Raw genomic sequence first — 115343 nt, forward strand, 5'->3', positions numbered from 1 at the left:
TTGGCTATCTCGCTCCCTATGGGTCGCTCGATAGGAGATTGTATGAAAAACAAATGGGTTGTGGTCGCAAATCGATCCGAAGCGAAAATCTATGAATACAAAGGTTCACGCAACGGTCTTGAGCTTTTGGAAAGCATCGAAAATCCAAAAGGAAGAATGAAAAATAGCGAGCTGATTCTCCAGGCTTCCGGTCCCGGTAAAAGCGCGAAAGCACAGAGGGTTGCCTTTGATACCGAATCCGTCCAAGAGCCAAAGCGGCGAGTCGCTGAAACCTTCGCGAGTCAGATTTCCGATAGAATTTCTCAAGGAAGAAAGTCCAATCGTTTCCTCAGTCTTGTCCTTGTTTCCGAACCTCGTTTTCTTGGGATGCTCATGGATAAATTGGATCGCCAATCTCAATCCATGATCTTTCACAAGATGGCGAAGGACCTCGCGACTTCTGATAATCGGAGAATTCTTTCGCATCTGAGAGGAATCTTAGTTTAGGATTTTTTTTTATCCTTGGAATCTGATTTCGATCTTAAGAATGGAAGATTCGATTCTTAAGATCGATCGAATTTGAGTCTCCGCGATTTATAAGTTTCCGATTCGTTTTTTGAAGCTTCTTCCTCTTATTTGTCTGCGAATTCTTTTTTTTGAGTTCGAAATCCTTGTTCTTTGTTCTCCTATTTTCGCAAAAAACATAGACAGAATCTTCTCCTTTCGATTATCTATTTTTTTGATTTCGTTTTATCTTCTCGAATTCTTCTTTTGCGAGAAAGATACGGATTCTTCTTTTTTATCCAGCAAGAATATTTCGGAGAATTGAATGACCAATCCAAAGGGAAAATACGTCCTTTCCATCGACAGCGGAGGAAGCGGGATTCGAGCGTTTTTACTCGATCGCAAAGGAAAAATTGTCGAAAGACAATATGAAAAGACTCCTCCGAATATTCCGGCCCCGGGCGCTCTCGAACACGATCCGGAAGTTCTCTGGAAGGCGCTTCTTTCGCTTCTGAAGAAAATTCAAAAGAAAAAAGAACTCGCAAAGGAAATCGCAGTATTAGGAATTTGTAATCAACGAGGTTCTTTTCTTCTCTGGGAAAAATCTTCCGGAAAACCTCTCACACCTCTGATCAGTTGGGCCGATGTCCGTTCTTATAAAACCGCCGATACGATGAATCAGAATTTTGTCTGGCGTTTGATTCGAATCGTATCGACCGTGATTGGAAATCTTACCAATCATCCGATGATGATCGCGACTTCCATGCTCAAGTTCACCACCGATCACGCAACCTGCAGATTAAAATGGGTTTTAGACGAGAATCCGGAACTCAAGAAAAGGTGTAAAAAAGGGGAGGTCCTTTTCGGAACCCTGGACACTTGGTTTATCTATAAACTCACCGGCGGCAAGAATCACCTAACGGATTCGTCTAACGCGGTTGCTACGGGAATGTTCAATCCATTTCAGTTGATTTGGAACAAGCCGATCTTTTCTATTTTTGGAATTCCCGCGAATCTCTTTCCGGAAGTGAAAGACAGCAACGGAGATTTTGGTCACAGTCTTCCCGAGTTTCTCGGCGGAAACTCCGTTCCGATCCGCGCTTCGATCGGAGATCAGATGGCTGCGCTTTTCGGTCAGTGTTGTTTTGAACCGGGAGAAGTAAAAATTTCTCAAGGTTCGGGAGCCTTTGTGGATATCAACATCGGACCCAAGGCTAAACTTTCCAAAAGAGGACTCTTTCCTATGATCGCTTGGAGGCTCAACGGACAAACAACTTATATGCTCGAAGGTTTTGTTGCAACCGCCGGAACTCTCATCGATTGGCTTGGAAAGGGAATCGGACTTTCCGATACGCCCAAGGTTTTGAACGAACTCGCGGCGCAAGCCGAAGACACGGAAGGTGTTGTTTTTATTCCTTATCCTACGGGCGCTCGTTTTCCTTATTTTAATCCGAGAGCAAAGGCCTCGATCAGCGGACTTTCACTTGCGACTCATAGACGTCATATCGCAAGAGCCGTCTTGGAAGGAATCGCTTTGAGTCTCTTTGAAGTTTTAGAAGGAATTCAAAAAGATACAAAGGTAAAGATCAAGGAAATCAAAGTCGACGGTGGAGTTTCTCAATCCGATATTCTTCTTCAATGTCTTGCAGACTTTTCTAATATGAGAGTCAACCGCGCTCCGGAACCGGATATGACCGCGACGGGCGCCGCGTATCTCGCGGGTCTTTCGATCGGATTTTGGAAAGATACGGAAGAACTCAAGTCCTTACAAAAAGGATATAAGACCTTTGAACCAAAAATGGATCCGGAAAAACGAACTCAAAAGTTAAAACGTTGGAAGAAGGCGGTCGCGGCTACGCTTGCGATCGAGTAGCTCTTCGATTCGATTGCTTTGAGTAAGATGCATCGTTTATCACGACTTCATCTACGAAGTTTCTTCCCAGGAGAATGAAGAAAAAAGCTTCGCTCTTTGCGAGACAATAACCTTACCGGCGAATTGTGAGGAACTGCGACGAGAATCATACTACAAGAAAGGATTTTGTAGGAGTTCCTACATCGGAATTTTTTCTTGCAAAATTAGAATTCTGTGATAGAGGAAAAGTCACCCGATTTTTTCCACCACCCGCCCCACCACCCGAAATTTGGGCGGGGCGCGCGACTTTTACGGAAGGGAGTCGGAGTTCCGACAGATTTTCGTCCCATTCGGACAACTTGTGAGTAAGGTTATGCTCTTGCGAGGACTTGGATACAAATCTATTCTTAGATGCGGACTTATCGATTCTTGGAGAAGAATGGGATTTGTATTCCGGCTATTGTAAGAATATTAGAAAAGAATATTCCATTTACTCCGATTCCGATTACAGAGTCGGTCGTGGTAAAGTTTTGAAATACTTTATAGACATGGATCGAATTTACAAAACGGATTATTTTTTCGAAAGATATGAAAAGCGGGCAAAGGAGAATCTGAGAACGGAACTAAAGAATCTCTGAAATGGGCATTTTCGATTTTATATTCAAAAAATTGAATCTGTTAAAATATCCGGAAGAGGAATTTACAGTTATCATTACCGACGAATTGGTAAGAGTGGAACATCCGAAAAGAAAAACGGAACAGATTTTATGGAAGGAAATCGACGAGATTCGGTTGATCAACACGGACGCCGGGCCGGTCGAACCGGATATTTGGCTGGCTTTGATCGGTAAGGATAGTGGGTGTTTGATTCCGAGCGGTTGCGAAGGTTATGACCGAGTCTATGATATCGTTTCCACGTATAAAAACTTCGACTTTGCAAACGTCATTCAATCGATGATTACAACCGAGAATGCGGAATTTCTTCTCTGGAAAAAGTGATTTCTATTGAGCGAAACGAATCGAACTGATGACGGTTGTGAGTTCGCTCACTAAATATTCTGCGGGCACCTCATCGCTGTTATACGTAAGGAGAATCATTCTCTTTTTATTGGCGATCATATAGACCATCCAAAATCTATCCTCTTTGACGAACTCGCAAGCCATGATCTTGCTTCCTTCTTCGTTTTCAAAGTCCGCGACCTTGTCGTCTTCGAAGTCGATTTCGTGGGTTTTCAGATATCTTTCTAATTCTTCTTTGAGAATATAACTTCCCACTTTGTTTTCAAACGCGTAGACTTGAAGGGCGCCGCTTCCGTTTTCTTCAAAAAACGCGGGAATTCCTTCGATGACCATTTGCACCCAGTGTGCGGGGACCACCATAGAATACCAGCCGTTCGGCGATTTGTAGAGTTTATATTCGGGACCTTGAGACATGAAGAACTCGGATGGATTCTACCAGGATCTTTTCTTGGAATTTTCGGGCAAGCAGCTTCTAATCCTTGACATTTCGGAATTTCGATTATTTTTAACCTGTGCTCGCGATCTTAAAGAATCGTAGAAGTCCTTTCTACTTAGCCACCACTTTTCTCATCTTGTTATTATTCGCACTTCTTGCTTCCACGCTCGCTTTTATCTTTACCGGAATTTTGATCTTAATTCTTCTCATCCATCCTTTGCTTTTGAATTGGATCGGTAAGTTGTATGGACAAGAAGATATCGCCGACGAAGTCCATTTTGCAAAAACGAAAGACGGATGGAACTTGGCGCTTCACAGACATATCCCTCCGCAACCAAACCCTCAACTCGCGCCCGTTCTTGTGGTGCATGGAATCGCGACGAATAAGTATGTAGTCGATCTCGACAGAAGACATTCTCTTCCTTATTATCTAAAACTCAGAGGTTACGAAGTTTTTGCGGTTTCTCTCCGAGGTTGTGGAAGATCGTATCACGAAAGTCCGACTCGTTACGAAGACTTTACGTTTGACGATATCGTAAAATACGACGTTCCCGCGATGATCGATAAAGTGAAAAAGATCACGGGAGCCGATCGTATCTCCTACGTGGGTCATTCGATGGGAGCGATGATTCTTTATTCTCATTTTTGTATCTCCGAACCTAAGGATACAAAAGATATCGGAGCCTTTGTTTCTTTGGGAGGACCGGGAAACTTAAATCATATCGGAATTACTTTGCTTGGTCTTCTTTCTCGATTTCCTCGCGCGAGGAAAATGTTGGATCTTAAATTCGGAGCTTCGATCCTCGCGCCCATCGCGGGAGAAGTTTATACTCCGATCGATGAAATTCTTTATAACCCGAAGGTGACTTCTTCCAAAACCGTAAAGAAGATCATGAAGAATGCGATCGAAAACATAAGCGACGGTGTGACCGAACAATTTATGCGTTGGATCGAGACTAAGGAAATGCATTCTCTCAACGGTTTTTACGATTACGTTCATCTTCAGAAAAAGATCAACGTGCCTTCTTTATTTATCGCGGGAGAGAAGGACGTGATCGCGACTCCGGACTCGGTTCGTTCCGTCTTTGAAAACGCAGGTTCCAAAAAGAAAGAATTTAGAGTGATCTCCAAGGCGAACGGATCTTCGGACGATTACGGGCACGCTTGTCTCGTAATGGGAGATCGGGCAGACGACGACGTCTTTCAATACGTAGAATCTTTTCTTCATAAATACGGAACCCGCGCCCGGCCGGGTTTTGCAAATAAGATCAAGGAAGGCTTTCTTTCCGTCTTTTCTAAAATCCGCAAACCTTTCGTTTCCTAATTCTGCTGTACTTTTAGATAAAGTGAATTATGTCATGCTCATTTAGTAAGCATATTTCCGTCGTAGGTCTTTTTAATATTCTTTATTTATAAAAAGAAGGCAGATTTTCCCCACTTTTAGCCTGGTACGTTTCTTGCAGAAGAAATGCAAAGAGAAGCGAATTCAAGGAGTGAATCCTTTCCTTGGAGTGCGGGATATGATAGAACTAAAATTTGGTCAACGTAAGGTAGTCAGTTTTCGGGGGAACCACAAGGTAGTCGGTGGTTTGACCGAAAAAAATAAAATCGATATTCTCCTTTATATCAGCAAGGAGTTTGCATCGGTTGATAAGCACGACGAACTCTACAATTCGGTAACAAACATTTGTAAGGACATCTTTGAATGTGATAACACTACTTTAAGAATCTGGAAGGACGGACTTTTAGTGCCCGTACGTTATCTTCGGGAAACCACACCTCCTCGGAGAAGCGTTACCGAGAAGGAAGGTTATTCCGGTCATACGTTCAAAACGAAAACGTCTCTTCTCGTTCAGAATCTCGAGTATCATCCCGAATATATCGACGAAGGAGAATCTACTCTCTCCGTTATGTGCGTTCCTATTCTTTATAAGGACGAGGTTTTAGGAACGATCGCCGTCGAATCGGAACACAGCTTTTTTTACATCGAAGACGATATCGAAATCTTGGAAGCTTTGGCTTCTCAGTTGGCGCTCGCTCTTACGTCCGTTCGTTTGATCGAAGGTCTTATCGAGGCCAATCAGAGAGAAGCGGGAATTCTCAAACAACTCGAGTTTGATATGAGGATGGGCCGAAACGTCCAGAGTCAGATCATCAACACGAACATCGCACCTTGGAACGGAATTCATTTCGGAACGTATTACGAACCGATGACCGAAGTTTCGGGGGACTATTTCGACGTTGTGCGACACGGCAATGCGGTTACGGTGATCATCGCGGACGTTTCCGGTCACGGGATTCCCGCGGCGCTCGTAACGATGTCGATTCATTATCAATTTAGAAGATGTACTTCTCTCGGTCTCGGACTTACAGAAATTCTTACGGAGCTTGGAGAATCGATTCGTCCTCAACTTCCGGAGGGAACTTACTTCACCGCGTTTATCCTAAGAATCTACGGAGACTATTCATATTCTTATGTGAATGGGGCCCATCAAAAGTTGATTCATTTTAGAAACGATACGGGCGTGATCGACGAGCTCGATTCGAACGGAGTTCCTATGGGAATTTTCGAAGTCAGCCGTAGTAACTTCGAAGAAAAACACGGACGTATCAACCCGGGAGACATTCTCATTCTTACTTCCGACGGGATCGTGGAACAAAAAAATCCGGAACGCCAAGAACTCGGTAACGCTCGATTTTTGGATTGGGTGAGACAGGAAAAACAAACCCTCGAAGAACAAAGGGATCGTATCTACGTGGGCGATCTCGTGGATTCTCTCATTTCAAGATTTAAGAGATACAAGGGAGAAGCGAGAAACGGAGACGATATCTCGATCATGGCTCTTCAGTGTAATCCGCTTCTCAACAAAGCAAAATCGATGATGAACGTCGCAAAGACCGCGGCCCGCGAGAAAAACGATTCTCTGGCTTACGATAAGGCTCTGGACGTTTATTCTTTGGATGACTCGATCAAGGACAGTCTTCTTCTTCTCGGAAGAATGTATTACAGAGATCGTAATTTTCCAAAGGCGATTCAGTTCTTGGATAAGTTTGTTAAAACTTCCGGTGAGGATTCGGCTTATATTCACTATTTAATCGGAAGAGCTTATTACGAAACGGAGAATATTCAAGAATCGAAACGTTCTCTCAAACGTTCTCTCGCGATCGATCACACGTATTCAAAAGCGAGTCTTCGTTTGGCGAGATGTTATCTGAAAGATAATCAAAGTCCGAAAGCGATCAAGGTTCTTCAACAAGGAATCAAGAGCGCGCCGACTAACGAGTATCTTAAGATTTCTCTCAAGAAGTTGGAAGACCTTATGCGGAAAAAAGAAGATCCTTCTCTTTCCGGAGAGGATGACGATACAAAGCTGGCTGTTTGACTGGAATGATTTGAATAAAAAAAGGAGATAAGTTATACTATGCGTTGGTATTTTGTTTTAATCCTCGCTCTGTTGTCTACAGGAGTTTTTGCCCAAGACGCTCCCGTAGCGGAAGCCGCGGCCGCCGTTCCCGATCCTGCTATCAAAGCAGTAAGCGACGAGTTGGCCACTCTGAGGTCCGAGACCAATTGGCTCTGGACTTGTATCGCCGCGTTTTTGGTTTTTTTCATGCAAGCAGGTTTTGCTTACGTGGAAGCGGGTTTTACTCGCGCTAAGAACGTCGTGAACATCTTGATGAAGAACTTCATCGATTTCTGTTTTGGTTCTATCTTTTTCTGGCTGATCGGATTCTCCATCATGTTCGGACCTCAGATTTTTCCGGGTTTTGGAATCGGAATTCCGGGTCTTGCGGATTCTCTGATCGTGAAGGACGGAACTCCGGACAAGTGGGGATTTGCATTCTTAATCTTCCAGATGGTTTTTGCCGCGACGGCCGCGACGATCGTTTCGGGAGCGATGGCGGAAAGAACGAAATTCGTTTCGTATATTATATTTTCTGCATTGATCACAGCGTTTATCTATCCGATTTTCGGAAGCCTTGCTTGGGCTGGACTTTGGGGACTCGGTAAGGGATTTTTAGAACAACAGGGCTTTATCGATTTTGCAGGATCCACCGTGGTTCACTCGGTCGGCGGTTGGGCGGGTCTTGCAGGGGCTTTGATTCTCGGGCCTCGGATCGGTAAATACCAAGACGGAAAACTTTTCCCGATTCTTGGACACAATATGTCCATGGCGGCATTGGGTGTTTTTATTCTTTGGTTTGGTTGGTTCGGATTTAACCCGGGTTCAACAACTTCCGTAAGCGGAGGAAACTTTGCGGTGATCGCAGTGACTACGAATATGTCCGCTGCGGCCGGGGCCTTGTCCGCGATGATCTTGACTTGGATTATGTTTAAGAAACCCGATATCGGTCTTTCTTTGAACGGCGCCCTTGCGGGTCTTGTGGCGATCACTTCTCCTTGTGCGAACGTTAGTATTTCTTCCGCAGTGATCATCGGTCTCATTGCGGGAATTCTCGTGGTTTTGAGCGTTCTTTTCTTTGATAGAATCCATATCGACGATCCTGTGGGAGCCGTTTCGGTTCACGGTGTTTGTGGTGCTTGGGGAACCTTTGCTGCGGGACTTTTTGCTCAAGAATCCTACGGAGGAGTCAACGGTCTTTTCTTCGGAGGTGAATTGTCGGTAGTTTTAGTTCAGCTCACCGGGATTGGAATCGCGTTTGTTTGGTCTTTTGGGGCGAGTTCCATCATCTTTCTCGCACTCAAATACACCATTGGACTTCGTGTTTCCGAGGACGAGGAAATTACCGGTTTGGACATTTTGGAACACGGAAACGAGGCGTATCCGATTTCCAAGTAAGAAAGCGTTTCGCTTTTGCAAAAGAACGTCGGAAAGAATCTTTCTTTTCGGCGTTTTTTTGTGAAGAATTGTGAGAGTTCCCACAATTCTCGTTTGATGCCATTTGATAAAATGAAGTCGGAGAACCCGTTTTCTCCAAACCTTCTTTTCCGTTGACGGAATCCTTTTCCGTCTCAAATTTGATGCATGAGCCTTTTTTACGGCCGATTATCCAAGTTTTTATTCTTCCCTTTTATCCTTTTATTTTTCGCAAATTGTTTTGATTACGAGGAAACGATCACGATCAATCACGATTTTTCGGGGACATTAGAAGTTTCTTATGTAGTTCCGACCCGCAGGAACTCCGACGAATCTCTGATTAAGTTTCTTCCGACCCAGAAAGACGAGATTTCAAATCGGCTCAACAAAGGTTTTTTTTCCAAGAATATCGTTCTCAAAGATTATACCTTTCAAAAGATCGTAACTCCGGAAACGGATCCGAGTTTGTTCCGAGAAAAAGCCAAGGTTTATTTTAAAGTAGAATTTCAGGATCTTTCTCAGATCGAAGACGCTTTGCTCGGAAAGGTTCAGGTTCGAAAAAAAGGAAACACGATCTATGTGAAGAGAGAAATTCCGTCCATCAGCAGAGGGCCCGAAACCCTCAAAAAGGACGGAGAGAAGAAAATTTACTCTGAAACCCTGCGACTTCTCCGAACGAGTTCCATTCTTTTTAAGGTGAATTTTCCGATCGCTTCCGTTTGTCGTTCCAATCGGGGAGACGTGAATCTTGGAAAACTGAGTTATCGTCTTCCGTTAGCTGAAACCATTGAGAAAACCGGAAACAATTCCTGGGATTACCGAATAACCGTGATCTACTGATTTTTCCGTGGCGCTTCTGAAAAGTATGTGTTCCTACTTTTTCAAAAAAAACTCTTCGAACTTCTCGAAAAGAAGATATTTCCTCTTCTTTCTCCTGAGTCTTACTTTCCTTTTTTCTAATATAGAGGCAGGACTTCAAAAAAGACCCGAGCATTGTTTGGCTCGGGTGAGCGGATATTTTGCATCTCTTCAGAATTGGTATGACGACTCTTATCCTGATTTTTTTGAACTCTTTCGCGCCGATCTTCGCGAGTATTTAAGGGTTTCGAATGTTCCCGCATTGAAACGTTGTATTCTTCAATCCATTGGAAAGATGGAAAGGAGAGATTATTTTATCAGCTCCTATATGCTTGCGGATCCGGATTTAAAGGAAATCGAACCGGATCCTTCTTTGGCGGTGGAGACCGGAAAAATTCTTCTCAGACATTGTAAGATAAGAATGTCGGAAGAATGCAATCGTTTTCTGCACAATCTTCTGGCCGGCCTTGCAATCAATTCGTATCGAATTGGAAATCATTCGGAAGCGAAGAAATACAAATCGGAAGCTTACGAATGGAGTCGCAAAAATGGAGAAGACTTAGGAGCGCGTTCGGAAGAGGAATGGAATATCTTGGACGGGATCTAATCGATAGAATCAATAATATTATGAAAATAGAATGTGTTTTCTTAAAAATTCCTATGACCTGGAAAGGAACGATCGATTTCTCGGAAGTCAGTTCCAAAAAATCCTGTCCACAAAAATTATACTTCAAAGCGGACTTGAAGTCCGTTGCAATCTTTTTTTGGAAAATCAGCCCGTCGGAATTCCTACAATATCGAAGACGACGACAAAAAAAATAGAGATTCAAGTTTGTTGAGAAGGTGTCTGAGCGGGCATCCACTTTAAAAACATTGCAAGTTCTAAATCGATTTTTTTCAGACTTCCCGATTGTGAGTCGACACACGCATAGACGAGTTGACCCGAACAGAGGAGTTCCTCATCTCGAAAAATCGCAAGATCCCAAAAAATTTTCACGCCGGAAAAACTTCCCTTCGCGTAAATATGGATTTCCTGGTCAAAACGGGCGGGAGCCTTGTAGTCGATCTCGCAGTGAACGACGTGAAAATCCGTTTTGTATTTAGAACCGAGTTCTCCGTAAGGCAACCCGCACCAACGAAAGTATTCAGTGATCGAAACGTCGAAATACGTAAGATAATTTGCGTTGAAGACGATCCCTTGCGGGTCCGATTCCGCATAACGCACCCTCAAGGGATGAAAGAATTCAAATTCTTCTTTTCTAATTTTCTTTCCCACGTCGCGAGCCTCCGTAATTCGATCTCATTCTTTCGGAATCTCTTTTCGAATTTATAAAAGATCCAGATTTTTACACTTTTCTCCAAAGAGAAAAAGACCTTTCTGATCGGCTTCCGCAACCTTATAGTGGAGTTCTTTTGTAAGATATTCTCTCACGACCGTTTCCGGAAGACGAGATTCTTGCGAAATGATTTCTTCAATATGAGAAATTCCATATTCTAAAGATTGAATGAACAAAGACTCATCTACTAAGAGCGGCTTTTTGCTCGCCCAGAGCGCAAAAATAAAACCGAGGCCGGTAAGTTCGTTCCACCACTGGGCGAGGTCCCTTACTTCGTAAAAAGCAGGATTCCATTTTGCTAATAGAGCATTGTCTCCGAAAAGCATGTGGGAACCGATCCCGTTTTCAATCTGTTCTTGTATAATTTTAGAATCGGTCGGCTTTACGTCCGGAATCATTCCGGTTTCCTCATGAATCAACACTCTTACGAGAGCCATGCTCGTTTTCGAGCCGTTGTCGGTAAGAATCGTTTTAGGAGGATATTCTTCCTTTAAATTTTTAAAGAAAAGAATGGATCGAACCTTTTCTTTCGCACAAACTCCCGTTGTCTGGTATGTGTTGAGAATTTCTCGATTTCGAATACATTCTATCGAAGAGATGAGTCCTAAATCGATTTCTCCATTCAGTAGATAGTCTTTGAGTAGTGCCGGGTTATCGGGAACGATTTGATTTTTTATATCTTTTTCGAATCCCCAAGTCAGGGGTCTTGCGTTTAAATGTTTAACGATTCCTATTTTCAATGATTCTCTCTTTCTAAAAACTCTTTCAAGATCGGATAGTCTTGATCCATCATATAAACGATTGCGAAATGACTTGCAGCCGGAACTGCGGCCCCTTCCAGAAAAAACAATTCTTCACCGGTAACAAAATAATGGATCTCATTTGCGTCTAGAAACGATTTCACAATAGAAAGTAAAATCGGATCCGAAGTCTCAAATCGGGCTGAAAATCCTTCCGAGCCGTCCTGTTCTTTTTCAATGGGTTCCATAATTCTCGCAAAAAATATTAGGGTTGAATTCTATTTTTTATATCGTCTAATTTGATCAATGGTTTTCAATGAGAAAGTTTACATATCTTTAAAATTGAACGACCTTACCTTGGAGCACGAGGAATTTAGAATTTTTCTGAATTCCTTTTTAGAAAAAAATCCAACTTGCATCGTTCTCGACTTTTCCGATATCGAGGTCATTTCTTCGGTATCGCTCGGGGTGTTGGTGAGCTTTGCAAATCGCGTTCGAAGTTTGGGAATCAACGTGGAAACCGTGAACGTTTCGAATCGTCTGAAACAAATCCTTAAACTTGTATCTCTTGACAGAGTATTCGGTACTTTATAAAACATCTTTACCATGACAGATATTCAGTCCGGTCTGAGCTCCATTTCCGATGAAGAATTTCAATTCGTAAAATCTCTTATGTACAAAGAGACCGGAATCTTCTTAGCCGATCATAAAAAAATTATGGTTCAGTCCCGCCTCAACGGACGCGCCCGCCACTTCGGATTAAAGTCGGTTTCAGAATACATCGGTAAACTCCGCGCGGACCACTCGTTTTTTAACAGCGAACTCACCGAACTCATCAACAGAATTACCACGAACAAAACCGATTTTTATCGGGAGAATCATCACTTCGAATTTTTAAAATCCACCTTCTTTCCTTCCATAGAAGAGAAGGCTGCCAAGAACGGGAAAAAAATTCTAAGAATATGGTCTAGCGCGTGTTCGACGGGAGAAGAGCCTTATACGATCGCGATGACCTGTCTTGATTACTTCGCGTTCAAACCCGGCTGGGACATCAAGATCTACGCGTCCGATATCGACACGAATGTGATCAACACCGCAAAAGAAGGAATCTATAAAGAAGACCGTCTTCTTCCCGTGGATGAAAAATTAAAGACTAAATATTTTATCAAGATCAAAGATCCGGAACGAGGAGAAATTTCCTATCAAGCAAAGCCGGAATTAAAGGCTCTGATCGATTTTAGAAAGGTGAATCTTTTGGAAACGCCGTATCCGATTCCGGATAAGATGGACTGCGTCTTTTGCAGAAACGTAATCATATATTTTGATAAACAGACCCAGAAGAAAATTTTCGAAAACTTTGAAAAGGTTCTGAAAGACAGAGGACTTTTAGTGATCGGGCATTCGGAAACGTTATTCGGCATTTCCGAGAGTTATAAATTCTTAGGTCATACGATTTATCAGAAAAAACCGGTAGTTTGACAAAAGAATTCGGATTAAGAAAATTCTTTCCAAATGCGAATCCATTCTTTTTGCATTTCGTAAGGTTCGTAAATTACAATTCTTGAATTTGCTAATACGTCTAAGAAGCCGGCTTCGTTCGGAAATCTTGGAACGATGTGCTGATGGATATGTGGAATAGATCCGCCCGCGTTCTTCCCGATATTATAACCCAGGTTGAAACCCTGCACGTTCCAAAGTTTTTTAAGAATGGTAATCGCCTTCGACGCGGCCTCGTGGATCTCCAGAGCTTCTTCTTTGGTCATCTCTTCGTAAGAAAGAATGTGTCTTTTGGGAAAGACCATCAAATGTCCCGGATTATAAGGATACAAATTTACGGAAACGACGGTGAGATCGGTTTCGGAGATCATGAGATTGGGAACGTCGGGATCCTTTCTGCAAATTCCGCAAAGAATACAATCCACCTCAGGTCTTTTTCCTCGGGCGTAATCCAGTTTATGAATTGAAAAAAGATTTTTCCTGGGCTCATCCCACTGAGTAGAATTTGATTCTTCCATGGACCCTAAATTATTCGGGTCTCTCGCCTTGTCAAAAAATTAGCGTGTTCGATCGAAAGGAAAAGTGACTTCCTCTTCGTTTCCATTGGGAGAAGGAAAAAAATCGGATTCCCTGAGAGATAAAATTCTCCAAAAAAGAATCCAAGCGATCGGAAACCGATCCTTTCTTCGATTTTTCGAGGGACATTTTGTGTGAGAGATGAAAACTAGATTCTAAAAAATCAAAAGAATCGATTCGGCAAAAAGCCGAACACGGATGGAAGGAAAATGGTGAAGAATCAGAATCAAGATAGGAATGATCTTTTGGGAAAACGGAAATTGCTTCTCTGGATTCTAACCTTAGGATTTTTCCTTTTGACCTTTTGTGGAAAAACTCCGGAACAAGCCGACAAAAGCCAAGTCGGCGAATGGATTTCTCAGAATGCCCTCGTCGTAGACGTAAGAACTCCACAGGAATTTGAAACCGGTCATTATAAAAACGCGGTCAACATTCCTTTGGATCAGATTCCCTCTCGGTTGGAAGAATTCGGATCGACCGATCGAAAAATCGTTTTGTATTGTCGTTCGGGGCGACGCAGCCTGGAGGCCTTCAAGACGCTTCAATCGAAAGGATATACAAATACGATCAACGCGGGCGGCTTGACGGACTTACCTTAGAATCTCCTTGCAGGACCGGATCTTAGAAAAAGGATGGAAAGACATTGGAACCGGTTCACTATTCAGTTCAAGGAAAAGATATTCTCCGAATCTTTCAGGAGAATTTTTCAAAAGAAGAATCCATTCTTTTCTTAGATGGAACCGCTGGAGAAGGCGGACATAGCCTTCTCTTCTTACAAGAATTTCCCAATTCTAAAGTCATTCTCTGCGATCGGGATCCGGTCATGTTATCTCGTGCGAATGCTCGACTTTCCGAATTCAAAGAAAGGGTCATCCCGATTGAAACCAATTTTTCGGATATCAACTCCGAACTTTTAAAAGCTCACGGTGTGGAAGAGGGCCCTCAGGGAATTCTTCTCGATCTTGGAATTTCCACGTTCCATCTTTTTCATTCCGGAAGAGGTTTTAGTTTTAGAGAATCCGAACCCCTCGACATGAGACTTTCTCCGGATAGGGGCTTAAGCGCAGAAGACGTCCTCAACACGTATCCAAAAGACAAACTCTTAAACATTTTTTATACATACGGCGAAGAACGTTGGTCCAAAAAAATCGCCGAAGTGATCATCGATCGAAGAAAGCAGAATCCGATCACGACTTCCGGAGAATTGGCGGAACTCATTTCCAAAATCATTCCTAGAAAGTTTTGGCCTCCGGGAAGACATCCCGCGACTCGGATCTTTCAAGCCCTTCGCATCGAAGTCAATCAAGAACTCTCTCATATCGAAACCGGTTTGAAATCTCTTCTCGATCTTTTACGAGAAGACGGACTGATCCAAGTGATCTCCTTTCATTCTCTCGAAGATCGAATCGTGAAAAACGCGCTCCGAGATTACGCGAAAGAAAACGGTTTTATGCTCCTCACAAAAAAACCGATTCTTCCTTCCGAAGACGAGACGAGGGAGAATCCGGCTTCCCGTTCCGCAAAATTGAGAGTGCTCAAAAAAACGAAATCGGTCGATAAGAAATATAGAAAGGAAGATTTCGAGGAAGAGGAAGAATCGGATGTCTAAGATCGGAGCCTTGTTGGAAAGCCCAGTTTGGAAGGATCTCGGAATTCTATTTTTCAATCTGGGAAAGGTGATCCTTTTCTTAAGTCTTTTTTTTCTCTACGTCTGGCAGAATGTTCAGGTTGCGAGACTCAATCGAGAGATCAGCATCGCAACCGGTGAAAAGATCAAACAGATCAAAAAGAACGACGACTTAAAAATCGGAGTCGCCACTTATACTTCCGCAAGAAGAATCGAAACTCTTTATAGAAAAACATACAACTATCTTCCCATCACGGTGGGAGATAGAATCATAACTCTAAACCTACCTCCTGAAAAAAATGAAGACGAGAATGAAGTTAACCCAGCTTCTCCCTGAATTTCCAGAACTCAAACTCAGATCCGTTCCAAACGGCAAGTCGTCCGATGGAATCGAACTCGGTTATATCCAATCCGATTCTCGAAAGACAAACTTAGAAGATATCTTCTGCGTCTCCGATTCCCTCGGTTCTAAAAAAGAAGAATATATTTCCAATACAAAGGCTTCCTTGATTTTGATTCGGAGCGGTTCTTCGATCGTTCTTCCGGATTCTAAGATTATTTTAGAAACCGAAATCGATCCCGAACAACTCCAAGGAAGAATCGCTTCCTTTCTTCTCGGTCACCCTTCGAAAGAGTTGGAGATCGTCGCGGTGACGGGAACCAACGGAAAAACTTCTCTTACGAATATTCTCTTCGCATTAGCAAAAGAGCAAGGACGCAACTGCGGTTTGATCGGAACGATCGGAGTGAAATTCGGAGATCAACTGATTGATACGGGTTATACTACGCCGGACGCTTCCTCTCTCAATCTCATTCTCAAGGAGATGAAGGATCGGGGAGTGGACACCGTTTTTATGGAAGCGAGTTCTCACGGTCTCAAACTCGGAAGGATGAACGGAATTTCTCTGAAGGCGGGCGTCTTTACCAATCTCACTCAGGACCATCTCGACTTTCATCCGAACATGGAAGACTATTTTGAAAGTAAGTTCCGCCTTTTTGAAATCTTGGATTCTTCTCGTTCTCCGTTTGCAGTAGTTGATTTTGTTTCTCCGGGAGGAAAAGAACTCTTGGAAAGAATTCAATCTCGTCTTCCAAGTCTCAAGGTCCGCGCGCTCGACGGTCCGCGGGGAGAATGGAAGATCGGAGATCCTTCCCTCAATCTCCAGGGCACTTCGTATTCTCTTTTATCGGATGGGATTTCTCATTTGATTCATACCAATCTTTTGGGTTCGTTTAACGTTCGTAATACGGCCCTCGCTTGGATCACCGGAATCGGGCTCGGCTTGGATCCGCAAAAGATGTCTTCTTCTTTGGAAAGAATTCCGCAGATCCCGGGACGTTTCCAAATCGTCTACAGCAAGGACCGTTCGAGAATGGCGGTTGTCGATTACGCTCATACCCCGGACGCTCTGGAAAATATTATCCGAAGTGTCCGAGATTCTAAACCGAAACAACTGATCACTCTTTTCGGTTGCGGAGGAGATCGGGACCGTACCAAACGTCCGAAGATGGCGCGGATCGCGGAAGAACTTTCGGATCAGGTCATTCTTACCTCCGATAATCCGAGGACGGAAGAACCGGAATCCATCTTGGACGAGATCCAGACCGGCTTTTCCAAAGGTTTTGTTCCGCTCCTCAGGGAAGTGGACCGGGCCAAGGCGATCGCAGAAGGTGTGGCGGTTTTACCGGAAGGGGGTTGTCTTCTCGTCGCCGGAAAGGGTCACGAAGAATATCAAATCATTGGAAAAGAAAAACGTCACTTCAGCGACGTGGAGCAGGTTCAAAAAGCCTTCGGTCTTTTTTAAAATTCTCCGATACAAATAAAGAACACTCCTTTTTTTTGAAACTAGGACGGGTACATGTTTTACTATCTCTACGATCTTTACTTCAACCATCTGGACTCCCTTCGCATTTTTAGCTACGTTACGTTTCGCGCCTTGATGGCGGGATTGACTTCGATGTTGGTCACGTTCTGGCTCGGTCATCGTGTGATCGACTTTTTATACGGACTCAAGTTTAGAGAATCCGTTCGGGACGACGGCCCAAAATCCCACGAGGCAAAAAAGGGAACTCCTACGATGGGGGGTCTTTTGATCATCGGTTCTCTACTTCTTTCGGTTCTTCTCTGGGGGAATCTTAAAAATCCGAACATCGTGATGCTCGCCGTTTTTTCTCTCTTTTTCTCCGCTCTCGGTTTTGCGGACGATTATATGAAATCGGTAAAAAAGATCAAAGGTGGGATGCGCGCGAGGACGAAGTTTCTTCTTTCGATTCTGATTTCTCTCGGGTTTTGTATATTATTCTTTTATTATACGGGTCATACTCCTCCGGGACATTCCGGTAAAATTCCGTTTCAATTGACGGATTTGTTTTTTCCTTTTGTAAAGGGGCCTGTTCTTGCGCTCGGACTTCTTGCGATTCCGTTTTCGATCATCGTGATCATCGGTTCTTCTCACGCCGTGAATTTGACTGACGGACTCGACGGACTCGCGACCGGAACCGTTGCGATCGCCGTTGTTACGTTAGGAATCATCGCTTACTTTTCGGGAACCCCGATCGTCGCAAATTATCTCAACATTCCTTATCTTCCGGGCGCTCACGAATATTCGGTATTCTTATCCGCGCTCGCGGGAGCTCTTCTCGGATTTCTCTGGTTCAACGCTCATCCGGCTCAGATTTTTATGGGGGACACGGGTTCTCTCTTTTTAGGCGCGACCCTGGGAATGGTCGTGATTCTTCTGAAGAAGGAAATTCTTCTTTTGATCTTGGGTGCGATTTTTGTTTGTGAAGCTCTTTCGGTAATTCTTCAAGTGGGATCCTTTAAGTTGACTGGAAAAAGAATCTTTAAGATGGCTCCTCTGCATCATCACTTTGAATTGGGAGGATTGAAAGAAACCAAGATCGTAATTCGATTTTGGATCATCGCGGTCATCCTCGCGATCATCTCCTTATCGACTCTCAAAATTCAATGATCGATTTTATCGGAAGGAAGTGGAGAGAAATCTGGGGAACGGGAAAAACGTCCTTGGATGTTCTTCTTATCGTAACGATCTTTATTCTTCTTTTTTTGGGACTCTGCGTTATGTATTCTTCTTCGAGCATCACCGCTTGGAGAGAGTTTAAGGATTCGGAATACTTTCTCAAAAAACAGGCGATCTGGACCTGCGTGAGTCTTGTGTTTTTCTTTTTTTTCTCGGTCTTTCCGTATCAGAAACTCGAAAAACTCGCCGCCTTAGGAATGTTAGTCGCGATCGGACTTTTGATTCTTGTATTCATTCCCGGGGTGGGAAAATCGGTTTCCACGTATTACGGAAGAAACTTTCACAGATGGATCGCCCTCGGCCCGTATCAACTCCAACCCTCGGAAGTCGCCAAGGTCGCTGTTTTGATCTATTTGGCTTCGCTTTTTAAAAAATTAAAATTAGAATCCGCTCCCGATTACAAAAAACTTTTGCTCCCTTCGGTTTTACTTCTCACTGTGATCGTTTTGATTCTTGTGGAACCAGCGTTCGGAACCACATTAGAAATTCTTTTTGTAATTTTGGGTTTTATTTTCTTATTTGGATTTCCTTTTCGAAATTTGCTCGTCGTAGGTATTGTATCCCTTCCTCTGATTTACATTCTGATCGATCGGGTCGGTTATCGAAAGAAGAGGGTGGAAGTTTGGTTGGATCCTTATCGATATCGATTCGACGAAGGTCATCAGCTCGTCACTTCGTTTCGTGCGTTTTTGGACGGAGGTTGGTTTGGAAACAAACTCGCCTCGGGTTACGCCCATCGTTATCTCACCTACAGCCATACTGACTTCGTATTAGCAACGTTCGTCGAAGATTTCGGTTTTGTGGGTTTTATGATTTTTATCTTTCTAATCCTAATGCTTCTGTTCCGTTCTTTTTATTTGGTTCAGAAGATTAAGGATCCGTTTGGCTTTTATTTGGGAGCGGGAATACTGATTATCTTGGGAACACAATTTATCATCAATATGTTCGTTGTCACAGGAATCTTTCCGATCACCGGGATCAGCTTACCGTTTGTAAGTTATGGGGGATCGTCGATTCTCATCGTATTGATTTCTCTTGGAATTCTTGTCAATATAACGAGAAAGGAAAACCTAGGTCTATGAGATCGATTGTAATCGCAGCCGGCGGGACCGGAGGACATATATCACCGGGAGTGGCTCTTGCGGAAGTTCTCACGGACTTAAAAGAGCAGATCGGATATGAGAATTTATATCTTTTTTCTTTAGAGAGGAATCGAAACAATCCGGACTTGGAACAAGCTCCGTGTAACGTTCTCTGGCACAATCTTCCTCCTCTTTCCAGTAATATTCTTCTTTTTCCCTTTCGTTATACGTATCAGATTCTAAAAACATTTTTGCTCTTCCGTAAACTCAACGTGGACGTCGTCATCGGGATGGGCGGTTACTCGACCGTCGCTTCGATTTTATACGGAGTTCTTTTTAGAAAAAAAGTCTATCTCTGCGAACAGAATTGTATTCCCGGAAACGTGAACCGATTGTTTTTTCGATTCGCCAATAAGGCCGCGTTTAGTTTTCCTCCGGTCAATCATTCCGTTCCTTGCGATTGGTTGATTATCGGAAATCCTTTGAGAAAGAAGACACTTCCAAAGATGTCTTTGAAGTTTTCAGAAAAATACGACACCAAAAAGAAGAAGCAGTTTAACGTGCTCGTGATGGGCGGAAGCCAGGGCGCGAGACAGATCAACAATATCGTAGTTCGTCTGATGGACCACGACGAAATCAACACTCAATTTCGATTTCGCTTATTAACGGGCTCGGCTTTATACGAAGAAGTTTCGCAAAAGACGAAGAAAGACGCGGAACTCATCTCCTATACTGACAATATGAAAGAACAATACGAATGGGCGAACTTTGTGATCGCTCGTTCCGGTTCGGGTGTTTTGTCCGAATGCGCGGCCTTTGCTCTTCCTATGATTCTCATCCCTTATCCTTATGCAAAGGATGATCATCAGATGGCGAACGCGAAGTATTTCGAACTCAACGGTGCGGCCGTCGTATTGGATCAGAAAGACGAAGACGAATCCCATCTTTTTAGAATTTTGGACAAATTGGCAAACGACGTATCTTTGTTAAACGACATGTCTATCAGATCTCTTCAGTGCTCTCACGTCGACGCTGCGAGAGACACCGCGAAATACTTTTTCTCTCTGGACTAAGATGCTAGCTGACTGGAAATCTTTTCAAAGACCGTTCTTTCTTGGAATCGGAGGATCGGGAATGTCCTCTCTTGCCTTTCTTCTTTTGGAAAAGGGAATGAAAGTCGGCGGTTACGACGGCAAACATTCGGCTGTTGTTGAAAAATTGATTCAGAACGGAGCGACCGTCCTCAACAAGTCGGACACGCTCGAAGTGGAGAATTACGATCTTGCCATCTATTCATCCGCGATCCGATTGGACTCTCATCCGTTAGTCAAAAAATTTCGGGAGAAGGGAATCTCGATCGTACATCGTTCGGAACTTCTTCACCAAGTGATGTCCGAAAAAAAACAGATCTCGGTCGCGGGCTCCCACGGAAAAACCACAACCACTGCGATGACCGCGTTCTTATTGGATCGATGCGGATTCTCTCCTTCGGTGATGGTCGGCGGAGAAGTCGCGTTTTTAAACGGAAGAGGCGGTTCTTGGGGAAAGGGAGAATGGGCGGTTTTCGAATCCGACGAATCCGACGGAACATTCAATAATCATAATGCTGAAATCCGGATTCTTACAAACGTAGACGAGGATCATCTTGACTACTATCAAACGAGGGAGAATCTTCTCAAGGCCTTTGCTCGTTATATGGAACGTGCATCGCAAAGATTGATCCTAAACTTGGACGATATCGGGATCAAGGACGCGCTTCCGCTCTTTGGAGATCATTCTAAAATTTTGGGTTTTGCAAGGATACAATCCGCCGATACAAAAGAGATTTTTCAAGACGAAAGAATCAAGGATTCTAAAGTCGCTCTCTATAAGATAGAAAGGGAGACTCTCACATTCTATTTTCAAAAAAAAGAATATTCTTTTTCTCTAAAATATCCTGGAGAACACTATCTTAAAAATGCTCTCGCGGCGATTCTTGCGTGTTTCGAGGCGGGAGCGGACTTGGATAAGCTCGTCAAAGAAATTCCGGAATACTCGGGAGTCAGCCGAAGACTGGAATACCTCGGCGGCAAAAACGGAATCGATGTCTACGACGACTACGGACACCACCCGACGGAGATCAAAGCGGTGATTCAATCCATGGAAGGTCTGAAGAACGGCGGAAGGGCGGTGATCTTGTTTCAACCGCATCGATATACGAGAACTCAGAATTTATATAAGGAATTTGCGGAAAGCCTGGACACGGGAGAAACGGTTTATCTTTTACCGATCTATTCTGCGGGAGAGGATCCGATCGAAGGGGTCGAAACAAAACTCATCGCAGATGCGATGACAAAACCTGTAAAAATCCTTTCCAAAGATATCGAAGAAGGAGTGAAAGAACTCTCTCGTTTTTTAAAACCCGGCGACAAATTCGTGACCCTCGGCGCCGGAAACGTTCGAGACTGGGGAATCTCTTTTTTAAAAAATTAGAATATTCTAATTTAGAGAATCGATTCTAATCTGTAAGTCTTTTTTCTCTTCCGCGTCGCTCGTGAGTTCCAAAGCTTTTTTGTAATCCGATTTTGCCTCTTCTTTTCGATTCAATTCTTCGTATGCGTTGGCTCTAAAAAAGAAAGCGGACGCGGCGTCGCCATTCGGATATTTTGCGAGATATGCGCTGAAGGTTTCGACGGAAGACTTAAAATTGCCGACTTCAAGATAGGAAATTCCAAGGTTGTAGAGGGCGTCGTGTTTTTTATCCGTGCTTTTGGAATCTCCGGATTCGATCGCTTTTTTAAAATACTGAATCGCCTTTGCGTATTCTCTTGCCTCAAAGTAATAGACTCCCGCTTGAAAATTCGTTTTGGTTCCTTCGGGGTCTTTTGCGAGTTTGTCTAAATATTCTTTTTCAAGATTTCTTCTCGCGTAAGCATTCTTTAAATATTTAAGAATCATCTTTGAGTCCGGCATTCCGGTGATCTTATCGATTAAACTTCCGTTCTGATCTAAGAAGAGCATGGAAGGATATCCTTCGATTCCGTATTTTCTTTTTAGATTCGGGAAGGTGTCTCCGTCGAGAGAAAGTGTCACAAACTTGGAGAGTTCATTTTGAACTTCTTTTTTGGGATAGATTTCTTTCTTGAGAGTTTTGCAGTACGCGCACCAGTCGGCGTAGACGTCGATAAAGATCGGTTTGCCGTTTGCCTTCGCTTTTTCGAAAGCGGTCTTCACCGATTTTTCCCATTGGATCTCGGCTCCAAGAGAAGAATGGAAGAGGACGGTAAGAGCGATGCAGATTGGGAAAAATAAATTCTTCATTCTCTATCATCGGACTGTTTTACGAATGCTTTAGCCAGCGTTTTCTTTCCGGAAGAAACTAAAAATACGGTTGTCGGAGAATCGGAGCCTGGGAAAACTAGGGGCAGATTTCGCAAAGGAAGCCTTGGATTCATGGAATTTTTATTACAGTTGGAAAATATTCTTAAAAAAAGAAAACAGGAACTTCCTGATAAATCTTATACGGCCGATCTGTTTCGCGGCGGAGTGGATCGTATTCTAAAAAAAGTCGGAGAAGAAGCCGGTGAGGTGATCATCGCGGCTAAGAATGCGGACAAAAAAGAACTCACCCACGAAGCGGCGGATTTACTTTTTCACCTGCAGGTTTTATTAGTCGAGCAAGGTCTTTCTCTGCAAGACGTCGTGGAAGAACTTCGCAAACGCCATTCGTAAAAAATGAATTTCCCCGGAATTGCTTTTGTAAAAAGAATTTCCGGGAAGTCCGTTCTTCTTTTATTTTTTATCCCTTTCTATACAATCGTATTCTATCATAGCGCCTGGCTCTCGGATGATTCGTTCATTACGTTTCGAGTCGTAGACAATTTTTTAAACGGACTTGGGCTTCGATGGAATCCTCTCGAAAGAGTTCAGGTTTACACACATCCTCTCTGGTTGTTTTTGTTAATACCGACGCAGGCCTTAGTCCGCGAAATTTCTATTTCCGCGTATTTACTTTCCTATCTTTGCGGAATTCTTTTTCTTTCCTCTTTTGTTTTTGCCTTTTCTAAGTTTAGAATTTTTGTCGGGATCGTATCCGTTTCTTTTCTCGTTCTCTTTTCTTCTAAAATATTCGTAGATTATAATACATCGGGATTGGAGAATCCCCTTTCCTTTCTTTTGCTTCTTTTATTCTTAATTCAATTTTATTCTTTGTATTCAAATTCGGAAGAAGGTATTTCGGGAAGAAGCGGTTTTTTGATCGGGCTTTTGACGGCGTTTCTGTTATTGACTCGTTTGGATCTGGCTCTTCTTTTGATTGCTCCTCTGATCATTCTCTTTTTAAGAATTTCGAAAATCGAGAGAGTTCGATTTTTGATGTACGGTTTTTTAGGACTTTTGCCGTGGCTGATTTTTCTTATCTTCTCGCTCGTTTATTATGGATCGATTTTTCCGAATACATTTTACGCAAAGACAAACGTAATTTCCTCTCTTTCCGAAAGGATGATCGCGGGTTGGAATTATATAAGGGTAAGTTTAAAATGGGATCCGATCGCGAGTTTTGTTTTTCTTTCCCATCTCATTTTAATTTTTTCAGAAGCTATTGTCGGACGCTTTAGAAAAATTGAATGGGTTCTTACGAAGAAGGAAAGAAAAGTTTTGTTGGTGGGAGCGGGGTCGATTCTTCCGGTATTTATTTATCTTCTTTGGATCGGAGGAGATTTTATGGCAGGAAGATTTTTCGGTTCTTGTCTGATCGTTTCTCTTTATTCACAAATGCTTTTTTGGTCGATCCGTCTGGAAACGAAACCCAAATCGGTTCAAGGAACGTTAGCCGTCTTTGGGACGATAGTTTTGGTTTATTATTTATTACATCCGCTTTCGCCGTTTCAGTATTTTTCTAAAAGATCGGAAGTTCGAGTCGAAAAGGGAATCGCGGATGAGAGAACGTCTTATCAAGATAATGTTTCCTTAAAGAGCTGGTTGAGAGGAGTTTATCCGGAGTCTCATCCTTGGGCTCAGTATGCGATAAAAATCCGTTTTTCACAAGGAAGAGAAAGTAAGGAAAGAATCTTAGAGAGAGATAGGAGGATTGTTTCAAAGAAAGAAGACTCCAGTTCGGATACAAATCCACTTTCCGTAGCTCGGGAAGTGGAGATCACGACCAATGTCGGTTTAGCAGGTTTTTATGGAGGCCCTGAGGTTCACTGGATTGATCTCTTGGGGATAACCGATCCCTTTTTGGCGAGATTACCCGGAAAGGGTTTTCCCGGTCATTACATAAGACTTTTGCCGGAAGGTTATAAGGAATATGTCGAGGAGAGCGCTTCCGTTTTGGGAAGTTCCGAACTCGATCGGCTCTATTATGAAGTTCGATTGTTAAGCGAAGAAGAACTTTGGAGTGGCGAGAGATGGAAAGTCGTTTTCGATTTTATGTTTTTAGGACGCGGAAATTTTAAGAAAAGATTTATCGAAGGCTTTCGTTATCCTTTTGTAGTCGAGGCTTATCTAAATACTCTATACGGAATTCCATTTACAAATTGGAAAGAAGAAGACGTGGAAGAATATTTGAATCGAGAATACTTTGGCCCGGCAAGTCTAAGTCCAGCGAAGATGAGAGAATAACAATTGTCGTAGTTCCTACTTCTGCCGTGAAAGTTCGCGCGCCCCACCCTCGTTGGGTGGAGGAGGAGAGGTGGCGGGAAAAATCGCACCAATCCGCCTTATCAGAAAATCGAAAGATTGCAAGAAAGAAATCCGCACGTTGTCGGAGTTCCGACAACGATTTTTTCGATGTTTCTTGATTTACAAAAAAAGAAACATTCTCCGAAAATTTCCGTCGCGTTCTTAAACTTTGGGTTTAAGAAGCAACATCTTCTGGCGGATTCTTGCTATGAAAGGTTTAACCGAAAGGATTTTAGAACATTCTTCAAATAGAATTTTCATTGTGAAAATCGAGGTTCTTCTTTCGTCGAAGACGGGTGTGCAAACTGCACTCCTGTCAAAAAGAGGAATTCAAATAACTACAAATAAACCTAATATTCAAATTTTAGAATGGATTTGGCGGGAGTTGTTACTTGGAAAAAATTCTTTTTCGCGGAGTTACGATGGGCGACGTCCTTGGGAAAACGGACTAAAAAACGATAGATATGTTCTGTGTCCGTGGTCACGTCGGAATCATAGACAAGAGCTCCCGAAGGATAAACACCGGGCGGGACCGTGTAATACGGATAGGCTACGGCGCCGTATGCGGGAAGCGCGGAAAAACGCGAGTTTCTTACTTTCGCCGTAAGGGTTTGCAGATAATAAGACCAGGACTTTTCTGCGGGCCTATCGTTGAACGAAAATTGAAAGTTTAGAAATTCGGTTAGAACCCTCGTTTCAGGAACGATCTGAAAAAGGATATAGGTTCCTTCCGAGCCGTTTAACTCGGAAATTTCTTTCCATCTTTCCAGTCTGTCTTTCGGGGAACGGGACGCGAGTTCGTTTTTCAGATCCTTTCTTATTTCTTCCAAATCTTCTTTATCGACCTTGGAGGCGGAAACATAAAAGCCCGCGCCATAAAAAGGAAGTTCGTTTAGGCGGACTAAATCCCCTTGGAGTTTCAGGCTCTTACTCGCGCAGCTTAAAAACGCAAGTATAGAAAAGAATATTATGAAAACAGAAAGTGTTTTCGATAAAATTTCCGTTAGACTATCAGTTTGGTTCCGCAGGAAGGACAAAATTTCGCTCCGTAGATCTCGATCTTAAATCCGCATTCGTGACAGTATTTGGTAAGAATTTCGTTCGTGTTCGGAGCAACTTGTGTTTGTTGTGGAATGTTTTGCGCGATCGTCCTGATCTTCTCGTCGAATTCTTCCAAGTCTTTAACGATTCCGTTGGAGATGGATTGAAATTCTCCGTCGGTCAGTTTTCCGGTATCGAATTCTATTTTGATGTCTCTTAGATTTTCTAAGATCACTTCTCTTCGATTGATCAGTTCCAGTTTTTCGGATTCTACGTCTGTAGATTTGAGATCGATGGAAAAGCGTACGTAAAGAAACGGAAGGACTAAGATCCCGACTAAGACGATATAAAATGGAATGAGTAGAAGATCCATTATTTCTGTTTTTCCTGTATTTCTGAAAGATAACGATTGAAGGCTTCGGTTTCCTCTTTTGGAGAATTTAGGGAGGATCCTTTGGACGAATTCGGATTTTTACGTTTCATAAAAAAGAATATAAAAAGAATTCCTAACACTCCCGCGAGGCCTAAACTCAGATTGATCCAAGTGGAATCCGGCGCTGCGAGAATGTTTTCTCCAAAACCGAAGACGACCGAGTTTGCCATTCCCGTGTTTCCTGCTTCCACAAATTTTTGGATGACCGGATCTTGTAGAGCTTCTTCTCCGAATCCGTGTACCATTTTGTTTACGATCACATCCGCGCTTTCGCCCTTTACGATCCGATTCTCTATAAAAATTTTCAGCTTCGCGGAGACAGTACAATTGTTAAACGAACAACTCTTGATCGTGATCGACGGAATACAAATACAACGGATTCTGGAAGTGACTTCGTGAAAGGTCCGGATTTGTTCCGGTTCGTTCAAATTGGTAAAGGTAGAATCTCCGAAGATCGGATTGTACAGAGAAATCGAAACAACGATCGATAAGAAAATTAGAATTTTATAAAGTGTTGTTTTCAATTTCTGGATTCTCCAATAGGAAGAAGGATCAGAAGTCCCGAGAAGAAAAAGAGTAGGGAACCCGCCCAAATAAATTTTACGAGTGGATTGACCCAGACTTCCAAGTTGGCGACGATCTGCCTTGGAAAACGATTGAAATTCTCCAGTTTACGAACGGGTTGATTTTCGTTCGTAAAAAGATAATTCATAAATAAAAGAGGAAGATCCGGATTTTCATCCGAAAGATCCGCGTGTTCGATCGCACCCAATTGGATATAAAGATCCTCTTTTGGAGTCGACGCGATCGCCGGTTCACTCGTCGGGATATGAGTTTCAAAGTCTCCGCTGAGATGCGAAATCTGCGGATAAAATCTTCTTTCGGTCACCATCGTCGAAAAATCTTTCAGATGACGTTTGACTTGAAAGGTCGCTTCGTGAGAAACGATCACATTCTGAATGTTTAAACCGTTTTTGGCGTCTCCGTTTACGAGAGGTTTGATCTTGAGAGTGCTCGCGGAAATCTGATAGTTTCCAAGAACTCCCGTGTCTTGACTGGAATATACGATTTCGTTTTTTTCAGGCGCGTTTAAGAAGTAAAAGAATTTGATCGAAGTGTTTTGTTTGAACGCGTTTCCCGCAAATCCGATAAAAAGGATCACCATCGCCAAGTGGACGAGATAACCTCCATATCTTCTTTTGTTTTTTAAGAGCATTCTAAATCCGGAAAAGAAATAATTCTCGGAAGGATACGTCTCTTTTCTCGCGACGATTCCTCTGTGATATTCTTGAGCGATTCCGGCAATCGTGAAAATTCCGAGACCGACCGCGACGACCGAATAAATTTCTCCGAGTACATCTCCGAGGCTATAATCGCTGATCGTAAAATTCTGAGTGTAAAAAAGAATGTAAGCTCCCGCACCCAAGATTCCGACTAACAACGGTTTGAAGAGTGTGGAAAAGAAAATTTTATCCGCGCCCTTTCTCCAAGCAAGGAGGGGCGCAGATCCCATCAAGAGGATGAGAAGAATTCCGGACGGAACTCCCCAAGAATTAAACCAAGGAGCCTTGAATTCTCTTCCGTAAAGAAGCGGAGAAAACACTCCAAGAAGAATCGCGAGAGTTGCGATCACGAGAAGAAAGTTGTTAAAAAGAAAACTTCCTTCCTTGGAAGTCATTGCTTCCAGGTTTCTTTCCGGTTTTAATGCGTCTCTGCGGTAGATTAAAAATCCGATAAAGAAAGCGAAGCTGATTCCGATAAAAATGATAAACGGTGTTCCGATCGTTGACTTGGAAAAACTATGAGGGCCTTCTAAAACTCCGCTTCGTGTGATCCAGGTTCCCAATAAACAAAAATGAAAAGCGAGGATGATCAAAAGCATATTCCAAAACTTTAACATTCCCCTTCTTTCCTGAATGATCATGGAATGAAGAAACGCGGTGGATAGAAGCCAAGGCATCAAAGACGCGTTTTCGACAGGATCCCATGCCCAGTAACCGCCCCAACCTAATTCTTCATACGCCCATTTTGATCCGAGAAGAATTCCAGTTCCAAGAAAGAACCAGGAAAAGATCGTCCATCTTCTTACAAAACGAAACCAGTTTTCGGAAAGATGTCCGGTGATCAATGCCGAAGTCGCGATACAAAACGGAATCGCAAAACTCACATAACCTATATAAAGAATCGGCGGGTGGATCACCATCGCCCAGTGTTGCAAAAGAGGATTGAGTCCTCTTCCAGCGATTGCCGCCGGTTGGAATTCGCGAAAGGGTTGAGCGTCGGAATAAAAAACCGCAAGATAAGAAAAGAACGCCGAGATGACGGTTAACGTTAGATTCATCACAGGAATTCTGTCGTTTATCAATTCTCTTGTTTGCCATAGAACGATAAACGTAAAGATGGAAAGCAAAAGATTCCAAAAAAGAAGAGAACCGGAAGAACCCGACCAAATCCCCGTGAGTCTGTAAAACAAAGGTAGATGTTCGTTGGAATGCATCACTACGTAGTAGTTGGAAAGATCGGTTCTAAAGAGTTGAACCAAAAGAACTATAAACGCTAAAAGTATTATGGCCGAGTTTGCCATCAGAGTATATCTTCCGAGTTCGATCGCTTGGCGATCCTGTTTCCAAATTCCATAAGAAGTTTGTAATATGGAAAAAAGAAGAATTGCGAAAGAAGCGATTATGCAGAGCGCGCCGAAATCATTCATATCAAAGAGTCCATTGTCCTTTCGTTTTTAGGCGATAGAAATTTATTTATTTTCTTCCGAATAATCGGCTTCGTATTTGGAAGCACACTTTGCTTCCACGTGATCGGAAACAAGAACTCCGTCCTTCATATAACCGTCGACTCTTGCTCTTGTTCCTTCTTTAAATGCGTCCGGAAGAAGAGTTTCTCCGGTGAAAAAAACCGGGATTTCCTTATCGTTAAATTCTAAGATAAACTTTGCGGTTTTACCTTCGCGAACCACCGTCCCTAATTTTACAAAACCTCTGACCCTTAAGAGATCGTCTTGGTAACGAGCGGGAGAAGCTGCCAATTCGGAAGCGTCCAGAAGCGTATATGAAGTTTCCTTGGATGAGAAATAAGCGATGGAGCCGAGGGAAAGAAGAATGATCCCGGCGAGGACCGTAAATTTGATATTCATCGTTAAAAGTTCCGATCTAGTTTCTGTTTTAGACCATGAAATCAAAGATAACGGAAGGAGAAAAGTGGAAATATCGACATTTTACTCCATTCCAAACGTCTTTCAAGAGTTTCGAATCTTTTGAACGAGAATTCCGATCCATTCCTTGATCGAGATCGTTGAGTTTTCGAGACAGAATGTGGAAGGAAAGAAGTTGTCCAAGGTAAGGACCGACTTTTGAGCTCGAAAATCCGTGGGGAAGGGAATGATCGTGAGCCCCTTGTTTTGAAAGTTTTCCACGGATCGTTTCATGTGGAAGGAAGACGTCACAAGAATGATCGACTTCCAACCGCGTTCATTGAGTAACTCCGTCGTAAAGGCGACGTTCTCTGCGGTGTTTCTGCTTTTGGATTCTAAGATGAGAGAAGACTCGGGTATTCCGAGTTGTCTTAAGAATCTGCCGGCCGGTTCCGATTCGGGAACTTCTTGATAAAAAAGATTTCCGGAACCGCCCGAAAAAAGAATTCGAGGCGCCTTCTTTGCCTGATAGAGCCGAATCGTTTCCGTAAGTCTTTCCGCGGTGTTGTTCAATTCCACCGGCTCGTCGTGACGACTCAGCGTGGACACCATTCCGCCTAACACCAAAATGACGTCCGCCTTTGGGACGACGCTAACGGAAACGGGTGGATAATAAATTTCCAAAGATTGAATGAGTTTTTGAGAGACGGTGCTCGTGGAAAGAATCCAGAGAAAAAGGACCGGAATCAAAATGGAAATTTTTTCTTTCCATCGTTTGAGTTTGAACCCGACAAACAACAGAACTAAGAGAACTAAAGGAAGAGGAAATAGGACGAGCGTTACAAGTTTGGAAATGGAGAATAGGATTGTAGACATAGATTTTTAGCGCGGACTTTGAAGTCGCGCTCTCCTGATTTTACGAAAAAAAAATCGAGTTCTTTCAAAAAAACTCAAAAATTAAATTCTGAAAATTATACCTTTCAGCACAAAAAAGAATTCAGTGGAACTTTACTCGAGGAGTTTTCCGCCCTTTGCCCAGTTTTCTCTGGAAACTTCGTCGATCACGATGTACGTAACTTCGGGAGGTTTTCCCGCGACTCTTTCGAGGGTCTCGGTGAATTCTTTTACGATTTCCTCTTTTTGTTTTCGGGTAAGGGGGCCGGCGACTTGCAGATTAACATATGGCATAACGTAAGAATCACTCCAGATCTATTTTGATTTCATTCCTTCATCGGGCTTGGATTTGTAAACAGGTTTTCCTGATCTGAGATGGAATTGAAAACTTCGCAAAGAAAGAATGGATTAGGAACGAATATTTCGGTTAAAAGGAATTGGATTTTTATAATCAGAGCTGTCATGCGGCCGGTTATTCGGAGGACGGATCTGATCATCCATACATTCTCCGGAAAACCGGTCGTGCATTTTGAAAGGGAATATCTTTATTCTTTTTCGGACTTTAAATCGAAGATACTTTATGAATTTTGAATGTAATTTTAGATTTTAGAAACAGGGAACCGAAGGTTCCCGAAACATTCCTTTCTCAAACCCCGTCCGGGGTAAACGCGGCTCTATAAGCTTCGGGAGGACAGGTGAGATACGTGCAGGACTTGGCCCCGGTTTGCTCCGGATCTTCCGTCCAGATTCCCTTAGTTGTCAAATCATCGCAGGATACTTTGACCGAATTTGATTTTTTGCGCCCACTCGAATAACCCTGACAACTCCAGACTGGAATTTGTTTATAACAGCTGCAATTCCCTTGAAAGGCTTGTGTGTCCGTGCAATAGATACAATCCGCTTTTGTTTCATTGAAAGCGCCCGCAAGCAGACGAGAGACTTGGTCTCTGTCGTATTCGTCCTTATCTTTTTGGCAAAAAAGAATCGGAATGATTAAGAAGAATAGAATGTATTTTTTCATGATTGTATTCCTATTGAATAAGAGTAAAGGGAAAGGAAATTTTTAGGATCGCATTGACTCCCGGATTGAGGGCGTAGTCTTTGTAACGGCTCAAGTGATCTACATAAGAAACATTGAATGCGTTTTGAACGCTAAAATCCAAGGTCGGTTTGGAAGTCCCGTCTCCGAAGTAGGGCAATTCAAAACCTAACCCGATGTCCGTTAGGTTATAACCCTTGGTCGGAGTTTCTTTCGGATCCACACGGTATTGAGAATCGTAAAATCTTCCGTTGACGGAAAGATAGAAATTCTTCATGCCTAAAAAAGAATCTTCGGTCCATCGAAGTCCCGCGCGCGCACGATTTGGAGTCGTTCTGGGAAGCGGATTTGTATCGTTCTGATTTCTTGCGTAGACGATATCGATTCCGCCTGAAAAAACTAATTTCCGAGTCAATTCCGCTTGGATGGAGAATTCGCCGCCCCGTAACACGGCGTCCCCCTGTTTGTATTTGTATTTCGGAAGATTGGACTCCGCGTCTATTTCCGCAATGCTCGCGGCATATATAAAATTTTGAATGTGATTTTGAAAAACGCTGATTTCGGTTTGGATTCGCGAAGACGCGTATCTCAGAGAGAAATCCATATTATTTGAATATTCAGGTTTTAGAGTATCTTTTCCGATTTCGAATTTCCCAGTTCCTTCGTGTACTCCGTTGGAGAGAAGTTCAAACGGAGTAGGGGCTCGAAATCCTCTTCCGTAATTGAGAATCGAAGAAAACGATTTGTTGATTCTCCATACAAGACCGGCCGAACCCGTTGTCGCATAATAATTTTTAGTTTGTTCGAGCACTCCCAAGATCGCGTTGTTTCTGATGTCGGTGGCTCTTTTGTCTCCTCTTACTCCGGCGCTCAGAGTTAACGAACCCAATTTCAATTCTTCCAAAAAGAAACCTGCTAAGTTTACGATTCCGTAAGACGGGATCAGCGGTTCCGAGCCGATCGTCTTATTGGTTTGTTGCAGACCGGAAACTCCTATGGTTCCTTTTAGAATACCAAACATCGGCTTGTGATGAAATTTGGCATCGGCCGTGGCGGTATCTAAGAATAGATTCAAACCTTGATTCTTATCTCGAGCGGTGACTTGATAGTATTGAAACGCTTTGTCAAAATTGTCGATTGAATCGTCGAGAAGTGTTTCCTTGATCGGAAGAAGTCTATTCTTTGATTGAATTTCTCTTCGATTGTTTCTCTGATAAGAGACGTCCAATTCCAAATTGCCCGCGGGCAAAATAAAAAAAGAATGAAAATGGGATTTCTCGTGTTTTAATTTTTGAAAGATCGTCGCTCCTGGATTTTCATTCGGATTGTCGAAAAGATCCTGAGTTTGTTCCCTCTGAAAGGAATCGATATAAAAGTTTCCCCATTTCCCGTCCAAGCCTATGGATGCGCTTTTGTTTTTTTCGATCATGCCCGTATTCGGAATGGTTCCGTTTGGAGTCGTGATTCTTCCAGCCTTACGAGTGTTCGCGCTCGCGCGATAACCGAAACCGTCGATATTGCCGAAGACCGCAAAATTTCCCGCGTCTTGTTTGTTGTTGGAATAGCTGTTGGAATTGAAGATTCCAGCCATCTTGGGAACTCCTTCTCCCGAAAGAGGGGCCTTGTCTCTGATCACGTTTACGACGCCGCCTAACGCGTCGGAGCCGTATAGCAGACTACCTGGTCCGCGAATGATTTCAATTTTTTGAATATTAAAAGCGTCTAATTCTACGGTGTGATCGTCTCCGAATTGTTGTTCTTCCTGTCTGATTCCGTCGGTCATCACGAGAACTCTTTGCCCAGTCAAACCTCGGATGATCGGCTTCGAGGTTCCCGCTCCCGTAGTCAAATTGGAGACGCCGGGAGTGTTATTGATCGCGGACATCGCGTTTTCACCTCTTTGTCTGTCGAGTTGTCTTCCGGTTAAAACCGTGATCGGCTGCGGCGAAGTTAGGAAGTCCGAGATCGTAGATTTTGCGGTTACGTTGATCGAAGAATCGTCCAAAGAACTTTTAATCAGAATAAACTGAATTTTTTCGTCCCTTTCTCCGACGATTGCTGAAATCGTTTCCGACTGAAAACCCCTCGAGCTCGCAAAAAAAGTATATTTGCCCGGCGTAACGTGGTCCAAAACGAACTCGCCTTTTTCGTCGGTCATCGCGCTCTTTCTGGATTCTTGAATTAGAATCCTTGCGTTGGGAATAGGGTTTCCCTCCTTATCCTTTACCGTCCCCGATAAAATTACGTCCAAAGCATAAACGGAAAAAGGTGAAATAAAAATAAATAATAAGAATATTCTAAAATAATAATATAATGGCTTTCTCAAGCGACATCTCCCGGACAAAAGTCCTCAATCAATCGAAACGGCGGTTTTAGATCGTGAAAAGGAGAGGAGGTGCGCGGCCGAGTTGAATCTGATATACGGTAAGAGAAACGATAAGAACGTTCGAAGAAGTGATGTTTTCTTTTACGAGAAGTAACGAAGAGTTTCGAACGAGAAAATCCGGATTCCACAGAGAAGAAACATTTCTTTGGAACTGACAAATAGGACAAGGTGGAGAGTGTTTGACGTCTTCTTGAGAAGCATAAGTAGAATGGGAAGCTGCTGTGCGAAATTCTTTCTCCGAGTGAGTATGGATCTCCCTGCCCATCCAACCGACGAGTAGAAGTAAAAGAATTGCGACTTTAAGGCGTTTTAACAACATTCACTCAATAATTGCTAATGATAAACCAATATTAATAGTGCGTCTTAGAATGGAAACTAAAAAATCAAAGAAATTTATATCGTTTTCATAACTTTGAAGCGACGTCCCGTTCCGACTCCTATTTCCTAAAGGAAAACCGACGGAAGGAAATTATGCACGAAGAGAACATTGAGCTCATTCAAAGTCTTATAACAAAGAAAGGCGACCCCAACACACTTCTCTCTTTTATATGCGATACGGTGGATGCAATGAGATCGGATATTCAAGGGATCGAGGTTACGCCAGAATTTTATCAAGCGACAAGTAAGATTCTGGAATCTTTGAAGATCTTGGATCGGGAAATCTCCGCAGGATCCAAGGAAAATTAATACGAAGTCAAGTCTTCGTTTAACAACGTTAAGAAATTATTTTTTGTCGTTGATTCCGTCCGGAAAAAAATAGTTTATCTCTCCTCTTCGGCATTGAAATTTGCCTCATGTTAGAATTGAGACCGATTTGTGAAAATTGCGAAAAGCCGCTGCCACCGGAATCAACCGAGGCGGTCATTTGTTCCTTCGAGTGTACGTTTTGCGTTTCTTGCTACGAGAAATTTCTTTCCAACATCTGTCCTAATTGCGGAGGGAACTTTGTTCCGCGTCCCATCCGTCCAAAGACTAACTGGAAAGGGGATAACTATCTCGGAAAATATCCGGCGAGTAAGAAAATAAAATTTCGGCCGATCGATCCCGTTGAGCACGCGGCCTTTGCAAAAAAAATGTCTCAGATACCTCCGAACGAAAGATAAGGAACTTATTTTCTCAGAGTTGAAATTTCCGAGATCGAAGTTTTTGGCATTCGGATCAAACCGGAATCGATCGTTTGGATCGAGTAGAAGTCGCCGATTTCGATTAAGTATCCTTCTTGAACGGTTCCATTCTTCAACATGATTTGAACGTAGGGACGGTTGGACCATTTTTCTCTTTCATGAACGGTCTCGATAGATTTTATGTCTTCCGTTTTGTATCCGATAAAATCCTTACTTTCCCGGATTTGTTTCATCGAATCAAACTGAGTTTGCAAAATCGATTCTTCCTTTGCGGAGATCGAATTGATTTGAATCCGTAGTTCATCCGGTTTCGAGGTTTCGTTCCAGTCGGCGGTTTCGGCTATGGAACCGCTTTTGACCAAAATGGATTTTGTCTCCTCGGTGGCGCCTAACGCTTCGACTTGAATCGAGCCTTCGATTAAAAAAATTCTTTCCTTATCCTTATTGGCGGTGATAAACAAGGACGTGCCAAGTAGAATCGAACGTATGTGAGGACTGTTTGCCTCGACGACGATCCCTTCTTTTTTGTGAACGGAAGAAAGTAGGATCGAACCTTCTTGGATATTGATTCTTAAATTGTTAGGACTCGTTTCCGTAATAAATCGAGTATTCGGAAAGATACGAATCGAAAAAGTCCCCATTCCTTCTAAGATCAAGTCACAATAAGAATTTTCTTTGGTTTGATATCCGATCCAGTGATCGGAAGATTCGTTTTGCTCGCAAACTCCGTGAGAAACCTTTAGATTTCCCGCGACTTTGTAAGAATCGTTTGTTATTTTATAAAAATAGAATATTCCAAAAACGATAAGAATAGAGGCCGCCGCCAAGAAAAAAGCTCCCGTCCGTTTCCAGGGAATGACGAAAGATTTGGGTGCGACCGTAAAATCTTCCGGTTTGAGAGAACTCAATAGAGATTTCATTCGAATGATTTCAAAGTATTCTCTTTGTAATATCGGGTCTTTCATGAGTTCGGCAAATTCTTCTTTTGAAGTTTTTGGATCCAGGGCGCGAAGTAGACTTTGTTTGGGATCTTCTTTCATCCTTGCGCTCCTTCCAACCAGCTTTTATCAATTCCTAATGATTTTAATTCTTCTTTCAGTAAGGATAACGCTGATACTAATCTTCTACTGACCGTTCTTTGTGCGATTCCGGTTTGAAGCGACGTTTCCGCGATTGATTTACCGTGAATACAATGAAGAATAACAATCGACTTCTCGGGCTCTTTCAGCAAATGAATCGATTTTGTCAGCTTCTCCATTAGAATTCTTTCTTCCTCTCGTTTGTATGTTGAAGAATCATAAGAAGAAACTAAATTTTCCCAAGATGAATATTCGATGATATTCTTCTCTTTATTATTTCTTCTAAAAAGATCGGTCAATTCGTTCCTAGCAATCGCATAGACCCATGTGTTTTCGGATCCTTTATTCGGATCAAACTTTTCTCGATTATTATAAACCTTTATAAAAGTTTCTTGGCAAAGTTCTTCCGCTGTCTCTGTTGTTATACCAGACTTAAGAAAGAAAAACTTGAGTTTATTGTAATAACTCTTATAAAGGTATTCTACGTTGTTTAAACTTTCACTCATTCGAGGGGAAACGCTTCTAAATATTCTTACGTATGGAGAATCGATGTTCGCCAAAGTTTTTATTTTTTTTTATGAAGTAAGATTCTATCTGACTCCAATTAGCTGTTTATTTCTTTTTTGTTTTCCTTTTATTTCTGAAATTCGCTCGGACGTTCTCGTTTTAAAGAACGGAGAACGGATCAAGGCGGATAACGTTAAGATGAAGAATGGCAATTTGGTTGAATTTCGAATCGGAAACGTGACGAAGGTCATAGAATTTTCAAAGGTAGACTCGATTCTTCCTGAGTTTTCTGTTTCTAAGAAACCAATCGCCAAGCCCAAGCCCGCGATTCCTGCTAATCCTTCCATTCCAAATGATTCGAAAATACCCTCGGAGCCCGAAGTGAAAACGGAGACAGTGGAAGTGATTCCGGAAACTACGCTTAAAGTTGATTTAACACCGCTTTCGGAACCTGAGAAAAAAGTAGAGAAGGTGGATAAGGAAGAGACTCCTTTTTTTCAATTCAGAACCTCGCGTACCTTACAAGCCCTCGTTCCGGGTTGGTCTCCTTTGTTGCTCGCGGACGATCGTAAAGCGCAGATGACGGGAGGGATTCTTGCATTATCCGAGCTTTATGTTTTGTATCGAGGACTTGAGTTCTTCGCTAAACCGGAGAAATTCTTCAATCCGCCCTCCGCAGTTTCCGAGGAAAGTTTCATTCCGTACTTCTTTAGTGTCGCCTCGAGTTCCCAGAATGGCGGCTTGGGAATCGCATATTTTTTTTTGAACGAAAACAAGTACGTTGTTACTGACAAAGGACACCTGATGGAGAAATCCGATTTCTATTCTCAGAGGGAGTTTTATGGAATCGCGTTATTCTCCTTGATCGCAATCGATGTCTATTTGAGCAATACGGATCTCTACAGTGGAAATCTAAAGAGCGTTCGTTTTTCAACTTTGGATGGCGGGAGGGCTTCCTCACTTTCGGTCACTTGGGTTTTTTAGAAAAAAGTGGCACGATTACGGATCTTTTTCGTAGTAATCAGTATATGATTATAAAAAATTCCTTATTGAGCCCGTTAAGAATTTATATTATTACCGTGGTTGTCATTTTCGGAAGCATTTACTTTTTTCGTTCTTGAACTTTGTAATTTTACTTTTTTGTTTCCGCCGTCTTCTTTCTCACCCGTTTACTTCGTTTAACAATTTTTATATTCTTTAATGCTGCCGCCCTTTAATCTTCAGATAGATTACATCGAATATTTTTTCTAACTCCTTTCGGAAACGTTATCTTCCATCGACTTTGAAATAATTATTTTCCGAACTTTATTTTAGAAAGATGGATATTCGGAATTTCTTAAAAAAATGGCGAAGTGAAAAGCAAGCTCCGTAGTAATTCACAGATTTACATAAAGGAGAATCGATTATGAATCGTATCAAATTCGTTTTGGTAATTGTAACGCTCGTAGGAATGGTTGGCTGCGGACAAGGGAATAAGGATAATAATAAGGAAATTGCTGCTCTTGCGGTTTTAATACAAACAGGTGCGGAACAAAAGACGCACGATCAAGTGAGAAAATTGTTTTCAGCTTTATATCCCGTTCCGGCTGACGCTTCGAATTCTTCTGCGAGAAGTCTTGCGGACGTAGATCCTTCTTACAATCCATTTGCCGTCGCGGTGGCTCAGGCTTGCCAGTTGGGGGGGACACAATCAATCGATGGAACTATTACTGGTTCTGGTGGTGTTACGGATGCTGACAATCTAATATGGACTTATGATAATTGCAAAGAAAACACCGCAGGCGCAGCTGTCGACGCCAATGGAATTGCTATTCCAGTAGCCTTCATATATAACGGAACTTTAATTCGTTCTTTACATTGGAAAACGATTCAAACGATTTCCGGTAACAATCTAAAAAATGTAATTTCTGGAACTGATCGAATTCAATCTTCAAATTATTTTGTGAACGACGAGAAATTTCCGACTTTTGATATCACCTTTACCAGAATGGAATCGGAATACAACCAGACTGAATATTCTCCCGGAAAATTCAAAGGTGTTCTTAAGGAAAACGTCAACGTAAGTGGAACAATGGACGGAAAAACTGTGAATACAACTTTTCATTATACGATCTATTTTGGCGGAAAGTGAAAGGACTTTAGTACAGATGATCGGCTTGATTTAAAAACGATCCAGTCGATCGACATCATTTCTAAATCAACCCTGCAATTCGTTGCAGGGTTTTTTCTTTCTCCTCAAACGGAAAAAAATGGGTGCTTCCGGGCCAGATCTCCAGAGTGGAATTTTTATTTCCACGAATGATTCTTCTCGCGCCTTTCGGTGAACAGACTTCGTGAGGATCCGGAATCGTAAGATGAGTTTCTGTTTTGATTCTTCCATACTGAAAAAGACTTAGATAGCTGATCGAATCAAAGATCTTCGCTTCCAATTCAGGGACGCAGCGGAGAAGGGCCTCTCCTTTGGATCCGATACGAAAACAACTTTGTAGGTAATCTTCGTAGATCACGTTGTCCCATCGAGAAAAAGAAGGAGTTCTCTTGTAAATTTTACGGACCGTATCTATGTCTTTGAATTCCCTTCTTCTTTTGATCGCGACTTTCGCCATCGGATTGTGAAAAATCCAAGCGTAAGTTACTTTCATAAAATCTAATACGACTGGATCGTTTGCGATCACCTTTTTAAATCTTTCCGGAACCTTGTAAGATGCTAAAAGCAAACTTGCTCCTCCGAGAGAATGCCCGACTCCTATAAGATTGGAAAGATTTTCCAGCTTGATAAGAGCCAGGATTTGATCTCTAAAAAAATACCAATTCTTGAACCGCAAGGTCGATTGGGATTCTCCATGCCCTGAAAAGTCGAGTGCGAGAACTCGATGTGTTTTTGAAAGGGCTTCGATATAAAATTTATAGGTTAGGGCGCTGTATCCGTTCGCGTGACAGAGAAGAATCGTTTCTTTTGTTTTAGAATTAGGATCCGTATCGATATAGGAAAGATCGAGTCCTCGAAAGGAGAATGTTTTTCTAAGCATGTGGAAGAGATTTGACCTTGATCTTTCCAACTCCTGCGGTGAAGTGGTTTTCGTAAAGCCAAAACCGGAGCCTTCTATGCAGATTCAAGTCCTTCTCGTCTTTATCATTGCTCTTGCTTTTAACGCATTGGCCAATATTCTCATTAAAGCGAGTTCTTTAGGCGACGAGGCTTCGAAACCGGAAGGAATCCAAGGAATTTTGCAAGTCATCTTCAATCCGATCTTTATCGGTGGTCTTGCTTCCTTCGGTTTGGCCCTTCTTGGTTATCGATTTGTTTTGGGAAAAGGTCTCAAACTTTCTCTTGCTTATCCCGTCTTTACGAGCGCCGGTTTTATCATCGTCTTAATCGTTTCTTCTTTTGCATTCAAAGAACGACTGACTTGGACTCAGTGGGCCGGTATCGTTCTCATTCTCGCGGGAGTTTGGCTCTGCGCGGCGAACATGTTCGAAGCGAAGTCTTGATCTGAATTCTTTTCTCTTGTTAAAGGGAATCAAATTCTTCCTCTTCTTTCTCTAACGTTAAAAAAATAAAAACTCAAGGGCTGAATGGATGCGATACGGACATTGAGCTTTTATTAAAAAGAATGAAAAAGAATTTTATCGAATGATGAACTGAACGTGGAAACCTTCGTGTTGAAACGTAAGAAGTCATCGGTCTAAGGTTTTTTTACTTCGCTTAACAATCCTATTGAAACTTTACTTGAAAGATCTGATTTGCAGTACTGTCGGCAACGAGTAATCTTTGATTGAGGCAATCGACCTTTACGACACCGATCGCACCGAAAGTATGGGAAATCGTTGTAACCTTGAAGGAAGGATCTACGATTCTTATAACGTTGGAACCGGAATCGGAAATAAACATATAACCTCCGTTATCAAGAGATATATACACCGGCCCGTTGAACGAAGCTCCCAAACCTATCCCGTCCACACTCGCACCCGTTCCGGTTCCCATCAGAGTCGAAACGATTTGATTTTTGAAATCCACTTGTCTGATCCTATGATCTTGAATATCCGCAACTAAAAGAATATCATCGTTTCGATCATAGGCGATTCCAATTGGAGATTTGAATTGAGCGGTCGAGACGTTTCCGTCCAAGTAACCCAGGGTTCCGCCGGAAAGAGTGCTTACGTTTCCAAAATTCAAATTGATTTTTCGAACGTCGTGATTCGTCAGCTCCCCGACGTATAAGTTGTGTTCTCGATCAAAGTCCATAAAGAAAGGCCCGTCGAACAATGAAGTCGATCGATCTCCGTTTTGAATTCCGGAAGTTCCGACCGGGCTTCCCGCATACAAAGAGAATTGTTCGCTGGAATCGATCTTATAGATCTGCCCGTTGCCTTTGCAAGTAACGTATTTATCGCCGTTCAGCGAATCAAACTTAATCCCCGAAGGATTGACTAACGTAAAGCCTGTGCTGTTCAGAGTTGTAACGTTTCCCGAGGAATCGATCTTACGAATCAGATTTGCGGTCTGATCGGAGACGTAAATGTTTCCGATCAAATCCACTTCGATTCCTACCGGTCCTAAAAAGGAAGCCTTGGATATATGCCCGTCCACACTCGCCCCGGCGCCGGTTCCTGCGAAAAGACTTACCACGGGATTGTTTGTCACCTTGAGTTTGCAGGAAAGGCAATCCTTCAGAATACAATCTAAGAACGTACTCTCATACCAGGCCTGGCTCATAAGAACGCTCGGATTATAAATCGATTGTTTTGAACAAAAAAGGAGAAGGGGCAGCAAGATTAGAATTTTATACATCGTTTTTTCCAGGCCAATCGCAAATATATCGGATGGAGCGGAAGATTCCAGCAATTTATTTCCAAAGTTCAATCAAGAATGAGCTTCTCTTTTAGATCTAAGCTGAATTCTTAATTCGTTGCAAATCTTTCGGATTCCTCTTTTCAAACCAAAAGGTCCAAACGGAAGAAAAAAGGGTTTCTCTCTTGGAACTTTTTCCTTAGATGGGAATAGAATTTTTTTCAGAAGGAACGTTTAAAATGAACAAAGGTCCACTTTCGGGAGTAAAGGTTATCGACTTGAGCCTTCTTCTTCCCGGTCCTCTTTGCTCCATGTATTTGGGAGATATGGGCGCCGACGTAATCAAAATCGAAAATCCGAGAGCCATGGACGCGACCCGTGTTATGTTTAAAAAAGCTAACGGAGCTCCTTCTTTATTTTTGATGCTCAATCGAAATAAAAAAGCGATCACTCTCAATTTGAAAAAAGAGAAGTCGAAGGAAATCTTATTTAAATTATTAGAAAATGCTGATATACTCTTGGAAGGATTTCGTCCGGACGGTCTTTCCAAAATGGGCCTTGGTTACGAAGATCTCAAAGAACGTTTTCCAAGATTGATCTATTGTGGAATCTACGGATATGGAACGGAAGGGAAATACAGAGACTTTGCGGGACACGACGTAAATTATCTTTCTCTTTCGGGTGTTCTTTCTCAAACGGGGAAGACTCCGCAGATTCCGGGTTATCAACTCGCGGATATCGGAGGAGGAACGATGACGGCGCTTTCTTCCATTTTAGCCGCGCTCTATGCAAGAGAGAAGACGGGGAAAGGACAAAAGATTGCGATTTCTATGATGGATTCTTCTCTTCCTTTTCTTTCTCTCTATGGAGGAATTTTTTCGGCGACGGGGAAAAATCCGGAAGGGGGAAACGAACTCCTCTCAGGTAAATTACCAAATTATAATGTTTATGAGACCAAGGAAGGACGATGGGTCGCTCTCGGCGCGCTGGAAGATATGTTTTTTAAAACATTCTTACGTCAATCCGGTTTGGATAAACATCTGGAAGAATTCCCTGCGGAAGAGAAAAATTTTTCCAAGTGGAAAGAGATCCTGACTTCCTTCTTCAAATCCAAAACATATTCCGATCTCGATCCTCTTTTTGAAAATCAAGACTCTTGTTTGACTCCGGTAAAAACTTTGGAGGAAGTAAGCACGGATCCGGTCTTGAAAGAAAGAGGAATGATCTTGGATAAAAAACATCCTCAGTTCGGAGAATACTTTCAGTTCGGCGCTCCGTTTCCATTCTCCGCGACGCCGGTAACTTATCGTTTGGATCCTCCTTCTCATGGGGAACATAATTCTGAAATCTATAATTCTCTCGGCTATTCTCAAGACGAAATCGAAACGATGAAAAAGGAAAAAGTGATCTGAAATCGGTTTGAAACAATAGGGACATCGAAATATTTTTCCCAATCGATTCCTATAACTTTTAGAAACAGAACGTTCGTTCTTTGAGAATTGGGTTCACGGCTTGTTTTACGTTTCTATTTGAAAGTGAGAATTCTTCATTAGAAAATTCTTACTTTGGAATTGATAAAAACGGGAAAAACAAGTCTGAACTCGGTTTTTCACCCCATATTTTGGTTTGATCTAATCGCCCTGAAAAAAAAAGTAGGATCAGAACACTCTCGTAAGAAGGGAAAAAACCGATGTACCAGGAATATACCGAACAGCAGCTTGAAATCAGAGACCAGATCCGCAATTTCGTGAAAAAGGAAATCACTCACGAAGTGGCAATTCACTGGGACGAAGAAAATAAACATCCCGAAGAACTCATCAATCGTATGAGAAGAGAATTGGGAGTCAACGGTCTCACGATCCCTGAAGAATACGGTGGTTGGGGACTCGGTTCCGTAGAGCAGTGTCTCGTTACGGAAGAACTTTCCAGAGGATGCTTAGGTATCTCTCTTTGTTTCGGATATACCGGTCTTGGTATCCTTCCTATTCTTAAAGGCGCTTCTCACGAACAAAAGAAAAAATGGCTTCCTCCTGTTGTTGATGGAGAATTGGGTGTTTCCTTCTGCCTCTCCGAGCCTGGAGCCGGATCAGACGTTCCCGGTATGAGCACAACCGCCGTTAAAAAAGGCGACAAGTGGGTCATCAACGGAACCAAACAGTGGATCACCGGTGGTGGTAGCGCTGGAGCTTATACAGTATTTGCATATACCGATAAAGGAAGAGGAACCAGAGGAGTTAGCTGTTTCTACGTTAAAAGAGACACTCCCGGTTTGACCGTCGGTAAGAAAGAAGACAAACTCGGAATCCGCGCTTCCGATACTCGTCAGATCATCTTTGAAGATTGTGCCGTTGAAGAAGCGAACATGATCGGAAAAGAAAACTTAGGTTTTATTTACGCACTTCAAACTCTGAATGCTTCCCGTCCTTACGTTGCGGCGATGGGTGTCGGTGTGGCTCAAGCGGCTATCGACTACGCTTCTAAATACGCAAGACAAAGAGAGCAGTTCGGTTCTAAGATCTCCAGCTTTCAAGCGGTTCAACACATGCTCGCCGATATGTCTATCGGTCTTGAAACTTCTCGCCAAGTTACTTATCTTGCAGCAAGAATGTCTGACGCAGAAGATCCAAGACTTCCAAAGTATTCCGCAATTGCAAAAGCTCACGCTTCTGAAACTGCGATGAAATGCGCTCTGGACGCGGTTCAAATTTTCGGCGGATACGGTTACACGAAAGAATATCCCGTTGAAAAACTGATGAGAGACGCGAAGATCCTTTGTATTTTCGAAGGAACTACTCAGATTCAGAAAAACGAGATTGCGGCTTACGTGATCCGTGAGGCTGCTTCCGCGAAGTAAGTTCGAATTTCCGCGACGCGGAACTCAAATATAAAAAGGCGCCGGTCGTAAAGATCGAGCGCCTTTTTTATACAAATCGCAAAGCTAACATCTTTTGAAATTCTTCTTCGTTCTTGATATACCACCGTATCTTTCGATTCGGATCGAACATGTCAGTCGGTGAAAAACCGAACATCTTACGAAATGTGTTGGAGAAATGGGAAGAATCATAGAATCCCGCATTGACCGCAGCTTCGGTCACTGAAGACCCGTTTTTGATAAATAAGATCGCCGCTTTCAAACGAAACCAGGTGCGGAAAAATCGGATGGGAATTCCGACCTCTTCTTTAAAAAGATGTGCTAAACGAGAAGGGGAAAGGCCGATCTTTTCCGATAATTCTTCAATTGAAAAATTTTCATCGGGATTACTCAGGATCATTCGGATCACTTGTAACAGTCTCTGATCCCGTAGTTCAGTTTCCGTTTTGCGATTGAGAATGACTCGGATCATTTCGAGTCGTTCCGTGATTTGATTCTCATCTTCTATTGAGATTAAGTTTTCGATCGTTTCCAAAAGTTTTATTTCTTCTTTTAGATGAAGGCTCACTTTGTTTTTCTGCGGGACCGAATTTTCGTAGATGAAGTCTTGTATTTCGGAAGAATCCGGTTCGTAAAATAAAATGGCGCTATAGGTTCCTGAAAATCGAATCGCAGAAGGTGCTCCCGGCGGCGCCATCGCGGATCTACAACGAATCCATTTCGATCCGTTTTCACTGTGTTCAAATTCTCCGTCGATTCCAATACAAAGGGCATGAACCGCGTGCGTATGTAGGTCGATATCCGGAAGTCTTCCGGTGAATAAACCCTTATTGTCCCACAAATAAAGTAACGATTTGGAAAAATCGGTCATTGGGATCGATTCTTGTCGGATCGTAGAATATGCCAGAGAAAAAGGCGAACTTTCAGCAGGTTTTTCCTATTTCTTTCCTCTTAAGAGATGTATGCTTTGATCTACTTGATGTGCAAAATGTGTTTGAGATTTAAGGAGAAAGTATGCCCCGTTTAGAACCGATCGATCGTCCCGATACCTTGTTGATGAAAATTGTCTATTGGCTTTCAAAAAGAATCTATGGAAAAGTTTTGGCGGTGTTTAACGTTCTTTATGTTCGAAGTAGTCCTTTGCTTTTTGTCGCCACAAAAATCATTTCAATCGAGAAGAAACTTTCTCTGGCTTTCGAAACGAAATTTCAAATTCGCAGTTTTATTTCTTATCAAAATAAATGTGAATACTGTTCGAACCTCGCCGAATATACCGCAAAGAAAGAAAATATCGAATTTAAAAAAATCAAAGAACTAATGAATTTCAGGAATAGCAAATTATTTTCGAACAAAGAAAAGGCGCTCTTTGAATATTTGGAAGAGATTTGTTTTACGAGATTCGTAAAGGACCAAACATTTAACGAACTCAAAAATCATTTTACCGAAAAGGAAATCGTGGAGATCACTTGGCTTTCCGCAACCGAACACTATTTTAATTTGCTTGCGGAACCCCTCGGAATGAAATCGGACGAACTAAAGATATAAGGATTCGTCTTCATTCGAGGAAGTCGAAGTCCGAATCGATTTGATTTTTATCTTGTCTTTTCGTAAGTTAAGGAATGATTCGAAGATTGGAAATCACGCAGAGTGTTTTATTCGTTTCCATCTTTTATGGAATTGCGATCATCTGAGAAAGGGATAATTAAAAAGAAGATCGTTTTAGTCTTTTTTTTCTTTTTTCAACTTATTTGTTTTGGAACGGATTCTACTCAGAGAAACCGGAGTGATTCCAAGATAAGAAGCGATATGATACTGTGGAACGATCTCTTCTATGTTCGGATGAGTTTCTTTCAACAAGTTGTATCTCGCCTCCGCGTCCAACGCGAGAAGTTCGTATTCTCTTCTTGCCTTTTTTAGAAAAAGATTTTCGGCGACTTTTCTTCCAAGACGTTCCCAAGCGATATGAGTTTCAAAGAGAGAATTCAAATCTTCAAAGTTGGCGACTGCAAGTTTGCAATCGGTGATCGCTCGTATATTACACGTCGAAGGTTGTTTTGAAAGAAGATCAAAATAGGAACCGGTAAATTCTCCAGGAAAATTGAAACTCTTGATGTACTCGTCCCCGTCCGGCGTGAGATAGTATTCTCTCAAAACGCCGGAGAATACAAAAGCGTATTCGGTCGGGATTTTTCCTTGTTTGATGAGAAAGTCTCCGTAAGAAAGTTCTCGAAACGAATAGGTGATTCCCGCCTGAGACCAGACTTCTTTTGGAATCGGAGACATGACATTGACCCTTTCGTAGATCTTCCACCATTCAGGACTGTTTTCGATGATTTGGAAATCGGCCACTCCCTTTAGAGACGCCTCCAAGGAGTTTTTGGCAAATCTTATTAAATGGAGAATTTGAAATTTAAACCTGTCTTCTCTTGCTATAGAATGAATCGAAAACTTTTCGGATCCGTTTCTTCCGTTCAAATCCTAAAGTACGAATTTCCCGTGATTTTAGTTCAGAGGGACTTTAAGTCCGTTTTCAAACATTTTTCGAAAAGATTTCCTTTGTCGGAACAAACAAACATCGACGTTTACCGCAAAACTTTTGAAACAAGGAGAATCCGAGTCGATTCTTCTTGTTTCATTTTAAAGTGTGAATCAACGAATCGATTTGAGAAACGGAATCGCGACTTCCAAAAATCCCTTTGGATCTTCCGCAAAGGGAACGTGCCCCGTTTTTAAAAAGACAAGCTGCGAACCTTTGATTTTGTCGTGAAGCCTTTCTCCAAGTTCCGGAACAATCACAGGATCCATTTCGCCCCAGACGATTAGAGTGGGCGCCGTGATCCGAGCTACCTTTTCTCTGAGATCGTGTTTTTCGTCGGAAAAACTTTTCCAGATGGCCGCCCTTACGTTCTTGGAGCCTTCCACTTGTTTTCGTTCCTGAATTCTTGTAAGAATCGATTTTGTATAAGGGTTTTCGATCTTGATGTAGTAGTTTGGAAACGCATTCCAAGTAGCTCCGGTAAACCAAAGAGTACTCATGAGTTTTACGAAAATTTTTGTCTTAAAGTCCGGATCGTTCATCCCTCCTGTATCCACAAGAATTAAACCTTTTACTAAATTAGGTTTATCTAATGCAAGTCTCATGGAAGCGTAACCTCCGAGAGAGTTTCCGATCAAAACGGCCCCTTTCGGTGCGAGTTGTTCTACGAGTTCCGGAAGGACGTCGGCGTAAGAAACCGCGGAAGCGGAATCGACAGGATTCGGAAAACCCGATTTTCCATGCCCCGGCCAATCCACGCTGATCACACGAAACGATTCGGATAACTTGGGGACGATCGCGTCAAAGTCTCTGTGATCGTGTCCAGGCCCCGCGGAATGAAGAAGAATCAGGGTTTCTCCCTTTCCTTGGATCCAATAAGCGATCGATCCTTGTTTGCTCTGAAATACGCCGGAAGGTTTTTCTTCCTGAATCAACGGTTCTTGTGTTGCGGTAGTTTGCATTTCCTGTCCTCCCGAACAAGCGATCATTGTAAGTCCGATACAAAGGACGGTGAGAATTTGAGTTCGAAGTTTCATACTCGGTAGTCTGAGTCAGAAATCGAAAAAAGTCAAGGTTCGACGAGATCTCAAACCAGAGAATTCGATTATCCTATGTTAACTTACTTTTTTCGAGTGATCGCCCAGTGGACTAATTTCAGAAGGGGTTTGGTCCAGACTGGAGGCTGACGATTTGTGGAAGCCGACTTTGGAAATAGAAGAAAGAACTCGAGAGGGATAAGAATTCCTCTTTCGATCAAGTTCGTTTTGTTTTTGTAAGCCGAGAATTTATCGTCGTTCAACATCGTGTAGATATAAGAGATTCCGTTCTCATCCATCAAAAAACTTCTGAGATAAACCGGTTTGTCTTTATGATATACGATAATACTTTCCGAACCGTTCGTCTCTGTGAAAAATAATTCCGTATTGGAGAAGATCGGATTCTTTGCGGTTCGGATGAGAAAGGAAGCGATCCTTTCTTTTCCAAAAAGAGGAATTCTCGCCGCGTGAACCTTTCCTCCTCCGTCGGACCAGAGAACGATTTCCTCTTTTAAAAAAGGAAGTAAGAGTTCCGGTTCTCCTTTGGAAGAGGCAAGTAGGAAACTGTGGAGTAACTTTCTTCGCGTTTCCTTATCGGGAGAAAACTTTTTCTTTCCGGATTTGAGGGCGTCTTTTGCACGTTTGAGGGTTTGTCTGCAATTCTCCTGGGTTTTTCCAACGGCTTCGGAAATAACTTTGTAATCCAGATCGAAGGATTCTCTTAAAATAAACACGGCTCTTTCAATCGGATTCAATTTTTCTAATAGATGAAGAAAGGCGAGATCCAAGGTTTCCGGATCGGGTTCTTCCGTCTCGGGGCCTGTGGGAATCGGTTCCGGAAGCCAGGGGCCGATATAGGTTTCTCTTTTGTTCTTCACTTTTCGAAGAGTATCTAAAGAAAGTCTGGTCGCGATCGTGGAGAGAAAAGCCTTAGGAGATCGAATGTTTTCGGTGACGGATCTTTCCCAGCGAAGAAAGGATTCCTGAACGATATCCTCGGCGTCGCTCACGCTTCCGGTCATTCTGTAGGCGATCCCGAAGACGAGAGACTTGTGTTCTAAAAATTGTCCGAGTCTGTCCAAGTTTATTTCTCCGAGGGAGTAGCGAGTGTTTTCGCGTTAAATTCTTCTTTGGCATCTGGAAAAGATTTCCAAAAGTAAAAATCAAACTTCTTTTCCAAACGAAAGGACAACACGGTAAATTTACAAATCAACTCTTTGATCCATACGGCGCTTTGAGAAGTCCAAATTTTCCCGGTCGGCGTATCATCCGGTTCCGATTCTTGAATGAGACCGTCCTTTCTTCCTAAGCTTACATTTCTTCCCAAATAGGCGATCGAAAACGGATGTTCCCCTTTTTTCGATTTTGCTCCCAGTTGATGAGACAGTCTTTCGGCGGCGTAGATTCCCATCGGCAAAGCGGTTGCGCAAGCCATTCTAAGATGATCGTAACCCGAAGAAACGATCTGAACCGCGTCCCCGGCTCCGATGATTTCGGGATGATCCTCGACTTCCAAAAAAGAATTCACGTAAACCTGGCCGATCGGATTGGTTCTCAATCCGGAGATCGATCCGATCGGAGAAGCCGAAAATCCGTTTGCTAAAACACAAACGTCGTGATAAATTTTTTTCCCGTCGGCGGCGACGATATGATCCTTCTCATATTTTAAGATTTTTGAATGTTCCATCAGTTCGATGCGGTTCTTCAAAAAGAATTCTTTGATCCTTATGATCGCCTCGACCGAAAATCCTTTTCCAAATTGATTCGCTTCGATAAGGGATATTTTTACGTTCGGAAATTGTTCTCTGAGTTCCGAAGCCGCTTCGATTCCGCTGAGTCCGGCTCCTAATACCGTAATCTTTGCGGTTTTCTTTTTTTTAAGAATCTCGTGCATTCTCGCACAATCCATTTTTTCGGTGAGTTGAACATATTGATCCGTAAATTTCGGAATCGTTGAACCGCAGATTCCAAGAGAATATATTAAGAAATTGTAATGGTGAATATCACCGTTTTCTAAAATGACTTGTTTTTTCTGAGTTCCGATTCCTTCGATTTTGGCAACGACTAAGTTGACTTTATTATGAAGAAGCGAGCGTATAGAATATTTTTTCTTGAGAGTTCCCGCGAGAATTTGATGATTTCGAATTCTTTCCTGAAAATCTTCTTGGGCGGTGATCAAAGTGATTTCCAGAGGAAGTTTTTTTCTCGCGAGACGATTGGCGGCGATGATTCCCGCGTAACCTCCGCCTGCGATCAAGATTTTTTGGATTTGCGACATGTTTGCCTCCGTTTCAGAGGAAAGACGTCTTCCGAATTCGGTCTGTGACAAGGCTTTGCATAAAACTTTTACGAAATTCTTCAAATTTTTCTGAGGAGATTCTTTCGAAATTTTCTTTTCCGAATATGTAATTAGAATTGTTCTAAATTCGAATTGACAGATGAGATCGGAGTTCAAACCATTGACCCAGGATGGTCCACATGTTTAGGATTTTGTCCATAATCTGTCTTCTGTTAGCGCTCCAAGCCTGCAAAGAACCCGTTCAAAAAGCGGAACTGGAAAGTTTTGTCGTAAAGAACGTAATTCATCCCAGTAACAATCCTTATAATAAGGACAAAGTAGAATTGGGAAAATTGCTCTATTTTGATAAGCGACTTTCTCTCAAAGGAGATACGAACTGTGCGATCTGTCATTCCTTGGAAATACAGAATTCGGAAACTAGTTCTGTTCCTCGAAATCAAATTCATAAATCCGTCGCTCCCCCGTTAACGAATGTCGCATTATACAAAGATGTTTTTACGGATCCTCAAGCAAACGATCTGGAAGAGATTGTAAAAGAAAGAGTGCATACGGCTCTGATGCTCAAAGACGAAAAGACCATCGTCACAAGGCTCAATCAAGTCGCGGAATACAGAGATCTTTTTGAAAAGTCTTTCGGTTCTCCCGGCATTACTATGGATCGAATCGTAAAGGCGATCTCGGCGTTTGAGAGAACGATCATTTCTAAAAATTCTAAGTTTGATCGCTACGTGATGGGAGAAGAATCCGCTTTGACTCCTTCTCAAAAACGAGGAATGGACGTCTTTATGAATAAGGCGAAATGCAATCAGTGTCACAACGGACCGAATTTTTCCGATTCAACGCAGCACACGACCGGCCTCAAAGGAATCACGCAGAAGATTCGAACTCCGAGTCTGAGAGACGTCAGTAAAAAGAATGAATTTATGCACAACGGAGAATTTACAAAGTTGGAAGACGTAGTGAATCACTTTGTGAGCGGCGGTTCGAAAGGTTCCATCGAAGATCCTCTTTTAAAACCCGCGGCGATTACCGAAGAGGAAAAGAAAGATCTGATCGAGTTTCTAAAATCCTTAGAAGGGGAATCACATCCTCTCGAAATGCCTAAGATCCCGAGAGCTTAGAATTTTTTCCTTTTTGCGGTCTCCGTAAATTCTCAGCTTCCGGAATCTACTTTTTCCAAAAGTGATATGAGGATTCTTCTTTCTTCATAGGTAGTATTTTTATAAATTCTTGTGAACATTTTTCTAGAAGAGCGAATGACCGCGGATCTCGCGGCTTTTCCTTTTTCGGTTAGGACGATTTCGGAAACTCGAGAGTCTTCTATGTTTTTGAATCGTTCCACGTAACCATTTGCGACCAATCGTTTGACGATCTGTGTGACTGTGGATCTATCTCTAAAAATTTTTTTCGAGATAGAAGTCATCGACTCCGGCATCTTATTTCGCAACGCGCAGAGGACGGCTCCTTGCGGCGGACTGATATCCTTGTATCCTTCTTTTTTGTAACTCAACGAAAGGCTGAAGAAAATTCTTTCCGAAATCCCGGAGAGTAAGTGTACGATTTTTTCAGGCTGCACACTCATACGTTACACCTCCTAAAAATGCTTTGTGCCCAAAGCAAATACTGACGCCGGAGATTCTTCTCGGGATCAAATACGTTGACCGATGGAGTTCGGGATATAGACAAATCTTATGAAACAAACTTCATCCATTTTTAACTTTGAAAGTATCGAGATCAACGAAAAATACTGCGGCCCTCCGATGAGCGGAAACGGGGGATACATTGCTGGTATTACCGCCAATCCGATTCAAAAGGACGCGGCGGTCATTAAAATAAAAGCGCCCGGACCGCTGAATGAAACCTTGTATTACTCTCTCAATTCCAACACGAATGGAATTAAATTATTGAGTAAGGACACCGACGTGGTCATTGCGGAAGCGCAAGAGGATCCAGAATTTTTTATGGACGTTCCCGAGTTGAATTCTTCCATCTTGGAAGACATTCAGAATCCCGAAGAGGAATATCTGGGCTTTCATACACATCCTTTCCCCACGTGTTTCGTATGCGGTCCGCAACGAAATCACGAGGACGGGATGAGAATATTTTCGGCGAAGATTCCGGATCAAAAAGGTTTCAGCCATCTGCACGGCGCATTCTGGAACCCCTGGAAAGACCTGGGCGGAGCCGACGGAAAAATCCGAAACGAGATCGTATGGGCGGCGCTGGATTGTCCCGGGGGCTTTGCGGTCTCTTACGTGGATCCGACTATGATCGTTCTCGTAAAATTACGCGGAAGGATTTTGGAGAGTTTATTCACGGGAGTTCCGTATGCGATTCTGTCCTGGGAAATCGGAAGAAATCGCAGACAGAGAACGCCTGGGACTGCGATTTATCGAATTGAAGATCGCAAATGTGTCGCCTATTCCGAGGCAATCTGGATGGTTCCTGGAAATTGGAATCCTGAAAATAAAAAAGAATAATAAAAATTGAATATAATAAAAGTATAGAGGGAACTCATCATGTGTGTACAAAAAACCTCGACGTTGAGCTTAGTAAATGCCTATTTTTTCCAGACACTACAAGGATATATGCATTTCAAATACCGAAGGATAAAAAGAATCCTTTTTGAAGATCTACCCGATACGGTTGTCGAGCTGGGTCCGGGAGTGGGTTCGAACCTGAGATACTTCAAACCGGGAACCACTCTTTTAGCCGTAGAGCCGAACGAGGGAATGCATCCTCTTTTGAAAAAGAATTCGGAAAAGTATTCGATCAAAACCGAACTGATGAATTTGTCCGCGGAAAAACTTCCGTTCTCGGATTCTTCCGTGGACGCGGTGGTTTGTAGTTTGGTTCTTTGTACCGTTGAAAAACCGGATCAGGTTCTAAAAGAGATTAAGAGAGTTTTAAAGAAGGGAGGAAAATTTGTCTTTTTGGAACACGTGGCCGCAGAACACGGCTCTTGGATTCAATGGATTCAGAAGACCGTTTTTAGACCTTGGCTTTGGTTTTTCGAAGGTTGTCATCTGAACAGGGATACATATCACACTCTCCAGAGCGCGAATTTTTCGAGTTTGAAAATCGAGAAACATTCGTTATCTACGATTTTTCTGCCGATCCGACCCCATGTCTACGGGATCGCGATCAAATAAGTAGATAAGAATTCTTTTTGTTCGGAAGGAAAAAGAGCAGTCGGCGCTTACTTTGTAGGCGCCGTTGTATCTAAGTTTGCTTGTTTTGATTCCGCCATCTTCATCAGACGATCGATGATTTCCTGAGGATCCACTCCAAACTTTTCGAAGATATGATTCTTTGCGAGTTCGTATCTAAGAATATCGATGTTCAACTGAATCTTGGTTTGTGCGACTTGGAGTTCCGCCTGAATCAAATTGTCGAGTGCGTTCTTCACCGCGACTGCGGTAAATCTTCCCTGTCTAAAACGTTCGGAAAGACCTCGATAGTATCGATTGGCTTCTTCTCTTCTTTTTTTCGCCCCTTCAAAGATATCTTTTCCGGAAACGATGGCCGCATAACGATTTTCTAATTCTTCTTTGATGGAGAGTTTGAGTTCAGCTTCTTTTTTCTGCAGATTTTCTACGTCCAACTTTGCATTTCGGATATCGGCTTTGATACCTTTGTCCCAAAGAGGATAAGAAAATTGAAACGACGCATAAGCTTCCGGATATTTGAAGGAAGCTACGCCTCGATTTGTATCCATAACATTTTGCTGAGGAGAAACGATATTTTGTCCTCTTGTGGAATAGGCGCCGGAAACTTTTAGGGAAGGCATGTCTTCCGCTTCTTTGATTCTCAGATTGAGCTCGGCGATTTCTCTTTGCTTCCGGAGATTTTTCAGATCGGTTCTGTGATCCAGAGCATAGATATAATCTTTTTCGACGTTGAAATCGGAAGGAACCGTTTCTTGAAGATCGGTAACACCTTCAATTTTAGAAGAAGGATCCGCGTTTAAAATTCGAATCAGAGTTCTTTCGGCTTCCCTTCTGGAAACTTTTGCCTTGTCCAAATTCCCGGCGGTCTGGGAAAGAATGGAACTCCAGAGATTGACTTCAAAGCCTTCGGAAAGGCCCAAATTCCGCTTTCTCGCGGTTAAATCGCGGATGTTTCTCGTATTGGATTCTAATTCTTCCAAAGTCTTTACGTTGGAATCGTAGATATTCAAACTCCAATACTGAACGAGAGTCTGAACCACGAGTTGAGAAAGAGTATAAATCAATTCTTCTCTTTTGATGACGGTGTTTTGTCTTAGGATCGCTTCCTTGTCTTTTTGAGTTTTTCCAAAACCGTATTTTAAAAGTTCCTGACTCAGTGTGATCGTAAGAGCGCTCGTGTACTGAGGCGGAATTGCAAGAGAGGCTAAATTCGAAGGAGTAGAAGCCGTATTTTCAAAGGCGCTCGTATCAAAACGAGTAGTGCTTGCTTCCAGTTTTGCGTAGGTTCCGGTTCTAAAATTCTTCTCCACTCCCACGCTGAGTTTGTCCTGACTTTGTTTGGTTCCCAAGAAGACGTTATTTCGGTTGTTAGGGAGAGTGGTTTTGAAAACTGTAATTCCACCGATTAGGTTCCAAGTAAACTGAGATTCGTTTTTCAGTTCCCCGCCGTCGGCTTTTACGTATTCCATTTTTGCATTTTGGATCGTAATGTTTTTTTCAAGAACGTGATTGACCGCTTCTTTTAGCGTCAGACGAAGTACCTTCTTGGAATCGTTTAGGTTCCCTTCGGAAGATTTTTTTTCTTCTTCCATCAAGGTTTCGTTGGGGTTTAATTCCTGAGAAGTAGCAGGTTGAATCGCCGCAAAAAGGATGGTTCCGGAAATAAGAATATTTCTAAATTTTCTGCGGGTCCTTTCCTTTTTGTGGTCCATGTAAGTGCCTACTTAATGGACATGGTTGAATGCAGGAAGTTTTTTACAAATCGAAAAATCAGTTTTATGAGTCTAAAAGAGAACAATTCAATGAATTTAAATCCACAAAGCGCTAACAGACTTGTCAAAGAAAAAAGTCCGTATCTCCAACAACATGCAACCAATCCTGTAGACTGGTTTCCTTGGGGTGAGGAAGCCTTTACCAAAGCAAAGCAAGAAGATCGATTGATTTTCTTGTCCATCGGTTATGCGACCTGTCATTGGTGTCACGTGATGGAACGGGAATCCTTTGAAAATCAAACTATAGCGGATTATCTAAATTCACATTTTGTATCGATCAAAGTTGATCGAGAAGAAAGGCCCGATATCGATCGAATCTACATGGACGCTTTGCACGCGATGGATCAGCAAGGCGGATGGCCTCTTAATATCTTTTTGACACCCGAAGGAAAGCCGATCACGGGCGGAACTTATTTTCCACCGGAGCCCAAATACGGAAGAAAGAGTTTTTTAGAAGTTTTGAATATTTTAAACAAGGTCTGGAGTGAAAAACGTCAGGAGTTGGTCGCGGCTTCTTCCGAATTATCCCAGTATCTAAAAGAATCCGGAGAGGCCCGTGCGGCTACGAAAGCGGAAGGCGATTTTCCACCGGAGAATTGTTTTGAATCCGGTTTTACTTTGTATGAAGGATACTACGATCCCGACTTTGGGGGATTCAAAACCAATCATACGAACAAATTTCCGCCGAGTATGGGACTTTCGTTTTTGCTAAAATACCATCATTCTTCCGGAAATCAGAAAGCGCTGGAGATGGTGGAAGACACGCTTCTCGCGATGAAACAGGGAGGAATCTACGATCAGGTCGGAGGCGGACTTTGTCGTTATTCCACAGATCATCACTGGCTCGTTCCTCATTTTGAGAAGATGCTCTATGACAATTCTTTGTTTTTGGAAACTCTTGTGGAATGTTCTCAGGTTTCTTACAAGATTCCTGCGGCTTCTTATGCAATGGATGTGATTTCGTATCTGCATCGTGATATGAGAATTTCCGGAGGAGGAATCTGCAGCGCGGAAGACGCGGACTCGGAAGGAGAGGAAGGATTATTTTATATCTGGGATCTAAAAGAATTTCGAGAAGTCTGCGGAGAAGATTCTACCATTCTCGAAAGATATTGGAACCTAAGCGAGAGCGGAAATTTTGAAGGGAAGAATATTCTGCACGAACGTTTTCGAAGCAGCACCGCAAATTTTACCGAAGAACAAAAGAAGAAGTTGGAATCCGCTTTAGAAAGAGGAAAGAAAAAACTCTTAGAAAGAAGAAGCGAAAGAATCCGTCCTCTCAGGGACGATAAGATTCTTACCTCCTGGAACGGGTTGTATATCAAGGCGCTCGTAAAAGCGGGAACCGCGTTTCAGAAAGAGGAATTTTTGGATCTCGCGGAAGAAACGTATTCCTTTCTCGAAAAAAATCTGATCTCGAAAGAGGGAAGAGTTCTTCGGCGTTTTCGCGATGGAGAATCCGGTATATTAGGATATAGTAATGATTACGCGGAATTGATTTCTTCTTCGATCGCTCTTTTTGAGGCCGGTCGCGGAATCCGATATTTAAAACGCGCGGTGGAATGGATGGAGGATACGATTCGATTGTTTCGTTCCCCTTCCGGTGTTTTTTACGATACTGGAAACGACGGGGAAAATCTTTTGAGAAGAAGTGTGGACGGTTACGACGGAGTGGAACCTTCGGCTAACAGTTCTTTGGCGGGTTCCCTCGTTCGATTGTCTTCGTTCGGTGTCAACGCGGATCGTTATCGTGAAATTGCGGAATCCATCTTTCTTTACTTCACAAAAGAACTTTCCGCACACGCTCTGAGTTATCCTTATATGCTTTCCGCTTATTGGACTTATAAAAACCATTCTCAAGAGATCGTTTTGATCCGTAAGAATCGGGATTCCGGAAAAGATCTCTTGTCTGCGATCCGGAAAAAATATCTTCCGAAAGCGGCGATTGCGGTGGTCAACGAAGACGAGTTGGAAGAAGCAAGAAAACTTTCCTCTCTCTTTGAAGCTCGGGACAGCGGCGGATCGGCGCTCGTCTATGTTTGTGAGAATTTTTCCTGTAAACTTCCCGTGAGTTCCGTTGAGGAATTGGAAAAATCGCTCAAATAGGGAGTTCCTACTTTTCAGTCCGGTGGAGCTCCGGTTTCAAAGTGGAAAAAGATCCGAATTCTTTTTCAATACCCCAGCTTGTGGAACATTTCGTTGGTAGCCTTCGCGCCTTGACAGTTCAAATGAATCTGATCGGAATAGAAATCCGGTTTTAGAAACGGTTTTTCAAATTCGATCACTTTGAGATGCGGATACTTTGCCTTGAGAGGTTCGAATGCATTCCAGAATTTTGGAAAGTAACCGGTCTTCTCTATATAATCCGGAAACGGCATTACGATGTAAAAAACCTGAATGTTCTGAGCTTGGGTATATCGAAGAAAGTCTTCGAAAGCGGAGAAATCAAAGCGAGGTTCCTCTTTGTAAGGAACGAGGATTTCTTCCTTGAGTTTGTCCTGACTCATCTGATAGAGAAGTGCGTGTTGTGGTTTGATACGGTCCGAAATATTTAAACCCCCGTTTTGAAAGGAGATTTTGTCTGCGATCCAACGATTGTCCCGAAAGTTACTTTCCGGCGCCATACACTGAGGAGTGTAGAGTTCTTCGCAGCCGCAGTCGAGTTTCATCACGGCTTCCGCCGGTTTGTAATTCTCATAGGAGAATACGTTGAGAAGGGCCTTTCGATAACGATAGGTGGAGAATACGTTCGGAATCGAAGAAGAAAGAACGTAGAGCAATTCCGGACCTTTGTATTGGTCGAACATTTCTCCGATCGAAAATAAGTGAAGAATTCGATGCGAGAAGAACTTCCAGTTGATTTCGGAAACCGTTTTTTGCAGACTTTCTTTCCTGCTTTCCATTACGAAATTCTTATATGTTAAACCCGAAACAAAACGAGTTTCGAGATATTCGGGAAGTCCCATGTTCGGTTTAACATATTTGATAAGCGCAGGGTCCACGATCGGGTCGCCGTATCCGCCCGCGATCAGGCCCGGGCTGGACGCGAATAAAATAAATTCAGGTTTTTGATTCCCCGCCTTAAGATACTTTGCGAGATAGTGTGTGTAGTATCTTGCTCCCATCGCAGGAAGGCTGAAATTATAGACGTTCGATTCTTTTGCTGGAACCAAGGACATACTTCTGGAATCGCCGAAAATCAGGCCTTTGAAATTCAAGGTTCCGGATTCCATTTTTTTTCGGACGTTGTTTACAAGGAATACTTCCGTATGTTCGTAAAAATAGATGTCAGTAAATCGGGCGACGAGTTCGACTCCGATTACGATTGAAAGAACGGTGAAAACGACTTTATTCTTAAAAAGCGAAGTAAATGACATTTTTGCCGAACACACCTTTCAGAACTATACAGTAAAAGAAAAAGACATAGGTAAGAATTCGAATCACAGCAGGTTTTTCGAATATAAAGAATGCTGAATTATTCTTAAAATGAAAGTAATCCCAAACGAGAAGCGGACCGATGACTTTTACGATCTCGGTGAAATAATTGAAAACGCTGATCTGGTCGTTCGGCCCTCTGAGTGTGAAGAAGTTTTCGAAAATTCCCAAAAAAAGAATTCTTGCGTGATTTCCGTCGTAACTTCTAAAAAAGATAGAAGTCATCGCAAACATAAACGTCGTGAAAAAGCAGGACCAAAAGAAAAATCCCTTTGTAAAGAACGTGTGGTTTAAGACCGGAAACTTGGACTTTGCAAAAAGTTTGAGTCGATCAAACGGTTCTCGAAAGATCATATAAAGAACGATATAAAGTCCGCAGCACAAACCCCAGAACGCAAAATTCCAACTCGCTCCGTGCCAAATTCCTGAGAGCCCGAAGATGATAAAGAGGTTTCTAAAATTGTAGAGTCTGCTTACCTTGCTTCCACCTAACGGAATATAGACGTAATCGGTGAACCAGCGGTTGAGCGTAACGTGCCATCTTCGAAAAAGTTCTCTGAAGTTTACGCTAAACTCAGGCGTGATAAAGTTTTCACTGAGGTTGAATCCGAGTAAGAATGCGGAACCCCTCGCGATATAAGAATAACCTGCGAAGTCGCAATAGATCTGAAAAAAGAAAGCGATAAACGCAAGAATCGTATGAATCGCTGAATGGCCTCCCGCTAAGTCCGGATTGGCCTTGTAGATCAAAGGATTGTCTAAGAAAACGAGATTTACGAGTTCTGCGAGATTGTCCGCCACATAGGTTTTCATGTAGTAACCTACAAGAAGCAAAAGACAACCTTTGTAGAAAAGATCCAGATTGATCTTTCTGTCTTCCTTGATTTGAGGAAGAAGATCTCCGGCTCTTTCGATCGGTCCCGCGACCAACTGAGGAAAAAAACAAACAAAAAGAGAAAAATCGATCAGGTTCGTATCGGCTTTTAGTTTACGAAAGTAGACGTCGATCACATACGAAAGAGTCTGAAAAGTAAAAAAACTGATTCCGACCGGAAGAATGATCTGAAGGAAAGTTGCGTCTTGAAAAAGGGTGGGGTCTTCGACTCCGAAAAGTCCGGCCGAGGTTTTGACGGCGACTCCCAAATTCTCTATAAAGAAATTATAATATTTAAAAAACCCGAGCATCCCCATGTCGATGACAACCGCCAAAAACAAAAGCCAGCCCCGGATCTTCGGAGATTCTTTTTGTTCGATGAGGAGGGCTATATAAAAGTTGGAAACTGAAGTGGAAATGATGAGAACAAGAAAAATCCAGTCCCACCAACCGTAAAATGTGTAAGAAGCGACTAAAAGAAATAGATTCTGAATTCTTCTGGAAGTTTTTTTAGCGGCGAAAAAATAACAAACCGCTAAGACGATCAGGAAAAAATAGATAAAAACCGCGGAGTTAAAAATCATTTTCGATCGAACGATCCGAAAGGAACGAAATCTCCTTTAGAGTTCCATTCTCTTGGCGTCGCGCCAGAGTCTGTCCAGATTGTAGTATTCTCTTTTTTCGGGAGTCATGATGTGAATGATGATTTCTCCAAAGTCAAGAAGAGTCCAGCCGGAAGTCGCCGATGTTCCGGTTTTGTCGGCTTCTTTATGAGCAAGTTTAAATTCTTTTAATGTTTTTCTGACTTCTCTCGCGACTGCGTTTGCTTGAACCGCGGAGTTCACGGTGCAGATCACAAAATAACTGAGATAACTGTTTACGGTTTCCAGATTGAGAATGCTGATTTCTTCGCATTTTTTATCCACCATGATATCGTGGATGATTTGAAGAATTTCTTTGGTTGTGGGTGTTTGTTTTGGGGCGGAATTCATGAAGATTATTTTCTCGGTTCGTAATCGGAGCCCACGACGACGGTCGCGTCCAAGCCCTGATCCTTTCTCAACACGTGGTGCACTTCTGCTTTTTCTAAAACGGTAGAGATTCTATCCATGATCGCGGTGTTGCCCGAGCGGTCTATCACAACGGTCTTAGGAAACCCTTTTTTCCACGCGTTGTCGGCGGCTAAAACCTTGATTCTTTTATCGGAAAGAATGCTACGTACGTCTTTTGCAAGACCCGCGACTTCGGTTCCATTGAGAACTTCGGTTCTACCGAATTCTGCATCGGCGAAAACGTCGGAGCTCATATCTTTTGAAAATTTACGAAAGGCGACCCTGGCTCTGGTGATATCGGTTTTGAGATATGTCTTCTTTGTCTTCGGATCATTCATGGGCTCGCCGGGGAGTTCGGAGATACCGAATTGAATTCTTCTGGAATTAACAAACTTAACAAGGCTGATAAAATCTTCTTTGGAAAGATCGGTTTCGACAAGGCTATGAGCGAAGATCAAAAGAGGGATTGTAAGAAATTCTTTTCTTTGAGTCAGAGTTTCGTAGAGGGTTAAGACTACACTTTCTTCTCTGCTGATTCTATCCAGATAATCGAGGGTTTCCTTTTTGTCCATCGTGACCGCGTAGTCGTGGACGTCTTGTCCGGACATGGTATAAACCCCGTCTTGACGATTGTATTCGGAAGAATTTCGGACGGTCCTATTGTCCATATAGATGCTCAAGCCTCCGAGAAGATCCACGATACGAATCCAATTCGAAGCGGAAAGGCTGATCGTATAATGCGGTTTGGCTCCGATCAAATCGGTGACTGCACTTTTTACCGAAGACTTGGCCCCCGATTTTAAAAGATCGAGAGAATCGTCCGGATCATCGAAGGATGTGATCGGATGAATGAAGTAGAGCGCGCAACGATTGTTGGAAGGAAACAAAGTCGCTAAGAGTCCGAATTCATATTCTTCGGAATCGCCGACCGCGTGAAAGAGAAAGTAAATCGGCTTTCCGGAGGCGATTTTTTCTTCCAGTCCGGTTCGATTGAATTTGCTGATCAGAAAGATAAGTGCGGAAAATAAGAGGATTCCAGCGGCGATATAAAGCAGCCAACCGGACGATTTTTTAGAAGGTTCTTTTGAATCCAAATCTAGGCTCCGATTCCATTTCAAACCGGAAAAGCTGTCTGTCAAACGGTTATTTTGTCCGATTCTTTTGCGTTTGTAGAACGGTTGGAATGCTTTGTTTGATTTTGATCGGCGAACGTATTCGATTCTTCATCGAGAAATTTTATTAAAATGTTTTTCCCTTCTTAGAAGGGAGAACTTTTCGTTGACGAACTTCGGAAACGACATAGAATTCCGTTTTCAACAATACAAAAAGAGAAATCGAAATTCGAGGAGAATCAAATGAAATCAACGATGATGAATTATCAACTGACCGTTCCTGCTATTTTGAGAAGGGCGATCGACGTTCATCCTGAGAAAGAGATCGTAACAAAGATGAATGATGAATCGATTCATCGATATACGTATTCGGAATTTCATACTCGAGTGATGAAGCTGATCGATGTGTTGCAGAAATCGGGAATTCGTCCCGGAGATAGAATCGCGACGTTTGGAATGAATCACTATCGACATCTCGAAGTCTACTTCGCCGCTCCTACGATGGGAGCCGTCTTACATACGTTAAACGTAAGGCTCTTTCCGGAACAATTGGTCTATATCGTAAACGACGCGGAAGATTCCGTCATCTTTGTGGATAAAAGTTTGAGTAAGGTTCTCTTGGACCTGCTTCCTCAGTTTAAGAAAAAACCGAAGTTTATCATCATGGATGATTTGGAAGCGATGGATCCGGCTCCATTACCGGATGCGATCGATTACGAAAGATTCTTAAAGGATGGAAATGAAAAGACGGTTGTGTTGCCTGAGATCGACGAGAATGAAGCAGCGGGAATGTGTTACACGTCCGGGACCACGGGGAATCCAAAGGGAGTGGTTTATAGTCATCGGTCGATCTATCTTCATACGATGTCGATTTGTATGTCGGATAGTTTAGGCGTTTGCGAAAAAGAAATCATACTTCCTGTTGTTCCGATGTTCCACGCAAACGCCTGGGGAATTCCGTTTGCTTGTGTTTTTACGGGCGCGGTTCTTGTATTTCCTGGAAAACATCTCTTAGGACACGGGCTCGCTTCTTTATTGGAAGAAGAGAAAGTAAGTATAGCCGCAGGTGTTCCAACGATCTGGAACGTACTCTATCAGCATCTCAAAAAGAATTCTTATGATCTGAGTCGTTTGCATACGATGGTGGTCGGAGGTTCGGCCGCTCCTCAGTCCATGATCGAAGGATTTAAGAACGATTTTGGAATTCAAATTCTTCACGCATGGGGAATGACTGAGATGTCGCCTGTGGGAACCGTATGTCGATTGAAAACAACGATGAGCGATTTCGAAGAAACAGAAAAAATGCATATACTTTCCAAACAAGGACCTGCGGTCGGAGGCGTTGAACTCAAGGGCGTGGACGAACAAGGAAAGAATATCCCGAAGGACGGAAAGACTCCGGGAGAACTCGTTGTGAGAGGACCTTGGATCACCGCATCCTATTATGGAAATCCGAGCAAGGAATCGTTTACGGAAGACGGATGGTTTCGGACAGGAGACGTGATCACGATCGACGAACATTCTTATATCCAAATCACGGACCGTAAAAAAGATCTGATCAAGACTCGGGGAGAATGGATTTCGAGCGTGGAGATGGAAAGTCACGTTTTGAAAGCCTCCGGAGTGTTGGAAGCCGCGGTCGTCGCGAAACCGGATTCGGTGCGCGGAGAGATTCCGGTCGTATTCGTGGTTGCGAAAGAGGGAGAATCCATCGATAAGAAAGTAATATTAGAAGTATTGAAAGTTCACTTTGCGAATTGGCAATTGCCCAATCACGACGACATACGACAGATTGAAACGATTCCAAAAACGAGCGTCGGAAAGTTTGATAAGAAGGTTTTGAGAACACAACTCTGAGATTTGGAAGAAGGGGCTATCGCGTTTAAGAATTTGGGCGTGCCTCTCGCGGAATATTCATAAAGTATAATATTATTTTGTGGTTTCGCTTCGAGTCGCGTGCCTACGGGCTCGCGGATTCCCGCTCGTCCTCTTCGAGGACGCTTTCGCGCCCTGCAGCCCGCTCACGCAAAAAAAAGAACGTTAGCGCGACTGCGATCCATCCTGCGATTGCGTAAAATCTTAAATAAAAAGAAAAATCCCCTGATCGTAAGGTTGGATTCAAATCTCTTTTGAGAAAGGTTGGGCGGGAATGAAATTCTTGGACGGTTTGTTTGATAAGGATCTTCTCAATGATTGAATATTCTAAATGTTTTATTTTTCGAAGCTTCGGCAAAAAGAGAAGGATTCGTGGGGTGTTCTGGGCGGAGCCGAGAATTCTCCATCTATTGATTTGAAGAAAAAATGGAAATTACCGAAGAATATTTGATCGAAAAGATTATTTTTTAGAAAGAATCCGCATCGATTGGAAAGGATTCCGGAACTGTAATGGATATGGGATACTTAACATTCAATGCGGATGAAGAAATTTCTTCAAGGCTCCAAGAAAGTAGAACGGAGACTGTGACTTTATTGATTCCGGAAGGCACTCTGGCTCGTTTGGGAGTAAAGGACGCAAAAGTTCTTCCGAAAAAGATTCCTCAGTTGTTACGGACTTACGGAAAATATCTGACCGCCACCAAGCGTCTGGGAAAAAAAGCCGGAAAAACATTGTATCAGCCGAGTCCGGGAAAGGAGAAGATGAAACGAGTCAACGTTCGATTGAGCACCGGGAGTTGGACTTTTTTAGGAACGCTCGCGCAGGCACACGGGGTTTCTCGTTGTTATCTTTTCAATTATCTGTTGTGGTTGGAAGAATTGGAAGTTGGGGATTCTATCGTAGAAACTGTAAATGCGGGAGCTCCCGCGTTTCACAGATATTACAGTTACATCCTTCACCTCGATTTACCGAACAATCGCGTTTTTCGTAGGCTTCAAACGGAGCCGGTTTCTCTTTTTTACGTTTTAGATTATCGAGATTGGTTTCCTAGTTGAAACCGGTCTCTTATCTTTCCAAAAAATCTGAAATTAAAGAAAAGTCAAGTTCTACGAACAAAGGACTTTGTTCAAACGCGGTCGCTTAGCAGGAAATTTATTTTAGACAACGAACGCCGGCATAATTGCTCAAATGATCCCAACGAATCTCACCTTTAAAAACATCCAAATTGTAAGCGCCATTCTCTCCCATCGAGATCGAAGAAGACCAGTATCTCTTATCCTCGTCGTTCGCGGTCCAGGATTCGGTTTCACCGCTTTCATAAGAATCTTCTAACTCGTCGATAGTCGGAAGACGGAGATCCCGAGAGCTACAAATTTGACTCGCCTGATACCAATTAAAACTACCTTTTGCCGATTCCCAAAGCGTTTCTTTCTGAGAAGGTTGCCTTTTTATCTTCTTTTTATTAGATTCTAAATTTAGAATATTCGAAGAATTGGATGTTTCTTTCCCAGATTTGGAAAGCTCCGTCTGACCTTCTTGATAGTGTATGTTGAAAAGCTTTTTGAATTCCCCGTTCGGATTGGGAAGTTTTACGGCCATTTCTAAAATGTCTTTCAACTTAGATTTCGCCGAACCCCAGAAAAGTCCGGTTTTGGATTCCCAATCAGCTCCGAGTTGGTGACTGTTGATAATCTGAGTCGGATTCTGTGTTTCCAATCCTTCGTGCAGAAGGGAATTTAACTGTTCCTGAAGAGAAATCGGTTCGTTGAGTTTTTGATTCACCCTTTTGATTTCTTTTTTGATTCTTTCGATCTGAGAAAGACTGGCGAATTCTGATTTCGCCAGGGTCTCGATTCCGTCTCGAAAAGCCTCGTGGATTGAGTTCTGATGTTCTTCTTTTTCTTCTTCCGTGGAAGACAAGGCTTCCGCGGTAAATTCCTTTTCGATCCGAAGAAAGAGAGTTTCCAAACGATTGGTAAGATGAGAACGTCCCGTCTTTTCGGAAGCCTCCGATTTCCTTTGCATCGTCTCTTTCAGAGATTGATATTGTGATCCCGATTTTTGACTCAGATCTTTCAAAAGATTTCGATATAATTTCGAAGCGAGGGAAAAATCAAAAGTGGAATATGCCTGGTCGGCTTCTTTTTCCTTCAACGAAAACAAGGCGGATTCAACTTGGTCCTTTCTTTCCTGAATACTCTGTTGAATTTGAATTTGTCTGTGTTTTTCAGGAACCTTTTTGGAATATTCTTCACCTAACAAAATATAAGCGCTTAGGTGGTTTTGTAAATCTTCCGGAGTTTGTTTTTTGGGTTCGAAAAGATCCCGGTCTAAGTCGTTAATCTTTTCCTTATATTCTAAACTGTAATTATTAGTGACACTCGCCTGAATCTGTTTGATAAAAGTTTCTAATTTTTTGCGGGATGCTTCCGAGAGGCGATCCCCAAACGCATTTAAGATTCGTACGTAAATTTCAGTGGATTCCGAATAGTCTCTGGAAAGAGTGTATTTGGCTGCTTGATCCAATTCTTCTCTTACTTCTTCCAAAACTCCTTCTAAAATTTTATCGGAGGTTTTGAATTCCATAGAATTCAAATTGGTTCCGGGAACCGGTTTGATTTTTAAAAACGCTACGCTCATGTTTCCGCTCGTGGAAGCCGGCGCTTGGTTAAAATCCAAGTTGTATTTTGGATCTAAGAGTTTTCTTCCGGATTCTCCCGCGTAATAATCCATAAGAAATTCCGGGAACTCCATCTGAAACGTGGACTTGATAGAATAAGAAAGTGTTTTAGAATCCCTCGTTTGATTTCGGAGCGAAACATAGATGAGTCCGTTTTTAGAGGCGATCGTCCCGGAGATTACTTCGTTTGCGTCGATTGCGTCCGCGATTTGTTTCATACAAATCTCATCCGAACAATCCATCTTTTGAAGCGCTTCGACTTGTTTATAAAGAATCACCATGGATTCGTCGTCCACGATCGTATATTTTCCTTCGAAGTTGTGAAGGACCGAGTTGATGATTCCGTTTCGAAAACGATTCTCCAAACCGGAATTGAGATTTCCTTCAACCGTCAATTTATGAACGTAAATTTTAGAAGGTTTTGTCTGCGCAAAGATCGAGAAGGGAATCCATAAAAAAAGAAACAGAAGAGGAAACCAAATGCGCATTGCGATCATCCTATTTTGTATAGGTTCCTTTTGAAAATTCGAAAAGTAAACAATTATTTGAATTTCTTAAAATGAGATTTACACTCCCTTATAAAAAAGCGATTTGGAACAACAGAAATCAAATCCGATGAATCCGACTAAGACCTTGATTTCGAAAAAAATTCTTTCCATTCTGATCCTTTTCCTGGTTCCTTTGGGAACCGCGTTCTCGGAACCCCTTTCTAATTTTGCATTCTACAATTTAAAAAAAGAAAGAATCGTTCTTTCCGATTCTATCAGAGAATTTTCAAAAAAGGATCTTTTGATTCTTAACTTTACGGGTTCTACCTGCAAACCCTGCAAGGAACAGGTTCCGATCCTTTTGCGTCTTGTAAAACAAATCAATCTTTCTTCTCGAGGAGAATTTAAGGTTCGATTCTGGATCGTCTTTGTGGGGGATGATTTTAAAACCGGTAAAGAATATTCTAAAATTCTAAAGCTTGAAAACGATACCGAAGTTCTGATCGATCCTCTTTCCTCAAGTTATTCTCAGGCGAAAATTTCAGGATTGCCTACTGTGTTTCTCTTGGACGGAAAACAAGAAATTCTTTTAAAAATCGAAGGTTATACCGATGCGGGCACGCTCTCTCTGGAGAATTTTCTGAACTCACTCGTAAAATAAATGAAACTCGAAATCAAATCACAACTTCTATTGCCCATTTTAAGTTTTTGCTTTTTGATTTTTCTTTTCTCATGTTCTCTTCAGAGAAAAAATTCGGAACAAGGTTATGTGGAAGTGGAAGCGGAAGGGGAGACTCTTCAGGATGCGGACAGAAACGCAAAGATGGAGATGATTCGTCAAGTTTTAGGAACCGAAGTCGTTTCCCATTCTTATCTTTTGGATTCCGTCTATTTGGGAAATATCGTCGAATCTTCGGAAACCGGCTTGGTTCGTAGATACCGGATTCTTGAAACAAAACATTCAAAAAATAGAATCTATATCAAAGCAAGTGGAATCGTAGACGAAAATCGTCTTGGAGAATCGATAGAAGAACAATATAAACTTTTGGGAAAACCGAGAATCCTTTTGATCGCTTCTGAAAAATTCGGAGATGAAAAAGAATCCAAATCAAAAACTCTTCTCGAAGCAAAGTTGATTTCTCGGTATCCTGCCTTCGATTTTATTTCCATAAGCCCCGATGAATTCAAAAATTGGAATATACCTCTTACCGACTCCAAGGAAACGAATGTGCGACCTTTTCTTGAATTTGCACGAAAGAAGGGAGTGGAATTACTCTGGATCGCTGATTTTGTTTCCAAGGAAGGTGCTCTTCTTGCAAAAGAGACGGAGCTTCGAAGTATATTTGCGAGCCTGGATTTTAAACTTTTGGAAACCGCTTCCGGTAAAATTTTGGTCTCCGGAAATTTGCAAGGTGGAAAACCCGCGATCCATCTTCGGTTCGGGTCGGAAAAAGCCCTCGATCAGCTTTTGTCCGAGATGAAACCCTCTCTTCTGAGACAACTCGCCGAAAAATGGAAACGGGGCAACACGATCCGTTTGGTTTTTGAAAACCTAAGCTATGAAGAATATTCTAAGAGCGAACTTTCGCATTGGATCCGAAATATTCAGGGAGTAAACTCCTTAAACGAAAGAGGAAAGGATTCTCAAGGAAGAATCGTGATCGAAGTCGTCGGTCTTTTAAACGGCGGTAAGTTGTTTGCGATTCTTAAACAGATGGAGGATCGTTTTGGCTTTCTGATCGAAAGCAAGGAAATTCAAAATCAATTTTTGATCCTGCGAATTAAAAAATAAATCCATTCTTCCCTGGTGAAGCGACTTTACATTCCCAGTTCACTATTTCTTTTTTCTTTCTTCCAAATACGAATGCCAGAGAAGCATCGTTGCAATCGAACGATACGGTTCCCATTTTTTACCGAGCTTTAAAAGTTTCTCCTGCGAAGTCTGCGCGGGAAGTCGTTTCACTTTTTTTAGAGATTGAATCAGCGCCAAATCCCCGATCGGAAAGACGTCAGTGCGATGGAGGGACATCAAAAGAAAAACATCCACGGTCCAGTTGCCGATCCCTTTTATCGCCGTTAGACGAGTTCGAATCTCTTCGTCCGGAAGATATGTCAAACGGGAAAGAACGATCCGCTTTGAGAGGATCGCTTCCGCGAGTTCTCTTGCGTAGACCGTTTTTTGTCTGCTAAAATAACAGTCCCTTAGTTCGGAGTCGCTTAACAAAACGATTTTTTTTGCGGTCACGCTTCCGATTCTTTCTTTGAGTTTGTCAAGAGCCGCTTTTGCGGAAGCGAGGGAAACCTGTTGTTCCAAGATGATATGGATCAAGGTTTCAAAATTCGGTTTTCGAGTCCAAAACGGAGGATATCCGTATTTTAAAAATATGGAATGTAGATCGGAATCAATCCGAAACAAACGATCACAAACCGTATGAAATTCTTCTTTGTCAAATTTGTGAATCATAGAATGAAATTATTGAATTCAAAAAATTGAATTTCTTTTTAGCAAGGGTTTGCAAAAATTCATTTTGTTAACGATCTTTGAATGAGAATGGAATTCAAAGATTTACGCCCATCTTTTTTATTTTTTTTCTTGATCCCCTGCTTATTATTTGTTTAGTGTTCCTTATGAATGCTAAACGTCCCGCGGCTTTAGGTTTTATCTTTGTAACAGTTCTCATTGACGTCATCGGATTTGGAATCATCATTCCCGTTCTTCCAAAGTTGATTCAAGAATTGACCCATGGAACTCTGAGCGAGGCCGCCTTGTATGGCGGTTTTTTAATGTTCGCTTATTCTTTTATGCAATTTATCTGCGCTCCTTTTGTGGGAGGTTTGAGCGATCGATTTGGTAGAAGGCCAGTTCTTCTGGCTTCCTTGTTTGGATTTACTCTCGATTATTTATTCTTAGCGTTTGCGCCTTCCATCTTCTGGTTGTTCGTCGGACGTTTAGTCGCCGGTGTTATGGGAGCGAGTTTTACGACGGGTTACGCATACATCGCCGATATCAGTCCTCCCGAGAAACGAGCCGCTAATTTTGGTATCTTAGGCGCGGCCTTCGGACTCGGGTTTATCATCGGTCCGGTCCTCGGAGGTTCTTTGGGACAGTTTGGATCCAGGGCACCTTTTTTGGCAGCAGCGGGTCTGACTCTTATCAACTGGCTTTTTGGATTTTTTATTCTACCGGAATCCTTATCTAAGGAGAATCGAAGAAAGTTTGAATGGGCAAAATCAAATCCGATCGGTTCCTTGATCAGTCTGGAACGTTATCCTATGATCATAGGACTGGTAGTCGCATTTTTCTTAATCAATACCGCCGCTCACGCGGTTCAAGGCACTTGGAACTATTATACGATGGAGAAGTTTCAGTGGGACGAAGCGATGGTAGGATATTCTCTCGGAGTTGTAGGACTTGTCTACGCGATCACTCTGGGCGGTCTCATTCGTTTGATTCTTCCGGTTTTGGGTCAGAATCGAAGTATCTACTTAGGCTTGGCATTGAGCACACTCGGATACGCGTTATTCGCGCTTGCCACAAAAAGTTGGATGATGTTCGTCTTTCTGATTCCCTATTGTTTTGGAGGAATCGCGATGCCTCCTTTACAGGCAATCATGTCTTCTCAGGTTCCTGAAAATGAACAGGGAGAATTACAAGGGGCTTTGACTAGTTTGATGAGCGTTACCGCGATCATAGGTCCGATTTTGATGACCGGGTTGTTTGCTTATTTTACCGGGAAGGACGCGCCAATGTATTCTCCAGAGGCTCCTCTTTGGATGGGAGCCGTTTTGACAGCGTTGAGTCTTTGGATCACAGTAGGATCTTTGAGAAAACATCATTCTTAATATAGAGAATGAATTTTGATTCGGAGAAAGAATATGCAAAAATTAAGAAATTCTAATGGAAGAAAACGGAAGCTCAACGTGAAGGGCCTTTTCTTTCTGACGGCGTTTCTTTTTTGCGAATGTTATACGTTTCCCAGGGAAAAACCTTCGGTGATTCCTCCGAATCAGAGAATTCTTTTGGGATATATCAATCAGGACGGACAGGTTTTTTCTTCCAAGATCGGAGTAAAAACGAAATACAAGGAAGCGGAAGAAAAGCTCAACCAGTTTGAGGAAAAAGTTCATAAACCTCTTTTGGAGCGTTTTGATAAACGAATTGATGAAATCAAAAAGCACGGATTGGAATTAGAAAAAAACAGCACTTCGATCAAGAGACAATTGGTGGCTGCGGTTTTGATCGCTCTTATCGTTCCGATTCCCGGGGCGGTGGAAACGGTTCTGACGGTAGGTTTGATCACGATCGCGTATCGAAAGATTCGGGAAAAAAAAGAAGACCAAATTGCAAAGGCCGCCGTGGAAGAACTGATTCAAAACTGCGAGACCGCCCGCGAAAATCTTTCTTTGTTTCGTAAAAATAAACTTCTCGAGTTTGTAAGCAACTGGAGAAGAGAATTTAGAAAAGAAGAAAATCACGTGGTAAGTCACGCGGATGCAAAGGATATTAGAATCTACGATCTCGTAAACGAGAAGTTTCAGAAGGACGCCGAATGGCTCAAGTCGCAGGCGGAAACGGAATTGGCCCACGCAAATCTTTATTGTTCTCAAGAAATTAACTTTGCAAAAGCGGAAGTGAAGAAATAGTTTCTTTTTATTTTTTTCTCTAAATCCTCTTTACTGAAATCCTCTTGGAAGGAAGTCTAAGTTCTAATCTTATGAAAATCATTTCTTCAGTCCTTAAAGATCTCGGCGATAATTTCCGAGTTCGAAGAATTCTTCCTTCTTTCGATGCGCGTCACGTCGGCCCCTTTGTTTTTGTGGATCACATGGGACCTGTTCCGATTCATACAGGTAAGGAACTCGTGGTTCGTTCTCATCCGCATATAGGGCTCGCCACGATTACTTATCTCTACGACGGCGTTATTTTTCATCGAGACAGCATAGGAACTGCGGTGCCCATTCGTCCTTTCGAAGTCAATTGGATGACCGCGGGTTCCGGGATCGCGCACAGTGAACGTTCTCAGTTGGATCCTCAATTTTCTTTTCTCGAAGGAATTCAAACCTGGGTCGCTCTTCCAAAAGAATCCGAAGAAGTGGATCCCGAATTCTTTCATCTCGACCGCGAACAAATTCCGATTCTCTCCGGAGATCTCTGGGAGTTACGACTCGCGGCCGGTGAATTTTTAGGGGAACGTTCTCCGGTGAAAGTTTATTCTTCTCTTTTCTATGGAGACTTGGAAGCAAAGGCGGGTGCGAAAGCAGAATGGAACATCCCTTCCGATCAGGAATCCGCGCTCTATGTTTCTCGTGGAAGTTTGGAAGTGAGCGGCAACAAGGTCCAAGTCGGTCAGACGGTAGTTTTTGATCTTGGAGAAAAAGTTTCCTTTTCTTCCCGAGAGGGGGTTCGCGCCGTTCTTCTGGGCGGAGTTCCTCTTCCCGAGAGGCGCCACCTCTGGTGGAACTTCGTTTCCACTTCTTTGGAAAGAATAGAAAGGGCAAAATTAGAATGGAAGGAAGAACGTTTTCCAGTTGTTCCCGACGAAGTGGATCGGATTCCTTTACCTCCCGGTTGAGTTATGTGAGAGTTCCTACTTTTTTAAGAGAGCGAGCTTTGATCTCGATTCGCTGAATTTTGGGAGTTCCTACAGTTGAGTTCTTTGTTTGTGCTCTCGTTGGTTTCGTTGAACAAACGAACGTGGGAACTCATACTTTCTAACGAAGGGAAGTCGGGTTCAAAAGTAGGAACTCACACTCCAAATCAGACAATGCCAATTTCACGAAAAATTTTATCCTTCTCCAGATAATCTTGAAATACCGTAGGAACTCCGTTCTTCTTTAAGAGATCGTTTCCCATGCTGTTGATCCCGATAAACTTCAGTCCCAACTCCCGGCTCGCTCTCCAATCCCAAAGCCCGTCTCCAAAATAAATGACTTCTGAAAATTCTTCGATAGAATGAAGGCTCTTTAGTTTTTTCAGAGTTTCCAAGATGATTCCGTTTCTATCGGGCGCGTCCTCGCTTGTGGAAATCGGGTATTTTTCGATATCGATCCTTGCGTTCTTTGTTTTCTCTCGAGCGGGAATCAACCAGCTTCCTGTGATGATGCCGAAAGGAATATTTTTTTCCTCTAAAGAATCTAAGAATCTCCCGGCGCCCGAAATTTCAGGATAGAGGGAAGGATCTTCTTCGATGGATCTTTGAATTTTTTCCGTGAAGGTTTTTTTAAATTTTAAGAATCTATCTTCTTCGATGACTTCTTGGAAATGATGAAGGTAGACGTCTCTTACGACGCCGTCGTCCGTAATGTTTGTAAAAGATTCCCAAGGAATCGTCTTGGGATCGAGACCTAAAATTTCTTGAATCGTTTCTCGATAGAATTGGTTGTGATGTGTATGAGAATGGATCAGCGTTCCATCGATATCAAAAAGAATACATTTCATCGGATCCATTGAAACGGAAACTTGCAAAAAAATACGAATCAAAAATAAGAATTTCTAAAAAACGGATCCGAGAAAAGTCCACTTGAAACTCGTGAAAAGAATCACATTACATAGATTCTTATAAAAACGTTATGCGTTCCGTTGCAAAACTTTGCCTCGTTCTAAAAATCATATTAGATTCTTATAAAAGCAAAATTCTCATTTTAGATGATACAGAGCGGACTTAAAATCCGTTTTCAAAAAAACTTCTGCGAAATTTTTTCGAATAAAAACATTCTAAAAAAGAAAAAGTCCGAATCGCAAGAGATTACATTTTTCGAATGCTTACCGGAATTCCGGTAAAGGCCGCGTTACCGGAGAGTTCGTCCAAGGATTCTTCGTCGGTAAGATCGTTGATGCTCACACCCGCGAATTGTTTTGCAACGTTCAGATGAACCCCGTTCTTCGCGTGACCGAATCCGTGAGGAATACTGACTACGCCCGGCATGATCTCGTCCGTAATCTCGGTGGGAATGAGAATTTTTCCGACTCTGGATTCCACTTGGACTTCTTCCTCTTCTCCGATTCCTAAATTCTTCGCATCATTCGGATGAATCAAAAGAGTGCAGCGATTCTTTCCGGTCATGAGCTTCGGCATATTGTGCATCCAGGAATTATTGTTCCGAAGATGTCTTCTTCCTATGAGGAGAAAGTTTATCTCTTTTTTCGGTTCGGACCATTCTTCGAATTTTTTCTTCAGTCTCGGAAGATCGTCTAACACGGGTTTGGGGAGAAGATGAATCTTTTTATCTTCCGTAAGAAGTCTTTCGGGAAAACAACTCATAAGAGGGCCGAGATCGATTCCATGAGGATTGTCTTTTAACAATTGAATGTTGAGCATTCGATTGTGTTTTCCCTTTTCTCCGTAGGGTCCGGTCCTAAGAGCGAAATCGATGATCGTAGAAGGTCCGAGTTTGGTTGTGATGATCTGATCCGGAAGAGGTTTTCCGGCTCTTAACAATTCGAGCCTTTTGGTGAGGTCGGTAAAAATTTCCCAGTCGTGAAGCATCCCTAGTTCGGGTTCAAAGACGGGTTGAGCGTATTTCGTGGTATTCCGAACCGCAAAGACGTTAAAGATCATGTCGTAGTGATCGTGTTCCAGAGTAGAGGTCGGAGGGAGAATGTAGTTTGCGTGTTGTGTGGTTTCGTTGATATAAAAATCGACGGAGACCATAAATTCTAAATTCTTTAAACCTTTTTCGAGTTTGGAACCGTTCGGAGTGGAGAGAACCGGATTCCCCGCGGAGGTTACAAAGGCCTTGATCTGTCCTTCGCCCGGAGTGAGCATTTCTTCGGAGAGAGCCGCGACCGGAAGTTCATCGCTGAACTCGGGAAGTTTTCTCACTCGAGTCTGAAACGTGTTGAAGGTTCCGGGAGAACTCTTGAGAGCGCCTTTGGGATCGATCGGATCGACCGCGGGAAGAGTGAACATCGCTCCTCCCTTCTTATCCAAATTTCCGGTGAGAATGTTTACGAGATTGATGAGCCACTGAGAGAGGGCTCCGAAAGCCTGCGTGGAAACTCCGATTCTTCCATAACAGACCGCATTTTCGGAAGAAGAAAATTCGAGAGCGATTCTTTCCATAGTAGAAGCGGGAACGCCTGTCACCTTTTCCACTTTGGAGGGAGAATATTCGGATGCAAGATTTTGAATAAAGGAAAGATCCTTGGAATCAAAAAGGGAAGAAGGTTTCACCAGATTCTTCTCAAAGAAAACATGCAAGATTGCTAATAGAAAGAATGCGTCCGCGCCGGGACGGATAAAGACGTGTTCGTCCGCGTGAGTCGCGGTTTCCGTTTTTCTCGGATCCACGACGATAAACTTACCGCCTCTTTCTTGGAGTTCCTTCAATCTCTTCTTTACGTCGGGGACCGTCATAAGACTTCCGTTGGAAGCGAAAGGATTTCCTCCTAAGATGAGAAAGTATTTCGTATGATCGATGTCCGGGATCGGGATGAGGAGTTGATGACCGAACATGAGATAAGAAAGAAGCTGATGAGGAAGTTGATCCACCGAAGTCGCGGAGTAATGATTTTTTGTTTTGAGGCGATTGGAGAATCTCTGACCGAAGAGCATCGAGCCGTAGTTGTGGACGTTCGGATTTCCGTTGTAAACTGCGACGGAATCGTTCCCGTATTTGTTTTGAATTTCAAAAAGCGCCTTGGCCGTTTCGGACAAAGCTTCTACCCAAGAAACTTGCACCCAACCTTCGGGAGTTCGCTTAACAGGAAATTTAAGGCGATCCGGATCCTCGTAGAGATTTTTCAGTTCGGGGCCTTTCGCGCAGAGATGACCTCGACTGAAAGGATCGTCCTTATCGCCGCGGATGGCGGAGATTTTACCGTCTTCGACTTCGATACGAAGACCGCACATAGCTTCACAGAGAGTGCAAGAACGAAAGTGGGTTTGTTGGCTCATGAATTTCCTCTCAAAAGACCGGTCGATGGAATCCGATCTTTCAGAATCAGCAAGAATTTTATCCGATTTCTTTGAGGATGCAAAGAAATAAGTTTTGGCCGCATCCGCCAAACACGGAGAAAACGAAAGGGCGTTTGGAAAGAGGGCGGACCGGGCCGAATCCGGGCTCGCGGATTCCCGCTCGGTCTGGTGGAAAGGCGATTCAAAAAGGGACAGGGCGGCCTTGTAAGAACCAGACCAAGCCCTCCTTTGTCCCTTGCGGGTCGTAAAGACTGCAAACTCCGTGCGGAAAAGATGTCGGAATTACAAAAAGTGGTAACTCACACTTTTAGAAAGATGTGCCGCGCTTACCAGATTCTTAGAATGTGGGAACTCCCCAAAAAAATGACCGTAGAAGAGGCTGGGTCTTTCTCGTTTTGTCTAAAAGTAGGAACTCCTTCTTTTCCAAAAAGCTTCCCAAGAACGAAAGGGCCAAAAATCTTTCCAAATATGTCCGAGGAATCCGATCCTATTCTCAAACTACAAAAAGATTTCGGGGAAGCGTTTTACTCGGAATTCAAAGAATTCTTCGGAGAAGAAAAGGAACACGGCTACGAACTCTATTCTTTGAGCGGGGACGAATCCGGTCCCAAGGGAAGCTGGGTCACTTTTACGATTCGAAATTCTTTCGCGTCCCGTTCTCTCGTCTTTCGATATGATCCGGAAAATCATACATTTTACGCGATGCTCAAGATCCAAGTGATTCCCGGAGAAGAAGACTGGGATCTGGATTCTCTCTTTCGAAGAAAAGGTTATCCCGTTCCTGAATTTAAAGATTCTCTCAAGAATGCCGGAGAATGGATCTTTCATTCGATTGCGAGGCATTATCTCGGTGCGATCTTTCAATATTGTCCGAGAATTTTAGAGCCTGATTTTCTCCCCGCTTCTTGAAAAGTATATTCTCATTTTAGAATGTAGGAACTCCCACTTTTTAGAAATCAAAATCAGCCGGCCTAAGTGGAATGATCATAAACAACGGATCGAAGGAGTCGGTTTACTTTTGATCCGTATGATGGAATTAAAAAATAGTAACTCGATCTATAAGAATTCTAATTCCAAAATAGAATCAGAGTCAAAGATGACGATCGGATTAGAACTGCCTAAAAGTTATCCTTCCCCATTTACTTGGAAGCCTCTTGAATCTTCTTTAATTCCGTGAGATCAATCAAGATTTCCTTATAGTGAAGCTCATATTCTGAAAGTTTTAATCTCTTATTGGAAAGTCTGGAATAGGAATCCGGTTCAAACAGAGAACGAATCAGTTTGATTCCATCCGCCGCTTTCAACTTAGCATTTTTCTTTCTTAAAAATCGATAAGAATCGACGGAACCATTTCGAATCGCCGCTAAGATCGGAGTCAGCTTCGGAGTGGGTTGTGGATTCAGGTATTTGTAATCTGGCTGGGTTTCATCGATATCGTATCCGAAAGAAATCAGTAACTCCAGTGCGGCGGGACAATTGCCGGACGCGGCACCGATCACTGGAGAACCCAACGTATCCGGCTCAGCGAGTCCGTTATCCCGAATTCCTTCCTCTAAAAGAATTTTGAGATATTCTATATCGCAGAAATGTGCGGCATTTTCTAATTCGTGTCCGTTTTCTCTGACTCCGTTTTTTACCAAATAACGGAACATTTCTAAACGACGTAAATCTTTTGCTAATCTCAGAATTCTCGAATGAGAAGATCCGGGTTTTAGGAGTAATTCCAGGACCTTTGGTTGATTGGTTTCGATCGCGATTTCTATCGCGGAAGATATCCTTCTAACGCTACTACAATAGTTATAATGACAATGGACGCTTGGGTGATCTACTATATGATATTCGTGTTCGATTTTTTTGGCGTTTGGATTGGCTCCTTTGGAAAGTAAGAATTGGATTTCTTGTAAATCTCTTTTTAAAACCGCATCTACTAGTTGTTCGTCGATATCTTCCGTTTTAGTTTGCGAAAGGACGGGTACAATCCAGAGAAAAAATAAAAAGATTATCAGATGAATTCTCATGTAGGTTTTCTCATTCGAAAATTTCCTTCTGTCTGGAATAACAGCAAAGGAAACGAGAAAGTGCGTCATTTTAGGAGTTCTCACCTTGTTTTGTAGTTCAAATTCTTCCGAAAAGCGCTTCCTTAAAAAATTGACAAAAAACCGGGTTTACACCAGGAGGCTTCCGAAATTTTTGGTCTTAGAATGGAAATCCGCAATATCGCTATTATCGCCCACGTCGACCACGGGAAAACCACCCTCTTAGACGGAATCCTCCGTCAGACCGGAGCAGTCACTGCCAAAGAAGACACAGATCGGATCATGGACTCCAATGACCTGGAAAAGGAAAAAGGAATCACGATCAAAGCAAAGAACACTGCTGTCGTTTATAAGGGAACCAGAATCAACGTAGTAGACACCCCAGGCCACGCGGATTTCGGCGGGGAAGTGGAACGCGTTCTTTCCACAGCGGATTCTTGTCTTCTTCTTGTGGATGCGTTTGACGGGCCTATGCCTCAGACACGTTTTGTTCTCGGCAAATCCCTTCAACTCGGACACAAACCCATTCTCGTCATCAATAAGATCGATCGTCCCGGAGCAAGACCGGAAGCCGTAGTGGATATGGTTTTTGACCTTTTCTCCGACTTAGGTGCGACCGATGAGCAGTTGGATTTCCCGATTGTTTACGCTTCTGCAAAACAAGGCTGGGCGGTGAACAATCTCAGCGAATCTCCGGGCACGAATCTGGATCCACTTTTGGATACCGTTCTTAGCCACGTCCCACCGGTCCAAGCGGACAACGAAGCTCCTCTTCAATTCCAAGTAACTTCTCTGGATTATAACGACTATGTGGGAAGAATCGCAGTCGGAAAGATCTACGCGGGAAAGATGGCCCTTGGGATGAACGTGATTCAATTGGCAGCGAAGAAATTGGATACTACGGCGCCTGCGGACACGACTCTATTTCGTATTACAAAATTATACAATTTCGAAGGTCTGAGAAGAAACGAAGTCAACACAGCGGAAGCGGGTGATATCATCGCAATCGCGGGACTTCCCGACGTCTTTATCGGAGATACGATTTGTGAGCCTGGAAAACCGGCTCCAAGACCGGCGATCGAAGTCGAAGAACCGACCGTATCGATGTATTTTATGGTAAACAATTCTCCGTTTGCCGGAAAAGAAGGAAAGTTCGTAACCACTCGTAACATCCGGGAACGTCTGGACCGCGAATTGGAAACCAACGTAGCGATGAGATTGGAAGAAACCGAAGACAAGGATCGTTTTAAGGTTCTTGGACGCGGAGAACTCCATTTATCGGTTCTTATCGAAACCATGAGAAGAGAAGGATTTGAGATTCAAGTCTCACGTCCGGAAGTAATCTTAAAGTCCAACGAACAAGGACAGAAGTTAGAACCTTACGAGTATTTGGTGATGGACATTCCTGATCAATTTACCGGGCAGATCATTTCCGAACTCAATCGCAGAAAGGGTGAACTTCAATTGATGGACGCACATCCCTCCGGAATGACTCGCGTGGAATTCGTAATTCCGACACGGGGAATTATCGGATTCAGAGGTTACTTTATCTCTGAAACTCGCGGTGAAGGTGTGATGTCTTCCCGTTTCCTCCGTTTTGATATCTACAAAGGAGAAATCCCGGGTCGTAAGAACGGCGCTCTCATTTCCATGGACTCCGGAGAATCTACGGCGTATGCGCTTTGGAAGATTCAAGAAAGGGGCGACTTGGTCATCGGACCAAACACCGCAGTGTATCCTGGAATGATCATCGGTATTCATTCTCGTGAGAACGATCTTGAAGTGAATCCTGTAAAAGAGAAAAAGCTGAGTAACGTTCGTTCCTCCGGTGCGGATGAGGCGATTCGTCTGATTCCTCCAAGAAAGTTTTCTCTTGAGCAGAACATCGAATTCTTAGACGACGATGAGCTTTTGGAAGTGACTCCTCAGAGCTTACGTCTTCGTAAGAAATTTCTCGACGCGAACATGCGTAAACGTAACAAATAAAACCAGAAACCGCAGATCGGTAAAAAGGATCTGCGGTTTTTTTTCTTCTTCATTCTCCCCTCGCAACTCGATTTTTCGTTTTTCAAAAAGCTTTTTCTATCTCCTTCCAAATTAAGATTCGAAGTAAGTAAACGATTCGGATTCGGATCAAAATTCTTCCTTTCCGTTTCAGCTAACGTGCGTTATTTGATAGATCAAAAGAATATTCTATATCTTGAATGTCATTTCCAGTAGTTTAAAAAATACGGAATTATCATTCGAATATTTTCTTCTATAGCTTCAAAACAAAAAAAGAAATAATATAAATAGAATCCAGTTTGGAAACGAACGTTTTGCTTTTTACACTTTCGAATTGCTTATTTTTTAAGCTGAAATTTATTTCCAAAAAATTTTTTATAAAAAAATTTGGCCTTCTTGAATGTTGGATACGTATATAAGGGGAAAGATAAAAGATCAACGTGAGCCGAATCGATCAAGTTGATTCATTTTAATTTGAATTTGACAGGAGGCCGATTGCTAAAAGTTCTGATAATGAAATTGGAGAAAGCATGAGAGCTTTTATAAAAGATATATGGTTTCATAGGGAGTCGGAGATCCGATCACTCAATGGACTTCGCGCTTTCGCAATTATTTTAGTCATTTTAAATCACTACGCTCTTGTATGGGAAGAGTTCGGAACCTTTCATTCCGAATCTTTCTTCTGGTCGGGAGTAGATCTTTCTTTTGTTCTCAGCGGTTTCTTAATTTCATTGGGGCTTTGGAACGATTGGACGAGAAACGGCAAAATCAATTTTAAATCATTCTTCTTAAAAAGAACTCTTCGCATCTTCCCGGCCTATTTTCTTTTTATTACGATCAGTCTTGTGTTCTTGATGATCGCTTTGAAGGTCGCTCAAAAAACCGAAATGCTGCAGCAGACAAATCGTCTGAGCCTTTCTCTCATGAATTCCTGGGGAGATTTTGTTTTCCTTGGAAATTATTTCCAGGGCTTTAACATCCACACCTGGTCCCTTTCTATGGAAGAACAGTTTTACCTGATATTTCCTTTTTTCTGCGGTTGGATTTTGTTTAAGAAAGAAGCCAATGTAAGACAGGGATTTTTATGGCTTCTTCTTTTGATTCCGACCCTGACTCGGTTTTGGGTCTATCTAAAGACGAGTGATTCCTCTCCGGACTACTTTCAAGAAATCTACTTTCCTTTTCACACTCGTTTTGACTCTCTCGTAATCGGTGTGATCACGATGGACATTTATGTAAATCACAAACGAATCGCGGGAAAGCTCAAAGAAAGCGATTTCGTTTATTATTCTTGCTTATTCTTTTTTCTTTGTCTCCTGCTTGCGGCGCATTGGATTCACGAACAGACTAACAATATTCTCACACACACGATTAAATACAATTTTTTGAATATTGGTTTTGCCGGCATTTTGATACTTTCGATCGTTCGTTTGGAGGGATTTTTGCACAGATTTTTGAGTCTGAGATTTTTTGTTCCCATATCAAGATTGAGTTATACGATCTATCTCTGGCATTTGGTTTTGATAGGAGTCGCCATTTCCATCTTGGGAATCAAATCGGAGCCGGAATCCGTCGCCGTTTTTTTGACCCAATTTCTGATCGTATTTGTTTTTATCATTCTTCTCGCATTTCCACTTTATATTCTCATCGAATATCCGTTTCAGAAATTACGTTCTAAGATGATTTCAAAGTAACACTAAATTCTAATATTAGAATCTTTTGAATTATTATCTTTCGTTTTTCAATTTCTCGATTTCTCGGATCAATTCTTCCTTGCTCACGTTCGGATCGGATTTTAATTTACGAATGAGTTCGTCCGCTGTGGCTCTTTTATTGATCGCTTTGTTGTCCACGATACCTTCCAAAAGAACGGGATCTCCGATTACGACGGATAAATTCTTTTTGGAAACGGGTTCCAAGGTTGCCGATTGCTGAAAAACTTCTATAACCTTGCAGGAAACTTTTTCCTTTCCTACAAAAAATATCATTCCCGGTCTGATAAAATCCGTTTTTGAAAATACGGCGACGATTCTGTCTTCGACGTTTTCTCCACCTTTGTAAAAGACGACTCCGGTGATCTCATTGTCCAGTGTGAGTTTTTTTTGATTAACGGTGGTCGTAACTCTTCCTAAAAACGCATTGCCGATTTTACGGTAGATCGTTTTAGAAAATTTAAGCTCTCTTCCGTCTTGTCCGATTTCTCCTAAAAGATTTCCGCTGGAAGTGACGTTGCCGACCTCTCTTACTTTTGCGGGAGCTCCCATCTCGTTGAGTTTCCATTTTTTAGGATCCGATTCCCGGACGCCCATGTGAAGAACGTGATATTCTTGGTATAAGGATTCTTGAAGGAGAATTTCGTTCAGGCTCGTTACGACTCCGCCGGATCGGATTCTCCATTCCTCTCTGTTGTCGCTTGCGATAAACGAAAGACGTACGATCGTTTTCCGTTCGAACGCGAGATCGCCGTTCGCCTTTGGAAAGATACTAAGGACTTCGAGTTTTAGTTTTCCATCCTTATCCCATTCGTTGGTTTCGGAGGAAAGATAGAGGCCGCTTAGATTCGGATCGGGAGGAGTGGGTTTGCCCTTGAGATTCCCGATACAATTGATAAACGAAAAAGTATATAATAAAATAAGAATATAGATCGTTTTGATTTTCATAAAAGTTCCGAAGGTTAGAATGAATTTTTCTTTTTAAGGGTAAAGTATCTTTTTGCTTGGTCGTTTCTTTTTTGGAACCGCTTTTGCTGCTTTTCCCGCGGCCATATACTTTTTTTTAAGCGTTTCCGGGAACTTTTCGATCGCATAACGTAACATCGTCCTCGGCATGGTTGCGGCGTAACGATCCAAAAAGCCGAGTTCGATCCTTAGATCTCGATTTCCAACCTCTCGAAGCATCCATCCGACGGCCTTGTGAATGAGATCCTCCGGATCTTGTAAAAGCTCTTTTGATATCCTTAAGATATCTTTAAAGTCCTTAGTCCGAATAAACGCGTATGTGGAAAGAACTGAAATTCTTCTTTCCCAAAGATTTTTCGATTTGGCGAGTCGATATAAAATTTTACGATCCTTGTTCAAAAGATAATCTCCGATCAAAACTCTCGCGCTCAAGTCCACCAAATCCCAGTTGTTCACATGTTTTAGATTTTTAAGATAAAATTGATGAACGCTCTTTCGAACTTTCTCATCCCCCTTTTCAAACTGATCGCAAAGAATAAAAAGCGAAGTAAGTCTTTCTTCATGAATCGGCGATCGTAAAAGAATTTCGATTTCAGGCAACGGAAGGTCTTTGTGTTGTTTGGCGATTTTTCTTTGATTGGGAACCGTGATTCCGAGAAATACGTCCCCTTCCGCATATTCGCCGGGACCCGTCTTAAAGAATCCTGCGAGGAAGTCCGCTTTGATCGGGTCGCCTAACTCTTGCAATGCTTTGCGAACGTTTTCAGCTTTCGAGGAAATTGAAGAATCTTTCATCGGTCTTTGGTAATCGAACGTGTTCTTCCGAGCAATTCTATTTTTCGAATGCGGAATGAGTTTCCAATATTAGAAAAGACTTTTTAATTTTTAAATCCGAGAATCCGGTAAAAGATTGACTTCGGTTTAACAAGGGGATCGAATTCAGTCCGATTTTGATACCTCTCAAAAAAGGAGAATTCTATGTTTATCGGACATTACAGCGTTGCCTTGGTTTTGAAAAAGACCGTTCCGAAGACTCCGTTCTGGTCTCTTCTCGTAGGAGTTCAGTTTGTCGATTTTTTGTTTATGGTTTTTATCATGCTGGGAATCGAACATATGAGATTGGTTCCCGGATTTACGGCGAGCAATCCATTCGATCTTTATTATATGCCTTATACTCACAGTCTTGTCGCCGGAGTTTTGTGGGCGCTGTTTACTTTTTTGGGATTTTACTTTTATCTAAAGTCGGAGATCGGTTCTTATCGATGGAAGGTCGCGTTAGCGGTAGCGCTCTCCGTCCTTTCCCATTTTATTTTAGATCTACCGGTGCACACTCCCGATCTTCCGATCTTTTCGGATTCCGGCCCCAAGCTGGGCTTCGGTCTTTGGAATAATCTCTGGCTCACAGTCGGAATCGAAGCGGCTTTAACCGTTCTTTCGTTCGTATATTATTTTAGCGGAAGTAAAAACGGAGAAGGTTTCTCTGGAAAATGGGGAATGCAGATTCTCGCGGGTTCTTTTTTGCTTCTGATCTTTATCAATCCTTTCGCTCCCGTTCCGGATAATATCTATGCGTTTGCGATCCAAGCTCTCGTTCTTTATACTTTGATCGCTTATCTCGGACATCGGCTGGACGCAAAGAGAATCTACGAAGTTTCGTAAATCTCAAATCGGAAAGTTCCTACGCGGGAATTCTTAAAAATAAAGATTGAAAACGACAGTTTTGAATTCTCAGCGGACAAGATGGATCGGCTTCTTTTTTTGCTGTCTTTGTTCCTTAGAGAATAAGGAAAGCGTTTGGAAGTCGATCCATAATGGGAAGAAAGACTTGTCAGAAACCGTCTGAATCCCAGAGTTAAGAAAGTATGGCAAATCGGGAAGAAACGGCAAAAGACTCGAAGAACAAAAGGCGTCCTCTTCATAATATTTATGGAAAGGAAATTCTTAAAAAACGTCTTGAGTCCGAAAACTTTCCTAGAACCACATTCTCCTTTTATCGTTATGTCATTTTAGAAAACACGGAACTCCTGCGGGACCAACTTTATCTGGAATGGGAATCTCTGGGCGTTCTTGGTCGTATTTATATCGCGAGGGAAGGAATCAACGCGCAACTCTCAGTTCCTTCTCATAACTTTGAAAAGTATAGGGAGAATTTGGATTCGAGAGAAGAATTCAAAAATATGCCCTTTAAGATCGCAGTGGAAGACGACCGAGAATCTTTCTTAAAACTGGATCTAAAAATCAGAAAAAAAATCGTAGCCGACGGCCTGGACGACGACGCATTCGATGTGACTAACGTTGGAACTCATCTTTCCGCGGAAGAATTCAATCGCCATCTGGAATCGGAAAAGACGATCGTCGTCGACGTGCGAAATCATTATGAGAGTGAGATCGGTCATTTCGAAAAAGCGCTCCTACCTCAATCCGATACGTTTAGAGAAGAACTTCAAATGCTTCTGGAGTTATTAAACGGAAAAGAAGATGAGAAAATTCTAATGTATTGCACCGGAGGAATTCGTTGTGAAAAAGCGAGCGCTTGGCTGAAACACCACGGATACAAGGACGTAAATCAACTTCACGGTGGAATCATTTCATACGCACACGAAGTCGCGGAAAAAGGATTAGAGTCCAAATTCAAAGGTAAGAATTTTGTCTTCGACGGTCGTTTGCAGGAAAAGATCGGAACGGAAATCATCTCGACTTGCCACCAGTGTGGACAAAAAAGCGATCGTCACGTAAACTGTGCAAATCCCGGATGTCATATTCTTTTTATCCAATGCGAGAGTTGTTCGGAAAAGTTCGAAGGCTGTTGTACGGAAGAATGCAGAACGATTCTTCATTTGCCGAAGGAAAAACAAAAAGAAATCCGTAAGGGAAAACTGAACGACAATCGATTCTTTACCAAATCAAGAATCCGTCCAAAAATTTCCGAACTCTATAAAACTCAGAATCCTTTCGAAACCGTCTAAACGTTTAAAGATTTTGTCCGTTTGGACCAGAACCAAGCAAGGCTCACGCCTGCGATCGCGTGCCAAATTCCCCAAGTCGCGGCTATGATCGCCATACTTCCTTGTCCTCCGAAAAAAGCAAAGATGAGAACTAAGCCGAGTCCCGAATTTTGAATTCCGGTTTCGATTGAAATACATCTTGCGTCCCTTTCGTCCAGACGCATAAGTTTTGCAAAATAATAACCGAGAAGAAAGCCGATCGAGTTCATTAGAAAAACGTAAAGAAAGACCCTATGGATGACCTGTAAGAAAATTTCGAAATTCGCCGCGAGTGCGATGACAAGAAATGCAGCAAAGATCAGGGCAGAAAGTAGCTTGAGAGGCTTTTCGATTTTGGCCGAGATTGCCGGTAGAAAACGATTGGTCAAAAGACCAAGAGAGATCGGAATCAAAAGGATCATCAGGATGGCTTTAAAGACATCCCAGGGATTGAGAGTGATCTCTTTCAACGCGTTGTGAACGGGTGGGTAGAGATTCCCCCAAAAAAAGAAATTAAACGGAGTCGCGACGATTGCGAGTGTGGAAGAAACGGCCGTAAGGGAAATGGAAAGAGCCGTGTTTCCCTTTGCCAGAGACGTAATGAAGTTGGAAATGTTTCCGCCGGGACAAGCGGCTACCAGAAGCATGCCTAACGCAACACCGGGCGGAGGATTTAAAATCCAAAGCAGCACATAGGTCGCAAACGGAAATAACAGAAATTGAGAAACAATTCCGGTAATGGACGCTTTCGGCTTTTTAAAAAGAAGTTTAAAATCTTCTAATTTAAGTTCCAAGGCGATCCCGAACATGATCAACCCCAGAAGGAGATTTAAAAACAGCAATCCACTTTCGTGAAAGTTAATCCGAACCGCGTCCAATTCCTGCATCGATCAATCCGCCCAGGCTACGTAAATTTGTCTTGGCCCTGAAAAAGGATGTCTTCCGTGAGAGACCGAATAGTTATCGATCACGAGAACGTCTCCGTTTTGCCAAGAGAAGAGAGAAATATTTTTCCAGAATACTTTTTGAATTTCAACGAGTTCTTTCGGAGTGATTTCGTCTCCGTTTCCGTAGTTGCAAGTCGTATCCAGATATTCTTTTTTTGTTGTGAGCTTCTTGAGAAGGGTTAACACTTCAAGAGCGATTCCGATAAAGAGTCCACGAATCGTTTTCTGACGGGCAAAGATATGCCAGTATTCTTTTCTCGCGGCGTCGATATGAAACACTTGCGAGTGATTGTGCCAAGCGAGGGTTTTGAATTCAGGATGTTTTCGAATCGCAAGAGTTGTGTTGATCAGCCGAAGGTTGTCGTCTCCGAACCATTCCACTTTGAAGTTTTGTTTTTTAGAAATCTTCTCCACCTCGTCTCGATTTTTGGACTGAAACATTTCATCCCAACGTTTGGTTTTCCAAAATTGAAAGCGAGATTGATTGGAAGGCCCGTTGTAAACTCTGGAATACTGAATTCTTTCCTTCTCGAATTTATCACGAATCGATTGAGGAACTTCTTGTAGGACCTTTCTTAGATCGGTAATCGGAGTTTCCCCGAATTGACCGGGAGCTTGACCACAAAAGAAAAAAAGTTTCCGGGGAGGAGAATCCAAAAAGCTCATCTCCGCGTGTTGCATGATCGGATACGCCGGTGGAAGTTCGGTCGCGGTGAAGGCATACTTTGTGACCTGATTGCGAGGCGAAGTTCCCAGATAATTATTTTTTAGATTGGGATCTACGTTTAAGATTACGTCTTCAAAATCCTGAGGAGAGACGACGTCAAATCCTCTGAAAAGAATGGCGCCGTATTCTTTAAGATCATCGCTTAACGTGCGTTTGTTGGACTTGATCCATTGAATCAAAAAAGATTTATCCGCCTGATCCGATGAGTTCGGTTGATAAACGACCGGTAACGGATTTTTAGGATCCAGAAAACCTTTCTGTAAGGATAAAGCGGATTTTGCGTTCGTCTTTTTAGGAGCGACCGACTTTGATTTCGGCTTAGACTGAGTCTTTCCCTTTGTCTTCGGTTTAGTAAGAGTTTTTGTCGCCATGGTGAATAACGTCCCTCGAAAAGATTTCCAGATCCTACTCAAGGATTCATTTGGAAAAGGTATTTTTTAAATACGATAAGAATGTGGTTTTCTTGAAGCACAAGGAGAATTTGTTATAACAGAATAAAAATATAATAAAACGAATCAAACCGTGAAAGAAAAATTTTTCCTCCAATCCCTTGAATAATGCGGTCTCTTTAAAATTCTATTAAGAATCATAAATTTCAGTCATTTTATGAATGGAAAAGATCTTGTTTGTATGGAATAAAATTTTATCCAAACGACGCTCCGCTAATTTTGAGCCCTGCCGTTTTACGAGAAAATAATCCGTTAAAACAGAAAATTACTTGCAATCTTGAATTCTCCCTCTTAGTTAAAATCTGAAAGAATTTGATTCTTCCAAAAGGCATTTGGAGGCTTTATGAAAAAAATCCGGCTGAACTTTGGTTTCATTCTTCTCATTCCGTTTTTGCGGGACCGGACGAGGTCCTTGTGACTAGTGAATGGCTTTCACAAAATCCGGAAAATCCAAAAGTCCGCATCGTAGAAGTGATCGCCGAATCCTTCGTTTTCTCTTTTACTTTCGATCAATTCAAACCTTCGATTCCGGAACTTCCGTGGCTCAAAGCGAGTGTTTCTTTTAGCGGAGGAATCTTTTTAGGTTGGTGTGCTTGCGTTTCGGTCGGATGTACGTTTGGAAATTTTTTTCCGGGAATTTCCGAAGGTTCACTTTCCGGCTTTGTATTCGCGCTTGGTTTGATTCCGGGAATCTTGCTTGGAAGTTATCCTTTAAATCCGAAACGTCGATCTTGAAAATTCTTGCCTGTCTTGTGTTGTTTTATAAATCTAATTTAGGAGTTATATTTTTATGAAATTCATCAAACTCAGTTTTTGGGTCCTTATTCTTTCCGTTCTTGTCCTTTCTCATTGTAAGAAGGCGGGAGCGCCTCAACTTCCCGGAGATAGAAAATCTCTCAAGATCGGAATTTGCCCCGGTCCTTATGGAAACCTTCTGAAAAAAGCGGTGTTCCCGAACTTGGAAAAGAAAGGATACAAATTGGAAATCGTGGAATTTAGCGATTATATCCAACCGAATCTTGCATTAGAAAACGGTGATATTGACGCGAATCTTTTTCAACACACGGTTTACTTAAATAAATTTTCCAAGGATAAGAATCTGAATCTTTCTCCGATCATTTCCGTTCCTACCGCTCCGATGGCGATTTTTGCCGGTAAAAGTAAGACGATTCAATCCGTACCAAGCGGCGGAACCGTGACTCTACCGAACGATCCAACCAATCAACTCAGAGCTCTTAAACTTTTTGAAGAATTGGGGTTATTAAAGGTTTCGCCTAACGCAAATCCTGCGAAAGCTTCCTTATCGGACGTAACCGAAAATCCTAAAAAACTGGAACTTCGTCCTTTGGAAGCAGCGCAACTCCCGAGGTCTTTGGAGAGTGCGGACATCGCGGCGGTTAACGGAAATTTTGCGATCGCATCCGGTTTGGATCTTACAAAGGCGTTAAAGTTAGAATCCTTAGCGGAAGAACACAAAAATATTATCGTAGTCCGTTCCGGCGAAAAAGACGCGGTTTTTGCAAAAGACATTTTGGAATCGGTTCATTCTCCCGAGTTTGCGAAGGTGATCGACTCCGACTTCAAAGGTTTTCAAAAACCGGATTGGTTTGAAAAAAAATAAAGTCGAATGACTGATTCTTCATTTTTAGAATTTAGAAACGTCTCCAAAACATTTGATCTCGGGAATAAGAAATTATTTTCCGCAGTCGATAACGTAAATCTCACCATTACAAAGGGTGAGATTTTTGGAATTATCGGAACGACCGGCGCCGGCAAGAGTACTCTATTACGATTTCCGAATCTACTGGAAAGACCGGACCAGGGGTCGATTCTGATTCATGGAAAGGACGTAACTAGGCTCAAGGGAAAAAATCTAAGAATCCACAGACAGAAGATCGGAATGGTCTTTCAACAATTTCATCTCGCTTCCAATCGAACGGTCTTTGATAATATCGCTTTCCCTCTCAAGGTCGCAGGTTTTTCCAAATCCGCGATCAAAGAACGCGTTCGTGAACTTCTCGCGTTAACCGAAATTGGAGAAAAGGAAAACTCTTATCCCGCGCAATTGAGCGGTGGACAAAAACAAAGAGTAGGTATCGCGAGGGCCTTGGCGAATCATCCCGAACTTCTCCTCTGCGACGAACCTACGTCTGCGTTGGATCCGGAAACGACAAGATCGATATTAAAACTTTTGAAACAGATTCGAGAGAAATTGGTGATAACAATTTTGATCGTAACTCACGAGATGGCGGTCGTTCGAGAGATCTGCGATCGAACCGCGATTATGAGTCAAGGTAGGATCGTCGAGCTGGATCGAACGGTTTCTTTTTTTGCAAACCCCAAATCGGACGCGGCAAAGAAAATTCTCGGTTCCGATTCCGATCAGGGAATTCCTTCGGAAACGTTTACCGGAGCCAAGGGAAGAATTTTGAAAGTGATCTTTCAAGGAGAAGCTGCGAAAAATCCGATTCTTGCGAGAGTCATTCGATCCACGGGAAGAACTCCGAACATTCTTTTTAGCAAAGTCGAAACGATTTTGGGAGAACCTGTGGGCACTTTCTTTTTAGAAGTGGATCGAAACGGAGAAGCCGAAGATTTAAAGAAAGCGTTTTCGGAAATGGGAGCTCTTGTGGAGGATCATATTCCATGAATCTAATGTTCCAAGATTTACCTTTTGATGAATTTATAAAAGCATTTGTACAAACCTTTTGGATGTTGGGGATTTCACTTTCAACTGCGATTCTTTTTGGAATTCCCCTCGGACTTTTGATCTACTTGACTGACAAGGGAATTTTTATTCGCAATAGCTGGATCCATTCTTTTTTGAATACGATCGCGAATCTGGTCCGATCGATTCCGTTCGTGATTCTTCTTGTAGCTTTGTTGCCGATTACACAATGGATCACAGGGACTACTATCGGGCCTTTGTCGGCCTCCGTTCCTCTTTCTGTGGCGGCGATTCCCTTTTTGGCAAGACTCGTCGAGGCGGCGTTGAGGGAAATTCCGGAAGGTGTTTTGGAAGCCGCGGTTTCCACAGGAGCTAGTTTAACACTGATTATTCGAGAAATTCTTCTTCCGGAAGCGTTACCCGGAATCGTTTCCGGAATTACCCTAACCACCGTGAGCCTTCTCGGTTTTTCGGCGATGGCGGGGATTGTAGGCGGCGGGGGAATCGGAGATCTTGCGATTCGTTTTGGCTATTATCGATACGAGGACGGGATCATGTTCGCGACGGTGGCGATCTTAATTCTTCTCGTACAACTCATCCAATGGTTCGGAGACGCAATTCGAAAGAAAGTAGATAAAAGAGCCGGATAAGAATTTAGTACTTTATAAAAGGTGAATGTGTTTGTATCGAGGATCCTCAGATCTCGATACAAACTTTCCCGAAATGTTTTCCCGCTTTGAGAGTTTCAAAAGCCTTTGGAGCTTCTTCAAAAGAATAGACGTGATCGACTACGGGTTTGATTTTATTTGCGTCGATCGCCTTGTTCATATCTTCGAAATTTCTCTTACTTCCAACGATGATTCCCTGAACCCGAATTCCCTGCATCAAAATCGGAAATAGGGAAAGGTTGTTGCTTTCGCCGCCTGCAAGTACGCCGATGAGCGCGATGGTTCCCCAAGGTTTTGTGCTGGAGATCGATTTTTGTAAGGTGCCAGCCCCTCCGACTTCGATGATAAGATCGGCTCCTTTCATGTTCGTCATCTTTCGTACTTCTCGATCCCAGTTTGTCTTTTCGTTATAATTGATAACTTCGTCCGCGCCGAGGGCCTTTACTTTTTTTAGTTTATCGTCGCTCGAAGACGTTGCGATCACCTTGGCTCCCATCATTTTAGCAAATTGTAATGCAAAGATGGAAACTCCGCCCGTGCCTTGAACGACGACGGTCGCTCCGGGTTGTATGTTTCCATGCGTTATGATGGCTGTGTATGCGGTGAGTGCGGCGCAAGGCAAAGTGGATGCTTCCGCGAAAGAAAGATTTTCGGGCATGGGGACCAAACCCTGTTCTCCAAAAATTCTTAACTCGCAGAGAGTTCCGTCCAAGGGACCTCCGAGAGTATTTCTAAGCATATCGACGTCGGGCGCTCCGTCTAACCATGTCTGAGCGAAGTTGGCGCAGACTTTATCTCCGACTTTCCATTTCGTAACTCCCGGACCGATCTGTACAATTTCTCCAGCGCCGTCGGAGAGAGGGATTAGAGGGAGCTTTTGTCTTGGATTGTATTTTCCGATGGCCATCAGATAATCTCTGTAGTTCAGAGAAGCCGCTTTCATTCTAACTAAAACTTCCCCGTGGGCCGGAGTTGGATCCGGACGTTCCGCGATCTTTAGACTTTCCAGTCCGAACTGATTTTGGATTTCATATACTTTCATAAAAACGATTTTCTCCCGGATCTCTTGGAATGTTTTTTCGAGGATTCATTTCCAGGAAAACTCATTTTTTACTTTTTACATCGGTAAGTTCTTTTTTGAATTCTTCTCAATCGATTTAAACGGAAATCGATGTTCTACTCGGAGATAAGAATCGTCTAAGAAACGAATGGCCTATTCCAATAAAGGATTCCCTTTTTCTGATTGCTCGCACGTGTCTTTTGGAAAAGCTGGAAAGAGAAATCATGAGTAGCATTGAAGAAGTTCAGAGAGAAATTGTTTCCGAATTTTCAGAATGTACGGATTGGCAGGAACGCTATCAACTTTTGATTGAAATGGGAGACGAACTCGGAGCCATTCCTGATTCGTTAAAAACTCAGGAACGTCTTGTTCCCGGTTGTCAGTCTCGAGTTTGGATCGTTTCGGAAGAAACAAACGGAAAGGTAGTCTTTCAAGCTGACAGCGATTCCGCGATTACACGCGGTATGATCGCGCTTCTCATTCGAGTTTTTTCAGGGAAAACGAGAGAAGAAATCAAAAATGCCTCCCTCGAATTTTTAAAAGAGATCGGTTTAGACAAACATCTTTCCATGTCTAGAAGAAACGGTCTTTATTCCATGGTGAATATTTTAAGAAATAGTTGATTTGTCTTCGTTTAACAATTTGAATTCTTAGATCTATGAATATCAAAACATACAGTCCGAGCGGTTTTTTGAAATCGTATATCAGAGATTATATGGTAATAGAAAGCGGAGCTGAGAAGGAGAATCGGGTCCTTCCCAATTCTTCGGCGGTTTTGTCTTTTCGAATCGGCGGGAATGTCCGTATCATGGAACATTCAAAGGAGAATAACGCGCCGATTTTAGGAATCGCAGGTCTTAGAAAAAACTCTCGTCTGATTCAATATTCGAAAGGGGCTTCGATGCTTCTTGTTAATTTTCAAGAAGGTGGGGCGGTTCGATTTTTCAAAATTCCGATGAACGAAATTTTCGGAGTCAATTTGTCTTTGGATCAACTCCTTTCTAAGTCCCAAGCCGCAGAGATAGAAGACAAACTTTTCGAAACAAAAACAAACGAGGAAAGAATCAAGATCTTAGAAAGATTTTTACATTCTCTTTTTCGCGAAGCCAACGAAGATCTTCTCGTTTTGGAAACTGTGCGGAGGATTCGAAACACAAACGGCAATCTGAGAGTAAAAGAACTTCTGAGAGGAATGCCGATCAGCAGGGATTCTTATGAAAAAAGATTTAGACAAACGATCGGAACTTCTCCGAAACAATTTGCAAACTTAATCAGAATGAAAAGTCTCATCGAACATTATTCTTCCTTTCAAACGTTGACCGAGGTGGCGCAAGAAGCCGGCTATTTTGACCAGGCCCATTTTATCAAAGATTTCAAAACCTTTACGGGCCTGACTCCGAAGGATTTTTTTAAAACTCCCGCCTTTTGGTAAATTCCTGATTTTTTACAATTTTGATTTTTGATTCTCGTGTATTCTCATTCCCAAGAGGTGCAAAAGAATGCAGAAAATTTTAATCGACCGTTTTATCCTTCCCAAATCTTCTCAGGAAGAATTTTTTCAAAGAGTCAAAATCAATCGTGATTTTATCAAAACGCTCCCAGGGTTCATAAAGGATTCTGCATATTCCAGAGAGGAAGGGGATTTACTTTTTTTTGTTACGGTCGCCGTCTGGAAAGATCAGGAAGCGATCGAGAACGCAAAGAAGAATGTTTTTTCGGAGTATGAGAAACAAGGTTTTGATATGCCTGCGATGCTCAAACGTTTGGGCATTTCTATCGAAAGGGGAATTTTCGAGGAAGCGGATGTCAATGACTCACGTTTGAATTGGGCGAAATAAAAATTGAATCGGAAATAAGAATATTCAAAAATTAAAATGTATTGGTCGAGTTTTTTAAATTCGTTTTTCGGAACTTCGCGGGAAGTTTGTTCCAGACCAATTGATACGAACTGTGAATTCTTTTTTCTAATTCTTTCTGAGGTAGGGTTTTGAGAGAAACACACTGAACCCAGTCGTATCTCGCGAGATACGGGGCGGGAATGATTCCTTTTTTCCGGGAAAGGATTTCCGCTTCTTCCGGGCTACATTTGAAACTGATTGTAAACGGTTCTTCCGTCATCAGAACACAGAACATCTTTTTGTGAACCGTGAAGACCACATCTTTTTCCCATTTGATGTCTTCGTTTGCGAAGGGTAGGGAGAGCGCAAACTTTCGGATCGGTTCGAAAAGGGGATCGGACGCAACGATCTTGATCATCTTTTTAAATCAGTTCGGGGCGATCGGAAAGTTCGTTCGGATTTTGTTTTCTCGCGGGAAAATGTTTTTGGAGAAGTTTTGTAAATTGTTCGATTGCGTTCAACACGCTTTGCAGATATTCCCCGGATCGAAAACCGTTTTCCATTCGAGTGCAGATTTCGTCTAACGTAGATTGTCCTATCTTTTTATAAATTCCCCGATCCGCCAATAATTCTATCTTTCTATCCACTAACTGAATATAGATGAGAATTCCCGTGTTTTCTTCCGTGTCCCAGATTTTTCTTTCCGAAAAAAGTTCTTCGGCTCTTTGTTTTACGCTCTGCCCGCCTAAAATTTTAAAAAGTGGAAGATTTCCTTCTAAGATAACTTTGATTTCTCCGGTATGGAGTTTTTCCGATAGGGAAACAGTATATTCAATTTTCTTTAAGTCTTCTTTGTTGAAGAATCTTTTGAAAAGAAAAGATTTGGATTTATCCGAAGAAAACGAGAACGCGGAAAAAAAGGATTCTACAAGATGATTTCCGATTCTGAGGAATCTGGATTCTTCTTTTGTCTGATTTTTGAAAGTCATATTCGCATCCTCTTTACCAACTCCCGGAGGCTCCTCCGCCTCCGGAACTTCCACCGCCGCCGCTCCAAGATCCGCCTCCGGAAGAAGAACCCCAAGACGATCCGCTACCGCCCATTCCTCCTCCGTTTGCGAGGACAAAGAACCAGAGAAGGAGAGCGCCCGGGATCAACATCCAAAGTGTGATGGACCAAAACAGACCAAGAACTATAAAAATGATTCCGCTGATTCCTCCGGACAATCCGTTTCCAAATAAGAATCCGAAGATTTTTCCGATTACGACTAAGATGATAAAGGCGGTTATAAGTTTGTTCGGGAGTTCAGGAAGATCGTCGGCGCCGGATCCGGAATCCGTTCCCGCGACGCGTCCGCTCGCGGCCGGAAGTTCTTCTCCATTGATCGTGGAAATGAGATGATCGATTCCCTCGGAGATTCCTTGGTAGTAGTCCCCATTCTTAAATTGAGGAATCATAAAGTCGCTTATGATACGTTTGGCGATCGCGTCCGGGACGGCGCCTTCCAATCCGTATCCGACTTCGATTCTTGTCTTGTGATCTTGGATCGCGACGACGAGTAAAACTCCGTCGTCAACGCCCTTGCGCCCGAGCTTCCACTTCTCAAAGGCTTTGACCGCGTATTCTTCTATGCTCCAGTCTTTTGTGGAACCCACGACTAAGACCGCGATCTGACTTCCTTTTCTTTTTTCAAACTGAACGAGACGTCCTGTGAGAACTGACTTTTGAGAATCGGTAAGAGTGGAAGTCATGTCAGTGATCTGCGTTCGAAGCGTAGGAATTTCGGGATCTTCCGCTCTCCATTCTTCTCTTTGAAGAATCCAAGAAGAATTTTCAGTTCTTACGTTCCAGCCTGCGGTCAACAAAAGAAGCCCGAGAAAGAAGAAACCTTTTTTGTTCATCCTAAGTAGATTCAAAATTCTTAAAATTTAACTTCCGGAGGTTTGGAGATTTCTTTTTCGTTTTCAACCGTAAAAGAAGGTTTGGTCTGAAATCCGAAGATCTTCGCGGTTAAGTTGCTCGGGAATTGTCGAATCGTTACGTTGTATTTTTGTACGGATTGTATATAACGATTTCTTGCAACGGTGATTCTATTTTCGGTTCCTTCCAACTGTGCTTGGAGGTCTCGAAAGTTTTCGTTGGATTTGAGTTCGGGATATTTTTCCACGACGACCATAAGTCTGGAAAGCGCCGAGGTCATCTGAGATTGCGCTTGCGCGTATTTTTTAAAAAGTTCCGGGTTGTTGAGAGTTTTTTCATCCGCTTGAATCGAACCGACTCCGGCGCGCGCTTTTGTAACTTCGACCAAGACTTTCTCTTCTTGAGCCGCGTAACCTTTTACCGTGTTGACAAGATTCGGGATGAGATCCGCTCTTCTCTGATATTGGTTTAATACTTCCGCCCAAGAAGCGGTGACGGCCTCGTCTTCTTCTTGGATCGCGTTGTAACCACAATTGGAAGAAGCCAAGGTCGTAAGGACCAGCATAGAAACCAAAAATACTTTGGATAGAAACTTCGTTTTCAAGAAATTCTTTGCTCCTGTAGAGGTGTAATTCTTTTACACTTAGACCCGGATCGTAAACAGAATTTTCTTTCTTCAAAACGGAAAATCTTCTTCTATATCCGTAAAGTCGTTCCCGTCCGTCTCTTCGGCTTGGTTTCCGCCCGGTTTTTTTTCGGGATTGGGCTCGGAGATACTCAAGGATAGATAGTTTCTTCCGGTCGCTGACTTTCGGATCCATCCCGCGAGACGATAGGTTTTTCCTTCCAGCAAGACTTTTCCCGTGTAATCCGGTTGAGTTTCCTTTTCCTTGGTCGCGTTGCTAAAGAGACTTCCTTTTTTTTCTTTGAGAGCGTATTCTGCCATGTTCTTTTCCTCCTTTTGACGTTGGCTTTTTTGTCCTTGGATCTTTTTGAAATCCTCGGAAAGTGTGAATTCCTACTTTTCCCGCAGTGTTCGAGTTAGGCGGCTTCGGAATTGCGAAGCGCGTCTTTTGCGAGGGCTCTTTTCCGGATTTCTTCGATCAGCTTATCCGCGAGGATTTCCGCGATCGCCTCGATTCTTTCGTCCATCCATTCTGAATTGTTTGTTTCCATGTCGTTTGCTCCTTTATCTGAAAATCAGGATACAGGAACCCCGGGACAAAAAAGACGAGGAGAGGGATTTTTTTCTGTTTTGCCCCGATTTCTTTTTCGGGGAGGAATGGAAGGTTTTCGAAATTTATAAGATAAAACCTTTGACCTTTGTCGCCGACGGAAACAATAAAGGCAGTAGTCTTCGGAATCGAACTTTATGCGAATCAAATCGGAATCTATGGAACTGGAGCGTTATCGGGATTTTTTTCTCAGCAGCGCCGAAGGGATCTGGTGTTTTGATTTGAGTGTGCCGCTTGACACCGGTTTGGCGGAAACCGAACAGGTTTCCCTTCTTCTCGCAAACGCCCGCCTAACGCTCTGTAACGATTCTATGGCGAGAATGTACGGATATGATACCGCTTCCGAGGTCATGGGACTTTCTCTGGCTCAGTTGATTCCTTCCGATTCTCCCGAAGATCTGGAACATTTTTTTACCTTTGTTCGTTCCGGATACAGCATGAAGGACGTAGAATCCAGAGAACTGGATCGTTTTGGAAATTCGAAATACTTTCTCAATAGCGTCGTCGGCGTCGTAAAGGAAGGAAAACTTTCTCAAGTCTGGGGTTCTCAGAGAGATATCACTCCTCTCAAAAAGAGCGAAGACAAACTCAAATACTCTCTTCTTTTACAGAGCAATCTTACCGAGATCTCCAAAAGTTTTATCACGGTTCCGCCGAGAGAATTGGATCAGGCGATTCGAAATTCTTTGGAAAGGGCCGGAAGAATCTGCGACGCCGATCGTTCTTATATTATAGAATACTCAAGTACGAATAAACACATCTCGAACACATACGAATGGTGTAAGGAAGGAATTCCTTCGCAGATCGACTACTTTCAAAATATTCCAGTGGAGGAAATTCCTAAGGAACGATTTGAAAGGGTCCGCAAGTTCGGTTACTTCGCGCTCAATTCGGTGGAAGAAATTCAAAACGAGAATCCGTTTGTAAGAAACCTTTTACTTCCTCAGGGAATTCGATCTCTTCTGATGATCGGGCTTACCTACGAAGGAAAGGAAATCGGTTTTTTCGGTTTGGACATGGTGCGAAAAGATCGAACTTGGACCGAAGAGGAGATCAACATTCTCGGATTGATCGGGGATTTGATTCTTCTTGCCTTTGATAGAAAAAACAAAGAAGGCACGTTAAACGCCTTTTATGATAGAATGCACTATGATCTTGAGTTGGGAAGACTGACACAACGTTCTCTTGTGGATCGGACCTTTCCCGATTCTCCTTACTTCCGAATGGAAACCTACTTTCGTCCTTTTGAAAAAGTAGGAGGGGATGTAATCAGTACGATTCAGAATGAAGACGGAAGTATGGATATTCTTTTTGCTGACGTTTCGGGCCACGGGATTTCCTCCGCGATGGTTTCGGGAATGGTGGTCATCTCGTTTAAGAATTCTTCTCGGATCGGTCTTTCGCCCGCGGAAGGTTTGATAAGAATCGTAGAAGACCTGAAATCTCTGGTCGTGGATCATCATATTTCTGCGGTCCGAGTAAAATACATTCCGGAAACTAAAAAACTCATCTATGCATACGCGGGTCATCCTCCGATTCTTCTTTTTCGAGACGGAAAAAAATTAGAACTGGATGGAATGAATCTTCCTCTTCTCGCCTTTGACGGCGCGGAATACTATGATCAGTCGATCGATCTTTTGCACGGGGATCGAGTCGTATTCTTTTCCGATGGGATGTATGAGATCTTCAACTCTCAAGGAGAAATTTTAGATCTTCCCGGTTTGATCTCCATTCTGGAAGAATATCTCGATGCCGAATCTATAGAAGAATATATCGAATTGATCGTTTCGGATATTTTTGCGTATTCCGGTGGAAATTTTGGGGACGATATCGCACTTCTTGTCTTGGACATCTATTGATTCCGAAAAGTCGTTCTATCGTTTGAAGAAAGTATAAAAATACGAGTCATCGAAGTTTATCTTTTTTTCCTTATATTCAAAGAGTTGCATCTGCTTTTCCAGACAAATTGATTCAACCGAAAAAAGGCTTTCGATCGGACTTGAAGTCCGCTTTTGGTAGAATTTCGACGAAGCATTTTTTTTACAGAAAGAGGGAAGCCCCTTCTGGGAAAAGAGGAGTTCCCACAAAATTCTAATTTTCGAATTTAATTTCCATCTTACCTAAGTTTTGCATTCGGAGGAGAACCAGAATTCCCAATTTTTCCGCTTCAGTAATTCTCCTTTTCAACGAAGCTTTCTTTGGCTAAAAGTGCGAAGTCGCCTAACTGACAAAAAAAGGTTTCAAAATCATGGAAATGGCGCCTAACGGCGCTAAAAATTATTCCTGATTATAAAAAAATAATCAAATTCTTATCAGATGCTTGTTTTTATAGATAAAAGAACGCTTTCATGAAATCTATCATCCGTATTTTTTTCCCTCTTTTGGGATTCTTACTTTTTCACTGTGCCCAAGCGGATCGTGTGAGTTTTGATTCTTCTTCGAGCGCGGGTCTTCTCTTCAACGCCGGTTTTGATTATATTAAGAATTTTAGCACCGGGAAACAAATCACAACTTTTCAATTTCGGGCCGGGGATAACCATCTTCTAAAAGATTATGCAGGAGTTGTAATCGGAAATCAGATTCTCATTCAAGGAATGCCTTTCGGCGCGGTGACCCGTTTGAAAGCGACTTTTGAATCTTCCTCGGGTTCCACGATTTTTGTGGGAGGAATTGAGCAGACGAGCGGAGGGAACTCCAATGATTTTTCTTCTCCAGTCAGTTACGAGGTCGTAGCCGGCAACGGTCAAAAAGAAATTTATACGGTGACGGTTAACGTTCTAACTCCGATTACCGACGCGGGACAGACGAATTGTTTTGATAGCGCGTCTTCCGTGATCGCCTGCGGACAGGGAGTTTTCCCCGGACAGGACGCGGATTATTCCGGAATCGCTCCGATTCTAGAAAGAACAACTCTATCGAATGATTCTTCCCAGCCCGTGGTGGTCGATAAGAACACAGGATTGGTTTGGAAAACTTGTAAGGAAGGTACAAATCCGGTCGACTGTACGGCGTTAGCTGATCCTACGACTTTTACTTATGCGGATGCAGGAAACGCTTGTTCCAATCTCAACACAGTTGGATACGCGGGTTTGAAAAATTGGAGACTACCCGATCTGCAAGAGCAGTTCACTCTGGCTTCTTATGACACAGCGGCCCCTTACATCGACTTGACAGTTTTCCCCGATGGAAATCAAACTTTTTGGTCTCGTTCTTTAGCGGATCCCGCTTCTACAATTCCCAGACGTTGGACTTTTAATTATAACAATGGAAACAACGAGACTGCCGATGAAGTAGGCATTCTTCCCGTTCGTTGTGTGGCAGGCGGAAGTTATCCGGCTCAAAATTTTACGGACCTTGGAGACGGAACGATTCTGGACGTAAATACGAATCTTCTCTGGCAAAAATGTTCAGTCGGTCAATCAGGAAACGAATGTCAAAATTCTACGGCCACATTCTTTACTTGGCAAAATGCTCTGATACAATGTAATTCCTTACCGACGACCGGAAGCCGCTGGAGAATTCCGAACGTCCGCGAACAATTGTCGATCGCAAGATACGATTTGCTCATGGGGACAAACGGTATCGATCTTAACGTATTTCCGAATAACGTAAATTACGGAAGTTCTTGGATGAGCAATGTGAGTCTACTTGCCGGTGATATCGGAACTTTTACTTTCGATTTTCAATATGCCAGGCTTTCAAGGTCCAATGCGGTTTATACCCAGGCGGTCCGTTGTGTGAAAGACGGACCGTGACGAAAGAATTTCTTTTCTTTCTTTTTACAAAGTTATTTTAGAAAATTCTAAAATTAGAATATAGATAAATTCTAATTTTCTGGAATATCGATTCTATCGGAAGTTTCCTTTTCTTTAGAATTTACAATCTTAGAATTCTGTTTTTTCTTTCCGATCGAAAGAACTCCGGCCAAAACGAGAAACGTTCCCGCGATTCCCGTGGAAGTGATGGGTTCTCCTAAAAATATCCAGGCAAGAAGAATGGTGGAAATCGGACCTACAGAGCCGACGATCGCCGCACGACCGGAACCGATCATACGAATTCCTTCCGAAGTAAAGTAAGCCGGTATGACCGTGGTCAAAACTCCGAGAGCCAATCCGAGAAGATAAACCGGTTGTGTCTGAACCAAAAGAGAAAGATCTTTTGTAATCAGAAAGTGAATCACTACGATCAAACCGGAAAGAAGCATCAAGTAAGAAGTAAACTTCACGGATCCGATTTTTGGAATCAGGGATTCGCTTCCGACAAGATATAAAGAATACGCTACCGCCGAGGCGAACACGAAGAGCACACCTTTTGCGGCTTGCGGACCCTCGGTTTGAATATCTCCCAAGAACGCGACCGCGATTCCGGAATAAGTGAGAACAATTGCGAAAACTTCGATTCCTTTGATCTTTCTTTTGTAAAGGAAAGAGCTGATTACGAGTACGATCGTGGGATAGACAAAGAGGGTGAGTCTTTCCAAACCGGCGGAGATATATTCCAAACCTATAAAATCAAAAAGACTCGCGAGGTAGTATCCGAGAAACGCAAGCGCGAAGATGAGGCTCCAATCCTTGTTGGAAAGTTTTACCGAATTCTCTTTTTTCCGAGAACGAAACGCAATCCAAGCAAAGAACGGAATCGCGAACAACATTCTGAGAGTAAGAGCCGTAATCGAATCCACATCGTATCTATAGATGAGTTTTACAAAGATCGCTTTGGCGGAAAAAAAAACGGCTCCGGCCAGGATCAGAGAGGCACCTAAAAAAGGTTTCCATTTTGATTCGGATACTTCCATAGATCCATCCTTGAAAAGAGGCTATGCAATGAAAGAAAACAAATCCTAAGAATGCCAGGGGTTTTTAAGAAAAATTTGACCGTCCTCGTCTACGGATGGAAAGAATGGTTCTCCTTGTTCCGCATTCTTCCGTTTTAACTCTTTGATCTTTTGAATCTGAAGATAACAACTACTTAGGAAAAAGGAATGTCCGCATCCTAAAAGATGATAACCTTCGTGGATCAGGGTTCCTTTCGCGCCTCCGGATAACCAATGAGAAAGAGTCCTTGTCTGTCCGAGAATATATCCTCTTGTACCCGTTTTGGTTTCGACCGCGCCTAAAATTTGATAACTCGGAATTCCAAAAAACGCGAAAAATAATCCTACGAGTTCGAATGCGGTGTCGCTTAACTTTCCTCCCGCGACCGCAAGAAGTCGATCGCAGGAGACGGGAAGATCGGCGGTGAAAATCTGATCCATGATCGCGGAACCGGTCCAGCCCGGACGCTCCCATTCTCTCACTTCGCTTAATAAAATCGTAATTTTGTAGAGTCTTAATTCTTCGTTCCAGTCTGCGATCAGTTCTTCCAATTCTTCCTTAGAAATTTTTTTGTCCTTCCAGACGCAGAGTTTAACCGTTTCTTCTTTTCCGAAATCGATCTCTTCCCGAATCGCTGTTCGATGAAAACCGACCATCGTACAGGAAAAAATAAAAATACAAAATAATAGAAGAATGCTTTTGTTGAATCTTGAAAGATTCTTCGTTCTGTCTTTGTTCGTCGGGATCACTTTCGTTTTTATTATCTTTTCGGAAAAAATTTCCAAGTAAAAAAGTCGGCTCTCGTAGAATTTAACAACGCGGAAAAGTCAAGAATTTCCCGCGATGCCGAAACGGACTTCAAGTGTTTTTTAAGAAAAAATAATTTGTCGGAACAAGTGACTCGGAAGAAAAAGAATTGTATTTCTCTTTTAGAAGCCACTCTCGGTTTTTTCGATTCAAACAAAGATTTGATTTTTGTTCGCTCCTTGCGGACTTTTCATTTCGAGTAAACAAACATATCATAAAAATAGAATGGATCATTTGTCTTCGGAGCGTGAAAACTTTTCAAACTTCGAAGACAAACGGAATCGGATCAGAACTAAGATTGGATCTTTGAAAAAAAGAATCTTAGGCTTCGTCCGGAATTCTATGCATCCAAACCGAAAAGATCGCTCCGGTTGCAAACATGATCAAACTATAGATCGCGGAAGGGACCGCCATTGCAGCGTTATTCAAGATTGAGGAAGCGATTGCGATTCCCAAGGTTCCGTTTTGAATCCCGACTTCGATCGTGATGGAAGTCCTCTGTGCTTTTGTAACTTTCATCAAAGAAGCTCCGAAAAATCCGAGAACCATCGTAAGTAAGTTGAGGGCTAAGGCCGCAGGTCCGACTTCGATAAAGTATGGAATGATATTTTGTCTTTCTCTTACGATCGCTCCCGCGATGATCAAAACTAAAAAGATTCCTGAAAGAAGTTTTACTACCTTTTCAAACTTTTTAGAAAGATCCGGTTTTTTGGCGTTGAGAATCATTCCGATTGTAACCGGCAGAACCGTGATTAAAAAAATCTGTAAGATCGTCTGCGGAACGTTGAGTTCGATCATCTGGCCGCTTCCCAAAAAATGATGCATAGAAAGATTGAGAAGAATGGGGATCGAAACAACCGTAACACAGCTCGTGATTGCGGTTAACGTGATCGAAAGGGCCACGTCTCCTTTTGCGAGATGAGTGATCAGATTTGAAGTGGCTCCTCCGGGACAGATCGCGAGCAACATCAAACCCACCGCCAATTCTCCGGGAAGACCTGAAAAGTCGGCGATGATCCATCCCGCGACGGGTAAGAGTAACAACTGTAAGGTGAGGCCCGTTAATACGGCCTTGGGAAGAATAAAAATTCTTTTGAAGTCGTCGATCGTCAGGGACATCCCCATTCCGAGCATGATGATTCCTAACGCGAGCGGAAGAAACACGGCTGTTAGCAAATTGGATTCCATAATATAAACCTATTTTTTGTTTCAAACTCTGTATAAAAACTTTCATCTCCAGTCGACTGAATTTTTGATTCTCTCGAATTTTACAATCGTTTGGGCTTACCGATTTCTTTTTTATCGAACGATTGAACGAAATCTAATCGCGATTCGATTTCTCGTTTGAGAGGATTCATCTCCGGATCCGTTATCGTTTTTCGATGGCAAAAAGTCCGAACGTGATCGCGAGAGTTCCTAGGATTGGAACTTTTTTCTTTGTAATATCTTGACAAAGTATTTTTTGGAAATATATTTCTTGTTCTTTGTAAAAGAGGTGCAACGGATGAAAAACTTAAAAATAACTTACATCGCTCTTTTATTCTCGTTAGTTCTATTCGGAGTTGTGTTTATTCTTTCCGCAAATGAAACGGGAGATCATTCCAAGAATCTGAGCGGTTTTGTTCTCGGAGCGAGCGTGTTCTTATTGCCCGTGGCTTGGTATGTTCCTCTTTTTTTCGCTAAGAAAAAATTGATTCAAGAGAATTTGAAACTCAAAGACAAATTCAGCTCCTATTCTCAATCTAAAATTCTTTCAGTGATTTTTTTGGACGCGGGTTATACGATCAACGGAGTCTTTTATTTTATTCATTCGAATCCGATTCATTGGATAGGAATGGGAATTTTCTTTTTTGGAATTCTGATTCTTTTTCCAAGGGATAGGGAATTTTTTTCCTTATACGATTCTCGAGAAATCTATCATTGATTTGTGGCAAATCCGATTCTAAAAAAGAGGTGATGGATTTTCGAATTCAAAAAAATCTCGTGTTACATGGAAGAAAATTCTAAAGTAAGAGAAAAACAATCCTTCAAAAGAAAATTTTTGATTTGGTTGATTCCATTTCTCGTTGTCAATCTTCAAAGACTGATCGGTTTTACTTCTCGTAGAATCAATATCGGCGACGGAAGTCTGGATAAACTCCGCAAAGAAAATAAACCGTATATCCTTTCCATCTGGCATACGAACGTTCTTTATTCTCCCTATCTCAATCGTAAGGCCGGAGCTGCGGTTTTGATTTCCGAATCCAAGGACGGAGATTTTATAAACGAAGTCGTTCATCGTTTTGGCAACTATAGTATTCGAGGCAGTTCCTCCAAGGGCGGATCGAAGGCTCTCAAAGCTCTCATCGTTCATCTCAAAAAAAATCTTCCCGCAGCGATTACACCGGACGGACCTCGCGGTCCCGCGCTAATTGTTCAACCGGGTTTGATCGCCTGTGGTCAGGTTTCTCAGGTTCCCATCGTCCCGCTTCACTACGAATGCACTCGTCAGTGGATCGCCGAAAGATCTTGGGATAAACATAGAATTCCAAAGCCGTTTACTACGTTCGTCGTTTCTTACGGAGAACCGATTCTGATTCCCAGACAGTTGGATGAAAAAGGTTTTGAAGAGGCGCGTTTGATGGTCGAGAAAGCGATGTTGGAAAATCGTCAGAGATGTATCGACAAGGCCGAAGAATTAAGAAAAAAATAATATTCTCATGTGGGAACTAAGGAGTTCCCTCTTTTGCGTGTTCCTTTAGAATCCGTTTTACTTCTAAAAAAGTAGGCAAGTGATCTTCTACGGAATGTTCGGATTGAATGAGTAATTCCGATTCAGGATGATCGAGATGTGAACTTTCGTAGGGTACGACAGAATCGCTGATCCAATCCATATCTACGAGTTTGGAATTTCCTATGATGGAATGAAATTTTACGAGCGGCTTGTATTCTCCGGTTACTTTCATAAAAAGACTTTTGGGCGCGAGTCCGTCCACTCCGTAAACTCCCGGAACCAAATCTCCTTCCTTATGATTTACGATCAGAAATTTATATCCTTCTTCGAACTTTTTGGCGACTTCTTTGGGAAGAACGAAAAGAAATCTCGCGATCGTTCCAAAAAATCCCTCCGCTAAACTCGAACCTCTGTGCGGTGTCGCGATAAAGATCGCCCTCTTTACAAAAGGTACAGGATCAAAATCGAAAACCCTTTTGATTTCTTTTTTGTATTCTTCGCTCATCGATTCGTAAGCTGAATAGGGAACCTTTGCGACCGTCATCCATTCTTCTTTTCTTCCGCTGGTTACGGCTAACTTTGTGATGAGGCCCCCCATACTATGACCAACTAAGACCATCTGATCAAAACTTTTGCTCTCGTTTTTTGGATCGTAGACCTTTCTCAAATCATATAAGGTATCTCTAAAGTCCGCCGCTGAAAGAAGCATAGGATTTACTGTGGGATACCAATACACCCAAAACTGATATTTTTCTTTGATGGCAGGATCGGAGAGGAGTTCGTTTATCATCGGAAACCAGATAAAAGGAGAAGAAGCAAGTCCGTGTAAGAATACGACCGGAATCTTATCCTTGCGGTAAGGATATACGAGATAAAGTCCCTTTCTTGAAATGCTTGTTTCTCCGTCAAAGATCGCGAGCAAGCTGTCCCGTTTTTGCGCGATCGTAAGCATATAAGCGAGCGGTGTTGTCGTGTCGCTCTCCATGGGAAGATTCATCCCTTCGAACTCGATTCTATCTCGAAAGACGGGATCATAGACGTGGATCTTCGCTTTTAGATTCATCAGATCTCTGTTTCCGAGATACGATTCTTTCAGACTTACGAATGCCGTTCCGGGATACGCTTGTCCGACTCCGTTGATAAATTCATACTGAATTCTTTTTTGAGGTTCGTTCTCCGGAAACTTTCGAATGAGAATCAAAGGAGTTCCGATTCCGTATTTGCTGATATGATTGGAAAATCCCTTGGTTCTATAGTCGTAAGCTACTTCTACCTGTAAAAAATTCTGAGGACTCCAGGAAGTTTCGACTTCGGCGCTGTCCATCACGAGACTTCCTCGAATGAGCGGAAGATTTAGATCGGTAACGTTAGCCAGCTTTCGATTCTTCTTCGCATAACGCACCAACTGCGCCAAGGAACGATTGTAAGTAAGAAGAGCAAAACGAAATTCAGCGGAAAAAGGATCCGGAGCCGGCGTCGCCTTCGAATCAAAAAGATACGTATAAGAATAAACTAATGCGGACGCATACATCTTTGCAAACTGGGGATCTTCCATATCCAAAGAATTTCCGGTGAGATAACAAAGTTCCGAAAGATAATAGGCGAGTTCTCTGGACTTATAAGCGAGAAGGCGATTGTCTAAGTCGTAGATCACAACCAATGGAGAATTTTCAAACTTTTCGTCGAGGTCGTTGCTCTTTAGATAACGCATCGTAAGAAGACTGAGTTTGTTCGAAGAAACGCTGCTTATGTTGACTAATTTTTCTTGTTCGAACTGAGAGTAATTTGCAGTGGAGTAAGTCGCACAATCGAAGAAGACAATAGATACAAGAAGAATCAAAATTTTCAATAAGACCTTACGAAACAAATTCATTTCTCAATCAGAAGCAGAAAGGTTCTCGTTGACAAGCCAAAAAGAGAAAAGGATTTCTTTTCCAGTCAAAAGGAATCAATGACCAAGGAGAAAAAGTTTTTACCATAGACAAACTTTCTGAGATTCGCAACGATAGTATCGTGAAATTCTATAAACATTCTGCAAGTGGTTTGATTCTTCTTTCGTTCTTATTTTGTTCCGGTCAAAGAGAACAAAATTTTGGTCCGGGTTTATTAAAAGGACATGGATCGGGAGGCAGTCATTCCACGGTTGCGATGCAGATTCCTCTCGTCTTTGTTCCCGGTTACAAGGGATCGGAACTCTATCAAAAAAACGAGTCCGGTTCTTCGGATGCAATTTGGCTTACTCCTTGGCAGGCATTGAATTTTACCGCTCCCGATCTTACTTTGAAAAAAAACGATAACGTTCAAGTCGGAGGCGTTTTATCTTCCGTCACCCTCATTCCTTTTTTGATAGATGTGAAAGTGTATCAACCTTGGTTGCAATGGCTTTCCGCTTCCGCGAGAATCAGACCTTATGTCTTTCCTTACGATTGGAGAAAGGACAATGGAGAATCTTCTTTAGCCCTCGAAGCTTTTTTGGAAAAAGTTCAAAAAGAAAACGCGGGAGTCGCGCCCGTTCTTGTCGGTCATAGCAACGGGGGCAACCTTGTTCTTTCGGTGATCAATCGAAGACCGAATTTGGCTTCGAAGGTTATCTTTGTCGGCGTTCCTTTTCGCGGCGGAATCGGATTTATGGAAGATTTAATTTCCGGAGTTTCGACCGGATTCAATCCTGAAATCACGAACGCTTGTGTCGTTTCGACTTTTATTTCGGTTTATACGTTTTTCCCGAGAGAAGGAAGTTTTGATACAAAGGAATTGCTCAAGGACGGGGAGAATAAAAACATTCCATTCCGTTTTTTTAATGCTTCCGATTGGGAGAAGTATGAGTTGGGTCCGTATTCTCACGAAGCCCATTGTGAACCGCCTCCTTCTTTGAAAGAATTTCAATCAAGACTGGATCTGGCTCTTGCATTTCGAAATTCTTTAGATCCTAAAAAGGGAACTCAGTATCCTCCTGCGTTAGTCGTTCACGCACAGAATCGACCCACGATGAGGGTTTTGATTTCCGAAAAAAATCCGGATCATTGGCTCTGGGATTTTAAGAATGCGGTACGAGCTCCGGGAGACGGAAGGGTTACGTTTACGAGTTCGATTCCTCCGGACGAGATCGTTTATAAAAGTTTTCTTTCGGATGCGGAGCATTCTTCTTTGTTAAGCGACCCGAAAGTGTGGGAAAGAATCTATTCCTTTCTTCACGAATAAGAGTTGTTCGAAAGAATATTTCGTTTTTTTAAACTTCGGATAAATTCTCCTTGAAGCGTGGAGAATTCTTTCTATTTTGCTGAGCGGCAAGGGAGTTTTTAAAATGAAAATCACACCACAAGCGCTTATGGAAGAACCGGATTTTAAAAAACTGGTTCGTTCCCGCTGGATCGTTAGTTTTACACTCTTGGGTTTGTTGTTTTTATTGTATTACGGATACATACTTTCCGTCGCATTCTTTCCCGAGTTTTTGATTCAAAAGGTCGGAAGGTTTTCCAATATCGGAATTCTTATGAGCGCGTTGGTTATCTTTTTTTCTTGGATTCTCACCTTAGTCTATGTCTTTTGGGCCAACCGTTACTACGATCGAAACGTTGACTCTTTGAAAAAAAAGTTGGAGGATTGATCGATGGAATCTCAACTCGGCCAACCGAATTTTTTATCCATTCTTTTCTTTCTTGTCTTTGTCGTTCTCACTCTGGGGATCACTTACTGGGCCGCGAAAAAAACAAAAACGTCCAGCGAGTTCTACGCGGCGGGAAGAAGTATCACGGGTTTTCAAAACGGCCTCGCTCTTTCCGGAGACTTTATGTCCGCCGCTTCCTTCTTGGGAATTTCGGGAATGGTAGCGCTCAAAGGTTATGACGGAATGTTGTATGCGGTCGGTTGGCTCGTGGGTTGGCCGGCTCTTATGTTTTTGGTTGCGGAACCTCTTCGTAACCTCGGTAAGTTTACGTTTGCAGACGTCGTGGCATTTCGTCTGAGACAAAAGCCGATTCGAATCTCAGCGGCGATCGGCGGAATTTTGGTAACGCTTACGTATTCCATCGCGCAGATCGTAGGTTCCGGAAAACTCATCAATCTTATGTTCGGTCTTCCTTACGAAGTCGCGGTTGTCATCGTGGGAATCGTAATGCTTCTTTATGTTTTGTTCGGAGGAATGATCGCTACCACATGGGTTCAGATCATAAAGGCATGTTTACTTTTATTCGGAGTTACGTTACTCACCATTCTTGCGTTGGCTCAATTCGAATTTAGTCTGGAGAATTTATACGGAGCCGTGGATGAAAAATTCGGAAAGGCGGCTCTCGAACCGGGAGGTCTGGTTTCCAATCCTCTGGACGCCGTTTCTTTGGGATTGGCTTTGATGTTGGGTCTATTAGGACTTCCTCATATTCTAATGCGTTTTTACACTGTTCCCGACGCTAAAGAGGCACGTAAGTCCGTGGCCTATGCGACCACGTTTATCGGATATTTTTATCTCATCATTCCGATCGTCGGATTTTCAGCCGCGGTTTTGATAGGAAGAGAACCGATCGCGAGCGTGGACAAGGGAGGAAACATGGCTGCGGCTTTGTTATCCGAACTTTTAGGAGGAACGATGCTGATGGGATTTATCGCTGCGGTCGCGTTTGCTACGATTCTCGCCGTTGTCGCGGGTTTGACCTTGGCGGCCGCTTCCACGATCTCGCACGATATCTTTGTGAGCGTAATGAAAAGAGGAGATGCGACCGAGGCGGAACAAGTTCGAGTTGCAAGGAGGGCGACGATCGCCTTTGGAATATTAGGAATTTTGATTGGGATTCTTTTTAAGGATCAAAATGTAGCTTTCCTAGTAGGACTTGCCTTTGCAATCGCGGCGAGCGGAAATTTTCCGGCCTTATTTTTATCCATCGTCTGGAAAAATTTTAGCACCGTAGGAGGAGTGGTTTCGATTCTTACCGGTTCGGTATCCGCGATCGTTTTGATTATATTAAGTCCTACGGTTTGGGTGGACGTTTTCGGTTTTAAAACCGCGGTCTTCCCTCTAAAAAATCCAGCCGTCATTTCGATGGCTCTCTCCTTTTTAAGCGCTTATTGTTTTTCAAAATTCTATCCTGAAAAGTCGGCCCAGGAAAAGTATGAGTCGGAGAAAATGCGAACGTACTTAGGAATCGGAGCGGAGTAGGGATTAATAAATTATACTTTTTAAATATAATAAAATTCGAACATTTTAAAAAGCCGTCTCGGATGAAACGGCTGGAAGTTCTTCACGTTCCATTCTTTTGAAAAGATCGGAACGCGTTTTTTTTTCTTTAGTTGCGTAGCTCTTTTAGAAGTTCCGCGTTTCCGGTGATCGCGAGTGCAGAGGCCAGTCCTCCCATCATCGCTCCCGCAACACCGGGGGAAGCTGCATCCGCTCCGGTAAGATACAATCCTTCGATCGGAGTTCGAACGTTAAACCAAGGACATTCTTCCTTTTTGTATCGTTCGGGAACACAGGCCAAGCCGTAGATCGCTCCGTCCGGATGAGAGGTGAAATGTTCGTTCGTGATCGGAGTCGAAAGTTCGGAATATTCTACGATTTTTGAAATTCCGGGAAAACGGGATTCTAGAGTTGATAGAATCCGTTCCGTAATTTGCTCTTTGAGTTGTTTGTATTCTTCTCCTCTTCGTTTCCAAGGCTCCGATTTCCAGGGAGCAAAATTTTCGTAATCCGTAAAAGTGATCGCATCCATTGTATGGCTTTTTGCTTCCGGATTTTTCAAACTCGGAAAAGAAAGATAGAGATTGGGAATTTTTCCGTCTGATCCGATCCAATCGTTTCGTTCCGAAAAATTTTGATCGTGATCGCTCGACGAAAAGATCCAGTAATTCTCTCCCTTAAAGCCGAATTTCGCCGGACTTTCGGATAAACCGAGATAAAGACAAATACTCGTAGTCATCTTTTCTTTATTATAAAATTCTTTTAGACTTTTTCGGAATTGAATCGGATAACTTTCAGGAATCAACTTCGTGTATGTGGGATACGCTCCCGCACAAGATACGACGATCGGCGCGAAAAAATCCCTTTCCGATCCTTCTCCTCGAAGAGCCTTAGCTTTTACTCCGATTGTCTTTCCGTCTCGTATTAGAATTTCTTTAACTTCAACGGAAGAAAGAACAGCGCCTCCGGATTCTTCGAGAATCGGTTCGATCGCTTCGAAAATTTTTCCGGCGCCGCCGATCGGATAATAGCCGCCGTGAAGATAATGTTGTACGAGAGTCGCGTGCATCGCGAAGGCGACCTTGGAAGGAGGTAAGCCGTAATCTCCCCATTGAGCCGCGAGAATTCCTTTCAGTTCTTGGCTGCGAAAGTTTACGTCCAAATATTCCTTGAGCGTAAAAATTTTAGATTCTCCCAAAAGCCCGGCTACTGATTCCAAAGGAGGAGGAGCCAGACGCATCATAATCGATTTACCGAAAAGATTCGAAGTCTTCTTGATATCTTTGAAATAACGATCGATCGCTTCCTTTTCCTCAGGAAATTTATTTCCGAGATCGGATTTGAATTTTTCAGGATCTCCATAGATATCGAAAGATACGGATGGGAAGATTAATTTTTCGAAAGGTTCCGCCATTCGTTTCCATAGAACTTTTTTTCGGGTTATTTTATCCGAGATCTTTCTGCAGAGTCCTTCCTCCTGCATATCTCCAACGTAATGAATTCCCACGTCCCAATGATACTTTCCCTGTTTTCTTTGGAACTCGTGGGTGAAACCTCCGGGTTGGGAATGTTTTTCCACTATAAGGATCTTTTTACCGTATGATTGGGCTAAAAGACTGGCGGCGCAAAGACTTCCCATTCCGGAGCCTATAAATATTATATCGAACTCGTTTCCTATTTCATTGATATTCATTGACAAAATCCTCCCGGATCGCTTTAATGTACTCAGTTATTACATTAGAAATTTTACAAAACCTGAGAATGTAATAATCGTCAACATGAAAAATTCTACGGATAAAAATTCATATCATCACGGTGATTTGAAAAAGGCCTTACTCGAGGCTTCGCTTCGTATTTTGAAGGATGAAGGTTATAAAGCGCTGAGCCTTCGAAAAGCCGCGATTTATGCTGGGGTCAGTCAATCTGCCCCTTATCGGCACTATGAAGATTTGGAATCCTTATACGCGGACATAGCGGAGGAAGGTTTTAGAATGCTCGCCGAGCGTCAAAGAAAGCTGCAGGCTAAATACAGAAAAAAACCTCTTCTGTTATTTCGCGAATCCGGTGTTTGTTACGTGGAGTTCGCTTTGGAATTTCCGGATCTTTTCCGCATCATGTATGGGAATCAGATCGAAAGTCATTCCAAATACAAGTCCTTGGTTAAAACGGAGGACGATTCCTTTCGAATTATTCTCGAGATCATTCGCGATTGTCAAAGAGCCGGAGTCATTCAAACAAACGATGCGGTAAGTTCGGCGACGTCGGCGTGGACCTTGGTTCACGGCATCGCGGTCCTTTTGGCGGGAAAACAAGTTATGTTTCGGTCCGTCGATTTGAAGGAAGCAAGAAGAATCACCAAGGAATTGATCCATTATCTTTATATCGGAATGAAGCCGGATGCAGTTCCGTCAAAGCATTCGTATTGATTCTCCCGATAACGTTAGAAACAAATCGGCTCTATTCTAATTCTGAATCTAAAATCCCTTCGCAATTTTCCTCGCTGTAGTAGGGCAGCGGCTTGACTTTTTATTGGGCCGTTTATTTAATACGTTAAACGTATTAAACGTCTAACAAAGTAGTTACCAAAACATTTATTATAGGGAGCAAAAGAATGGTCCAAAATCAACAAGAACACAAACGTGTAGCACCCGGAAGGAACCTCCTTATAATGGCGATCGCCTTCGTCGGCGTTTTGGGTGCTTGTTCGAAAAAACCGACAACGCCCTCAGAATCTCCGATAGTCATCATGAACGCGAAAATCTTTGATGGAGAACGTGTTCTGGAAGACACGACCGTAGTATTCAAAGATGGTTATATTCAGACGGTGGGCGGAAAAGTGCCGACAGGTGCGACCGTCATCGATGCTCGCGGGGCAACCTTAATTCCTGGCCTCATTGATTCTCATGTTCATACGGACATAGATGGTCTACATGATGCGTTGTTGTTCGGTGTTACGACTGAGTTAGAAATGACGGGCCGATGGACGGCCGGGGAACGTAGAGAAGTTGCTGAACGATATGACGTAGCCGATATACGTTCCGCCGGTATGGGCATTACTCCTCCGGGAGGTCATCCGACTCAGTATATGAAATTAAGTAATAATTTGCTCATACGATTCTTCTATCGTTATCCGTTTGTCTCAACTCCTGATGAAGCGGTAAAATTCGTGGATAAACAAATCGCTGAAGGATCCGACTATATTAAAATCATTATCGAGGACGGAACTACGGTCGGTTCTCCGGGGCTTCCGGTAATCAATGAAGATACTCTTGTAGCGGCCGTCAATGCCGCTCATCGTCATGGTAAACTGGCAATCGCTCACGTTACCTCCGTTGAAGGTGGATGGAGAGCCGTTTCTGCTCGAGTAGATGGGTTGGCGCATATGTTCTTTGACCGTAAGCCAAGCCCCAAGCTGATCACTGCCATTGCATATTCGGGTGCGTTTGTTACTCCTACTTTGGCGACGCTCTCTACTGCTTTTGGCAATAGCGCAAGAGAATTAGCCGCCGATAAGAGAGTGAATTCCAGACTGAGTAAGGAATGGCTCGATTCCCTCTCCAAAAGTATGAACGTTTATCCTCAAGGAAATCTCAAAGATGCTTTCGCTAACGTTCTGGCTCTTCACAAGAAGGGTGTGGATATTTTAGCGGGAAGCGATGTATCGGAACCGATCGCCGGTCTTGGAGGGCTTGCTCACGGAGTTAGCTTACATCATGAACTGCAACTACTCGTGGCTGCGGGACTAACACCCATGGAGGCATTGCGTGCCGCTACTTCCACTCCTGCGCGTCGGTTTGGACTCACTGATCGTGGTCGGATTGCGCCCGGAGCTCGAGCTGACCTGCTATTGGTCGATGGAGATCCGCTCGTTAATATTTCCGACACACTCAACGTTCATGCTGTGTGGCGCGGCGGTGTTCCACTCACTATCAACGAATAGAATCTCGGGAAAACGATTCTATTTATTTTAGCAGGTCGAAGCGCAATAAATCGTGCAGAGTCGTCTTGACTCCTCATTGAGATTTTCACACGTTGAGCGGTATGTATCAAATGTCAGACAAGGATACTCGATGAAAAAGAAGGAGAACTTAGCGGCTGAAGCTTTGACTCAAGCTTTGTTGGAGTTCAGAAAACAAGGAGGTCGGCGTCATCACGCTCCGGATGAAATCGGTAGAGCGGAAGGGCAGGTGCTTCTGATTCTCATAGGACTCAAGTCTAACGAACCGGGTTTGAGGATTAGTGATCTTGCCAAAGAATTAGAAGTTTCACTTTCAACATTGACACAAACTACTTCTTCTCTATTTCGTTTGGGCTATATTCTGCGGGAATCGGATCCAAAAGATCGTCGAGTCATTCGAATACGCCTTACATCCATGGGTCGTTCAAAGGTGCTGAACTATCAAAAAGACTTTAGTAACTATTGTGCTCGGATTGCGGAGTATTTAGGCGAGAAAGATAGTTTCTTATTTGCCCGATTGTTGAGTAAAATTTCCGGCTTTATGGAAGCCGAACCTAAGCAGACAAGAATGGATTTGAACGTCCAGGAAAAGCATAAAGGATAAGGAAGTTAGAAATAAAGTTTTCGCGAACCGCATAAAATCTTTCAAAATAACTGTAATACTAAATTCTAAACTAGCTGATAAAGGATCGTTAACGTAATAAAACGGATCTTATGAATCATTTAAAAATAAATATGGTATATTATTTGATGAATCGCTAATTTGTTTTGAAAGAGAAGACGAATCAATTAGGTTCTGAAAATTTCCCGAAAATGGAAGTCGAAAGGAAAAATTTTACAACGACAGAGAATCCTAGATAGAAAAATTTTAAAAGGTTAAACAATGAAAAAAAGTAAATTAATACAAATGCATAATGTCGGTATCGTTGTAGAATCTCTCGACAAGGCCATTTCATTTTTTACAGAGATCGGACTGACGTTGGAAGGACGAGCAAATGTTGAAGGGGAATGGGCTGGACGCGTGACCGGGCTTGATTCTCAGAACGTAGAGATTGCTATGATGGTTACCCCCGATGGA

Annotated in this window: 115 protein-coding genes and 1 pseudogene (1 of these 116 running past the window's edge); 64 read left to right on the plus strand and 52 right to left on the minus strand. The window is 42.6% G+C overall.

The features are described 5' to 3' along the window. Positions 1–42: 42 nt before the first annotated feature. From A0128_RS04360 to A0128_RS04385, 4 genes are all read left to right on the plus strand, one after another. Positions 43–486 (plus strand): host attachment protein, encoded by a 444-nt coding sequence (locus tag A0128_RS04360; RefSeq protein WP_069606395.1) that lies wholly within the window; start codon positions 43–45, stop codon positions 484–486. 322 nt (positions 487–808) lie between these two features. Continuing rightward, complete coding sequence (locus A0128_RS04370) at positions 809–2356, plus strand: glycerol kinase 5 (protein WP_069606397.1); 1548 nt, start codon at positions 809–811, stop codon at positions 2354–2356. A gap of 368 nt (positions 2357–2724) precedes the next feature. Continuing rightward, positions 2725–2973: an HD domain-containing protein gene (locus A0128_RS04380; RefSeq protein WP_069606399.1), complete on the plus strand. Its 249-nt coding sequence runs from the start codon at positions 2725–2727 to the stop codon at positions 2971–2973. A gap of 1 nt (position 2974) precedes the next feature. Continuing rightward, positions 2975–3334, plus strand: a complete 360-nt coding sequence (locus A0128_RS04385) for a hypothetical protein (RefSeq protein ID WP_069606400.1) — start codon at positions 2975–2977, stop codon at positions 3332–3334. Between the two features lie 3 nt (positions 3335–3337). On the opposite strand, the pseudogene A0128_RS04390 reads toward A0128_RS04385, so the two are convergent. Next, a pseudogene (locus A0128_RS04390) lies at positions 3338–3855 on the minus strand (hypothetical protein). 12 nt (positions 3856–3867) lie between these two features. Between A0128_RS04390 and A0128_RS04395 the strand changes: the two are divergent. The 5 genes from A0128_RS04395 to A0128_RS04415 all read left to right on the plus strand — a co-directional run bounded on the left by A0128_RS04395 (position 3868) and on the right by A0128_RS04415 (position 10076). Next, positions 3868–5115, plus strand: a complete 1248-nt coding sequence (locus A0128_RS04395) for an alpha/beta hydrolase (protein WP_069606401.1) — start codon at positions 3868–3870, stop codon at positions 5113–5115. 196 nt (positions 5116–5311) lie between these two features. Then, on the plus strand, positions 5312–7174 hold the full coding sequence (locus A0128_RS04400) for a SpoIIE family protein phosphatase (protein WP_069606402.1): 1863 nt from the start codon (positions 5312–5314) through the stop codon (positions 7172–7174). A gap of 39 nt (positions 7175–7213) precedes the next feature. Then, on the plus strand, positions 7214–8593 hold the full coding sequence (locus A0128_RS04405; protein ID WP_069606403.1) for an ammonium transporter: 1380 nt from the start codon (positions 7214–7216) through the stop codon (positions 8591–8593). Between the two features lie 186 nt (positions 8594–8779). Beyond that, positions 8780–9451 (plus strand): LIC11874 family lipoprotein, encoded by a 672-nt coding sequence (locus A0128_RS04410; protein WP_069606404.1) that lies wholly within the window; start codon positions 8780–8782, stop codon positions 9449–9451. A 166-nt stretch (positions 9452–9617) separates the two neighbouring features. Continuing rightward, positions 9618–10076, plus strand: a complete 459-nt coding sequence (locus A0128_RS04415; protein ID WP_245667199.1) for a hypothetical protein — start codon at positions 9618–9620, stop codon at positions 10074–10076. A 219-nt stretch (positions 10077–10295) separates the two neighbouring features. On the opposite strand, the gene A0128_RS04425 is transcribed toward A0128_RS04415, so the two are convergent. From A0128_RS04425 to A0128_RS04435, 3 genes are read right to left on the minus strand one after another with little or no spacing between them, the layout of a single operon-like run. Next, on the minus strand, positions 10296–10745 hold the full coding sequence (locus A0128_RS04425; protein ID WP_069606406.1) for an acyl-CoA thioesterase: 450 nt from the start codon (positions 10743–10745) through the stop codon (positions 10296–10298). A 51-nt stretch (positions 10746–10796) separates the two neighbouring features. Next, positions 10797–11546, minus strand: a complete 750-nt coding sequence (locus A0128_RS04430; RefSeq protein ID WP_069606407.1) for a menaquinone biosynthetic enzyme MqnA/MqnD family protein — start codon at positions 11544–11546, stop codon at positions 10797–10799. Then, a complete protein-coding gene (locus A0128_RS04435; RefSeq protein WP_069606408.1) occupies positions 11543–11794 on the minus strand; it encodes a putative signal transducing protein in 252 nt (83 codons plus the stop codon). Before A0128_RS04435 ends, A0128_RS04430 begins: the two co-directional genes overlap by 4 nt. A 58-nt stretch (positions 11795–11852) precedes the next feature. Here A0128_RS04435 and A0128_RS04440 point away from each other — a divergent pair, with 58 nt between their 5' ends. Continuing rightward, positions 11853–12140 (plus strand): STAS domain-containing protein, encoded by a 288-nt coding sequence (locus A0128_RS04440; RefSeq protein WP_069606409.1) that lies wholly within the window; start codon positions 11853–11855, stop codon positions 12138–12140. A 12-nt stretch (positions 12141–12152) separates the two neighbouring features. Beyond that, positions 12153–13025: a CheR family methyltransferase gene (locus tag A0128_RS04445; protein WP_069606410.1), complete on the plus strand. Its 873-nt coding sequence runs from the start codon at positions 12153–12155 to the stop codon at positions 13023–13025. A 14-nt stretch (positions 13026–13039) separates the two neighbouring features. Here A0128_RS04445 and A0128_RS04450 read toward each other — a convergent pair whose 3' ends face one another. Then, positions 13040–13561 carry an HIT family protein gene (locus A0128_RS04450; RefSeq protein WP_069606411.1) on the minus strand — a complete coding sequence of 174 codons (522 nt, stop codon included), beginning with the start codon at positions 13559–13561 and terminating at the stop codon, positions 13040–13042. A 267-nt stretch (positions 13562–13828) separates the two neighbouring features. Here A0128_RS04450 and A0128_RS04455 point away from each other — a divergent pair, with 267 nt between their 5' ends. From A0128_RS04455 to murC, 8 genes are read left to right on the plus strand one after another with little or no spacing between them, the layout of a single operon-like run. Then, a complete protein-coding gene (locus tag A0128_RS04455; RefSeq protein ID WP_069606412.1) occupies positions 13829–14218 on the plus strand; it encodes a rhodanese-like domain-containing protein in 390 nt (129 codons plus the stop codon). A gap of 44 nt (positions 14219–14262) precedes the next feature. After that, the gene (rsmH, locus tag A0128_RS04460; RefSeq protein WP_069606413.1) at positions 14263–15228 is read left to right on the plus strand and encodes a 16S rRNA (cytosine(1402)-N(4))-methyltransferase RsmH; all 966 of its coding nucleotides are present in this window, start codon (positions 14263–14265) and stop codon (positions 15226–15228) included. Then, positions 15221–15583 (plus strand): hypothetical protein, encoded by a 363-nt coding sequence (locus A0128_RS04465; RefSeq protein ID WP_069606414.1) that lies wholly within the window; start codon positions 15221–15223, stop codon positions 15581–15583. Before rsmH ends, A0128_RS04465 begins: the two co-directional genes overlap by 8 nt. After that, the gene (locus tag A0128_RS04470) at positions 15558–17051 is read left to right on the plus strand and encodes a UDP-N-acetylmuramoyl-L-alanyl-D-glutamate--2,6-diaminopimelate ligase (protein WP_069606415.1); all 1494 of its coding nucleotides are present in this window, start codon (positions 15558–15560) and stop codon (positions 17049–17051) included. The genes A0128_RS04465 and A0128_RS04470 overlap by 26 nt, the downstream gene beginning before the upstream one ends. Before the next feature lie 54 nt (positions 17052–17105). Continuing rightward, positions 17106–18218 (plus strand): phospho-N-acetylmuramoyl-pentapeptide-transferase, encoded by a 1113-nt coding sequence (mraY, locus tag A0128_RS04475; RefSeq protein ID WP_069606416.1) that lies wholly within the window; start codon positions 17106–17108, stop codon positions 18216–18218. Next, complete coding sequence (locus A0128_RS04480) at positions 18215–19369, plus strand: FtsW/RodA/SpoVE family cell cycle protein (protein WP_069606417.1); 1155 nt, start codon at positions 18215–18217, stop codon at positions 19367–19369. The genes mraY and A0128_RS04480 overlap by 4 nt, the downstream gene beginning before the upstream one ends. Beyond that, entirely contained in the window at positions 19366–20442 is a 1077-nt protein-coding gene (locus tag A0128_RS04485) for a UDP-N-acetylglucosamine--N-acetylmuramyl-(pentapeptide) pyrophosphoryl-undecaprenol N-acetylglucosamine transferase (protein ID WP_069606418.1), read from the plus strand. The genes A0128_RS04480 and A0128_RS04485 overlap by 4 nt, the downstream gene beginning before the upstream one ends. A 1-nt stretch (position 20443) precedes the next feature. Next, a complete protein-coding gene (murC, locus tag A0128_RS04490; RefSeq protein ID WP_069606419.1) occupies positions 20444–21841 on the plus strand; it encodes a UDP-N-acetylmuramate--L-alanine ligase in 1398 nt (465 codons plus the stop codon). A 6-nt stretch (positions 21842–21847) separates the two neighbouring features. On the opposite strand, the gene A0128_RS04495 is transcribed toward murC, so the two are convergent. Next, positions 21848–22669 (minus strand): tetratricopeptide repeat protein, encoded by an 822-nt coding sequence (locus A0128_RS04495; protein ID WP_069606420.1) that lies wholly within the window; start codon positions 22667–22669, stop codon positions 21848–21850. A gap of 132 nt (positions 22670–22801) precedes the next feature. Between A0128_RS04495 and hisE the strand changes: the two genes are divergently transcribed. Together hisE and A0128_RS04505 are read left to right on the plus strand one after the other, a co-directional pair. Continuing rightward, complete coding sequence (hisE, locus tag A0128_RS04500) at positions 22802–23080, plus strand: phosphoribosyl-ATP diphosphatase (RefSeq protein WP_069606421.1); 279 nt, start codon at positions 22802–22804, stop codon at positions 23078–23080. Positions 23081–23083: 3 nt separating this feature from the next. Beyond that, the gene (locus A0128_RS04505; RefSeq protein WP_069606422.1) at positions 23084–24970 is read left to right on the plus strand and encodes a hypothetical protein; all 1887 of its coding nucleotides are present in this window, start codon (positions 23084–23086) and stop codon (positions 24968–24970) included. A gap of 410 nt (positions 24971–25380) precedes the next feature. Here the strand turns inward: A0128_RS04505 and A0128_RS04515 are convergent, their stop codons facing one another. From A0128_RS04515 to A0128_RS04560, 10 genes are all read right to left on the minus strand, one after another. Then, a complete protein-coding gene (locus tag A0128_RS04515; protein WP_427854341.1) occupies positions 25381–26001 on the minus strand; it encodes a hypothetical protein in 621 nt (206 codons plus the stop codon). A gap of 32 nt (positions 26002–26033) precedes the next feature. Further along, positions 26034–26444 carry a zinc ribbon domain-containing protein gene (locus A0128_RS04520; protein WP_069606425.1) on the minus strand — a complete coding sequence of 137 codons (411 nt, stop codon included), beginning with the start codon at positions 26442–26444 and terminating at the stop codon, positions 26034–26036. Beyond that, complete coding sequence (locus A0128_RS04525; RefSeq protein ID WP_069606426.1) at positions 26444–27028, minus strand: cytochrome c-type biogenesis protein CcmH; 585 nt, start codon at positions 27026–27028, stop codon at positions 26444–26446. Before A0128_RS04525 ends, A0128_RS04520 begins: the two co-directional genes overlap by 1 nt. After that, positions 27025–29214, minus strand: coding sequence for a heme lyase CcmF/NrfE family subunit (locus tag A0128_RS04530; RefSeq protein WP_069606427.1), 2190 nt, complete (start codon positions 29212–29214; stop codon positions 27025–27027). The genes A0128_RS04525 and A0128_RS04530 overlap by 4 nt, the downstream gene beginning before the upstream one ends. A 42-nt stretch (positions 29215–29256) precedes the next feature. After that, positions 29257–29652: a cytochrome c maturation protein CcmE domain-containing protein gene (locus A0128_RS04535; RefSeq protein WP_069606428.1), complete on the minus strand. Its 396-nt coding sequence runs from the start codon at positions 29650–29652 to the stop codon at positions 29257–29259. A 102-nt stretch (positions 29653–29754) separates the two neighbouring features. Next, positions 29755–30525: a YdcF family protein gene (locus tag A0128_RS04540; protein WP_069606429.1), complete on the minus strand. Its 771-nt coding sequence runs from the start codon at positions 30523–30525 to the stop codon at positions 29755–29757. A gap of 132 nt (positions 30526–30657) precedes the next feature. Then, positions 30658–30837, minus strand: a complete 180-nt coding sequence (locus A0128_RS04545) for a tautomerase family protein (RefSeq protein ID WP_069606430.1) — start codon at positions 30835–30837, stop codon at positions 30658–30660. A gap of 352 nt (positions 30838–31189) precedes the next feature. Continuing rightward, entirely contained in the window at positions 31190–31564 is a 375-nt protein-coding gene (locus A0128_RS04550) for a hypothetical protein (RefSeq protein WP_069606431.1), read from the minus strand. A gap of 10 nt (positions 31565–31574) precedes the next feature. Continuing rightward, a complete protein-coding gene (locus A0128_RS04555; RefSeq protein ID WP_069606432.1) occupies positions 31575–33908 on the minus strand; it encodes a TonB-dependent receptor in 2334 nt (777 codons plus the stop codon). 46 nt (positions 33909–33954) lie between these two features. Beyond that, positions 33955–34287 carry an LIC10965 family protein gene (locus A0128_RS04560; RefSeq protein WP_069606433.1) on the minus strand — a complete coding sequence of 111 codons (333 nt, stop codon included), beginning with the start codon at positions 34285–34287 and terminating at the stop codon, positions 33955–33957. 152 nt (positions 34288–34439) lie between these two features. Between A0128_RS04560 and A0128_RS04565 the strand changes: the two genes are divergently transcribed. Both A0128_RS04565 and A0128_RS04570 read left to right on the plus strand, forming a co-directional pair. Continuing rightward, a complete protein-coding gene (locus A0128_RS04565; protein ID WP_069606434.1) occupies positions 34440–34655 on the plus strand; it encodes a hypothetical protein in 216 nt (71 codons plus the stop codon). A gap of 107 nt (positions 34656–34762) precedes the next feature. Next, a complete protein-coding gene (locus A0128_RS04570) occupies positions 34763–35071 on the plus strand; it encodes a DUF1272 domain-containing protein (protein ID WP_069606435.1) in 309 nt (102 codons plus the stop codon). Positions 35072–35076: 5 nt separating this feature from the next. Here the strand turns inward: A0128_RS04570 and rsx are convergent, their stop codons facing one another. Together rsx and A0128_RS04580 are read right to left on the minus strand one after the other, a co-directional pair. Beyond that, the gene (gene rsx / locus A0128_RS04575; protein WP_069606436.1) at positions 35077–36132 is read right to left on the minus strand and encodes an LIMLP_03685 family anti-sigma factor; all 1056 of its coding nucleotides are present in this window, start codon (positions 36130–36132) and stop codon (positions 35077–35079) included. Continuing rightward, positions 36129–36677 carry an RNA polymerase sigma factor gene (locus tag A0128_RS04580; protein WP_156781768.1) on the minus strand — a complete coding sequence of 183 codons (549 nt, stop codon included), beginning with the start codon at positions 36675–36677 and terminating at the stop codon, positions 36129–36131. The genes rsx and A0128_RS04580 overlap by 4 nt, the downstream gene beginning before the upstream one ends. 43 nt (positions 36678–36720) lie before the next feature. Here A0128_RS04580 and A0128_RS22200 point away from each other — a divergent pair, with 43 nt between their 5' ends. Together A0128_RS22200 and srp are read left to right on the plus strand one after the other, a co-directional pair. Next, a complete protein-coding gene (locus tag A0128_RS22200; protein WP_069606438.1) occupies positions 36721–37662 on the plus strand; it encodes a hypothetical protein in 942 nt (313 codons plus the stop codon). Between the two features lie 421 nt (positions 37663–38083). Continuing rightward, entirely contained in the window at positions 38084–38809 is a 726-nt protein-coding gene (gene srp, locus A0128_RS04590; protein ID WP_069606439.1) for a sigma factor SigX-regulated lipoprotein, read from the plus strand. Between the two features lie 61 nt (positions 38810–38870). Here the strand turns inward: srp and A0128_RS04595 are convergent, their stop codons facing one another. Further along, positions 38871–39707: an alpha/beta fold hydrolase gene (locus A0128_RS04595; RefSeq protein ID WP_069606440.1), complete on the minus strand. Its 837-nt coding sequence runs from the start codon at positions 39705–39707 to the stop codon at positions 38871–38873. Between the two features lie 76 nt (positions 39708–39783). On the opposite strand from A0128_RS04595, the gene A0128_RS04600 reads away from it, so the two are divergent. Then, the gene (locus tag A0128_RS04600) at positions 39784–40170 is read left to right on the plus strand and encodes a DMT family transporter (RefSeq protein WP_069609113.1); all 387 of its coding nucleotides are present in this window, start codon (positions 39784–39786) and stop codon (positions 40168–40170) included. 223 nt (positions 40171–40393) lie between these two features. On the opposite strand, the gene A0128_RS04605 is transcribed toward A0128_RS04600, so the two are convergent. Beyond that, entirely contained in the window at positions 40394–41470 is a 1077-nt protein-coding gene (locus tag A0128_RS04605) for an NHL repeat-containing protein (protein WP_069609114.1), read from the minus strand. 239 nt (positions 41471–41709) lie between these two features. On the opposite strand from A0128_RS04605, the gene A0128_RS04610 reads away from it, so the two are divergent. Both A0128_RS04610 and A0128_RS04615 read left to right on the plus strand, forming a co-directional pair. Beyond that, positions 41710–42882, plus strand: coding sequence for a CaiB/BaiF CoA transferase family protein (locus A0128_RS04610; RefSeq protein ID WP_069606441.1), 1173 nt, complete (start codon positions 41710–41712; stop codon positions 42880–42882). Between the two features lie 278 nt (positions 42883–43160). Further along, entirely contained in the window at positions 43161–44324 is a 1164-nt protein-coding gene (locus A0128_RS04615) for an acyl-CoA dehydrogenase family protein (protein WP_069606442.1), read from the plus strand. Between the two features lie 67 nt (positions 44325–44391). Here the strand turns inward: A0128_RS04615 and A0128_RS04620 are convergent, their stop codons facing one another. After that, positions 44392–45213, minus strand: coding sequence for a helix-turn-helix domain-containing protein (locus A0128_RS04620; protein ID WP_069606443.1), 822 nt, complete (start codon positions 45211–45213; stop codon positions 44392–44394). Positions 45214–45356: 143 nt separating this feature from the next. Between A0128_RS04620 and A0128_RS04625 the strand changes: the two genes are divergently transcribed. Then, positions 45357–45887, plus strand: coding sequence for a carboxymuconolactone decarboxylase family protein (locus A0128_RS04625; protein ID WP_069606444.1), 531 nt, complete (start codon positions 45357–45359; stop codon positions 45885–45887). A gap of 174 nt (positions 45888–46061) precedes the next feature. On the opposite strand, the gene A0128_RS04630 is transcribed toward A0128_RS04625, so the two are convergent. The 4 genes from A0128_RS04630 to A0128_RS04645 all read right to left on the minus strand — a co-directional run bounded on the left by A0128_RS04630 (position 46062) and on the right by A0128_RS04645 (position 50193). Continuing rightward, positions 46062–46625 (minus strand): Crp/Fnr family transcriptional regulator, encoded by a 564-nt coding sequence (locus A0128_RS04630; RefSeq protein WP_069609115.1) that lies wholly within the window; start codon positions 46623–46625, stop codon positions 46062–46064. Positions 46626–46991: 366 nt separating this feature from the next. Beyond that, positions 46992–47840 (minus strand): alpha/beta fold hydrolase, encoded by an 849-nt coding sequence (locus A0128_RS04635; protein WP_069609116.1) that lies wholly within the window; start codon positions 47838–47840, stop codon positions 46992–46994. Between the two features lie 158 nt (positions 47841–47998). Continuing rightward, positions 47999–48997 carry a sigma-70 family RNA polymerase sigma factor gene (locus A0128_RS04640; protein WP_173662769.1) on the minus strand — a complete coding sequence of 333 codons (999 nt, stop codon included), beginning with the start codon at positions 48995–48997 and terminating at the stop codon, positions 47999–48001. 2 nt (positions 48998–48999) lie between these two features. Further along, positions 49000–50193 (minus strand): NAD(P)/FAD-dependent oxidoreductase, encoded by a 1194-nt coding sequence (locus A0128_RS04645; RefSeq protein WP_069609117.1) that lies wholly within the window; start codon positions 50191–50193, stop codon positions 49000–49002. Positions 50194–50393: 200 nt separating this feature from the next. Between A0128_RS04645 and A0128_RS04650 the strand changes: the two genes are divergently transcribed. Further along, positions 50394–51335, plus strand: coding sequence for a cytochrome-c peroxidase (locus tag A0128_RS04650; RefSeq protein WP_069606446.1), 942 nt, complete (start codon positions 50394–50396; stop codon positions 51333–51335). 32 nt (positions 51336–51367) lie between these two features. On the opposite strand, the gene A0128_RS04655 is transcribed toward A0128_RS04650, so the two are convergent. Next, positions 51368–51796 (minus strand): MarR family winged helix-turn-helix transcriptional regulator, encoded by a 429-nt coding sequence (locus tag A0128_RS04655; protein WP_083244056.1) that lies wholly within the window; start codon positions 51794–51796, stop codon positions 51368–51370. 109 nt (positions 51797–51905) lie between these two features. Between A0128_RS04655 and A0128_RS04660 the strand changes: the two genes are divergently transcribed. Then, positions 51906–52694: a hypothetical protein gene (locus A0128_RS04660; protein WP_069606447.1), complete on the plus strand. Its 789-nt coding sequence runs from the start codon at positions 51906–51908 to the stop codon at positions 52692–52694. 108 nt (positions 52695–52802) lie between these two features. Beyond that, positions 52803–53366 (plus strand): class I SAM-dependent methyltransferase, encoded by a 564-nt coding sequence (locus A0128_RS04665; RefSeq protein WP_162274092.1) that lies wholly within the window; start codon positions 52803–52805, stop codon positions 53364–53366. A 47-nt stretch (positions 53367–53413) separates the two neighbouring features. On the opposite strand, the gene A0128_RS04670 is transcribed toward A0128_RS04665, so the two are convergent. After that, positions 53414–55096, minus strand: coding sequence for a TolC family protein (locus tag A0128_RS04670; protein WP_069606449.1), 1683 nt, complete (start codon positions 55094–55096; stop codon positions 53414–53416). 21 nt (positions 55097–55117) lie between these two features. Here A0128_RS04670 and A0128_RS04675 point away from each other — a divergent pair, with 21 nt between their 5' ends. Then, positions 55118–57262 carry a thioredoxin domain-containing protein gene (locus A0128_RS04675; protein WP_083244196.1) on the plus strand — a complete coding sequence of 715 codons (2145 nt, stop codon included), beginning with the start codon at positions 55118–55120 and terminating at the stop codon, positions 57260–57262. Between the two features lie 65 nt (positions 57263–57327). On the opposite strand, the gene A0128_RS04680 is transcribed toward A0128_RS04675, so the two are convergent. Genes A0128_RS04680 through A0128_RS04695 form a run of 4 tightly spaced genes read right to left on the minus strand, consistent with a single transcriptional unit; the run spans position 57328 to position 61656 of the window. Next, positions 57328–58533: a hypothetical protein gene (locus tag A0128_RS04680; protein WP_069606451.1), complete on the minus strand. Its 1206-nt coding sequence runs from the start codon at positions 58531–58533 to the stop codon at positions 57328–57330. Beyond that, entirely contained in the window at positions 58511–60049 is a 1539-nt protein-coding gene (locus A0128_RS04685; RefSeq protein ID WP_069606452.1) for an MBOAT family O-acyltransferase, read from the minus strand. Before A0128_RS04685 ends, A0128_RS04680 begins: the two co-directional genes overlap by 23 nt. Positions 60050–60085: 36 nt before the next feature. Beyond that, the gene (rsfS, locus tag A0128_RS04690) at positions 60086–60457 is read right to left on the minus strand and encodes a ribosome silencing factor (RefSeq protein ID WP_069606453.1); all 372 of its coding nucleotides are present in this window, start codon (positions 60455–60457) and stop codon (positions 60086–60088) included. A gap of 5 nt (positions 60458–60462) precedes the next feature. Further along, entirely contained in the window at positions 60463–61656 is a 1194-nt protein-coding gene (locus tag A0128_RS04695) for an LCP family protein (protein WP_069606454.1), read from the minus strand. 216 nt (positions 61657–61872) lie between these two features. Here A0128_RS04695 and A0128_RS04700 point away from each other — a divergent pair, with 216 nt between their 5' ends. Both A0128_RS04700 and A0128_RS04710 read left to right on the plus strand, forming a co-directional pair. After that, positions 61873–63486 (plus strand): long-chain fatty acid--CoA ligase, encoded by a 1614-nt coding sequence (locus tag A0128_RS04700; RefSeq protein ID WP_069606455.1) that lies wholly within the window; start codon positions 61873–61875, stop codon positions 63484–63486. 534 nt (positions 63487–64020) lie between these two features. Further along, positions 64021–64560, plus strand: a complete 540-nt coding sequence (locus A0128_RS04710; RefSeq protein ID WP_069609119.1) for a DUF1564 domain-containing protein — start codon at positions 64021–64023, stop codon at positions 64558–64560. A gap of 97 nt (positions 64561–64657) precedes the next feature. Here A0128_RS04710 and A0128_RS04715 read toward each other — a convergent pair whose 3' ends face one another. Then, entirely contained in the window at positions 64658–66673 is a 2016-nt protein-coding gene (locus A0128_RS04715; RefSeq protein ID WP_069609120.1) for a cag pathogenicity island protein CagA, read from the minus strand. A gap of 127 nt (positions 66674–66800) precedes the next feature. Between A0128_RS04715 and A0128_RS04720 the strand changes: the two genes are divergently transcribed. Then, complete coding sequence (locus A0128_RS04720; protein ID WP_069609121.1) at positions 66801–67334, plus strand: TlpA family protein disulfide reductase; 534 nt, start codon at positions 66801–66803, stop codon at positions 67332–67334. A 108-nt stretch (positions 67335–67442) separates the two neighbouring features. Next, positions 67443–68465 carry a hypothetical protein gene (locus tag A0128_RS04725; RefSeq protein WP_156781770.1) on the plus strand — a complete coding sequence of 341 codons (1023 nt, stop codon included), beginning with the start codon at positions 67443–67445 and terminating at the stop codon, positions 68463–68465. 42 nt (positions 68466–68507) lie between these two features. Here A0128_RS04725 and A0128_RS04730 read toward each other — a convergent pair whose 3' ends face one another. Further along, positions 68508–69137 carry a DNA-3-methyladenine glycosylase family protein gene (locus A0128_RS04730; protein ID WP_069606458.1) on the minus strand — a complete coding sequence of 210 codons (630 nt, stop codon included), beginning with the start codon at positions 69135–69137 and terminating at the stop codon, positions 68508–68510. 164 nt (positions 69138–69301) lie between these two features. On the opposite strand from A0128_RS04730, the gene A0128_RS04735 reads away from it, so the two are divergent. The 3 genes from A0128_RS04735 (at position 69302) to A0128_RS04745 (ending at position 72246) form a co-directional block, all read left to right on the plus strand. After that, a complete protein-coding gene (locus A0128_RS04735) occupies positions 69302–70516 on the plus strand; it encodes a TCR/Tet family MFS transporter (protein WP_069609122.1) in 1215 nt (404 codons plus the stop codon). Positions 70517–70549: 33 nt separating this feature from the next. Further along, on the plus strand, positions 70550–71317 hold the full coding sequence (locus tag A0128_RS22325) for a hypothetical protein (protein WP_245667200.1): 768 nt from the start codon (positions 70550–70552) through the stop codon (positions 71315–71317). Between the two features lie 71 nt (positions 71318–71388). Next, positions 71389–72246 (plus strand): pirin family protein, encoded by an 858-nt coding sequence (locus A0128_RS04745; RefSeq protein ID WP_069606459.1) that lies wholly within the window; start codon positions 71389–71391, stop codon positions 72244–72246. A 185-nt stretch (positions 72247–72431) separates the two neighbouring features. On the opposite strand, the gene A0128_RS04750 is transcribed toward A0128_RS04745, so the two are convergent. Together A0128_RS04750 and A0128_RS04755 are read right to left on the minus strand one after the other, a co-directional pair. Then, positions 72432–73154 carry an HAD family hydrolase gene (locus A0128_RS04750; protein ID WP_069606460.1) on the minus strand — a complete coding sequence of 241 codons (723 nt, stop codon included), beginning with the start codon at positions 73152–73154 and terminating at the stop codon, positions 72432–72434. Positions 73155–73419: 265 nt separating this feature from the next. Then, positions 73420–75525: a molybdopterin oxidoreductase family protein gene (locus tag A0128_RS04755; RefSeq protein WP_069609123.1), complete on the minus strand. Its 2106-nt coding sequence runs from the start codon at positions 75523–75525 to the stop codon at positions 73420–73422. 139 nt (positions 75526–75664) lie between these two features. On the opposite strand from A0128_RS04755, the gene A0128_RS22430 reads away from it, so the two are divergent. Together A0128_RS22430 and A0128_RS04760 are read left to right on the plus strand one after the other, a co-directional pair. Beyond that, positions 75665–75799 (plus strand): hypothetical protein, encoded by a 135-nt coding sequence (locus tag A0128_RS22430; RefSeq protein ID WP_282433218.1) that lies wholly within the window; start codon positions 75665–75667, stop codon positions 75797–75799. A 65-nt stretch (positions 75800–75864) separates the two neighbouring features. Next, positions 75865–76500, plus strand: a complete 636-nt coding sequence (locus tag A0128_RS04760) for a hypothetical protein (protein ID WP_345788269.1) — start codon at positions 75865–75867, stop codon at positions 76498–76500. Positions 76501–76730: 230 nt separating this feature from the next. Here the strand turns inward: A0128_RS04760 and A0128_RS04765 are convergent, their stop codons facing one another. Beyond that, positions 76731–77609, minus strand: coding sequence for an ankyrin repeat domain-containing protein (locus tag A0128_RS04765; protein ID WP_069606461.1), 879 nt, complete (start codon positions 77607–77609; stop codon positions 76731–76733). Between the two features lie 183 nt (positions 77610–77792). Here A0128_RS04765 and typA point away from each other — a divergent pair, with 183 nt between their 5' ends. Beyond that, the gene (gene typA / locus A0128_RS04770; RefSeq protein WP_069606462.1) at positions 77793–79613 is read left to right on the plus strand and encodes a translational GTPase TypA; all 1821 of its coding nucleotides are present in this window, start codon (positions 77793–77795) and stop codon (positions 79611–79613) included. Positions 79614–80161: 548 nt separating this feature from the next. Next, positions 80162–81325, plus strand: a complete 1164-nt coding sequence (locus A0128_RS04775) for an acyltransferase family protein (protein ID WP_069606463.1) — start codon at positions 80162–80164, stop codon at positions 81323–81325. A gap of 33 nt (positions 81326–81358) precedes the next feature. Here A0128_RS04775 and A0128_RS04780 read toward each other — a convergent pair whose 3' ends face one another. Both A0128_RS04780 and A0128_RS04785 read right to left on the minus strand, forming a co-directional pair. After that, entirely contained in the window at positions 81359–82291 is a 933-nt protein-coding gene (locus A0128_RS04780) for an LIC12353 family lipoprotein (protein WP_069606464.1), read from the minus strand. Positions 82292–82324: 33 nt separating this feature from the next. Beyond that, positions 82325–83104 (minus strand): DNA alkylation repair protein, encoded by a 780-nt coding sequence (locus A0128_RS04785; RefSeq protein ID WP_069606465.1) that lies wholly within the window; start codon positions 83102–83104, stop codon positions 82325–82327. A gap of 183 nt (positions 83105–83287) precedes the next feature. On the opposite strand from A0128_RS04785, the gene A0128_RS04790 reads away from it, so the two are divergent. Both A0128_RS04790 and trhO read left to right on the plus strand, forming a co-directional pair. Next, complete coding sequence (locus tag A0128_RS04790; RefSeq protein WP_069606466.1) at positions 83288–83968, plus strand: hypothetical protein; 681 nt, start codon at positions 83288–83290, stop codon at positions 83966–83968. Between the two features lie 203 nt (positions 83969–84171). Next, complete coding sequence (gene trhO, locus A0128_RS04795; protein WP_069606467.1) at positions 84172–85275, plus strand: oxygen-dependent tRNA uridine(34) hydroxylase TrhO; 1104 nt, start codon at positions 84172–84174, stop codon at positions 85273–85275. On the opposite strand, the gene A0128_RS04800 is transcribed toward trhO, so the two are convergent. After that, the gene (locus A0128_RS04800) at positions 85272–86180 is read right to left on the minus strand and encodes a bile acid:sodium symporter family protein (RefSeq protein WP_069606468.1); all 909 of its coding nucleotides are present in this window, start codon (positions 86178–86180) and stop codon (positions 85272–85274) included. The two genes, trhO and A0128_RS04800, sit on opposite strands and share 4 nt — an antisense overlap. A 3-nt stretch (positions 86181–86183) precedes the next feature. Further along, positions 86184–87338, minus strand: coding sequence for a TauD/TfdA family dioxygenase (locus A0128_RS04805; protein WP_069606469.1), 1155 nt, complete (start codon positions 87336–87338; stop codon positions 86184–86186). Between the two features lie 390 nt (positions 87339–87728). Between A0128_RS04805 and A0128_RS04810 the strand changes: the two genes are divergently transcribed. Genes A0128_RS04810 through A0128_RS04825 form a run of 4 tightly spaced genes read left to right on the plus strand, consistent with a single transcriptional unit; the run spans position 87729 to position 90734 of the window. Beyond that, the gene (locus A0128_RS04810; RefSeq protein ID WP_069606470.1) at positions 87729–88151 is read left to right on the plus strand and encodes a YeeE/YedE thiosulfate transporter family protein; all 423 of its coding nucleotides are present in this window, start codon (positions 87729–87731) and stop codon (positions 88149–88151) included. A 55-nt stretch (positions 88152–88206) separates the two neighbouring features. Beyond that, complete coding sequence (locus tag A0128_RS04815) at positions 88207–89037, plus strand: MetQ/NlpA family ABC transporter substrate-binding protein (protein WP_069606471.1); 831 nt, start codon at positions 88207–88209, stop codon at positions 89035–89037. A 6-nt stretch (positions 89038–89043) separates the two neighbouring features. After that, a complete protein-coding gene (locus A0128_RS04820) occupies positions 89044–90066 on the plus strand; it encodes a methionine ABC transporter ATP-binding protein (RefSeq protein WP_069606472.1) in 1023 nt (340 codons plus the stop codon). Next, positions 90063–90734 carry a methionine ABC transporter permease gene (locus tag A0128_RS04825; protein ID WP_156781771.1) on the plus strand — a complete coding sequence of 224 codons (672 nt, stop codon included), beginning with the start codon at positions 90063–90065 and terminating at the stop codon, positions 90732–90734. Before A0128_RS04820 ends, A0128_RS04825 begins: the two co-directional genes overlap by 4 nt. A 46-nt stretch (positions 90735–90780) precedes the next feature. On the opposite strand, the gene A0128_RS04830 is transcribed toward A0128_RS04825, so the two are convergent. After that, entirely contained in the window at positions 90781–91794 is a 1014-nt protein-coding gene (locus A0128_RS04830; RefSeq protein ID WP_069606473.1) for a zinc-dependent alcohol dehydrogenase family protein, read from the minus strand. A 242-nt stretch (positions 91795–92036) separates the two neighbouring features. On the opposite strand from A0128_RS04830, the gene A0128_RS04835 reads away from it, so the two are divergent. The 3 genes from A0128_RS04835 (at position 92037) to A0128_RS04845 (ending at position 93650) form a co-directional block, all read left to right on the plus strand. Beyond that, positions 92037–92435 (plus strand): SufE family protein, encoded by a 399-nt coding sequence (locus A0128_RS04835; RefSeq protein WP_069606474.1) that lies wholly within the window; start codon positions 92037–92039, stop codon positions 92433–92435. A gap of 35 nt (positions 92436–92470) precedes the next feature. After that, positions 92471–93244, plus strand: a complete 774-nt coding sequence (locus A0128_RS04840) for a helix-turn-helix domain-containing protein (protein ID WP_069606475.1) — start codon at positions 92471–92473, stop codon at positions 93242–93244. Positions 93245–93311: 67 nt separating this feature from the next. Next, a complete protein-coding gene (locus A0128_RS04845) occupies positions 93312–93650 on the plus strand; it encodes an antibiotic biosynthesis monooxygenase family protein (RefSeq protein ID WP_069606476.1) in 339 nt (112 codons plus the stop codon). Between the two features lie 31 nt (positions 93651–93681). On the opposite strand, the gene A0128_RS04850 is transcribed toward A0128_RS04845, so the two are convergent. The 6 genes from A0128_RS04850 to A0128_RS22435 form a co-directional block, all read right to left on the minus strand. Next, complete coding sequence (locus A0128_RS04850; RefSeq protein ID WP_069606477.1) at positions 93682–94068, minus strand: MmcQ/YjbR family DNA-binding protein; 387 nt, start codon at positions 94066–94068, stop codon at positions 93682–93684. Positions 94069–94072: 4 nt separating this feature from the next. Continuing rightward, positions 94073–94639 carry a TPM domain-containing protein gene (locus tag A0128_RS04855; RefSeq protein WP_069606478.1) on the minus strand — a complete coding sequence of 189 codons (567 nt, stop codon included), beginning with the start codon at positions 94637–94639 and terminating at the stop codon, positions 94073–94075. Positions 94640–94652: 13 nt separating this feature from the next. Continuing rightward, positions 94653–95552: a TPM domain-containing protein gene (locus A0128_RS04860; protein ID WP_069606479.1), complete on the minus strand. Its 900-nt coding sequence runs from the start codon at positions 95550–95552 to the stop codon at positions 94653–94655. 20 nt (positions 95553–95572) lie between these two features. Then, a complete protein-coding gene (locus A0128_RS04865; RefSeq protein ID WP_069606480.1) occupies positions 95573–96175 on the minus strand; it encodes a LemA family protein in 603 nt (200 codons plus the stop codon). A 72-nt stretch (positions 96176–96247) separates the two neighbouring features. Continuing rightward, positions 96248–96517 carry a DUF736 family protein gene (locus tag A0128_RS04870; protein ID WP_069606481.1) on the minus strand — a complete coding sequence of 90 codons (270 nt, stop codon included), beginning with the start codon at positions 96515–96517 and terminating at the stop codon, positions 96248–96250. Between the two features lie 95 nt (positions 96518–96612). Continuing rightward, a complete protein-coding gene (locus tag A0128_RS22435) occupies positions 96613–96747 on the minus strand; it encodes a hypothetical protein (protein ID WP_282433219.1) in 135 nt (44 codons plus the stop codon). Between the two features lie 196 nt (positions 96748–96943). On the opposite strand from A0128_RS22435, the gene A0128_RS04875 reads away from it, so the two are divergent. Beyond that, positions 96944–98665, plus strand: coding sequence for a SpoIIE family protein phosphatase (locus A0128_RS04875; RefSeq protein WP_069606482.1), 1722 nt, complete (start codon positions 96944–96946; stop codon positions 98663–98665). 489 nt (positions 98666–99154) lie between these two features. Further along, positions 99155–100561, plus strand: a complete 1407-nt coding sequence (locus tag A0128_RS04885; RefSeq protein WP_069606484.1) for an Lcl domain-containing protein — start codon at positions 99155–99157, stop codon at positions 100559–100561. A gap of 71 nt (positions 100562–100632) precedes the next feature. Here the strand turns inward: A0128_RS04885 and A0128_RS04890 are convergent, their stop codons facing one another. The 3 genes from A0128_RS04890 to A0128_RS04905 all read right to left on the minus strand — a co-directional run bounded on the left by A0128_RS04890 (position 100633) and on the right by A0128_RS04905 (position 103615). Beyond that, positions 100633–101601, minus strand: coding sequence for a DMT family transporter (locus A0128_RS04890; RefSeq protein ID WP_069606485.1), 969 nt, complete (start codon positions 101599–101601; stop codon positions 100633–100635). A gap of 45 nt (positions 101602–101646) precedes the next feature. Next, complete coding sequence (locus A0128_RS04895; protein WP_245667201.1) at positions 101647–102369, minus strand: hypothetical protein; 723 nt, start codon at positions 102367–102369, stop codon at positions 101647–101649. 379 nt (positions 102370–102748) lie between these two features. After that, on the minus strand, positions 102749–103615 hold the full coding sequence (locus A0128_RS04905) for a bile acid:sodium symporter family protein (RefSeq protein WP_069606487.1): 867 nt from the start codon (positions 103613–103615) through the stop codon (positions 102749–102751). A gap of 316 nt (positions 103616–103931) precedes the next feature. On the opposite strand from A0128_RS04905, the gene A0128_RS04915 reads away from it, so the two are divergent. Both A0128_RS04915 and A0128_RS04920 read left to right on the plus strand, forming a co-directional pair. Continuing rightward, a complete protein-coding gene (locus A0128_RS04915) occupies positions 103932–104351 on the plus strand; it encodes a hypothetical protein (RefSeq protein ID WP_069609127.1) in 420 nt (139 codons plus the stop codon). A 66-nt stretch (positions 104352–104417) separates the two neighbouring features. Next, positions 104418–105119 (plus strand): lysophospholipid acyltransferase family protein, encoded by a 702-nt coding sequence (locus A0128_RS04920; RefSeq protein ID WP_069606489.1) that lies wholly within the window; start codon positions 104418–104420, stop codon positions 105117–105119. A 16-nt stretch (positions 105120–105135) separates the two neighbouring features. On the opposite strand, the gene A0128_RS04925 is transcribed toward A0128_RS04920, so the two are convergent. Next, on the minus strand, positions 105136–107013 hold the full coding sequence (locus A0128_RS04925) for an esterase/lipase family protein (protein WP_069606490.1): 1878 nt from the start codon (positions 107011–107013) through the stop codon (positions 105136–105138). A gap of 140 nt (positions 107014–107153) precedes the next feature. Between A0128_RS04925 and A0128_RS04930 the strand changes: the two genes are divergently transcribed. The 3 genes from A0128_RS04930 to A0128_RS04940 all read left to right on the plus strand — a co-directional run bounded on the left by A0128_RS04930 (position 107154) and on the right by A0128_RS04940 (position 110289). Continuing rightward, on the plus strand, positions 107154–108341 hold the full coding sequence (locus tag A0128_RS04930) for a lipase/acyltransferase domain-containing protein (RefSeq protein ID WP_069606491.1): 1188 nt from the start codon (positions 107154–107156) through the stop codon (positions 108339–108341). 103 nt (positions 108342–108444) lie between these two features. Further along, positions 108445–108747 carry a DUF485 domain-containing protein gene (locus A0128_RS04935; RefSeq protein ID WP_069609128.1) on the plus strand — a complete coding sequence of 101 codons (303 nt, stop codon included), beginning with the start codon at positions 108445–108447 and terminating at the stop codon, positions 108745–108747. 3 nt (positions 108748–108750) lie between these two features. Beyond that, positions 108751–110289 (plus strand): solute symporter family protein, encoded by a 1539-nt coding sequence (locus tag A0128_RS04940; protein ID WP_069606492.1) that lies wholly within the window; start codon positions 108751–108753, stop codon positions 110287–110289. Between the two features lie 127 nt (positions 110290–110416). On the opposite strand, the gene A0128_RS04945 is transcribed toward A0128_RS04940, so the two are convergent. Beyond that, positions 110417–112000 (minus strand): phytoene desaturase family protein, encoded by a 1584-nt coding sequence (locus A0128_RS04945; RefSeq protein WP_069606493.1) that lies wholly within the window; start codon positions 111998–112000, stop codon positions 110417–110419. A gap of 85 nt (positions 112001–112085) precedes the next feature. On the opposite strand from A0128_RS04945, the gene A0128_RS04950 reads away from it, so the two are divergent. From A0128_RS04950 to A0128_RS04965, 4 genes are all read left to right on the plus strand, one after another. Then, positions 112086–112733 carry a TetR/AcrR family transcriptional regulator gene (locus tag A0128_RS04950; RefSeq protein ID WP_069606494.1) on the plus strand — a complete coding sequence of 216 codons (648 nt, stop codon included), beginning with the start codon at positions 112086–112088 and terminating at the stop codon, positions 112731–112733. Positions 112734–112918: 185 nt separating this feature from the next. Further along, positions 112919–114247, plus strand: coding sequence for an amidohydrolase family protein (locus A0128_RS04955; RefSeq protein ID WP_069606495.1), 1329 nt, complete (start codon positions 112919–112921; stop codon positions 114245–114247). A 130-nt stretch (positions 114248–114377) separates the two neighbouring features. Then, a complete protein-coding gene (locus A0128_RS04960; protein WP_069606496.1) occupies positions 114378–114869 on the plus strand; it encodes a MarR family winged helix-turn-helix transcriptional regulator in 492 nt (163 codons plus the stop codon). 279 nt (positions 114870–115148) lie between these two features. Beyond that, positions 115149–115343, plus strand: the 5' end (the start) of a protein-coding gene (locus A0128_RS04965; protein ID WP_069606497.1) for a VOC family protein. It continues 285 nt past the right edge of the window; the window shows 195 of its 480 coding nt (coding positions 1–195); its start codon is at positions 115149–115151; its stop codon lies beyond the right edge, outside the window.

Origin of the sequence: Leptospira tipperaryensis (genome assembly GCF_001729245.1) — a bacterium.
Lineage (GTDB): Bacteria > Spirochaetota > Leptospiria > Leptospirales > Leptospiraceae > Leptospira > Leptospira tipperaryensis.

Excerpts from the sequence above, each read along its gene's own strand:
- A0128_RS04360 (WP_069606395.1), top strand. The coding sequence starts at position 43 with ATGAAAAACAAATGGGTTGTGGTCGCAAATCGATCCGAAGCGAAAATC.
- A0128_RS04370 (WP_069606397.1), top strand. The coding sequence starts at position 809 with ATGACCAATCCAAAGGGAAAATACGTCCTTTCCATCGACAGCGGAGGA.
- A0128_RS04385 (WP_069606400.1), top strand. The coding sequence starts at position 2,975 with ATGGGCATTTTCGATTTTATATTCAAAAAATTGAATCTGTTAAAATAT.
- A0128_RS04400 (WP_069606402.1), top strand. The coding sequence starts at position 5,312 with ATGATAGAACTAAAATTTGGTCAACGTAAGGTAGTCAGTTTTCGGGGG.
- A0128_RS04405 (WP_069606403.1), top strand. The coding sequence starts at position 7,214 with ATGCGTTGGTATTTTGTTTTAATCCTCGCTCTGTTGTCTACAGGAGTT.
- A0128_RS04410 (WP_069606404.1), top strand. The coding sequence starts at position 8,780 with ATGAGCCTTTTTTACGGCCGATTATCCAAGTTTTTATTCTTCCCTTTT.
- A0128_RS04435 (WP_069606408.1), bottom strand. The coding sequence starts at position 11,794 with ATGGAACCCATTGAAAAAGAACAGGACGGCTCGGAAGGATTTTCAGCC.
- A0128_RS04440 (WP_069606409.1), top strand. The coding sequence starts at position 11,853 with ATGGTTTTCAATGAGAAAGTTTACATATCTTTAAAATTGAACGACCTT.
- A0128_RS04445 (WP_069606410.1), top strand. The coding sequence starts at position 12,153 with ATGACAGATATTCAGTCCGGTCTGAGCTCCATTTCCGATGAAGAATTT.
- A0128_RS04450 (WP_069606411.1), bottom strand. The coding sequence starts at position 13,561 with ATGGAAGAATCAAATTCTACTCAGTGGGATGAGCCCAGGAAAAATCTT.
- A0128_RS04455 (WP_069606412.1), top strand. The coding sequence starts at position 13,829 with ATGGTGAAGAATCAGAATCAAGATAGGAATGATCTTTTGGGAAAACGG.
- A0128_RS04465 (WP_069606414.1), top strand. The coding sequence starts at position 15,221 with ATGTCTAAGATCGGAGCCTTGTTGGAAAGCCCAGTTTGGAAGGATCTC.
- A0128_RS04470 (WP_069606415.1), top strand. The coding sequence starts at position 15,558 with ATGAAGTTAACCCAGCTTCTCCCTGAATTTCCAGAACTCAAACTCAGA.
- mraY (WP_069606416.1), top strand. The coding sequence starts at position 17,106 with ATGTTTTACTATCTCTACGATCTTTACTTCAACCATCTGGACTCCCTT.
- A0128_RS04480 (WP_069606417.1), top strand. The coding sequence starts at position 18,215 with ATGATCGATTTTATCGGAAGGAAGTGGAGAGAAATCTGGGGAACGGGA.
- A0128_RS04485 (WP_069606418.1), top strand. The coding sequence starts at position 19,366 with ATGAGATCGATTGTAATCGCAGCCGGCGGGACCGGAGGACATATATCA.
- murC (WP_069606419.1), top strand. The coding sequence starts at position 20,444 with ATGCTAGCTGACTGGAAATCTTTTCAAAGACCGTTCTTTCTTGGAATC.
- A0128_RS04495 (WP_069606420.1), bottom strand. The coding sequence starts at position 22,669 with ATGAAGAATTTATTTTTCCCAATCTGCATCGCTCTTACCGTCCTCTTC.
- hisE (WP_069606421.1), top strand. The coding sequence starts at position 22,802 with ATGGAATTTTTATTACAGTTGGAAAATATTCTTAAAAAAAGAAAACAG.
- A0128_RS04505 (WP_069606422.1), top strand. The coding sequence starts at position 23,084 with ATGAATTTCCCCGGAATTGCTTTTGTAAAAAGAATTTCCGGGAAGTCC.
- A0128_RS04520 (WP_069606425.1), bottom strand. The coding sequence starts at position 26,444 with ATGGATCTTCTACTCATTCCATTTTATATCGTCTTAGTCGGGATCTTA.
- A0128_RS04530 (WP_069606427.1), bottom strand. The coding sequence starts at position 29,214 with ATGAATGATTTCGGCGCGCTCTGCATAATCGCTTCTTTCGCAATTCTT.
- A0128_RS04535 (WP_069606428.1), bottom strand. The coding sequence starts at position 29,652 with ATGAATATCAAATTTACGGTCCTCGCCGGGATCATTCTTCTTTCCCTC.
- A0128_RS04540 (WP_069606429.1), bottom strand. The coding sequence starts at position 30,525 with ATGTCTACAATCCTATTCTCCATTTCCAAACTTGTAACGCTCGTCCTA.
- A0128_RS04545 (WP_069606430.1), bottom strand. The coding sequence starts at position 30,837 with ATGCCATATGTTAATCTGCAAGTCGCCGGCCCCCTTACCCGAAAACAA.
- A0128_RS04550 (WP_069606431.1), bottom strand. The coding sequence starts at position 31,564 with ATGAAAAAATACATTCTATTCTTCTTAATCATTCCGATTCTTTTTTGC.
- A0128_RS04560 (WP_069606433.1), bottom strand. The coding sequence starts at position 34,287 with ATGTTGTTAAAACGCCTTAAAGTCGCAATTCTTTTACTTCTACTCGTC.
- A0128_RS04565 (WP_069606434.1), top strand. The coding sequence starts at position 34,440 with ATGCACGAAGAGAACATTGAGCTCATTCAAAGTCTTATAACAAAGAAA.
- A0128_RS04570 (WP_069606435.1), top strand. The coding sequence starts at position 34,763 with ATGTTAGAATTGAGACCGATTTGTGAAAATTGCGAAAAGCCGCTGCCA.
- rsx (WP_069606436.1), bottom strand. The coding sequence starts at position 36,132 with ATGAAAGAAGATCCCAAACAAAGTCTACTTCGCGCCCTGGATCCAAAA.
- A0128_RS04580 (WP_156781768.1), bottom strand. The coding sequence starts at position 36,677 with ATGAGTGAAAGTTTAAACAACGTAGAATACCTTTATAAGAGTTATTAC.
- A0128_RS22200 (WP_069606438.1), top strand. The coding sequence starts at position 36,721 with ATGTTCGCCAAAGTTTTTATTTTTTTTTATGAAGTAAGATTCTATCTG.
- srp (WP_069606439.1), top strand. The coding sequence starts at position 38,084 with ATGAATCGTATCAAATTCGTTTTGGTAATTGTAACGCTCGTAGGAATG.
- A0128_RS04595 (WP_069606440.1), bottom strand. The coding sequence starts at position 39,707 with ATGCTTAGAAAAACATTCTCCTTTCGAGGACTCGATCTTTCCTATATC.
- A0128_RS04600 (WP_069609113.1), top strand. The coding sequence starts at position 39,784 with ATGCAGATTCAAGTCCTTCTCGTCTTTATCATTGCTCTTGCTTTTAAC.
- A0128_RS04605 (WP_069609114.1), bottom strand. The coding sequence starts at position 41,470 with ATGTATAAAATTCTAATCTTGCTGCCCCTTCTCCTTTTTTGTTCAAAA.
- A0128_RS04610 (WP_069606441.1), top strand. The coding sequence starts at position 41,710 with ATGAACAAAGGTCCACTTTCGGGAGTAAAGGTTATCGACTTGAGCCTT.
- A0128_RS04615 (WP_069606442.1), top strand. The coding sequence starts at position 43,161 with ATGTACCAGGAATATACCGAACAGCAGCTTGAAATCAGAGACCAGATC.
- A0128_RS04620 (WP_069606443.1), bottom strand. The coding sequence starts at position 45,213 with ATGACCGATTTTTCCAAATCGTTACTTTATTTGTGGGACAATAAGGGT.
- A0128_RS04625 (WP_069606444.1), top strand. The coding sequence starts at position 45,357 with ATGCCCCGTTTAGAACCGATCGATCGTCCCGATACCTTGTTGATGAAA.
- A0128_RS04630 (WP_069609115.1), bottom strand. The coding sequence starts at position 46,625 with ATGTCTCCGATTCCAAAAGAAGTCTGGTCTCAGGCGGGAATCACCTAT.
- A0128_RS04635 (WP_069609116.1), bottom strand. The coding sequence starts at position 47,840 with ATGCAAACTACCGCAACACAAGAACCGTTGATTCAGGAAGAAAAACCT.
- A0128_RS04645 (WP_069609117.1), bottom strand. The coding sequence starts at position 50,193 with ATGTCGCAAATCCAAAAAATCTTGATCGCAGGCGGAGGTTACGCGGGA.
- A0128_RS04650 (WP_069606446.1), top strand. The coding sequence starts at position 50,394 with ATGTTTAGGATTTTGTCCATAATCTGTCTTCTGTTAGCGCTCCAAGCC.
- A0128_RS04655 (WP_083244056.1), bottom strand. The coding sequence starts at position 51,796 with ATGAGTGTGCAGCCTGAAAAAATCGTACACTTACTCTCCGGGATTTCG.
- A0128_RS04660 (WP_069606447.1), top strand. The coding sequence starts at position 51,906 with ATGAAACAAACTTCATCCATTTTTAACTTTGAAAGTATCGAGATCAAC.
- A0128_RS04665 (WP_162274092.1), top strand. The coding sequence starts at position 52,803 with ATGCATTTCAAATACCGAAGGATAAAAAGAATCCTTTTTGAAGATCTA.
- A0128_RS04670 (WP_069606449.1), bottom strand. The coding sequence starts at position 55,096 with ATGGACCACAAAAAGGAAAGGACCCGCAGAAAATTTAGAAATATTCTT.
- A0128_RS04675 (WP_083244196.1), top strand. The coding sequence starts at position 55,118 with ATGGTTGAATGCAGGAAGTTTTTTACAAATCGAAAAATCAGTTTTATG.
- A0128_RS04680 (WP_069606451.1), bottom strand. The coding sequence starts at position 58,533 with ATGTCATTTACTTCGCTTTTTAAGAATAAAGTCGTTTTCACCGTTCTT.
- A0128_RS04685 (WP_069606452.1), bottom strand. The coding sequence starts at position 60,049 with ATGATTTTTAACTCCGCGGTTTTTATCTATTTTTTCCTGATCGTCTTA.
- rsfS (WP_069606453.1), bottom strand. The coding sequence starts at position 60,457 with ATGAATTCCGCCCCAAAACAAACACCCACAACCAAAGAAATTCTTCAA.
- A0128_RS04700 (WP_069606455.1), top strand. The coding sequence starts at position 61,873 with ATGAAATCAACGATGATGAATTATCAACTGACCGTTCCTGCTATTTTG.
- A0128_RS04710 (WP_069609119.1), top strand. The coding sequence starts at position 64,021 with ATGGGATACTTAACATTCAATGCGGATGAAGAAATTTCTTCAAGGCTC.
- A0128_RS04715 (WP_069609120.1), bottom strand. The coding sequence starts at position 66,673 with ATGCGCATTTGGTTTCCTCTTCTGTTTCTTTTTTTATGGATTCCCTTC.
- A0128_RS04720 (WP_069609121.1), top strand. The coding sequence starts at position 66,801 with ATGAATCCGACTAAGACCTTGATTTCGAAAAAAATTCTTTCCATTCTG.
- A0128_RS04730 (WP_069606458.1), bottom strand. The coding sequence starts at position 69,137 with ATGATTCACAAATTTGACAAAGAAGAATTTCATACGGTTTGTGATCGT.
- A0128_RS04735 (WP_069609122.1), top strand. The coding sequence starts at position 69,302 with ATGAATGCTAAACGTCCCGCGGCTTTAGGTTTTATCTTTGTAACAGTT.
- A0128_RS22325 (WP_245667200.1), top strand. The coding sequence starts at position 70,550 with ATGCAAAAATTAAGAAATTCTAATGGAAGAAAACGGAAGCTCAACGTG.
- A0128_RS04745 (WP_069606459.1), top strand. The coding sequence starts at position 71,389 with ATGAAAATCATTTCTTCAGTCCTTAAAGATCTCGGCGATAATTTCCGA.
- A0128_RS04755 (WP_069609123.1), bottom strand. The coding sequence starts at position 75,525 with ATGTGCGGTCTTCGTATCGAAGTCGAAGACGGTAAAATCTCCGCCATC.
- A0128_RS04760 (WP_345788269.1), top strand. The coding sequence starts at position 75,865 with ATGTCGGAATTACAAAAAGTGGTAACTCACACTTTTAGAAAGATGTGC.
- A0128_RS04765 (WP_069606461.1), bottom strand. The coding sequence starts at position 77,609 with ATGAGAATTCATCTGATAATCTTTTTATTTTTTCTCTGGATTGTACCC.
- typA (WP_069606462.1), top strand. The coding sequence starts at position 77,793 with ATGGAAATCCGCAATATCGCTATTATCGCCCACGTCGACCACGGGAAA.
- A0128_RS04775 (WP_069606463.1), top strand. The coding sequence starts at position 80,162 with ATGAGAGCTTTTATAAAAGATATATGGTTTCATAGGGAGTCGGAGATC.
- A0128_RS04780 (WP_069606464.1), bottom strand. The coding sequence starts at position 82,291 with ATGAAAATCAAAACGATCTATATTCTTATTTTATTATATACTTTTTCG.
- A0128_RS04785 (WP_069606465.1), bottom strand. The coding sequence starts at position 83,104 with ATGAAAGATTCTTCAATTTCCTCGAAAGCTGAAAACGTTCGCAAAGCA.
- A0128_RS04790 (WP_069606466.1), top strand. The coding sequence starts at position 83,288 with ATGTTTATCGGACATTACAGCGTTGCCTTGGTTTTGAAAAAGACCGTT.
- trhO (WP_069606467.1), top strand. The coding sequence starts at position 84,172 with ATGGCAAATCGGGAAGAAACGGCAAAAGACTCGAAGAACAAAAGGCGT.
- A0128_RS04800 (WP_069606468.1), bottom strand. The coding sequence starts at position 86,180 with ATGCAGGAATTGGACGCGGTTCGGATTAACTTTCACGAAAGTGGATTG.
- A0128_RS04805 (WP_069606469.1), bottom strand. The coding sequence starts at position 87,338 with ATGGCGACAAAAACTCTTACTAAACCGAAGACAAAGGGAAAGACTCAG.
- A0128_RS04815 (WP_069606471.1), top strand. The coding sequence starts at position 88,207 with ATGAAATTCATCAAACTCAGTTTTTGGGTCCTTATTCTTTCCGTTCTT.
- A0128_RS04820 (WP_069606472.1), top strand. The coding sequence starts at position 89,044 with ATGACTGATTCTTCATTTTTAGAATTTAGAAACGTCTCCAAAACATTT.
- A0128_RS04825 (WP_156781771.1), top strand. The coding sequence starts at position 90,063 with ATGAATCTAATGTTCCAAGATTTACCTTTTGATGAATTTATAAAAGCA.
- A0128_RS04830 (WP_069606473.1), bottom strand. The coding sequence starts at position 91,794 with ATGAAAGTATATGAAATCCAAAATCAGTTCGGACTGGAAAGTCTAAAG.
- A0128_RS04835 (WP_069606474.1), top strand. The coding sequence starts at position 92,037 with ATGAGTAGCATTGAAGAAGTTCAGAGAGAAATTGTTTCCGAATTTTCA.
- A0128_RS04840 (WP_069606475.1), top strand. The coding sequence starts at position 92,471 with ATGAATATCAAAACATACAGTCCGAGCGGTTTTTTGAAATCGTATATC.
- A0128_RS04845 (WP_069606476.1), top strand. The coding sequence starts at position 93,312 with ATGCAGAAAATTTTAATCGACCGTTTTATCCTTCCCAAATCTTCTCAG.
- A0128_RS04850 (WP_069606477.1), bottom strand. The coding sequence starts at position 94,068 with ATGATCAAGATCGTTGCGTCCGATCCCCTTTTCGAACCGATCCGAAAG.
- A0128_RS04855 (WP_069606478.1), bottom strand. The coding sequence starts at position 94,639 with ATGACTTTCAAAAATCAGACAAAAGAAGAATCCAGATTCCTCAGAATC.
- A0128_RS04860 (WP_069606479.1), bottom strand. The coding sequence starts at position 95,552 with ATGAACAAAAAAGGTTTCTTCTTTCTCGGGCTTCTTTTGTTGACCGCA.
- A0128_RS04870 (WP_069606481.1), bottom strand. The coding sequence starts at position 96,517 with ATGGCAGAATACGCTCTCAAAGAAAAAAAAGGAAGTCTCTTTAGCAAC.
- A0128_RS22435 (WP_282433219.1), bottom strand. The coding sequence starts at position 96,747 with ATGGAAACAAACAATTCAGAATGGATGGACGAAAGAATCGAGGCGATC.
- A0128_RS04875 (WP_069606482.1), top strand. The coding sequence starts at position 96,944 with ATGCGAATCAAATCGGAATCTATGGAACTGGAGCGTTATCGGGATTTT.
- A0128_RS04885 (WP_069606484.1), top strand. The coding sequence starts at position 99,155 with ATGAAATCTATCATCCGTATTTTTTTCCCTCTTTTGGGATTCTTACTT.
- A0128_RS04890 (WP_069606485.1), bottom strand. The coding sequence starts at position 101,601 with ATGGAAGTATCCGAATCAAAATGGAAACCTTTTTTAGGTGCCTCTCTG.
- A0128_RS04905 (WP_069606487.1), bottom strand. The coding sequence starts at position 103,615 with ATGGAATCCAATTTGCTAACAGCCGTGTTTCTTCCGCTCGCGTTAGGA.
- A0128_RS04915 (WP_069609127.1), top strand. The coding sequence starts at position 103,932 with ATGAAAAACTTAAAAATAACTTACATCGCTCTTTTATTCTCGTTAGTT.
- A0128_RS04920 (WP_069606489.1), top strand. The coding sequence starts at position 104,418 with ATGGAAGAAAATTCTAAAGTAAGAGAAAAACAATCCTTCAAAAGAAAA.
- A0128_RS04925 (WP_069606490.1), bottom strand. The coding sequence starts at position 107,013 with ATGAATTTGTTTCGTAAGGTCTTATTGAAAATTTTGATTCTTCTTGTA.
- A0128_RS04935 (WP_069609128.1), top strand. The coding sequence starts at position 108,445 with ATGAAAATCACACCACAAGCGCTTATGGAAGAACCGGATTTTAAAAAA.
- A0128_RS04940 (WP_069606492.1), top strand. The coding sequence starts at position 108,751 with ATGGAATCTCAACTCGGCCAACCGAATTTTTTATCCATTCTTTTCTTT.
- A0128_RS04945 (WP_069606493.1), bottom strand. The coding sequence starts at position 112,000 with ATGAATATCAATGAAATAGGAAACGAGTTCGATATAATATTTATAGGC.
- A0128_RS04950 (WP_069606494.1), top strand. The coding sequence starts at position 112,086 with ATGAAAAATTCTACGGATAAAAATTCATATCATCACGGTGATTTGAAA.
- A0128_RS04955 (WP_069606495.1), top strand. The coding sequence starts at position 112,919 with ATGGTCCAAAATCAACAAGAACACAAACGTGTAGCACCCGGAAGGAAC.
- A0128_RS04960 (WP_069606496.1), top strand. The coding sequence starts at position 114,378 with ATGAAAAAGAAGGAGAACTTAGCGGCTGAAGCTTTGACTCAAGCTTTG.